At 45.8% G+C, this 115,343-nt stretch carries 93 protein-coding genes (1 of these 93 running past the window's edge); 29 read left to right on the top strand and 64 right to left on the bottom strand.

Annotated features, from left to right (window positions below; genetic code table 11):
• A protein-coding gene (locus AC5WJX_RS07680; protein ID WP_494484053.1) for a metallophosphoesterase crosses the window boundary here: on the top strand, positions 1–221 show its end. 1,024 nt of this gene lie to the left of the window's left edge; the window shows 221 of its 1,245 coding nt (coding positions 1,025–1,245); its start codon lies off the left edge, out of view; the stop codon is at positions 219–221.
• 16 nt (positions 222–237) lie between these two features.
• Here the strand turns inward: AC5WJX_RS07680 and AC5WJX_RS07675 are convergent, their stop codons facing one another.
• From AC5WJX_RS07675 to AC5WJX_RS07665, 3 genes are read right to left on the bottom strand one after another with little or no spacing between them, the layout of a single operon-like run.
• On the bottom strand, positions 238–927 hold the full coding sequence (locus AC5WJX_RS07675) for a response regulator transcription factor (RefSeq protein WP_440428286.1): 690 nt from the start codon (positions 925–927) through the stop codon (positions 238–240).
• A 4-nt stretch (positions 928–931) separates the two neighbouring features.
• The gene (locus AC5WJX_RS07670) at positions 932–2,599 is read right to left on the bottom strand and encodes a sensor histidine kinase (protein WP_494484052.1); all 1,668 of its coding nucleotides are present in this window, start codon (positions 2,597–2,599) and stop codon (positions 932–934) included.
• 12 nt (positions 2,600–2,611) lie between these two features.
• Positions 2,612–4,501 (bottom strand): S9 family peptidase, encoded by a 1,890-nt coding sequence (locus AC5WJX_RS07665; protein WP_494484051.1) that lies wholly within the window; start codon positions 4,499–4,501, stop codon positions 2,612–2,614.
• A gap of 211 nt (positions 4,502–4,712) precedes the next feature.
• Here AC5WJX_RS07665 and AC5WJX_RS07660 point away from each other — a divergent pair, with 211 nt between their 5' ends.
• Positions 4,713–5,015 carry a DUF4286 family protein gene (locus AC5WJX_RS07660; RefSeq protein WP_494484050.1) on the top strand — a complete coding sequence of 101 codons (303 nt, stop codon included), beginning with the start codon at positions 4,713–4,715 and terminating at the stop codon, positions 5,013–5,015.
• A gap of 73 nt (positions 5,016–5,088) precedes the next feature.
• Here the strand turns inward: AC5WJX_RS07660 and AC5WJX_RS07655 are convergent, their stop codons facing one another.
• The 20 genes from AC5WJX_RS07655 to AC5WJX_RS07560 form a co-directional block, all read right to left on the bottom strand.
• Positions 5,089–5,931 carry an OmpA/MotB family protein gene (locus AC5WJX_RS07655; RefSeq protein ID WP_494484049.1) on the bottom strand — a complete coding sequence of 281 codons (843 nt, stop codon included), beginning with the start codon at positions 5,929–5,931 and terminating at the stop codon, positions 5,089–5,091.
• Positions 5,932–6,035: 104 nt separating this feature from the next.
• On the bottom strand, positions 6,036–6,698 hold the full coding sequence (locus AC5WJX_RS07650) for a DUF2461 domain-containing protein (protein WP_494484048.1): 663 nt from the start codon (positions 6,696–6,698) through the stop codon (positions 6,036–6,038).
• Positions 6,695–6,943, bottom strand: a complete 249-nt coding sequence (locus AC5WJX_RS07645; RefSeq protein ID WP_440428292.1) for a hypothetical protein — start codon at positions 6,941–6,943, stop codon at positions 6,695–6,697. Before AC5WJX_RS07645 ends, AC5WJX_RS07650 begins: the two co-directional genes overlap by 4 nt.
• A 99-nt stretch (positions 6,944–7,042) precedes the next feature.
• Entirely contained in the window at positions 7,043–7,615 is a 573-nt protein-coding gene (locus tag AC5WJX_RS07640) for a DUF420 domain-containing protein (RefSeq protein ID WP_494484047.1), read from the bottom strand.
• A 16-nt stretch (positions 7,616–7,631) separates the two neighbouring features.
• Positions 7,632–8,339 carry an SCO family protein gene (locus tag AC5WJX_RS07635; RefSeq protein WP_494484046.1) on the bottom strand — a complete coding sequence of 236 codons (708 nt, stop codon included), beginning with the start codon at positions 8,337–8,339 and terminating at the stop codon, positions 7,632–7,634.
• A complete protein-coding gene (locus AC5WJX_RS07630) occupies positions 8,339–8,692 on the bottom strand; it encodes a cytochrome C oxidase subunit IV family protein (protein ID WP_494484045.1) in 354 nt (117 codons plus the stop codon). The genes AC5WJX_RS07635 and AC5WJX_RS07630 overlap by 1 nt, the downstream gene beginning before the upstream one ends.
• A 13-nt stretch (positions 8,693–8,705) precedes the next feature.
• Positions 8,706–9,413 (bottom strand): cytochrome c oxidase subunit 3, encoded by a 708-nt coding sequence (locus AC5WJX_RS07625; protein ID WP_440428296.1) that lies wholly within the window; start codon positions 9,411–9,413, stop codon positions 8,706–8,708.
• A 30-nt stretch (positions 9,414–9,443) separates the two neighbouring features.
• Positions 9,444–10,022, bottom strand: a complete 579-nt coding sequence (locus AC5WJX_RS07620; protein ID WP_494484044.1) for a cytochrome c oxidase subunit 3 — start codon at positions 10,020–10,022, stop codon at positions 9,444–9,446.
• A gap of 3 nt (positions 10,023–10,025) precedes the next feature.
• Positions 10,026–10,928: a heme o synthase gene (gene cyoE, locus AC5WJX_RS07615; protein WP_440428298.1), complete on the bottom strand. Its 903-nt coding sequence runs from the start codon at positions 10,926–10,928 to the stop codon at positions 10,026–10,028.
• An 11-nt stretch (positions 10,929–10,939) separates the two neighbouring features.
• Positions 10,940–11,998, bottom strand: a complete 1,059-nt coding sequence (locus AC5WJX_RS07610) for a COX15/CtaA family protein (RefSeq protein ID WP_494484043.1) — start codon at positions 11,996–11,998, stop codon at positions 10,940–10,942.
• Positions 11,999–12,088: 90 nt separating this feature from the next.
• Positions 12,089–13,984 (bottom strand): cytochrome c oxidase subunit I, encoded by a 1,896-nt coding sequence (locus AC5WJX_RS07605; protein ID WP_494484042.1) that lies wholly within the window; start codon positions 13,982–13,984, stop codon positions 12,089–12,091.
• 19 nt (positions 13,985–14,003) lie between these two features.
• Positions 14,004–15,272: a cytochrome c oxidase subunit II gene (locus tag AC5WJX_RS07600; protein ID WP_440428301.1), complete on the bottom strand. Its 1,269-nt coding sequence runs from the start codon at positions 15,270–15,272 to the stop codon at positions 14,004–14,006.
• A 63-nt stretch (positions 15,273–15,335) separates the two neighbouring features.
• Entirely contained in the window at positions 15,336–16,550 is a 1,215-nt protein-coding gene (locus AC5WJX_RS07595) for a quinol:cytochrome C oxidoreductase (RefSeq protein WP_494484041.1), read from the bottom strand.
• 22 nt (positions 16,551–16,572) lie between these two features.
• A complete protein-coding gene (locus AC5WJX_RS07590) occupies positions 16,573–17,154 on the bottom strand; it encodes a c-type cytochrome (RefSeq protein ID WP_440428303.1) in 582 nt (193 codons plus the stop codon).
• Complete coding sequence (locus AC5WJX_RS07585; protein WP_440428304.1) at positions 17,147–17,683, bottom strand: DUF3341 domain-containing protein; 537 nt, start codon at positions 17,681–17,683, stop codon at positions 17,147–17,149. Before AC5WJX_RS07585 ends, AC5WJX_RS07590 begins: the two co-directional genes overlap by 8 nt.
• Positions 17,684–17,685: 2 nt before the next feature.
• A complete protein-coding gene (gene nrfD / locus AC5WJX_RS07580; RefSeq protein ID WP_440428305.1) occupies positions 17,686–19,158 on the bottom strand; it encodes an NrfD/PsrC family molybdoenzyme membrane anchor subunit in 1,473 nt (490 codons plus the stop codon).
• Between the two features lie 23 nt (positions 19,159–19,181).
• On the bottom strand, positions 19,182–22,211 hold the full coding sequence (locus AC5WJX_RS07575; protein ID WP_494484040.1) for a TAT-variant-translocated molybdopterin oxidoreductase: 3,030 nt from the start codon (positions 22,209–22,211) through the stop codon (positions 19,182–19,184).
• A gap of 44 nt (positions 22,212–22,255) precedes the next feature.
• The gene (locus AC5WJX_RS07570) at positions 22,256–23,548 is read right to left on the bottom strand and encodes a c-type cytochrome (RefSeq protein WP_494484039.1); all 1,293 of its coding nucleotides are present in this window, start codon (positions 23,546–23,548) and stop codon (positions 22,256–22,258) included.
• Positions 23,549–23,801: 253 nt separating this feature from the next.
• Positions 23,802–24,782 carry a deoxyhypusine synthase family protein gene (locus tag AC5WJX_RS07565; RefSeq protein WP_440428308.1) on the bottom strand — a complete coding sequence of 327 codons (981 nt, stop codon included), beginning with the start codon at positions 24,780–24,782 and terminating at the stop codon, positions 23,802–23,804.
• A gap of 87 nt (positions 24,783–24,869) precedes the next feature.
• Positions 24,870–25,652 (bottom strand): O-methyltransferase, encoded by a 783-nt coding sequence (locus tag AC5WJX_RS07560; RefSeq protein ID WP_494484038.1) that lies wholly within the window; start codon positions 25,650–25,652, stop codon positions 24,870–24,872.
• 38 nt (positions 25,653–25,690) lie between these two features.
• Between AC5WJX_RS07560 and AC5WJX_RS07555 the strand changes: the two genes are divergently transcribed.
• Positions 25,691–26,560 (top strand): transglutaminase-like domain-containing protein, encoded by an 870-nt coding sequence (locus tag AC5WJX_RS07555; protein ID WP_440428310.1) that lies wholly within the window; start codon positions 25,691–25,693, stop codon positions 26,558–26,560.
• Positions 26,561–26,610: 50 nt separating this feature from the next.
• Here the strand turns inward: AC5WJX_RS07555 and AC5WJX_RS07550 are convergent, their stop codons facing one another.
• The 5 genes from AC5WJX_RS07550 to AC5WJX_RS07530 all read right to left on the bottom strand — a co-directional run bounded on the left by AC5WJX_RS07550 (position 26,611) and on the right by AC5WJX_RS07530 (position 31,498).
• Positions 26,611–27,072: a (2Fe-2S)-binding protein gene (locus AC5WJX_RS07550; RefSeq protein WP_440428311.1), complete on the bottom strand. Its 462-nt coding sequence runs from the start codon at positions 27,070–27,072 to the stop codon at positions 26,611–26,613.
• 29 nt (positions 27,073–27,101) lie between these two features.
• Complete coding sequence (locus AC5WJX_RS07545; RefSeq protein ID WP_494484037.1) at positions 27,102–29,351, bottom strand: xanthine dehydrogenase family protein molybdopterin-binding subunit; 2,250 nt, start codon at positions 29,349–29,351, stop codon at positions 27,102–27,104.
• 29 nt (positions 29,352–29,380) lie between these two features.
• Positions 29,381–30,028 carry a hypothetical protein gene (locus AC5WJX_RS07540; RefSeq protein WP_494484036.1) on the bottom strand — a complete coding sequence of 216 codons (648 nt, stop codon included), beginning with the start codon at positions 30,026–30,028 and terminating at the stop codon, positions 29,381–29,383.
• Positions 30,029–30,100: 72 nt separating this feature from the next.
• Entirely contained in the window at positions 30,101–30,571 is a 471-nt protein-coding gene (locus AC5WJX_RS07535; protein ID WP_494484035.1) for a nuclear transport factor 2 family protein, read from the bottom strand.
• Positions 30,572–30,601: 30 nt separating this feature from the next.
• On the bottom strand, positions 30,602–31,498 hold the full coding sequence (locus AC5WJX_RS07530) for a helix-turn-helix domain-containing protein (protein ID WP_494484034.1): 897 nt from the start codon (positions 31,496–31,498) through the stop codon (positions 30,602–30,604).
• Positions 31,499–31,661: 163 nt separating this feature from the next.
• On the opposite strand from AC5WJX_RS07530, the gene AC5WJX_RS07525 reads away from it, so the two are divergent.
• From AC5WJX_RS07525 to AC5WJX_RS07490, 8 genes are all read left to right on the top strand, one after another.
• Entirely contained in the window at positions 31,662–32,513 is an 852-nt protein-coding gene (locus tag AC5WJX_RS07525) for an aldo/keto reductase (protein ID WP_440428317.1), read from the top strand.
• 18 nt (positions 32,514–32,531) lie between these two features.
• Positions 32,532–33,515 (top strand): aldo/keto reductase, encoded by a 984-nt coding sequence (locus tag AC5WJX_RS07520; protein ID WP_494484033.1) that lies wholly within the window; start codon positions 32,532–32,534, stop codon positions 33,513–33,515.
• A gap of 23 nt (positions 33,516–33,538) precedes the next feature.
• On the top strand, positions 33,539–34,627 hold the full coding sequence (locus AC5WJX_RS07515) for an alpha/beta hydrolase (RefSeq protein ID WP_494484032.1): 1,089 nt from the start codon (positions 33,539–33,541) through the stop codon (positions 34,625–34,627).
• 76 nt (positions 34,628–34,703) lie between these two features.
• Positions 34,704–35,297: a flavodoxin gene (locus tag AC5WJX_RS07510; protein WP_494484031.1), complete on the top strand. Its 594-nt coding sequence runs from the start codon at positions 34,704–34,706 to the stop codon at positions 35,295–35,297.
• Between the two features lie 9 nt (positions 35,298–35,306).
• Complete coding sequence (locus tag AC5WJX_RS07505; RefSeq protein WP_494484030.1) at positions 35,307–36,047, top strand: carboxymuconolactone decarboxylase family protein; 741 nt, start codon at positions 35,307–35,309, stop codon at positions 36,045–36,047.
• A 7-nt stretch (positions 36,048–36,054) separates the two neighbouring features.
• Positions 36,055–37,113, top strand: coding sequence for an alpha/beta hydrolase (locus AC5WJX_RS07500; RefSeq protein ID WP_494484029.1), 1,059 nt, complete (start codon positions 36,055–36,057; stop codon positions 37,111–37,113).
• 10 nt (positions 37,114–37,123) lie between these two features.
• Positions 37,124–37,597 carry a cupin domain-containing protein gene (locus AC5WJX_RS07495; protein ID WP_494484028.1) on the top strand — a complete coding sequence of 158 codons (474 nt, stop codon included), beginning with the start codon at positions 37,124–37,126 and terminating at the stop codon, positions 37,595–37,597.
• 24 nt (positions 37,598–37,621) lie between these two features.
• Positions 37,622–38,083 (top strand): nuclear transport factor 2 family protein, encoded by a 462-nt coding sequence (locus AC5WJX_RS07490; RefSeq protein WP_494484027.1) that lies wholly within the window; start codon positions 37,622–37,624, stop codon positions 38,081–38,083.
• 55 nt (positions 38,084–38,138) lie between these two features.
• Here AC5WJX_RS07490 and prfB read toward each other — a convergent pair.
• The 6 genes from prfB to AC5WJX_RS07460 all read right to left on the bottom strand — a co-directional run bounded on the left by prfB (position 38,139) and on the right by AC5WJX_RS07460 (position 42,609).
• A protein-coding gene (gene prfB / locus AC5WJX_RS07485) for a peptide chain release factor 2 (protein WP_440428325.1) occupies positions 38,139–39,216 on the bottom strand; the annotation gives its coding sequence in 2 pieces (ribosomal slippage) (positions 38,139–39,155 and positions 39,157–39,216; 1,077 coding nt in all).
• Positions 39,217–39,285: 69 nt separating this feature from the next.
• Complete coding sequence (gene arsB, locus AC5WJX_RS07480) at positions 39,286–40,362, bottom strand: ACR3 family arsenite efflux transporter (protein WP_494484026.1); 1,077 nt, start codon at positions 40,360–40,362, stop codon at positions 39,286–39,288.
• A gap of 3 nt (positions 40,363–40,365) precedes the next feature.
• On the bottom strand, positions 40,366–40,779 hold the full coding sequence (locus tag AC5WJX_RS07475; RefSeq protein ID WP_494484025.1) for an arsenate reductase ArsC: 414 nt from the start codon (positions 40,777–40,779) through the stop codon (positions 40,366–40,368).
• A 222-nt stretch (positions 40,780–41,001) separates the two neighbouring features.
• Positions 41,002–41,472, bottom strand: coding sequence for a DUF6428 family protein (locus tag AC5WJX_RS07470; protein ID WP_494484024.1), 471 nt, complete (start codon positions 41,470–41,472; stop codon positions 41,002–41,004).
• 111 nt (positions 41,473–41,583) lie between these two features.
• Positions 41,584–41,913 carry an ArsR/SmtB family transcription factor gene (locus AC5WJX_RS07465; RefSeq protein ID WP_440428329.1) on the bottom strand — a complete coding sequence of 110 codons (330 nt, stop codon included), beginning with the start codon at positions 41,911–41,913 and terminating at the stop codon, positions 41,584–41,586.
• A 117-nt stretch (positions 41,914–42,030) separates the two neighbouring features.
• The gene (locus AC5WJX_RS07460; protein WP_494484023.1) at positions 42,031–42,609 is read right to left on the bottom strand and encodes an O-methyltransferase; all 579 of its coding nucleotides are present in this window, start codon (positions 42,607–42,609) and stop codon (positions 42,031–42,033) included.
• A 167-nt stretch (positions 42,610–42,776) separates the two neighbouring features.
• Between AC5WJX_RS07460 and AC5WJX_RS07455 the strand changes: the two genes are divergently transcribed.
• The 5 genes from AC5WJX_RS07455 (at position 42,777) to AC5WJX_RS07435 (ending at position 51,580) form a co-directional block, all read left to right on the top strand.
• Positions 42,777–43,565: a carbon-nitrogen hydrolase family protein gene (locus AC5WJX_RS07455; RefSeq protein ID WP_494484022.1), complete on the top strand. Its 789-nt coding sequence runs from the start codon at positions 42,777–42,779 to the stop codon at positions 43,563–43,565.
• Positions 43,566–44,023: 458 nt separating this feature from the next.
• Positions 44,024–47,098: a SusC/RagA family TonB-linked outer membrane protein gene (locus AC5WJX_RS07450; protein ID WP_494484021.1), complete on the top strand. Its 3,075-nt coding sequence runs from the start codon at positions 44,024–44,026 to the stop codon at positions 47,096–47,098.
• An 18-nt stretch (positions 47,099–47,116) separates the two neighbouring features.
• Positions 47,117–48,457 carry a RagB/SusD family nutrient uptake outer membrane protein gene (locus AC5WJX_RS07445; RefSeq protein WP_494484020.1) on the top strand — a complete coding sequence of 447 codons (1,341 nt, stop codon included), beginning with the start codon at positions 47,117–47,119 and terminating at the stop codon, positions 48,455–48,457.
• Between the two features lie 20 nt (positions 48,458–48,477).
• Positions 48,478–51,108 carry a M14 family metallopeptidase gene (locus AC5WJX_RS07440; RefSeq protein ID WP_494484019.1) on the top strand — a complete coding sequence of 877 codons (2,631 nt, stop codon included), beginning with the start codon at positions 48,478–48,480 and terminating at the stop codon, positions 51,106–51,108.
• Between the two features lie 172 nt (positions 51,109–51,280).
• Positions 51,281–51,580 (top strand): hypothetical protein, encoded by a 300-nt coding sequence (locus tag AC5WJX_RS07435; protein WP_440428335.1) that lies wholly within the window; start codon positions 51,281–51,283, stop codon positions 51,578–51,580.
• On the opposite strand, the gene AC5WJX_RS07430 is transcribed toward AC5WJX_RS07435, so the two are convergent.
• A complete protein-coding gene (locus tag AC5WJX_RS07430) occupies positions 51,561–52,007 on the bottom strand; it encodes a hypothetical protein (protein WP_494484018.1) in 447 nt (148 codons plus the stop codon). The genes AC5WJX_RS07435 and AC5WJX_RS07430 overlap by 20 nt on opposite strands.
• Positions 52,008–52,119: 112 nt before the next feature.
• Between AC5WJX_RS07430 and AC5WJX_RS07425 the strand changes: the two genes are divergently transcribed.
• The 6 genes from AC5WJX_RS07425 to AC5WJX_RS07400 all read left to right on the top strand — a co-directional run bounded on the left by AC5WJX_RS07425 (position 52,120) and on the right by AC5WJX_RS07400 (position 61,504).
• The gene (locus AC5WJX_RS07425; protein WP_494484017.1) at positions 52,120–54,171 is read left to right on the top strand and encodes an ATP-binding protein; all 2,052 of its coding nucleotides are present in this window, start codon (positions 52,120–52,122) and stop codon (positions 54,169–54,171) included.
• 54 nt (positions 54,172–54,225) lie between these two features.
• Positions 54,226–55,413: a serine hydrolase domain-containing protein gene (locus AC5WJX_RS07420; protein WP_494484016.1), complete on the top strand. Its 1,188-nt coding sequence runs from the start codon at positions 54,226–54,228 to the stop codon at positions 55,411–55,413.
• Between the two features lie 220 nt (positions 55,414–55,633).
• Positions 55,634–57,283: a glucose-6-phosphate isomerase gene (gene pgi, locus AC5WJX_RS07415; protein WP_494484015.1), complete on the top strand. Its 1,650-nt coding sequence runs from the start codon at positions 55,634–55,636 to the stop codon at positions 57,281–57,283.
• A 101-nt stretch (positions 57,284–57,384) separates the two neighbouring features.
• Positions 57,385–58,698 (top strand): M16 family metallopeptidase, encoded by a 1,314-nt coding sequence (locus AC5WJX_RS07410; protein WP_494484014.1) that lies wholly within the window; start codon positions 57,385–57,387, stop codon positions 58,696–58,698.
• A gap of 75 nt (positions 58,699–58,773) precedes the next feature.
• Positions 58,774–60,846 (top strand): insulinase family protein, encoded by a 2,073-nt coding sequence (locus tag AC5WJX_RS07405; RefSeq protein WP_494484013.1) that lies wholly within the window; start codon positions 58,774–58,776, stop codon positions 60,844–60,846.
• A 109-nt stretch (positions 60,847–60,955) separates the two neighbouring features.
• Complete coding sequence (locus tag AC5WJX_RS07400; protein ID WP_440428343.1) at positions 60,956–61,504, top strand: DUF4251 domain-containing protein; 549 nt, start codon at positions 60,956–60,958, stop codon at positions 61,502–61,504.
• Positions 61,505–61,610: 106 nt separating this feature from the next.
• Here AC5WJX_RS07400 and AC5WJX_RS07395 read toward each other — a convergent pair whose 3' ends face one another.
• The 8 genes from AC5WJX_RS07395 to secA all read right to left on the bottom strand — a co-directional run bounded on the left by AC5WJX_RS07395 (position 61,611) and on the right by secA (position 72,935).
• Positions 61,611–62,627: a glutaminyl-peptide cyclotransferase gene (locus tag AC5WJX_RS07395; RefSeq protein ID WP_494484012.1), complete on the bottom strand. Its 1,017-nt coding sequence runs from the start codon at positions 62,625–62,627 to the stop codon at positions 61,611–61,613.
• A gap of 61 nt (positions 62,628–62,688) precedes the next feature.
• Positions 62,689–63,051, bottom strand: coding sequence for a YraN family protein (locus tag AC5WJX_RS07390; protein ID WP_494484011.1), 363 nt, complete (start codon positions 63,049–63,051; stop codon positions 62,689–62,691).
• A gap of 202 nt (positions 63,052–63,253) precedes the next feature.
• Positions 63,254–65,239, bottom strand: a complete 1,986-nt coding sequence (gene dnaG / locus AC5WJX_RS07385; protein WP_494484010.1) for a DNA primase — start codon at positions 65,237–65,239, stop codon at positions 63,254–63,256.
• Positions 65,229–66,797, bottom strand: a complete 1,569-nt coding sequence (locus AC5WJX_RS07380; RefSeq protein WP_494484009.1) for a serine hydrolase — start codon at positions 66,795–66,797, stop codon at positions 65,229–65,231. The genes dnaG and AC5WJX_RS07380 overlap by 11 nt, the downstream gene beginning before the upstream one ends.
• Before the next feature lie 210 nt (positions 66,798–67,007).
• Complete coding sequence (locus AC5WJX_RS07375; protein WP_494484008.1) at positions 67,008–67,940, bottom strand: hypothetical protein; 933 nt, start codon at positions 67,938–67,940, stop codon at positions 67,008–67,010.
• A 5-nt stretch (positions 67,941–67,945) separates the two neighbouring features.
• Positions 67,946–69,130, bottom strand: coding sequence for a M20 metallopeptidase family protein (locus AC5WJX_RS07370; RefSeq protein ID WP_494484007.1), 1,185 nt, complete (start codon positions 69,128–69,130; stop codon positions 67,946–67,948).
• The gene (locus AC5WJX_RS07365) at positions 69,123–69,560 is read right to left on the bottom strand and encodes an SPOR domain-containing protein (RefSeq protein WP_440428350.1); all 438 of its coding nucleotides are present in this window, start codon (positions 69,558–69,560) and stop codon (positions 69,123–69,125) included. Before AC5WJX_RS07365 ends, AC5WJX_RS07370 begins: the two co-directional genes overlap by 8 nt.
• A 69-nt stretch (positions 69,561–69,629) precedes the next feature.
• Entirely contained in the window at positions 69,630–72,935 is a 3,306-nt protein-coding gene (gene secA, locus AC5WJX_RS07360; RefSeq protein ID WP_494484006.1) for a preprotein translocase subunit SecA, read from the bottom strand.
• Between the two features lie 192 nt (positions 72,936–73,127).
• Here secA and purD point away from each other — a divergent pair, with 192 nt between their 5' ends.
• Positions 73,128–74,414 (top strand): phosphoribosylamine--glycine ligase, encoded by a 1,287-nt coding sequence (purD, locus tag AC5WJX_RS07355; RefSeq protein ID WP_494484005.1) that lies wholly within the window; start codon positions 73,128–73,130, stop codon positions 74,412–74,414.
• A 68-nt stretch (positions 74,415–74,482) separates the two neighbouring features.
• Here purD and AC5WJX_RS07350 read toward each other — a convergent pair whose 3' ends face one another.
• The 6 genes from AC5WJX_RS07350 to AC5WJX_RS07325 form a co-directional block, all read right to left on the bottom strand.
• Entirely contained in the window at positions 74,483–75,148 is a 666-nt protein-coding gene (locus AC5WJX_RS07350) for an HAD family hydrolase (protein WP_494484004.1), read from the bottom strand.
• 5 nt (positions 75,149–75,153) lie between these two features.
• A complete protein-coding gene (locus AC5WJX_RS07345) occupies positions 75,154–76,230 on the bottom strand; it encodes a glycoside hydrolase family 43 protein (protein ID WP_440428354.1) in 1,077 nt (358 codons plus the stop codon).
• A 230-nt stretch (positions 76,231–76,460) separates the two neighbouring features.
• On the bottom strand, positions 76,461–77,567 hold the full coding sequence (locus AC5WJX_RS07340; RefSeq protein ID WP_494484003.1) for a c-type cytochrome: 1,107 nt from the start codon (positions 77,565–77,567) through the stop codon (positions 76,461–76,463).
• Positions 77,568–77,653: 86 nt separating this feature from the next.
• A complete protein-coding gene (locus AC5WJX_RS07335) occupies positions 77,654–78,133 on the bottom strand; it encodes a DinB family protein (RefSeq protein ID WP_494484002.1) in 480 nt (159 codons plus the stop codon).
• 24 nt (positions 78,134–78,157) lie between these two features.
• The gene (locus tag AC5WJX_RS07330) at positions 78,158–79,699 is read right to left on the bottom strand and encodes a SulP family inorganic anion transporter (protein ID WP_494484001.1); all 1,542 of its coding nucleotides are present in this window, start codon (positions 79,697–79,699) and stop codon (positions 78,158–78,160) included.
• A gap of 53 nt (positions 79,700–79,752) precedes the next feature.
• Complete coding sequence (locus AC5WJX_RS07325) at positions 79,753–80,916, bottom strand: MFS transporter (RefSeq protein WP_494484000.1); 1,164 nt, start codon at positions 80,914–80,916, stop codon at positions 79,753–79,755.
• A gap of 165 nt (positions 80,917–81,081) precedes the next feature.
• On the opposite strand from AC5WJX_RS07325, the gene AC5WJX_RS07320 reads away from it, so the two are divergent.
• Positions 81,082–81,765 (top strand): MCP four helix bundle domain-containing protein, encoded by a 684-nt coding sequence (locus tag AC5WJX_RS07320; RefSeq protein WP_440428359.1) that lies wholly within the window; start codon positions 81,082–81,084, stop codon positions 81,763–81,765.
• A gap of 55 nt (positions 81,766–81,820) precedes the next feature.
• Here the strand turns inward: AC5WJX_RS07320 and AC5WJX_RS07315 are convergent, their stop codons facing one another.
• From AC5WJX_RS07315 to AC5WJX_RS07305, 3 genes are all read right to left on the bottom strand, one after another.
• Complete coding sequence (locus tag AC5WJX_RS07315; RefSeq protein ID WP_440428360.1) at positions 81,821–83,536, bottom strand: GMC oxidoreductase; 1,716 nt, start codon at positions 83,534–83,536, stop codon at positions 81,821–81,823.
• A gap of 15 nt (positions 83,537–83,551) precedes the next feature.
• Positions 83,552–84,082, bottom strand: coding sequence for a gluconate 2-dehydrogenase subunit 3 family protein (locus AC5WJX_RS07310; RefSeq protein ID WP_440428361.1), 531 nt, complete (start codon positions 84,080–84,082; stop codon positions 83,552–83,554).
• Between the two features lie 147 nt (positions 84,083–84,229).
• Positions 84,230–86,119, bottom strand: a complete 1,890-nt coding sequence (locus AC5WJX_RS07305; RefSeq protein WP_494483999.1) for a PAS domain-containing sensor histidine kinase — start codon at positions 86,117–86,119, stop codon at positions 84,230–84,232.
• 143 nt (positions 86,120–86,262) lie between these two features.
• On the opposite strand from AC5WJX_RS07305, the gene AC5WJX_RS07300 reads away from it, so the two are divergent.
• A complete protein-coding gene (locus AC5WJX_RS07300) occupies positions 86,263–87,510 on the top strand; it encodes a cation:proton antiporter (protein WP_494483998.1) in 1,248 nt (415 codons plus the stop codon).
• Here AC5WJX_RS07300 and AC5WJX_RS07295 read toward each other — a convergent pair.
• The 11 genes from AC5WJX_RS07295 to AC5WJX_RS07245 form a co-directional block, all read right to left on the bottom strand.
• Positions 87,487–87,633, bottom strand: coding sequence for an LUD domain-containing protein (locus AC5WJX_RS07295; protein WP_494483997.1), 147 nt, complete (start codon positions 87,631–87,633; stop codon positions 87,487–87,489). The genes AC5WJX_RS07300 and AC5WJX_RS07295 overlap by 24 nt on opposite strands.
• Positions 87,634–87,644: 11 nt before the next feature.
• Positions 87,645–90,320 carry a glycoside hydrolase family 78 protein gene (locus AC5WJX_RS07290; protein WP_494483996.1) on the bottom strand — a complete coding sequence of 892 codons (2,676 nt, stop codon included), beginning with the start codon at positions 90,318–90,320 and terminating at the stop codon, positions 87,645–87,647.
• 105 nt (positions 90,321–90,425) lie between these two features.
• Positions 90,426–92,795, bottom strand: coding sequence for an alpha-L-rhamnosidase-related protein (locus AC5WJX_RS07285; protein WP_494483995.1), 2,370 nt, complete (start codon positions 92,793–92,795; stop codon positions 90,426–90,428).
• Between the two features lie 96 nt (positions 92,796–92,891).
• Complete coding sequence (locus AC5WJX_RS07280) at positions 92,892–94,169, bottom strand: MFS transporter (protein WP_494483994.1); 1,278 nt, start codon at positions 94,167–94,169, stop codon at positions 92,892–92,894.
• An 11-nt stretch (positions 94,170–94,180) separates the two neighbouring features.
• Positions 94,181–96,043: an FAD-dependent oxidoreductase gene (locus AC5WJX_RS07275; protein WP_494483993.1), complete on the bottom strand. Its 1,863-nt coding sequence runs from the start codon at positions 96,041–96,043 to the stop codon at positions 94,181–94,183.
• 72 nt (positions 96,044–96,115) lie between these two features.
• A complete protein-coding gene (locus AC5WJX_RS07270; protein WP_494483992.1) occupies positions 96,116–98,137 on the bottom strand; it encodes an FAD-dependent oxidoreductase in 2,022 nt (673 codons plus the stop codon).
• Between the two features lie 42 nt (positions 98,138–98,179).
• Positions 98,180–99,859 (bottom strand): RagB/SusD family nutrient uptake outer membrane protein, encoded by a 1,680-nt coding sequence (locus tag AC5WJX_RS07265; RefSeq protein WP_494483991.1) that lies wholly within the window; start codon positions 99,857–99,859, stop codon positions 98,180–98,182.
• Positions 99,860–99,869: 10 nt separating this feature from the next.
• Entirely contained in the window at positions 99,870–103,175 is a 3,306-nt protein-coding gene (locus AC5WJX_RS07260; protein WP_494483990.1) for a TonB-dependent receptor, read from the bottom strand.
• A 63-nt stretch (positions 103,176–103,238) separates the two neighbouring features.
• Positions 103,239–104,468, bottom strand: a complete 1,230-nt coding sequence (locus AC5WJX_RS07255) for a FecR family protein (RefSeq protein ID WP_494483989.1) — start codon at positions 104,466–104,468, stop codon at positions 103,239–103,241.
• 48 nt (positions 104,469–104,516) lie between these two features.
• Positions 104,517–105,152, bottom strand: a complete 636-nt coding sequence (locus AC5WJX_RS07250) for an RNA polymerase sigma factor (RefSeq protein ID WP_494483988.1) — start codon at positions 105,150–105,152, stop codon at positions 104,517–104,519.
• A 58-nt stretch (positions 105,153–105,210) separates the two neighbouring features.
• Positions 105,211–106,032: a hypothetical protein gene (locus tag AC5WJX_RS07245; protein ID WP_494483987.1), complete on the bottom strand. Its 822-nt coding sequence runs from the start codon at positions 106,030–106,032 to the stop codon at positions 105,211–105,213.
• A gap of 455 nt (positions 106,033–106,487) precedes the next feature.
• Here AC5WJX_RS07245 and AC5WJX_RS07240 point away from each other — a divergent pair, with 455 nt between their 5' ends.
• From AC5WJX_RS07240 to AC5WJX_RS07225, 4 genes are read left to right on the top strand one after another with little or no spacing between them, the layout of a single operon-like run.
• A complete protein-coding gene (locus tag AC5WJX_RS07240; protein ID WP_494483986.1) occupies positions 106,488–107,075 on the top strand; it encodes a TlpA family protein disulfide reductase in 588 nt (195 codons plus the stop codon).
• A 56-nt stretch (positions 107,076–107,131) separates the two neighbouring features.
• Entirely contained in the window at positions 107,132–109,366 is a 2,235-nt protein-coding gene (locus AC5WJX_RS07235; RefSeq protein WP_494483985.1) for a transferrin receptor-like dimerization domain-containing protein, read from the top strand.
• 17 nt (positions 109,367–109,383) lie between these two features.
• Positions 109,384–112,488, top strand: coding sequence for a SusC/RagA family TonB-linked outer membrane protein (locus AC5WJX_RS07230; RefSeq protein WP_494483984.1), 3,105 nt, complete (start codon positions 109,384–109,386; stop codon positions 112,486–112,488).
• A 12-nt stretch (positions 112,489–112,500) separates the two neighbouring features.
• A complete protein-coding gene (locus tag AC5WJX_RS07225) occupies positions 112,501–113,979 on the top strand; it encodes a RagB/SusD family nutrient uptake outer membrane protein (RefSeq protein WP_494483983.1) in 1,479 nt (492 codons plus the stop codon).
• Positions 113,980–114,046: 67 nt separating this feature from the next.
• On the opposite strand, the gene AC5WJX_RS07220 is transcribed toward AC5WJX_RS07225, so the two are convergent.
• Entirely contained in the window at positions 114,047–115,111 is a 1,065-nt protein-coding gene (locus tag AC5WJX_RS07220; RefSeq protein ID WP_494483982.1) for an IS110 family RNA-guided transposase, read from the bottom strand.
• Between the last annotated feature and the right edge of the window lie 232 nt (positions 115,112–115,343).

The following is a 115,343-nucleotide window of genomic DNA, read 5'->3' as shown; positions in this document are numbered from 1 at the left end:
TTGATGCGATGTTTAGTGGACATACTCACGGTATGCAGTTCGGTGTACGTGCCGAAAACATGCAATGGAGCCCGGTACAGTATATCTATAAAGAATGGGCAGGCTTGTATCAGGAAAAACATCAGCAGCTATACGTGAACGTAGGCTACGGTTTTCTTGGCTATCCCGGCAGGGTGGGTATTCTGCCGGAGATCACCATCTTCACTTTAAAAAGGGCTTAAACATCCTTAAAAAGGCTTAGGCGCCGTTAAAACGGTAGCCTACGCCTCTTACCGTTAACAGCAGCTGCGGATTATCCGGATTCAGCTCTATTTTCTTGCGGAGCCTTACAATATGCATATCCAGGGTGCGGGTGTTTACATCAGAATTATAACCCCATACTTCCAGCATCAACGCATCGCGGTTGATCACCTTGTTCGGGTTCCGTAGAAAATATAAAAGGATCCTGTTTTCCAGGATGGTAAGCTCGATCTTTTTGCCCTGGCGGTATAAGGTATGGATGTTCGGATGGTGCTCCATATCACCGAAGCGGTGAATCTCTGAACGATCGTTATTGATCAGGAACTTCACTTTGCTTTCCAGCATGGCAACGAGTACATCCATATTGAACGGTTTACTTACGTAATCGGAAACACCGAAGTTGTACGCATCAATTTTATCTACGTCCTGCGCTTTGGCGGTCATCATGATGATGAGCCCTTCGTAGCCCTGATGACGTACGCTTTCGCATACTTCAGAACCCTGCTTGCCAGGAAGCATCCAATCTAACAATACAATATCCGGTTTATCTGTAAGGATGGTCCTTTCTGCAGTTTCGCCGTCACCAACCTCCAGCACTTCGTAGCCTTCAGCTTTCAAGCGGTGAACAACTAAGAAACGCAGGTTTTCATCATCTTCAACAATTAGTATTTTAACCCCTTTAGACATCTTATTATTCGTTATATGGTAGTATAATTTTAAACTCTGTACCCTTATTTACCTTACTTTTTACGCTGATCTCGCCCTTCATGAAAACCACGAGTTCCTTGCAGAAAGCAAGTCCTAGTCCCACGCTTCCATTTTGGTTATACTGATTCTGCACGCGGTAAAACTTTTTAAATATATTATTTATTTCCGGAGCGGGAATACCTATTCCCTTATCTGTAAAGCGCAGCACGATCTTACCTTTGATCTGCCTGGCACTTACATGCAGGTATTTCTGGTCCGGAGAAGAGTATTTATAGGCGTTTTCTGCAAGGTTATCGAACAGACTTCCTAATAACACCGGGTCGGTGGTAAAGTTCTTAAAGCCACTCACTTCGTAAGTAAAATGGAAGTCAGGGTGTTTAAGTCGGTGCGATTCAATGGTACTCTCAATGAAATCGACAATATTCACCTTCTCCTGGTGTAGCTGGATGGCCTTGTTTTCGATCTGCGTGAAGGCCAGCAATTTGTTCATCAAGCCATTGAGCTTATCCGCTTCTTCATCCAGAATACGACCATACATTTTCTGCTCTCTTTCGGTTAACGCCGCCGCACTCCGGATGTTGTTTCCGGCAATTTTAATTACGCTTACCGGCGTTTTAAACTCGTGGGTGAGGTTATTCACGAAGTCGTACTGTAGCTTGTACATTTTCTGGTTGATGTTCAGGTTCCGGTAGATCAGGAAACCGACCAGTACCAGCACCCCGTAGAAGATCATCAGTACGATTGCGATGGGCAGAAAGTAGCGGAAAATGGCTTTGTCGACAAAACTCTGGGCCGAAATGAAGTATAGCTTGTAATCGGAAAATGGCCCAGGCAGCGTGATCTCTGTCGTGACGAACTGTGAGGAGGTATCCAGCGGATCGTAGGTTAAAGGCTCAATCCGGATGTTCTGGTAGAGCTTTGGATTGGAGTTGATGATCTGGATCTTGCTGGGATCCAGGTAAAAGGTAAGCATGTCCTGCTGGTAAACCGGCGATGTGGAGAGCTTGCGCTGCATCATCTGCTTATAAACCTTCAGGTCTTCAAACCTCGGGATGTTGAGGTAGGTGATCTTGTTAGAACGTACCACACTGAAGTTACTGAAAAGTTCATCCGCTGTTGGCGCCCTTGCGGTGTCGAGCGTTTCGATGTAGTTGATCAGCTTAATGGCGAGGGTATTAAATTCATCACCGCGCATGGCAGAAGAGGGATCGTTTCTGGAAAATAGCTTTACGGAATCCATCGGAACCAGACTACCAAACTGGTAAATGTACTTTGGCCCCATGGCAAAGTGCCCGGTGTTCAAGCCGTCACGTACCGAGCTGGTGGAAACCTCTGTATCGTAGAAGATCACCTTGGAAACAAAGGGATACTGCAAGAGCAGGGTATCTACAAACCGGGATGTGGTTGCAGAATCCAGGTAGCCATTGTAGTAAGATATTTCTGGCAGTTTATTCTGGAAGAACTCGTTGTAGGGCTTGATACTCGCCTCGAGCACATTGACCTTCTCGGATACAAATTCGTTTTCGATGAACTTCTTGCTGAAGTTGTAGGCGAGAAATAAAGACAGCACGAAAAATACAGAGATCAGAATAAGAAAAGTTATGATCAATGAAAAATTCTTACGGTAGCCGCTATTCTTATCTGCAGTCATTTACCCGCTAAGCTATTTCTTTTTCAGGTTGATATCAAGAAATTGTTCCAGGGCAAGGTACAATTGCTGCCTGCTATGTTCATTTCCGAGTGGAGAGCTTTCGCTGCTTTTTTCAAGATAAGTGATGTCGACTTTGCGCTTCTTCAATTCCTTCACGAATTGCTCCACTTCCCCGGAGTTTATCCTCGGGTCATTTGCACTTTGGGCGATGAACACCGGCACATTGAATTTCTCCGCATGGAACACCGGCGATACCTGGCGCATGTATTCTACATCGGTAACTGGATTGCCGACGATGGTATAATACATCTGTAAGTTGGATTTAAGGTATGGCGGTACCGACTTCAGGTAACTGAAGAGGTTGATGACTCCGGAGTTAGAAGCCGCACAGGCGTACATACCGGGACTGGCGAAGATACTGTTCAGCGCGATATAGCCGCCCAGTCCGGTGCCATATATGGCAATCCGCTTGGCATCAGCAATACCTTGTGAGATGAGCCATTTTACCCCATCGTTGATGTCGTTATTGATCTTTCCGCCCCATTGCTTGTAGCCTGCCGTCATAAAGGCCTTACCATAGCCCGATGAGCCTCGGTAGTTGATCTGGAACACGGCATAGCCACGGTTGGCGAGCAGTTGCACCTCTGGATTGTATCCCCAGGTGTTACGTGAACCAGGCCCATTGTGTGGCAGCACAACCACTGGCAGGTCTTTCGCGGGTTTGTTTAGCGGTAAGGTTAAGTAGCCGTTGATCTTCAGCCCATCTCTGGAAGTATAGGAAATAGGCTTCATTTCTGCCAGGTCCTGTTCTTTGAGGGAAGCGTTAAAGTCGCTCAACTTTTTGATCTGTCCTTTGTTGGCGAAGTATAGGTAGTAAGATCCTGGATTTTTATCGGTGAAGGTCCTTACAATGAACAGGTTTTCGTTCTTATCACGGTCGAAGATCCGGTTTTCTGTGCCCGGCAGCAGCTTGTCCAGCTTACTGTAAAACTGCTTCACGGTATCATCGAGGTAGAATTTTTCCTTTTTCCAGGTTTCACAAATTACAAAGCCCATCCCCTTTTTTCTTCTGGAATACTGGGCATCTACCACATTGAGGGTATCGTTTGCGAAGAGCACCCTGGTTTCTTTGCCGGTTTTACAGTTGAGCTCCACCAGCGCGTTTTTGTCGCGGTTCATGTTGGAGATGGCGTAGATCACGTTTGGCTGCGTCTCGGAAAAAGAGATCGGCTTGATGGTGGTGGTGAAACTGTTGGTCTGGATGGCCGTAAATGGCTGACTTTCTTTTTCCCGGTACAACAGGGTCTCATTTACGCCATCGCTGGATATCGCCAAACGAAGTTGTCCTCTTGCATCCGTAATCCAATCGGTGATGTTACCAGGGTTTTTAACGGCCATCTCCATCTTGCCGTCACGCACGTTCAAGCGATAAACATCAAAAACGGTAGAATCCCTCTTATTGGAAGATACCAACAGGTATTTGTTGTCGATGAGCTGGTCTTTAAGCACCCGCAGGCGGCTTTTCTCATTCTCATTAAGCTGTCGCTCATTGCCCCCTGTTTTGTCGATGATAAACACCGAAGATTGCTTGTTGTTGTCCTGGCTCTCCTTGTAATAGATCAGTTCATTATCACTCACCCAGGAGTAGTAGCCGATGACATGATCATCCAGCCGGGTGATCTGTGTCGTGCTGCCATCTTCCAGACGCTCCACGAAGAGCTCCTGCTTCTTGTTGATCAGCTTCAGGTAGGACAGGTTTTTACCATCCGGCGAGATGGCGAAAGCAACCCGCTCCTGTGACTTGAAGAAATCGTTTACAGGAATTAATTTCCCAGTCTGTTGCTTGCAAGCAAACAGCAGCGGAAATAACAGGCATATATAAAGTATAAATTTAGTCCTCATTAATAGTTCAAAAGTACGGAACACCATTATCCGTTGCTGTTATACACCAACATTGTTACCTGTTGTGTCTGCCCGGTATTTTTCAAAATAAGGATATTTCTTTCAACTTAAATGTCGATTACGGTAACAATTAAAATACCATGACCATCGATATCCATCAGGATATAATTCTGTGAGCCGATATCTGTACTTATAATTTTATCTTTGTTTTATGCTATTATATAACATCACCATCATACTTGAAGAGGCTGCAGCTAATGAATGGCTCGCCTGGACGCAGGAGGCCTATATACCTGCAATTATGGCCACGGGTAAGTTTGCTTCCAACCGCCTGCTTAAGGTGGTGGATTCTCCAAACGAAGGGGTTACTTACTGCCTGCAGTTTGTGCTGGACAGCGAAGCTGACTATGACAGTTACAAACTGGAACATGCTCCTGCGATGCAAGAAGAACTCAATACCAGGTTTAAAAACCGCCATGTTTCTTTCCAGACCTTGATGGAATACGTGGGATAGATCATAAAAAAAGGTGAACCAATTGGTTCACCTTTTTCTTTTTTCTTTTGCCTTTTGGCAAAACTTAGCGTTGCTATTGCTTGATCAAGTCGTATAACTCATCCAATTTTGGTGAAAGTACGATCTCGATACGGCGGTTTTTGCTTCTACCCTCTGCTGAGGCGTTACTCTCTAGCGGTTGGAACTCGCCTTTACCGGTGGCGGTCATTCTAACGTTTTCTACCTTGCCCGTTTCGGTAAGGAAGCGCACTACTGAGGTAGATCTTAATACGCTTAGATCCCAGTTGTCTTTGATCTGGCCCAGGTTATTTACTTTTTGGTTGTCGGTGTGCCCCTCAACAGCGATGTTGATCTCCGGCTGTTCTTTCAATACAGCAGCAAGCTGTGTTAAAGCCTGACGGCCTTTTTCATCGATGATGATACTACCGGAAGGGAATAATAGCTTGTCGGTAAGTGATACATATACTTTTCCGTTTTTAATCTCCACCGTTAAACCGCTTTTGGTGAAGCCAAGTAAAGCTTGTTGTAACTTTTCTTTGAGCTGGTTGGTAGCCTCATCACGTTTACGCAATACCTCTTCCACTTCTTTTAAACGCTGCTCACGTTTTTTAAGGTCTGCAGAAAGCTTGTTGATCTCCGTTGAGCTATTGCTGCGCAGCTTGGTGTAATTGGCATCCATATCGTCGTATTTCGCTCTTAGGTCGGCTAATTTACCATTTAGATCTGCGGTGTCTTTACGCAGCTTGGATATCCGGTTTTCAAGACTTTCATTGCTTTGCTGTGCACCAGAAAGACCTGTATTTAAAGAGTCCTGTCTGGCAAGTAGTCGCCTGTATTCCTTCATGGACATCACTTTACAGGAAACAAATGCGCTACAAAATAATAGAACGGCTAAAAGCGTAGTGATTTTTCTCATTTGATGTGATTAAGCCTTGCGGCGGTTAATAAATTGAGTTCCGTTCAGATCCTGTTCTAATCATGATGTTAAATCAGGACCTGCAAACAATAGCCATGCAGGTACTAGCTTGCAATGGCGGTTCTCAAAAATAACATAAATGGATAGATTTGCTTAAAAGCTTCATGTATTTTTTCAGTAATATCCGCTTTGAAGAAGTCTTTATCGGCGATTGGATAAATTGCGGTAAGGCTTTTTAGCTTAAGTACATCGATGAGGGGATGATCTGTAGGATAACCTTTAGGAGCCTTCTTGAGCGAGTCAGTTTCATCAAGCTTGAAAAGCGATTTAAACCCATCGTTATTGATGATCTCTAAGAACTCATCCTGATTGTAATCAATCTCTTCACGGATTTTCTTCAGATCTTCTGCACCTGGCATCCAGTAGCCTGCTGCGAAGAAGCAGTTTCCAGGTGCTAAGTTGATGTAATAACCGGGTTCATTTCCGTTCTTTCCGATCACGGAAAAATAGATCCCGAAATTATTCTTATAAGGTCTTTTGTCTTTACTGAAGCGAATGTCCCGATAGATACGAAGCAGGTGTTTCTTCGGCAGACTATCTTTTGGAAATGCCGGATCGACCGTGGCCAGCAGCGGAATCAGCAAGCTGATAAAATGCAGGACGTCAGCTTTAGCAGCTTCATATTCATCCTTGTGCGCAGCAAACCAGTTGCGGTCGTTATTTTCGATTAACTCCTTTAAAAAATTAAGCGTCTCCGGCCGGATCATAAGGGATTGCTGGTGCGTGGCTCTTTGTATTTGCGGTACCACAGGATACCTATTCCACCCATCAACAGGAAAGGTGCAGCCAAAAGGCTAAGTACACCGGCGTTAATTCCTTTGGTCTGTGTATTTCCATTCTCGATACCTTGGTCAGCATTGATCGAGCACATGGCACATTGAGCAGTACTCACAGGAATATTTACGGCAGTCAAGCTGAAAACGAGAAGGATGAGCAGCAGCGCTTTTTTCATAACTGTAGGCTTGAGGTGTATTGCATTTGTCTAAGATCAAACGACCAGTAGCAGTGGCCATTTATAATAACAAATATATGTACTAAACGATTGGGGAAATTAAAAATTGTAATATGGTGAAATCATCAGGTAAACCAGCACGCCAGATACGGCAACGTATAGCCATACCGGATAGGACCATCTCACAATCTTTCGGTGCTTTTCCACCTGCATATTCAAGCCCCTGAAGAAGCTCACCAGAATTAATGGCAGAACTACGATGGCGAGCAAAATATGGGTTAGCAGAATAAAGTAGTAAACATACCGTACGGCCCCTACTGCAGCGGCTTCAGTTGCCGACAATAGACCATCATGGTCTACATCGCCAAACTTGGTATCCTTCACGTAAAGGTGAAACAGAATATAAAAGATCAGGAAGATTGCGGAGAGGATGAAAGTTATGATATTGGTGATCTTGTGGGCCGGTATATTCTTACGACGAATGAAGATCAAGGATAACACCAACAGCACCGCGCAGGTAGCGTTTATGCCTCCGATTACGTGCGGTAAGATATATAGAAACGAGGGAACGGTAGTTGGTGGTGGTACAAGCTTCAACGCAATTACAACGATGAGCACAACTGCTGTTACAACCCATACCAGCCTTAAAAATAGTTTATCAGTTAGATTCATTTTCTTGTGTTAGTAATTATCTGCCGTCTTTCATGTTACGGAGCTCTTCGGTAATGAGCACCCGGATCTCGTCGTCGAGTTTAGATAAGGCTAGCTGATTAGTAGCTTCGTAATAACCGCGGATGCGGCGTTGGGTGTCTAGCAGTACGAACATGTTGCTGTAGATGAACTTTGGCTTGCCATTTTCCATTACTTTGTGCGCATCCACGAAGAGTTGTTTGTTCAGCAGGTCAAAAACCTGTGTACTATCACCGGTTAGCAGATCCCATTTGCCAGCTTTGGCACCAATGGTTTGTGCATAATCTTTCAGCAATGCTGGTCGGTCATTTGTTGGATCGATACTGATGCTTACAAACTTCAGGATTTCATTGTCGCCATAGTTTGCTAGATAGGCCTTCACGGCCTTGTTGGTGAAATCCACGCCATAAGTATTCCCAGCGGTATGAAATAAGCTTAAGATAACCACCTTCCCTTTATAGGCATCCAGGCTAATAGAATCTCCAGCCTGATTTTGCAGCTGGTAGTTCTGCACCTGATGATAAATGGTGTCTGGGATTTCTTTACCACGAACACTATGAAAGGTATTTGCAACCACTTTAGGACCGAAGAACGGCAGCGGTTTGTATCGATTTTTACCTTTATCCTGTAGTAAATAATACAAAAATCCTGGTACCGCTAATATGGTTACCAGGATTAAGATCTTCTTTATTGGAAATAATTTCATTATTGGAATGGCATATGCAACTGTAGGTAACCACCTTCAATCAACAAGAGCACAATGAAATAGATAATAAATATAAAGGTTACGGTAAGCGATAGTTGCAGTCCCAGCTTCTCATATTTCAAGTGCATGAAGTAGGCTACAATGTAAAACGCTTTTAAAATGGTCAGGCCAATGTAGATGATGTTACCAACCATGTGGGACATATAACCGTGAGGCAATACCCAAAGGGCGATGAAGAATTCTACAACGGTGATCAATAAAAGGATCCCGAATACCTGCCAGATCTTTTTCTTAGTTAGACCCTCATGCTCGCCGTGAGCATGGCCATCAGTAGTATGTATGTGTTCGGACATAATGTTTTATAAATTAGATTAGATAGAAGAATGTAAATACGAATACCCAAACAAGGTCAACGAAGTGCCAGTATAAACCAACTTTCTCCACCATAAGGTAATGTCCGCGTCTTTCAAATACACCTGCAATAGTCATGCAAAGGATGATCACGTTTAGTACAACACCAGTAAATACGTGGAAACCATGGAAACCGGTGATGGTAAAGAACAGGTTTGAGAATTGCTGTGTAGCTACTGTAGAAACCTCGCCATCAAAGAAGTGCTGTAAGTGTTCAGCAGGAGGAATTTCACCCCAGCCAAAGCCTTCATGGAACAGGTGTGTCCACTCTAATGCCTGACATCCCAGGAACATGAAACCACCGATCACGGTTGCAACCATCCAGCCAATAACTTCTTTCTTGGAATTTCTGTGACCTGCCTCTACTGCAAGTACCATCGTTACAGAGCTCATGATCAGGATGAAGGTCATGATACCTACGAATACCAATGGTGCGCCGCTATCTGTTACACCAGGGATAGACTGGAAAACCAAATCAGGATCAGGCCAGGTAAATTTTGAGAAACGTTGAGCACCATAGTAAACTAATAATGCGGAGAAAGTAAAGGCATCTGATAGTAAGAAAAACCACATCATTATTTTGCCGTACTCTACTGACCACGGTGAACGGCCACCGCTCCACGGAGTAGTTTTTACCTGATCTAATTGTGATAATGAATCCATTTTAAAGTTTGTAATAGTTTGTTAAAAAGTCTAACTGTTCAAAAGTAAAAAAACATACAGATATATCCATAATATATCTATAAAATGCCAGAATATGGAAGAAACCTCCATTCTGAACTGTAAACGCTCTGTAGAAATTTTCCCGTAAGCGCCCAGAAGTGTACTCAAAATCAATAACAAGCCTGCGAAAATATGCAGCAAGTGAATTCCTGATACAATATAAATCAGGGAAATTGCAGCGTTATTATTCACCAGAAATGCACCGCTCTGATATAGACTTACCCAAGCTTCCACCTGCAGATAGCCAAAAACTATCCCAAGTAACAGCGTTGCCCAAAGGAATGTTTTCTGCGAACTCACCTGACCGTTCCTGAATGCGCGTGCCGCTAAGAAAAGACAGATGCTGCTGACTAAAAGTACTGCGGTGCTGTAAAGAAACATGTCTGGCAACACCAAACCATGACCCTTTGACTTAGAAGCCGCAAATACAATGTAATAACTCGTCCAGCCTGCAAACATGATGGTAGACGAAACGACGAATAACCAGATTATAAACTTCTTAGCTTTATAATTGGAATTCGCCTCTTGATGATTAAGTGATTGTACCATGTATTATTTTATTATAAAATCAAACAAAAGTGCCAGCTGTGCCACCGGCAAATAGATAAACGAAGCAAACATGACCTTTCTTGCACTCTCCAGGTCCTGTTTTAAAAACAGCTTTAGCGCAGTGTACATAAACCATACTCCAATGGCAACCGAAATAATCGCCACATAAATGCCGCCAAAACCGTAGAAGGTTGGCATCAGGCTCACTGGAATTAGAATGATCGTACTGAGCAGCGTGATGAAAGCACTGATCTTGTCGCGTTTTGTTGTTGGAAGTAAACGGAAACCTGCTTTCTTGTAGTCGTCGTCCAATACCCATGCAATGGCCCAAAAATGCGGGAACTGCCATACGAACTGTACCAGGAATAAAATAACCGCAACCTGATAGTCTATAGGCAGGAAGTTCGTTGCATGACCCAGTGCGGCAAGGTAGCCGATCAACGGTGGTAATGCGCCGGGAATGGCACCAATAAAAACAGCGATGGGCGACTTCCGCTTCATCGGCGTATAAGCAAATGCATAAAGCAGGATGGAAAATACAGAAAGTAGTCCTGTCTCCAGGTTTAATTTACCTAGAAGCCAAGTGCCGAACATCCCCATGAGTAAGCCAGAAACCAGGCCCTGCCCTGTAGTCATCCGGCCTGCAGGCATCGGACGGTCTTTGGTACGCGTCATCAGCTTATCCAGATCCTTTTCGATGATCTCATTGAAGCAGTTTGCAGCGCCAGTGACGAAAAATCCTCCAACAATCAGGATCAACCAGTTTCCCCAGGCAATACCATCAATCTCGCCCCTTGCAACCTGCATCTTAGAGCCCATCAGAAAAGTGACCGAAGCTGAAAAAACAACAAGGAAAGTCAGTCGAAGCTTAATTAGTTTTGAGAAATCTGCGAAGAATTGTTTCAATGTCTGTAATGTTATTGATTGTAAGTATTAGCCCGGTAAACAAGCAGATACAAGTAGTATTGTAAGGTGAATAATGTAGTTGAAAACAAAATATGCATTGCCTGAGCGAAGGGCGGCAGCGCAAAGTTAGACAATAAAAAGCCAGTTACCATTTGAACAAGCAAAACAATTATAATGGAATTGCTAACTTTTATTGCAGTTTCTTTCCCCCCGAACTTGTCCATCACAAACTTGTAGATCAGTACACAAAGTACAGATACAATAATGCCTAAAGTCCGGTGGTTATCAAAAAGACTTCCAACCTTACTCACCCAAACCGGACGGTTCTGATAACCCAGACTCTTGGAAATAAAATCAATCTGCTCCCTTACCTCCGTACCAAGCACGATCTGGTAAACGTTTACTGCTATGGCTACAAAGATCAAGACTTTCAACCAGCCAACTTTAGAAATAACCACCACAGGCGCTTTAAGTCGCTGATTGGCGTAATCGTAGGTGTACACCAGGATGGCCAGTAGCACAAGTGCCAGCAACATATGGACGGTTACTACCCAGGCAAGAAGGTTTGTGGAAACCACGATAGAGCCCAACCAGGCCTGAAACACAACCACGAACAGGTTGATTATGCTAAGTACGAAAATTCTGGTCGCAGTCTTCCTGTAAATGAAAGAACAAGCAGCAATTGCCAGCAATAATAACCCGGTTATAGCGCCTGTAAGCCTGTTGATGTATTCTGTCCAGGTCTTCGAGGCATTGAATGATTCCGGTTGAACCAGGGTCTTATCCTCGCGAATTTTCTTCGCCAGCTCTACCTTCCCAAGCTTCTCCAGGGAGCGGGCAAAACGTTCGTTCTTCTTTACCCTTTCTTCGATGTAGTGGTGCTCATAGCCCAGCGGCAGCTGGTCAATAGATGTTGGTGGTATATACTGCCCAAAACACTTTGGCCAGTCGGGACAGCCCATTCCGGAGCCGGTACTTCTAACAATTCCTCCTGCGAGAATCAGCAGCAGTGTAAATATAATCGTGAAGCGGTTTAGCCTGACAAATCTTCGTTCAGATTTTGAAATCATGCTTGAAGTGGGGTTAAAAAAATTGAGGTATCTGTATGAGTATAGACTCAAGCAGATACCCCAAAAATATGTTTCAAAGACTATTTGTTGTTAGTCAACTTTTTCGCGCTCGGCTTTCTCTTGCTTAGCCATCCATTCTTCCTGGATACGCTCTGCCTCTGCATTACCGTCGAAATCATGCGGTACGTTAGAGCTCATGGTTTGAGAGAAAGGTACGGTCTGCGGAATGAAATCTTCCTCAGCACCTGGCTTACTATAATCATAAGGCCAACGGTAAACGGTTGGGATCTCTCCTGGCCAGTTACCATGTAAGTGCTCAACTGGGGTGGTCCATTCTAAAGTATTCGCACCCCAAGGGTTTTGTGTAGTACGTTTTCCTTTGAAGATCGAATAGAAGAAGTTGAAAAGGAATGCAACCTGTGCCAATGCAGCAACAATCGCAGCCCAGGTAACCAATACGTTTACGGTAACCCATTTCTGCATAAACTCGAATTCAGTAAATGCATAGTAACGACGTGGAACACCATCAAGTCCTAAGAAGTGTAATGGGAAGAATACCAGGTAAGCACAAGCAAATGTAATCCAGAAGTGAAGGAACGCCAATTTAGGATTCATCAATCTTCCGAACATTTTAGGGAACCAGTGGTAAACACCTGCAAGCATACCAAAGATCGCAGCCGAACCCATTACCAGGTGGAAGTGAGCAACTACGAAGTAAGTATTGTGAAGGTTAATATCCAAAGACGCGTTTCCTAAGAAGATACCAGTTAAACCACCAGAGATAAAGAAAGAAACCATACCGATTGCGAACAACATCGCAGGCGTAAAACGGATGTTACCTCTCCATAGCGTCGCCAGGTAGTTAAAGGTCTTAATCGCAGATGGTACCGCAATAATCAAGGTTGTGATCATAAACACACCACCAAGTAGCGGGTTCATACCGGTTACGAACATGTGGTGACCCCAAACGATGAACGATAACACCATGATACCGATCAAAGAGTAAACCATCGCATGGTAACCAAAAATTGGTTTTCTGGAGTTTACAGCGATAACCTCAGAAGAGATACCCAAAGCAGGCATAATTACGATGTATACCTCCGGGTGACCAAGGAACCAGAATAAGTGCTGCCAAAGGATCGGAGAACCACCTTCGTTAGGTAGTACCTGAGAACCAATAACAATATCAGAAAGGTAGAAACTTGTACCGAAGCTTCTGTCGAAAATCAATAATACAACACCAGCTACCAATACCGGGAAAGACAAGATACCCAAAACCGCGGTTAAGAATAAAGCCCAGATGGTTAATGGCATTTTCCAAAGGTCCATACCTTTAGTACGCATGTTTAAGATCGTACTTACGTAGTTGATACCACCAATAAGCTGGGATGCAACGAACATAACCATACTGATCAACCACATGGTCATACCAGTACCCGATCCAGAGATGGTTTTAGGCAAAGCAGACAGTGGCGGATAGATCGTCCATCCAGCACTCGCAGGACCAGTTTGTACAAAGAATGAACCCATCATGACCAAACAAGCACCTAAGAACAACCAGTAAGATAACATGTTCATCAATGGCGATGCCATATCACGTGCACCAAGTTGTAAGGGGATCAGTAAGTTACTGAAGGTACCAGATAAACCGGCGGTTAATACAAAGAATACCATGATGGTACCGTGTATGGTAACCAGGGCGAGATAAAACTCGGGCTTAATTCGACCACCCTCAGCCCATTTACCTAAGAAAGTCTCCAACAAAGGAAAACTTTGATCAGGCCATGCTAACTGCAGACGGAAAAGAATGGACAGGATCATCGCAATTACAGCCATGATGATACCAGTGATCAAAAACTGCTTGGCGATCATCTTGTGATCCTGACTAAAAACATACTTTGTTAAGAATGTTTCTTTGTGATGTTCATGCCCGTGAGCATCATGACCATCATGTTTATGCGTATCGTGTAAAGTTATCGTTGACATAATATTACTATCCAGTATGTTAATTTAATTTGGCCAAATCAGTTTTTCTAACAGCACCACTGTCAGTTCCAAGAGAATCCGGACCCGGACCAGGAGTCGGTGCCGGAGCTGGTGCAGGAGTCGCAGGCTCAGCAATCACAGGCAAGTTAAATTGCTTTCTTAAGTCATTGTTAATGTAAGTAGGCTGTTGCGTAATCCACTCATCATATTCTTCCTGACTAACAACCCTAACGGTACGTTGCATGTTGTAGTGTCCTGAACCGCAAATTTGCGAACAAAGCAATACATATTTGAATGCAGGATCATTGGTTTTAGCCTGCATGTCTGTAGTCGTAATGGTTGGTGTGAACTCAAAGTAAGTCATCATACCCGGGTTCGCTAGAATCTGAACACGGAAGTGTGGCATATAAAAACCGTGGATAACATCCTTAGAGTTGATTGCGAAACGAACTGGTTTGTTCACCGGAATTACAATCTCTTCAGCATTCTGGTCATCAAGGTTGTTTTTGTCCTTGAAGTCGATACCTAAAGTATTCAGACCAGTAACCATTTTGTAGTTCTTCACACCTACAACACCGTCAGCTCCCGGATATCTTACGTACCAGGCAAACTGTTGTGCAGTAACTTCAATGTTTAATGGCTTGTTGTTTGGATCCACAACCTTGTAGAAGATCGTTCTCCAGGTGATGAAACCCATTACAACCAACACCGATAATACTAAAGCTGGAATAATGGTCCAGATTTTCTCGATGGTATTGTTATGCGGGTAAAAGTATGCCCTTCTGTTTGCGTTGTATTTGTAAAAGAAAGAAAAAAGAAACAGTAGAATGTGGGTACCGATGAACACGATGGTGGTGATGATCAAAGTGATGTTGAACATCTTGTCGATCTCCGCACCATCTACGGAAGCAGCTTCCGGCAGGATCATCTTGCCGTGAACGGTGTATTCCCAGTATACGCCATATAGACCTACAATCAGGAACAAAAGGAATAATACCGCATTGACACTATCCCAGTTAATACCCTCAGGTTTATCTTGTGCAGTACGGGTCAATTCATAAACCCGGAGTGCCTTTCCAACTATAGCTACAAATAAGCATAGCAACAAGAATAGCAGGACATAGAATAACGTAGATTTATAAATAGGCCCCATGTCCACAGTTTTGGCCGTAGTTGCAGCAGCAGCGGCGGCTTCCTGTGCAAATACACTGGTGGTATTTACAAATGCAGTTAACATAACCGCCAGACCCGCAAATGTCTTTTTACTTATTAAATTTTTTAGACTCATTTTCTTAAAAGTAGTATGTTGTACTTCAAGTACTATAATATATTTATTCTTAAAATGAACACCTTACAAATGATGATTCAAACTCTCCTCTAAGAACGGGTGGTTCTTAGCGACTAACGGCTGCTTGCTTAAAGCACTTAATACTGCAAAGGTAAACAATCCAATAAAACCAGCTGCTATACCTACTTCAATAAATCCAAAACCATTGTGGCTTTCCACAGAACCAGGCATAATCATTTGATATAAATCTACCCAGTGTCCACAAATAATAAGGATGGATACGGTTAGAAGTACATTTTCACTACGCTTATTGTCTCTGTCCATTAACAAGAACACCGGTACAAGGAAGTTTAATAGTAAGTTCAGGTAGAACCAAAACTTATAGTATTCAAGACGTTTGTAGAAGTAAACGGTCTCTTCCGGCATGTTCGCATAGTAGATCAGTAAGAACTGACAGAACCAGGTGTAAGTCCAGAAGATCGAGAAGCCAAAGATAAACTGTCCCAGGTTATGCAGGTGACTGTTGTTCACCCATGGCATGTAGCCTGATTTCTTCAGCAGAATTAAAACTACGGCGATGATTGCTAAGCAGGAAACCCACATCGAAGCGAAGTTATACCAACCGAACATGGTAGAGAACCAGTGTGCCTCAATAGACATGATGGTGTCAAAAGCAAAGATTGGTGTCGTGAAACCATAAAGTGCAAGGAAAACTACTGCGGACTTAAAGTTCTTGTTGTAGTAGTTCAAGCCACCCTCTAAATCCTCATTCACAGAGTTCTTAGCAAACATTACGGCAAAGAAGCTGTAAATGGCTAGGAAAACAATTTCACGGGCCATGAAGAACGGTATGTTCAAGAAGTCTGATTTACCAGCAATAAGTTTATCATAATGCTCAGAGCTTGGATCGGTAAGTCCTGGTGCATTCCAGTGGTGGTACAAGTTATGGGTGTATAGACCAGCACCAATGATCAGTACCAATACCACAGCAGCCAAAGGCAATGTTCTTGCCATTGCTTGCGGTACACGAAGAATCGAAGCCGACCATCCAGCCTGTGCAACGTATTGCAAGGCCAGGAAAAAAGCCCCCGACATGCAAACGAATGCAAAGTAGTAGCCCATTAATAACAGGTTTGCAAATGTCCTTTCATGAAGTTCATGATCGGAAAGACCATATCCAATTGCAGCCAATCCGATAACGATACCAATAATGCTTAACATTTTTGGTTTGCCCGTAAATTCGAACTGCTCAGTAAAATTATAATTATGAGTTCCCATTTATCTCTTGCTTTTCTATTATTTATTTTTGTTGTAATCTCTGAACCCACATCACCACTCTCCAACGCTCTTCAGGAGTTAATTGCGAGGCATGTGAACCCATGTTATTTAAACCATACATAATGGTATGGTAGATTTTACCTGCACTAAGGTCTTTCATCAGTCCACCTCTTGAAGATGCAGCATCACCGTGGTATGAAGGTACACCACTGTACTTTTCGATCTTCACCAGGTGACCTTTTCCATCACCTTCCTCACCATGGCAAGGGCCACAAAATACAGTGTAGTATTTTTTACCGGACAACAGGTTTTGGTCATTCGCTTCCAATGGATTAACAAGCTCGCGACCGGCAGCTTCATAACCTTCTTTGGTATTTGCGTATTCGTAACGTACAAAACCAATTGGCTCGGTGTTAGGTGGCGGCGTTTGTGCTGTCATGCCGTTTGCAAAGTTCTTGTTCGGCTTATCATAGTCAGGTGCCAGCGGATCATACATGTTTCTCGCAAACTCCAGGCCGGTGCTCCGCTTGTTATCACATGAAGAAAGTGATGCAACAAAAGCTAAGGCAAAAAACGCGGCGTAAACTATCTTATTTTTATTCATAGCTAACATACTTTCTTTCGTTATATTTTATCTCTAAAGCGCCTGCTTCTTTTAATAAATTATCTATTTTACTGTGTTCCGGATTCTGTGCAGCATCAATCGCAATGATAAATCTATCGTCCGTTGCTCTTAGGTCCATCACTCTAGGTGCTCTTCCCGGGAACATGTGTGAGGATGCATAGTAGGATCCAACCAAACCAAACGCACAAAACAGAATGGTTAACTCGAAAGTAATTGGAATAAAATCCGGCAATGCAAAGTGTGGCTTACCACCGATATTAATAGGCCAGTCAACTGCTGCAGCGTAATACACGAAAGACAGCATGGTGATGGTTCCGGTAATTCCGAAGAAGAATGCGGCGATATCCAGTCTTGATCTTTTCACACCAAGTTTGGCTTCAATACCGTGGATCGGCATAGGCGTATACACATCATGTATCTTTATGTTGTTCTCCTGCAACTTATCAATGCCATGCATCATTTCGTCAGGATCACCAAAACTGCCTAATATATATTTGATATTACCCATTGTTATAATTTTGCGTATTGTTCTTGATTAACACTATCAAACTTCTCTAAAGAGTCTACGTATTCTGCTACGTATTCCTTGCTAACATGACCTTCTTTGATCTGTTCCATTTTAGACTGCTCACTTGCTGTTTTCAGCAGTAATTTCACCTCTGCCATCGCAATTGAAGGCATAACCCTTAAGAACAACAGGAATAAGGTAAAGAATAAACCAATCGATCCAACGAATACCGCCACGTCAACCCATGTTGGGTAGAACATCGCCCAGCTAGACGGAAGGTAGTCACGGTGTAATGAAATCACGATGATCACAAAACGCTCGAACCACATACCGATGTTAACGATGATTGATAGTACCCATGACAATGGAATGTTTGTTCTAACCTTTTTGAACCACATTAACTGGGTCATCAGGATGTTACAGCCATACATCATACAAGCAGCCCACCAGTAAGGACCGGTAAACCTGGTCATAAAAGTATATTGTTCGTATTCTACTTGTGAGTAGTAAGCGATAAAGAACTCTGTTAAGTAAGCCACACCTACGATTGATCCGGTAACAAGGATAATCTTGTTCATCGACTCAATGTGGAACATGGTAATGTAGTTTTCTAAGCCCAATACTTTACGGGTGATCAACAATAGCGTTTGTACCATCGCAAATCCCGAGAAGATCGCACCCGCAACGAAGTATGGCGGGAAGATCGTGGTGTGCCATCCTGGAATCACGGATGTTGCAAAGTCCATGGATACAATCGTGTGTACAGAAAGTACAAGTGGCGTTGCAATACCTGCAAGGATCAGAGACACCGCCTCAAAACGCTGCCAAGTTTTTACGTTACCAGTCCATCCAAAAGAAAGGATAGAGTAGATTCTGCGTCTTACACCTACCGCACGGTCACGGATGGTTGCAATATCCGGAAGTAAACCAGTGTACCAGAATAATAATGATACAGAGAAGTAAGTCGAGATCGCGAACATATCCCATACCAGTGGTGAGTTAAAGTTAACCCATAGTGAACCGAACTGGTTTGGCAATGGAAGTACCCAGTATGCTAACCATGGTCTACCCATGTGTGACACAACGTAGGTTGCCGCACAGATAACCGCGAAGATCGTCATCGCCTCTGCCGAACGGTTAATGGAGTTCCTCCAGTTCTGGCGGAAAAGTAATAGTACCGCTGAGATCAGTGTACCGGCGTGACCAATACCAACCCACCAAACGAATCCGGTGATGTCCCATGCCCATCCTACTGTTTTGTTCAGACCCCAGGATCCGATACCATTCCAGAAGGTGTAACTTACAGCAAACACCCATAATAACGCGCCTAATGCTGAAATGATAAATCCTATCCACCATGCCTTGTTCGGCTTGTTCTCTACCGGTGTTAAAATATCGTCTGTGATCTTAGCAAACGTGATATCATTACCGGTGATTAATGGCTCTCTTAATATTGATTCCTTATGTCCTGACATAATTTATTTTCTTTAATATCAGCTTACGCTTGTATTGTTGTACCTGTATTTCTAATTTTTGTCATGTATCCTACTCCAGGCTGCGTGTTAATCTCTTCAAGCACATAGTAAACACGCTCACTGCGTAATGCTTTTGAAACTTCAGATTCTGGATCGTTGCCATCACCGAAAATGATCGCGTTTGCCGGACAAGCTTGCTGACATGCCATTTTGATGTCGCCATCTCTTAAAGCACGTTTCTCCAACTTCGCTTCTAATCTTCCGGTTTGGATTCTTTGAATACACATCGAACATTTCTCCATAACCCCTCTTGAACGAGCAGTTACATCTGGATTCAGAACCAACTGTGTAAACTCATTGTTCAGATAATTATCGAAACGTGAATCATTCCAGTAGTTAAACCAGTTGAAACGACGTACTTTATACGGACAGTTGTTCGCACAGTAACGGGTACCAACGCAACGGTTGTAAGCCATGTGGTTTAAACCATCTGAAGAGTGTACGGTAGCAAGTACCGGACAAACTGTCTCACATGGTGCGTGCTCACAGTGCTGACATAACATCACCTGGTGAACTACAGAAACATTGTCCAGGTTGTCAAGTTCCTCTACTTCATGTTCCTCAGTTACTTTTCTGTCACCATCATTTACCGTATAGTAACGGTCAATCCGGATCCAGTGCATCTCTCTGCGTTTTCTAACCTCATCACGACCAACAACAGGAATGTTGTTTTCTACGTTACAAGCAACGATACATGAACCGCAACCGGTACAAGCATTTAAGTCGATCGCCATAACCCAGTTGTGTCCAGGTCTTTCAAACGTATCCCACATATCGTAGGTCTTATGCTTCTCACCGTGGTTACCAGATCCTGCAGCAGGATTCTTAACGAATTCCTGGAAGGTTGCTTCACGGATGATGTTACGTCCCTCGAAAGAGTGGTGGGTTTGCGTTTGAGCAAGCTCATGTCTGCTACCAGTCTTCTCGGTGGTCACGTTTGCCGCATACTGACGGGTACCATTGTTGAACGAAAGGAAAGGATAAGCATTCTGACCCACCGCATTACCAGCAGCACCTGCTTTAGACCTACCGTAACCTAATGCGATAGAAGCAGTACCGATAGCCTGACCAGGCTGGATCAAAACAGGAAGCTCTACAGTATAACCGTTTGCAGCTTTAACAGAAACAACGTCAAATTCGTTGTAACCTAATTTCTCTGCAAACTTAGGTGCCATTGCAATGTAGTTATCCCAGGTTACTTTGGTAACTGAATCTGGTAACTCCTGCAGGTAGGCGTTATTAGCAAAACGACCATCACCAATTGCATTGTTCTCATAGATATGCAACTCGATGTCTTTTGCAAGTGCTTTGCTTGTATTTAAAACAGATGGTACTACAGAAGCAAGCGACATGTTGAAGGTGTATGTACCAGCTGGCTTTGGAACCGCTGCATACACTACGCCAGACTGTAACACATCGTTCCAGCTCTTACCAAATAAAGGCAGTACATTTTTCTCCCAGTTGTTACGAACATACTGGTAGTATTCTACAACAGGATTGTTAGACCAGATCAATAAGCTCTGCTCTGCCTGTCTTGAATTGAAGATCGGGTTAATGGTAGGCTGAACGATGGTATAGTATCCGTCGTAAACGCTTGCATCACCCCATGACTCCAGGTAGTTTTGATTGATTGCAATAACATCACAGAAAGCAGCAGTCTCATCAGCTCTGTCAGCGAAAGAAACTTTCAATGGAACTTTCTTCATGCCGTCAGCAAATGCCTTAGCATTGAAAGAATCGTAAGCAGGATTTGCGTTCAATACGAACACCGCACCAACTTCTCCTCTGTTTACTTCGTTAACGAATTCTGCATAAGCAGCATCGTTACCTGCATAGCGTCTGCAAGGTGTATCTAAATCGATGGTTGTACCATAACTTCCAATAGCGGAGTTGATAGCATTAACCAGAATTTGTGTTGAAACATCATTAGAACCACAAACAACCAGACCGCGGCCTTTCATTTGTGCAAGCTCCTTACCAGCTAACTTAATTGCTTTCTCCGCAGCAGTATTGTTTGGCAATACACCACCAGCAAGGTTATTTCCGGTAATCGCATTATATAAGGTAATCAAAGCAGGACCTTCTTCCGACAATTTAATTGGAAGACGTGTATCCGCGTTGGTACCAGTTAGGCTCATGCCAGCCTCAAACTGAATGTGGCGCGACATTTTACCTTTTGATAAGCTGGTGTTGTTCCTGTTGGATACATACTGTGAAGTAAATTCTTCACCGCTGATCCAGGTACCAAGGAAATCGGCACCGAAACTTACGATCAGATCCGCTTTATCAAAGTTATATTTTGGAAGAACAGCTTTACCAAAGCTATTCTCATTTGCCTTAATGATACCAGTATAAGAAACCGGATCATATTGGATGTGTGCAGTGTTCGGGTAGGTTTTGATGAAATCCGCGATCACCGCAAGTGTTGACGGGCTGTTTACGCTCGAAGAAACAATACGGATCTTTTTACCAGATGCCTGAACTTTTGAAAGTTCCGCCTTAACATAAGCATCAACTTTAGACCAGGTAGTTTCCTGGTTCTTCAGTACTGGTGCTTTTAATTTAGAGATGTCGTACAGATCCAACACAGATGCCTGCGCTTGTGGGTTGGTACCCTGGCTGTAAACACCAGCATTTGGATTTGGTTCAATCTTAATCGGACGACCTTCTCTGGTTTTCACCAATACACTCTGTCCGTTAAAACTAGATACATAATAGTTAGGTATTCCAGGAATTACATCTTCCGGCTTTACTAGGTACGGAATAGACTTGTGAATAGGCGCAGGCTGACAAGCAGCAAGCGTTACTGCACCAAGACCGAAACCAAGCGCCTTTAAAAAGTCGCGGCGCGGAGTTACCGTACTTAATCCTGCTTCATTTAAAACATCTTCTATTGGAAGGGGCTCAGCAAATTCGTTTTTGTTGCTTTCAACAAATTCGGGAGTGCTTTTAAACTCCTCTAAGCCTTTCCAGTATTTTTTATTGCTTTCCATTTAAGCTATATTACTGTTAATCGAACGTTCTTAACTAAACTCTATTAATAATGACATTTACCACACTCCAGACCACCAAGTGATGCTGGGGTAATTTTCTCGCCTTTTTTGATTTTCTCATGTGCTTCTATAATCTTAGTATAGTAGCCATTGTCCTTAACGTCCAGCTCGGCTTCCCTGTGGCAGTTAATACACCATTTCATCGTCAAAGGTGAATATTGATAAATTTCTTCCATGGTATCAACCGGACCGTGGCATGCAAAACATACTGGCTCATTTGGTTGTAAACCTTTTTCTTTACGGATCGCCTGCTCACCTACTACAACGTGTTGTGAGTGGTTGAAGTAAGCGAAATCTGGAAGATTGTGAACACGAACCCACTCAACCGGCTTCTCTTTAGATTTATCGTACGACATTTTATCTGCATCGTAACCTAGAGCATTATAGATCTTCTGAATTTCCGGAGAAATGTTTCCATCGTTGTTGTCTCTGCCCTGAACCGCTTTGTGACAGTTCATACATACGTTCAATGATGGAATGGTTGCATTCTTAGACTTGAATGCACCAGAGTGACAGTATTGACAGTCAATCTGGTTAACACCTGCGTGTAACTCGTGAGAGAACTTGATCGGCTGAACCGGTTGGTAACCCGTGTGAACACCTGTATTCCACATACCCATCCATCCGAATGTACTTAGCGTAGCTACTATACACAGGATAAAGAAGAAGATAAACTTCTTGTTTTTAAACAACTGACCGATACCTTGTAATAAAGGCACCTTTTCAGCTTCTACAATGACAACACCTTGTTTCTGTAGAATCAGGCGCTCAAGCATCTTGATTGCGCGGGCTAATACCACCAACACAACAATAGAGATCAAGATCACTGCGATCACCCCTGCAATAGAGAAGCTAGACACTTCCTGTTGTGCAGCAGCACCAGCAGCCTCACCCTCTTTCTTAGGCTCACCTGCTTTTACATAAGCAAGAATACTTTTAATCTGAACTTCAGTTAAAGTCGGGAATGCAGTCATCTCCGCATTTGGATTCCATTTCGAAGCTTCAACAGCTTCTTTATCTCCAGATGCAATTAATGCAGGCGCGTTGTTGATCCATTTGATTAAAAATGCTTCATCTTTTGAACCTACGATCGGCTGTAATGCAGGACCAACTAAATCACGATCTAAAGCGTGACATGAAGTACAACGCTCCTTAAAGATTGTCCTTCCCTCTGTAACATCTTGTGCTTTTGAACCAGAAACTATTAAAACAGATAGAGCCGTAAACATGAATGCGGACTTCCAAACTCTTCTAATGATCAATGAGATATTCCTCATAATGAGTATTTTAATGCTTTTAATTAAAACTGTATGATTGATCTTGATATTTAAACGAATGCCTAACTATCAAAACGTGAACAAAAGTAAAGTTTATTAGTATACCAATGACAAATTAATGACAGCATTTTCAATTTATAATCATTCTAAACTAGGCCATAAAATGCCTTTAAAGCACGAAAATCAGCAATTTTTTGTACTTGCTGATTTTCGCAACGCCTGAAAACCAGACGCTAGATTTTGATATTTTAAATTACTTTTTTAGTATCCATGCGAATATTAAAGGCACTACAATTGTCGCATCAGACTCCACAATAAACTTAGGTGTATTGATATCTAATTTACCCCAAGTGATCTTTTCATTCGGTACAGCACCGGAGTAAGAACCGTAAGATGTAGTCGAATCTGAGATCTGGCAGAAGTAACTCCAGAATGGAATATTCGGCATCTCCATATCCTGATATAACATTGGAACAACGCAGATCGGGAAATCGCCAGCGATACCGCCACCAACCTGGAAGAAGCCAATGCCCTTACCAGCACTGTTGTTGATATACCAGTCTGCAAGCCATCCCATATACTCGATACCGCTTTTCATGGTGCTGGCTTTTAACTCCCCTTTCATCACGTACGACGCGAAGATATTACCCATAGTAGAGTCTTCCCAGCCCGGTACTACGATCGGAAGGTTTTTCTCGGCAGCTGCAAGCATCCATGAATTTTTTGGATCAATTTCATAGTATTGTTCCAAATCACCACTCAACAGCATCTTGTACATAAATTCATGTGGAAAATAGCGCTCACCTGCATTGTCAGCATCTTTCCATATCTTATGTATGTGTTTCTGTAACCTACGGAAAGCTTCTTCTTCCGGAATACAGGTATCGGTAACACGGTTGTAATGGTTCTCTAAAAGATCCCATTCGTCCTGTGGACTAAGGTCTCTATAGTTTGGAACTCTTTTATAGTGTGAATGTGCAACAAGGTTCATGATGTCCTCTTCCAGGTTTGCACCTGTACAGGAAATAATGGCTACTTTATCCTGACGGATCATTTCAGCTAGTGAAATACCCAACTCAGCAGTACTCATTGCACCCGCTAGGGTGATCATCATTTTTCCACCTTCCTCTAAGTGCTGCTCATATCCTTTAGCAGCGTCCATCAAAGCGGCAGCATTAAAATGAAGATAATTGGTTTCTAAAAATTGTGATATAGGTCCTCTAGTTGTACTCATTCTTGGTCTTTTTATTAAAGTGCAAAAATAGACAAATATTTTTTAATAGTTAAGCCGGGCATATACCTGCTTTTCAATAATTTATACTTAGACTTTTAATTTGAAATCCTGACGAGCCTGCCCTTTCTTGAAAAACACCAGTCCAATCCAGAATAAGTCGACTGTAACTGTCACCTGCGGATGTGCCTTAATCTCTGCCCAGGCTTCTTTCATACCTGCACTCCAGTAAATGTCGTCGAAGATCAACATGGAGTTTTCGTGAACCTTGGGTAAACACCATTTGAAGTAATTCAAAGTTGCATCCTTGCGGTGGTTCCCATCAATATAAACAAAATCCAGCTCTTGCTGGGCATCCAGAATACCTGGAAGGATATGATCGAAGTTGCCAACCTCCAGTCTGATGTTTTTCAGCTGCAGTTCCTCGAAGTTCTTTCCAGCTACCGCAGCGGTTTGTGGGCAGCCTTCAATCGTAATCACTTTTGCCTTGGGAGCAGCTTTAGATAAATAGGAAGTCGTAATGCCAAGACAGGTGCCTAACTCAATGATCAGCTTGGGCTTGTTGAATTTTGCAAGTCTGAAAATGAGCTGTGCCAGCGCCGGACTCTTGAGGGCATTCTTCGCGATTTGTTTAACTTTTTTGGTCCGATCCTTGTTCAAATGAGATCCGGCACCAAGGTCTGTTACCTGAACCATGGAATCATCTTTCAATAGTCGTTTACGCTGTGCCTCGATGATATGATAATCTTCATACCGACGTTTATCATAAATAACTTCATCAGCAAGTTTATAAACAAATGGAGAATGTGTACCATGCCTGCTTTTGGCGCTGAGGCGGTGTAACAGATAGTCCTTAAAAAAAGTAAAAGCCATGGCCGCAAAAGTAGGGCAAACAATTCAAATAGCATACTATGAATAACAGTACAGAAATTTACGCCTTAGTGAAACTGCTTGACGATCCCGATCCTGAAATATTTGAACATGTAGAAAAACGCTTGGTAGAACATGGAAATGAAGTGATCGAGTACCTGGAGAATGTCTGGGAAACCGCACCGGATGCCACCCTGCAGCAGCGCATTGAAAATGTGGTGCATCAAATCCAGTTCAATACCGTTAGAGAAGATCTAAATCTCTGGTACCAGAGCGGCGCCTTCGACCTGCTTAAAGGTGCGCTCATTGTAAACCGCTACCAGTTTCCGGATCTGGATGAACAGAAAATAATCAATCAGATCGAGGAAATTAAAAGGGAGATCTGGCTGAACCTCCAATATGAAATGAGTTCTATTGAAAAGGTTAAACTCATCAACCACATATTCTATAATGTATATGGTTTCCGCGGAAACACCACGAATCATACTGATCCACAAAATTCCTACCTGAACCAGGTGCTGGAGAGTAAGAAAGGTAACCAGATCTCACTGGCACTGATTTACTCCACACTTGCCCAGAAACTGGACATACCTATATATGGTGTAAATCTGCCGCAGCATTTTATTCTAGGGTATCTGGATGAAAGCAAACGTGAGGAGCATGATTTTGGCGTATTGTTCTACATCAATGCTTTCAATAAAGGTGCAATATTTGGAAAACATGATGTTGACCAATTCCTTCGCCAGCTTCAGCTCGAGCCCCTGCCGGGTTTTTATGCACCTTGCAGCAACGTGGAAATTATCAGAAGAATCATCAGGAACCTGATCTCCTCTTATGAGAATCTGGGCGCTACAGAGAAAGTTGCCGAGTTGAAGGAACTACAGAACATCTTAAACAATACAGACCTGTAATTTTCATCATCTAATGCCCTGGTCAGATAGTAACATCAAATAAGCTGGTATTATTTGGAGCTGCTCGCTTTAGCAGCTAACTGAATAGCTTCTCTAATGCGCAGATAAGTTCCGCAACGACAAATGTTCCCGGCCATAGCATCGTTGATGTCTTGTTCTGAGGGGTTCTTGTTTTCCCTAAGCAGCACCGCGGCCGACATGATCTGTCCAGCCTGACAGTACCCGCATTGTGAGACATCCAATTCCAGCCAGGCCTTCTGCAGTGGGTGGTCGTTGGCTTCTGATAAACCTTCTATCGTTACGACTTTCTTGCCCTCAGCGCGGCTGGCTTTTGTAACGCATGAGCGAACAGCCTCACCATCCAGATGCACCACGCAGGCGCCACATTGGGCAACCCCACATCCGTATTTTGTGCCAACAAGACCAAGGTGATCCCGCAATACCCATAACAAAGGGGTATTTGGATCCAGGGCTAACTTGTAAGTTTTTTTATTGATATTTAAAGTGATCATGGTTGAAATGACAGTTGAAAATTGCTGAACTAAACGTTGATTTTAGATAAACCAAAGGGCTGCTGATAGTGGCGTTTGCCGGACGCCTTATAAAGTGCATTCGCTACGGCTCCAAACACCGGAGGAAAAGGTGGTTCACCAAGCCCAGTAGGATCTATATCATTTTGCACAAAGGAAACATCAATTGATTTCGGCACCTCATGCATTCTGATCAGGCGGTAACTGTGAAAGTTTTGTTCCTGAACCACACCTTCCTTATGTGTCAATCCACCATAAAGGCTGTTACCAATGCCATCTACCACTGCACCTTGAACCATGTTTATCGCCGCATCCGGATTAATTACAATGCCACAGTCCACCGCGCTGAAAACCCGCTCCACATAGGGATGGCCATCCTTTAACACCAGATCCACGACGTGTGCCGCATAGGAATTATGACAAAAGTAAGCGGCAACCCCACGACTATATGGTTTATCAGCTCGATTATCCCATCCGGATTTCTCCCGTACCAACTTCAGCACCCCGGCATACCGGTCTGCATCATATTCATTGTTCTTGCCTACCGGATTTTCTTTTGCTCTTTTTAACAGCTCCAACCTTAAATCGATCGGATCCTTACCCATTGCCTCTGCAAGCTCATCCAGAAAGCATTGTTCAGCCGCCGCGTTGAAATTAGATCTTGGCGCCCGGAATGCACCTATGGTAATGTTGGACGGTATTTCCCAGCTTTCTGCAAGGTAATTGTCGACCGCACCAGCAGGGAAGCGGTTAGCGTGAATGGCATGTTCAGGAATCCCACCACCTTTGACATGGAAAGCGATTAGATTCTTATTGGCGTCTAAGGCGGCCCGGTAAGTAGCAGTATACATCGGCCGGTAAATACCATATGTAGTATCATCCTCACGGCTGTAAATTAACTTTACCGGCGCTTTTGCTTTTCTGGAGATCAGCGCAGCTTCCACTAGGTAGTGTCCATAGGCCCTGCGGCCAAACCCTCCCCCCATTCTGGTCATCTGGATCTCGATTTTCTCGGGAGGAAGATTTAAAACTTTGGCCAGTGTAGGTTCGGTCCATCCCGGCGCTTGTAAAGGACCTACGAGCAGTGCCTTGTCCTCCGTCACATGGGCGAAGAAATTCATGGGCTCCATACAATTGTGCGCCAGGAACGGTGCATCATAAGTCCGCTCGATGATCTCTGCTGCATTCTTAAATGCTGTTTCCGGATCACCGTCTCTTCTCAACTGCCTAGCGGGCCGCTTTGCATATTCCCGCATTTTCTGCAGCTGCGTCGTTGTATGCTCAAGTTCTCCTGGAACAATAACCTCTCTTTTCCCGTCCCGGCCTGCCATGGTATTTTTAACATCTCCGACAGGCATCCATTCAACGACCAGTTTTTTACGGGCGTTCATAACCTCCCAGGTGGTTTTACCCACAACTACGATCAGGTCATTAAAGGTTCGCACATCGAAGCCACCCTGTTCAAAACCCTCTTCGTATACCTTTATGGTAAATACATCTTTTATGCCCGGCATTTTAAGTGCAGCTGTCGCATCATAGGATTTATGCGTCAGGCCAAATGCTGGCGGATGATGTATCATGGCAATCAGCATACCTTCATGCTGATAATCTAAGCCAAAAAGCGGCTTACCGCTGATGAGTTTTGTTCCTTCTACATTTTTCTGAGACTTCCTGACAACATTAAAATCTTTTACCTCTTTTAGCTTAACACCCTTAGGAGCCGGAATTTCAGAAGCTTTGGCTGCGAAATCTCCGTAGGTAGCTTGCTTACCGCTCTTATCATGATAAAGCATTCCGCTCTTTGTCGTAACTTCTTCTACTGGTACTTTCCAGGCTTCTGCCGCAGCAAGCATGAGCATTTGACGTGCTGCTGCCCCCGCTTCCCTAAGCGGCTTCCAGTACATCCGCATGGAATTACTGCCGCCAGTAAACTGCGGACCCAATTTGACATTGTCATGCGGGCCCATCTCCACAACTACTTTCTTCCAGTCCAGGTCCAGCTCTTCAGCTACAATCATGGGGAGTGAAGTCATCACATTTTGTCCGAACTCTGGATTTGGACAGAGGATCGTGACTACGTTCTTAGGACTGATCTTAACGTAACCGTTGATTTCAGTCCATTGTTCCGCAACTTGCCCGGCTTCATGATGTGGAAGTGCGAATTTGGCAAGGCCGCTGAAATGGATCAATAGCCCGCCGCCTGCTAAGAGTGACGTTTTCAAAAATGTACGCCTGCTATTATTTGTTTTAAGGTTTTCCATTTAGAATGTCTTAACGATGCTTTAAATGATTATTTCTCCTGCGGCGCAAATGCACCAGTGCTTAGCCAGGTGGTCCAGGCCTTCTTAAATTCAGCGTGGCTCAAGGGCGGAAGAGTACGGCCCTCGCCCATGTTCCAGCCCGCCAGTACCAGGTCGTCATCAGCATGCTCAATGAGTTTTTTAATGTCCTTATGCCCATTCTGCTCGGGATCGACCAACTGTTTAGCAAGCTCATAAGGTGATCTGCCTTCAAAAACCATTTTCATATCTGCCGGTGGTAAATGCCAATCCGGATTTCCAGGAGGCGTATGCAGGCCAGGCGTGTTGGTTGGCTGATGACAGTTCATGCACTTCATCGCATACACACCTTTCCCATCAGCCCCCCTTTTCGGCAGCATCGCATGAAGGTGACTGTCATCACCCTGCAACGGTACGTCACCCGCAGGATGGCAATTCATGCAACGTGGACTCATCAGTACAGCATAGACCTTTTCAAAGGCCTTAACTGAAGCAACACTGTCTTTTACCACCACAGGCTTGCCTTGCAGAACCTGTTTTTTGTTCCCAATTGCTGATCCAAAGGCCATAAAGCCCACGATTAGCAATAGCACGGCCATGACCAGAATTGACCTTAATGTGCCTTTATGCTTGCGTTTGTTAAGTTGTTTTGCAATCATACTTTTATTATTGTTGTTCAATATACATAATATCCCATGTTTGCACTTGCAGCCTACTTACCCGCTTGCAGCTTAACCGGTCTGGCGAGCCTCGAAAACGTGAGCGAACCCATTTTCCATTTTCCATTTTCCATTTTCCTGAATGTACACCTCTGTAACCATGAAAGGATTGATGACCTCATTGCCACCCACGACGGCGATCAGATCTATGTCGTTCAAAAGGATCGCGGTATTACCAATCATCTTAACCGAAGCAGTATAGAGCTCAGCTTTTTTGTAATGAATATTTCCTGACTTAATGACATCCAGCTCTCTTTCGGTTCCCCAGCTGCCACCCATATGTACAAACATGGCCTTGGAATGGAACAATAAACCTAGCGAATCCACATTCTTGTCAGCCATCCATTGCCATTTCTTTTTTGAAAGATCCAGCAGTACTTGTTCCGTCCTGGTTGGAGCGGCTTGATTGCCCGCAGGCGCCTGTGCGCTAGAGGTATAAACACCGCCAATGAGAATCAACAGTGTAAAAAAAACATTTTTCATAAGATTATATTGGTTAATGAAGGTTGCTTGTTAATTGAGAATCCGGTATTCATTCGGTGTGTGCCCTACTCGTTTTTTAAAAAGCCGGATGAAATGCTGCGGATATCTAAACCCAAGTTCATAAGCAATCTCACTTACCGAGCGGTCACGTTCAAAAATCTTATCCTTGGCAACATCAATAATTTTTTCCTGTATAAATTCCTGCGCGGTTTTTCCCGTTTCCTTTTTAATAAGGTCTCCAAAATAGTTGGCTGAAAAATGAAGCTGCTCTGCACAATACGCTACAGACGGCAGTCCAATGGAATAAGGTTTTTCTGATTTAAAGTATCCGTTTAACAATTCCTCAAAATTTTCAAGAACACCTTTGTTGGCTGTTTCTCTTGTAATAAACTGACGATCATAAAATCGATCGCAGTAGTTAAGCAACAACTCAACTGTAGAAGCAACTAGCTTTTTACTGTGTTTATCTATCGACTGCTCAAGTTCGCTTTTAACTTTCTGGAATAAATCTAGTATCAACTGCCGCTCCTTAGAGGAAAGGTGCAAAGCCTCATTGGTGTGGTAACTGAAGAAATGGTAATCGCCAAGCGCTTTCGTCAGTGAAGTTCCCCGGATCAGATCTGGATGGAATACCAGACCATGGCCCATAGGCTGGTATACGTCTACTTTATTCTCAACATCTATCGTTTGTCCAGGTGAAACAAAAACCAATGTGCCTTCCTGATAGTCGTAATTGTGACGACCATACTTTAAGTCACCACATTTTACATCCTTTAAGAAGATACAATAGAGATCGAAGTTCATCTTAGAACCAGTTCTTTTATTAGCCTTTGAAAAGTCAATAACACTCACCAGTGGGTGCAGTGTTTCATGGTTGTTAAAGCTATTATATTCACTGATTGTCTTAAAGTTATATTCTTTTTCCATGACTGATTTGTCTGTCTATACAAACATAGAAAATTCAACGAGGTTGTTACTAGAGCAGAATTGCGATCAGTAAAAATGGTAGTAAAAGCAGGAATTTATATACCATTCCCGCTCATTACCAAGGGGATATTTGTAGAAGGTAATTAATTAAACCGGATGAGGAATGGAATCAGTTAAATTAAACAACGGCATTGAGATGCCCATTTTGGGTTTTGGAGTCTTCCAGGTCACAGATCTCGCGGAGTGTGAGCGCAGTGTATTGCAGGCTATTGGAAGCGGATACCGCCTTATTGATACGGCTGCTTCCTATACAAATGAAGTGGCGGTGGGAAGGGCAATAAAGCAAAGTGGGGTGCCAAGATCGGAACTCTTTATCACCACTAAACTTTGGATACAAGCTGACGGATATAATGGGACCATGAAAGCCTTTGAAAACGCTCTGAAGAAGCTGCAGCTTGACTATATGGATCTTTACCTGATCCATCAGCCTTTTGGTGATGTTTATGGAGAATGGCGGGCAATGGAAGATTTATATAAAGCAGGAAAGATCAGAGCTATAGGCGTAAGTAATTTCCATCCGGATCGGCTGATCGACCTGATGCTGCACAACGAGGTCGTACCTGCAGTTAACCAGATTGAAACCCATCCCTTTCATCAACAGATTTCTGCCCAGCAGTTCTTGCAAGAACATAATGTTCAAATAGAATCCTGGGGACCGTTCGCGGAAGGTAAGAATAACATCTTCCATAATGAAGTACTTGGAGCTATCGCAGCCAAGCATCATAAAACGATTGCTCAGGTGGTGCTCCGCTGGCTCACCCAGCGCGGCGTGGTTGCCATTCCCAAATCTGTTCGAAAAGAAAGAATGGAAGAGAACTTTAACATCTTTGATTTCCAGCTCAGTAACGAGGAAATGGAAACCATTAAAGCCTTAGATACCAATACCAGCAGCTTTTTTGACCACCGCGATCCTGCAATGGTAAAGTGGTTGGGCGAAAGAAAACTGGATCAATAAACATTTAGAAACAAAAAAATGGAAAAAAGAATATTAGGTAAAACTGGGCTGGAAGTATCCGCACTTGGACTGGGCTGCATGGGCATGAGTTTCGGGTACGGACCGGCAGCAGATAAAAAAACAGCTATCGATTTAATTAGAACAGCCTTTGAGCGCGGCGTCACTTTCTTCGATACAGCCGAGGTTTATGGCCCTTATACTAATGAGGAGTTGCTGGGCGAGGCACTTTACCCATTTCGCAATGAGGTCATAATAGCGACCAAGTTTGGCTTCAAAAACGCAAAGACCAGTGAAGGACTTGACAGCCGCCCGCAAACCATCAGGGCAGTTGCTGAAGCTTCACTTAAAAGGTTGCGAACTGATCGCATTGACCTGTTCTACCAACACCGGGTGGATCCCAATGTGCCAATAGAAGATGTCGCTGGGACGGTTAAAGATCTAATCCAGGAAGGCAAGGTACAGCATTTTGGACTTTCCGAGGCAGGCGTTCAGTCCATCCGAAAAGCACATGCTGTACAACCGGTTACGGCTTTGCAAAGTGAATACTCGCTTTGGTGGCGTGAACCTGAAAGGGAAATATTACCTCTTCTAGAAGAACTTGAAATCGGCTTTGTGCCATTCAGCCCGCTTGGTAAGGGCTTTCTCACCGGCAAAATCGATGAAAACACCAAATTCCACGAGCATGATTTTCGAAATACGGTACCACGATTTGCGGAAGAGAACCGGAAAGCTAACCAGGTGCTGGTGGACCTGCTAAATACAATCGCTGAAAAGCACGAGGCGACGAATGCCCAGATAGCGCTTGCCTGGCTGTTGGCGCGAAAACCATATATTGTTCCCATACCAGGAACCACTAAATTACATCGCCTGGAAGAAAATATCGCTGCTGCCCATGTTCAACTATCGACACAGGATCTAAATGAAATTGAAGCCGCCGTATCTCAGATTGAAATACAAGGCCATCGATATTCGCAGCAAAATCAAAAGATGATTGGCAAATAACGCTATGACTGATGAAGAAAATTATGGAAAGAAGAAAAGCTATTTTAGCGCTAAGCATCGTTTTATCACTTTCTTCAGCATGCAAGGTTTTCAAACCCCATGCTGAAGAAAGTGCCTTGATAATCAAGACGCAGGGCAGCTTTGCTATTGGTGGAACTCAGAAAAAAGAACCTGGAAAGTTCAACCTGAATGATGCCCTTAAACCTGCTGGACAAACCTATCATGGTGATCATGCTTATGTCTTTTACCAAATACCGGTTCGTCCAAAAAAGTATCCAATGATCTTTTTACATGGCGCCGGACAGTCCAGGAAAACCTGGGAAACTACACCGGATGGTCGCGATGGTTTCCAGAATATTTTTCTAAGAAAAGGTTTTGGCGTTTACCTGCTTGATCAACCACGACGTGGTGCTGCAGGACGGAGTATGATTGCAGCAAACCTGGCGCCGGTTGCAGATGAACAATTTTGGTTTACCCAATTTAGAATAGGTAACTACCCGGAATATTTCCCCGGCGTGCAATTTCCTGAAGACACTGCGGCATTAGAACAGTTCTACAGGCAAATGACCCCAAATACCGGTCCGTTCGATGCCAATGTGATTTCGGATGCGATCTCGAACCTGCTTGAAAAAATTGGAGGGGGTATTTTAGTAACACATTCCCAGGGAGGCGGTCCGGGCTGGAGCACAGCAATTAAAAACGACAAGGTAAAAGCTATTGTCGCCTATGAGCCCTACAGTGGCTTTGTCTTCCCTAAAGGTGAACTCCCCAAACCCATAAAATCAAGTGGATTGTTTGGAGCCCTGAATGGCACTGAAATCCCCTTGTCTGATTTTATGAAGTTGACGAAATTGCCCATTGTCATTTACTACGGCGATAACATTGCAAAAGAACCAACCACAGTATGGAACAAAGATCACTGGCGGTCAGGACTTGAAATGGCAAAAATCTGGGCGGCAACCATCATTCAACATGGAGGTGATGCAAAAGTAGAGCACTTGCCTGAGGCTGGAATCAATGGTAACACCCACTTTCCATTTTCAGATCTGAATAATGTCCAGATCGCTGATTTGCTGTCGGGCTGGTTAGAAGAAAAAGGCCTTGATCAGTAACATTGGTTACCATCTCCGTAATCTATCTACAGTAAACGCCTCAATTCACATGATATTTGTGATTAACGAGGAGATTATGAAAACATTAGTCAAATTCAGCACACTGTTGATAACCATCATGTGTATAGGCTGTGGTTGTTTAAAGGCACAGCCTTCAGTGCTGATTGTTTATCTATCAAGGACAAACAACACCAAGGCAATTGCAGAGATGATTCAAAAGCAGATTGGCGGAAAGTTGGTGTCTTTAGAATTAGAAAAGCCATATCCGAAGAACTACAGGGCAATTGTGGACCAAGTAGCAAAAGAAAACAGTACGGGCTACTTACCGGCACTCAAGACTAAAATCGACGATATTACACAGTACGACATCATCTTTGTAGGCTTTCCGACTTGGGGCATGCAATTACCGCCCCCGATAAAAACTTTTCTGAGCAGCTACAATCTAAAAGGAAAAACGATTATCCCATTCAACACCAATGGAGGCTATGGCATCGGGAGCACTTTTCAAACCGTAGAAGCGCTGGCACCAGACAGCAAAATCCTGGAGGGTTTCTCCATCAAGGGGGGAATAGAGCGTGACGGGATTCTTTTTGTGATGAAAGGCGAGAAGGAAAAACAGGCAAACTTACAGGTGCGAAACTGGCTGAAAAAAATTGGAATTAAAAAATAGTTCAAGCATATGAAAAGGTTTAACATGCAGGCAATCTGCATAATTCTGGTACTTACCATTTCGCTCTTTTCGAAAGTCAAGGCCCAGGCTCCGCAAAAAGAAAATTCGCTGACTGCAAAACAGCAAAGCCTGATCGCCATTTCTGCGCAAACTGCTAAAGGCGACCTAACGGCCTTGAAAGAAAATTTAAATACCGGGTTGGACGGCGGACTGACGGTAAACGAAATCAAAGAAGCCATATTGCATAGTTATGCTTATTGTGGGTTTCCACGAAGCATTCGTGGCTTGCAAACCTTAATGACAGTTTTAGACGAACGTAAATCCAAGGGCATCAATGATGTCCCGGGTGCTGAAGCATCAGCAATTACGCCCGAAGGAAACAAGTTTGATCGCGGTAAAGCGATATTAGAAAAGCTAACCGGTGTAAAAGAAAGCGGACCTAAAAAGGGCTATGCAGCTTTTGCACCAACCATGGAGGTCTTCCTTAAAGAACATCTGTTTGCAGACATTTTTGAACGGGATGTGCTCAGCTATAAAGACCGTGAACTGGTGACGATATCTGTGATCAGCAGTATCGGGGCTGCTGAACCGATGCTACGCTCCCACTTAAATATATGCCTTAATCTTGGTCTAACAGCTAGCCAATTACAACAATTTATAGAGGTCGTCAAGCCCATTATTGGTAAAGAAAAGACGCTGGCTGCGAAAAACGAGTTAAACGAAGTCCTGAAAAACAAAAACAAAAACTGATATCTGAATGAAAAGAATAGGCACGATCCTAGCAATGGCATTATTCATTGTAAACTGGACATCAATTCCTGTCAAGTCTCAACAACGACATAAACAGAATCCTTATACATTGGTATATGAAGGAGCAATTACTAAAAACGAAAATGGAAAGGTGAATATTCACCCGGTTAAGTACAAGCTTAACGGAATCGAAATCGTTGCCAACGTCTACACTCCTGCAAACTATACGGCTGAAGGTAAACATTCAGCCATTATCATCGCACACCCGAATGGCGGGATTAAAGAGCAGACTGCAGGCCTGTACGCTCAACGTTTAGCTGAAGCTGGCTATGTAACTATAGCTGCCGATGCGGCTTACCAGGGTGGGAGTGGCGGAGAACCACGTCATACGGACAAACCGGCAAATCGGGTCGAAGATATACATGGTATGGCTGACTACATCAGTCGGTTTCCGGGTGTTGAACCCAGCAAATTAGGCGTTCTAGGAATTTGTGGTGGTGGTGGGTACACTTTGAAAGCCGCACAGGGTGACAAACGATTAAAAGCGGTCGCTACTTTAAGCATGTTTAATTCTGGCGAGGTAAGGCGAAATGGATTTCAGCATACTCAGGTAGCTACTATTCAGGAACGTCTACAAAAAGCAACCGATGCTCGCAATCAGGAAGCTGCAGGTGGCAAAATTCAATATGCTGGCGTTGCAAGTATCACAGATGAAGAAATCGCAAAAACCTCAACTGATCTTTATCGTGAGGGATATGAATACTACTATCGCAGCCATGCGCACCCGAATTCAACCTTTTTATACACCATGAGTAGTATGCTTGATCTGATGACCTGGGATGCCACCAGCAACATGGAATTGATCAATCAACCGTTGCTCATGATTGCAGGCAGCAATGCGGATACAAAGTATATGACAGATACAGCTTTTAACAAAGCAATCAATGCCAAAAACAAGGAATTTTTTGTTATTAATGGAGCAACTCACATTCAAACCTACTGGAAACCCGAATATGTAACTCAGGCAGTAAGCAAACTCACTAATTTCTATAAAATCAACCTTTAATGTCAAACTAATGAGATATAAGATCAAATACTTTCTACCAATTGTAGCCGCCACCATCATGGCTTGTACCCAAGATCAAAAATTGGCAGACACAGCAGCACCTATTTTCCCTAAAGGTGATAAAAATACGAATGATAATTTTGTAGGTGAGGTCTGGGTGAAATCGCTTGTGGATGCAGACAGCTTAAATGAAACGGCAGTAGGAAATGTCACATTCGCTCCCGGTGCAAGAAGCAAATGGCATACGCACCCGGCTGGTCAGATTATATTGGCTACCGCTGGGATTGGCTATTACCAGGAAAAGGGAAAGTCAAAAATGATCTTACGCAAGGGCGATGTGGTTAAATGCCCGCCTAACTTGGCCCATTGGCACGGTGCAAGTGCAGATAGCGCATTTGTTCAGCTTGCCGTTACAGGTCGAGAAAAAGGTCCTACAGTTTGGCTGGAAGCCGTACCTGACAGTGTATATCTTGCTAACTTCTAAACCCATATTCAAATCAATATTCGTATGAAAACATCAATTCTAGTCCTCTTTCTATTCTTCATGAATGTACACGGTTCTTTCGCGCAAAGCTCTACCAACAATACGGAGCAGCAGATTAAGGAACTATCAAAAAGCAAGTGGCAGTGGATGGCCGACAAAAACGTCGAGAAACTTGCTGCATTGTTTCACGATAAATCCAAGTTTGTACATATGAGTGGAACCTGGAAAAAAGACGAGGAACTCAATATTATTAAATCAGGGAGCATCTGGTACAAGAAGGCTGATGTTCATGATGTTGCTGTGGAGGTAATAGACAGTAACACTGCGATTGTCTGGAACAGGATTACCTTAACGGCTAATGTTCGTGGCAACGACGCTTTAAATGAATTCACCGTTACTGAGGTCTACAAAAAGGAAAATAGTGATTGGAAGCTTTTAGCATTGACCTTTAGCAGTGTACGAGACACCCATGTAATCAAGCATTAATATTGTAAAATAGTTTTGTGCTTCTGCATGAGGCTATCTTACAATATATTTCAGTTTAAAATTCCATCAGATATGCCTTTAGAAATTCATTAAGATCCCCATCCAATACACCTTGTGCATTTGAAGTCTCGTAATTGGTACGAAGGTCCTTCACCAGTTTATAAGGGTGCAGCACATAGTTGCGGATCTGCGATCCCCATTCAATTTTCTTCTTGGATCCCTCGATCAACGCAGTCGCTTCCATACGTTTCCGCATTTCCGCTTCATAAAGCTGGGATTTCAGTAAGCGCATTGCATTTTCCTTATTCTGCAGCTGTGAACGGGATTCCTGGTTTTTGATCACGATACCCGAAGGTTTGTGGTACAAACGAACCGCCGTTTCCACCTTGTTCACGTTCTGTCCACCAGCACCACCGGAGCGAAAAGTTTCAAACTCTACATCCGAATCTTTAACATCAATCTCAATGGAATCATCCACGAGCGGATACACGTACACCGAGGCAAAAGAAGTATGCCTACGGGCATTGGAATCAAATGGAGAGATCCGCACTAAGCGGTGCACACCGTTTTCACCCTTGAGATAACCATAGGAGAATTCGCCGGCAAACTGAAGGGTTACAGACTTGATGCCTGCCACCTCCCCTTCCTGGGAATCCTGCTCGGTGACCTTATAACCATTCTTCTCCCCCCACATGATGTACATACGCATCAGCATGGCGGCCCAGTCGCAACTTTCGGTACCTCCTGCGCCTGCCGTAATCTGCATTACCGCATGCAGCTGATCTTCCTTACTGCTGAGCATATTTTTCAGCTCCAGGTCCTCGATCGCTGCAAGGCATTTCTCGTACTGTTCCTGCATTTCTTCTGCACTGGCATCACCAGCAAGCATAAACTCGAAAAGCACTTCGGTATCTTCAAGCATGGCATTCACCTGCTGCCAGGCGTCCGTCCACACTTTCATACTATTCAATGAAGCAAGATGCTTCTCAGCCTTCTTAGGATCATCCCAAAAATCTGGCGCCAGCGTGAGCTGCTGCGCGATATAAATATCTTCTAGTCGGTTTTCGACGTCAAAGATGCCTCCTCAGCGACGCTACTCTGTCCCTTAAATCCTGTATTTGTTCTTTTGTCATAATCTCAAAGTTAAAATAATTCTAAGAATACCTGCATTCGGGCTTGTTTGAAGGTTTATTACTGCTTTATTAGTTTTTAAGCTCAGCCCGGTAATAGCGCTTTCTAAAATAAAATGCCAGGTTCACCAGCGCAATCAAGGCGGGCACTTCAACAAGTGGCCCGATCACGCCGGCAAAGGCCTGCCCCGAGTTGATCCCGAATACCCCGATGGCCACTGCAATTGCCAGCTCAAAGTTATTTCCAGTAGCTGTAAACGCGATAGATGTGCTCCTGGAGTAATCTGCACCAAAATAGCGCCCTGCGAAAAAGCTTAAAACAAACATGAGCGAGAAATAAATAACCAGTGGAATGGCAATTCGCAGCACATCCAGTGGGATCTGAACAATCAGCTCACCCTTTAGGCTAAACATGATCAGAATGGTAAATAACAAGGCAATCAGGGTAATGGGCGATATCAAAGGCACGAACCTGTTCTGAAACCATGCCTCCCCCTTCCACGCGATCAAGCCGTAACGACTGATGATACCCAAGGCAAAAGGTATTCCCAGGTAAATTCCCACGCTTTTTGCGATTTCAGCAATGGTAACATTCACTTCGAGACCTTCGACTCCAAAATACGGCGGCAAAACGGTAATGAACAGGTAAGCAAAAACACTGTACAAGAACACCTGGAAGATGCTGTTTAAGGCGATCAAACCTGCAGCGTATTCCCGGTTACCTTCTGCAAGTTCATTCCACACCACCACCATCGCGATACAACGCGCTAATCCAATCAAAATCAACCCGACCATATATTCAGGGTATTCCTTTAAAAAAACGACCGCCAGGAAGAACATGAGGATTGGACCAACAACCCAGTTCAGCAGCAGCGAAACGCTAAGTACTTTGGTATCTTTGAATACCTCGCCCATCTTCTCGTACTTCACTTTTGCCAACGGTGGATACATCATCAAAATTAAACCGATCGCAAGCGGAATATTCGTGGTGCCACTGGAGAAAGCATTGATGAAGCTGGAGGAGGATGGCAGGAAGTAGCCAATACTTATACCGATTGCCATGGCAAGGAAGATCCATAAGGTAAGGTAACGATCTAAAAAGCCCAACCTTTTTCTTTCCGCAGCTGGTGCACAATTATTTGCAGACATAATTTAGATATGCTTTTCGATAAACGCTTTTGAATATTGTTTGATCATATCGCGGACGGTCTGGAATTGTTCCATGATCTCCTCGGCAGTGCCAGTCGCTTTTGCAGGATCGGGAAAGTTATAATGAAACTTTTCTGCACCAGAAGGAAAGAAGGGACATACCTCCCGGGCATGGTCACAGACTGTGATCACGTAGTCAAAGTTCATATCCTGGTATTCGTTAATATGATTTGAAGTATGTTTTGAGATATCTATGCCATCAGCTTTCATTGTTTCCACGGCTTTGGGATTAACACCATGTGTTTCAACGCCGGCACTGTAAACTTCAGCTTTTCCACCTGCAAAATGCCGGAGATATCCTTCGGCTAGCTGACTTCTGCAGCTGTTGCCAGTACATAACACTAATATTTTCTTCATTATTTTTAATCTTTTATGTTGTGCCTACAAGTTTACTTCGCCGTTCCATCAAAATCGTGTCGCGCCAGACACCATCCAGTTTACCAATTTTCTCCCGATAACCAACTTTCTGAAACCAAGCTTTTCGTGCAGGGCAATGTCCTCGATCCCATTCTTCCCAGGTCGGCGCCTGGGTTTGGAATGTTGCAGACCTTGTGGCAATGCACTGGAAATAAGCAACTTTTAGCAACAGCCGCCACCTGGGGTACATACGGAACCAGAAGCTGCAAGATTCTGCATCTGCAGTTTAGGTTTCACTTCCGGAACGCCACACTGCTCTTTTGCGAGACAAGCAGTTTTCTTCGCAACAAGCAGGAAGTCTTTTCCGTCAAAACCGAGGTCATATTTTCCAATGGTTTGCGACTGGTACTCCACCTCAATCTCCAGATCTTCCATACCAAGTACCTTTTCCGATAATGCGATGATCCCAAGAAGTTTGCCCGCTTTTAGCCGGTGTTCATAGTCGTCTGCATCCCAAAGCTGAAAGTTGGCCACCTTCTCGTGTCTTACAACACCACCGCAGTCGATGAAATCTTTAGTAATTATACCCACTTCCGTAACGTGGAAATGCTCTGGTACCATAGTACCGTCTTCCAGTCTGAAATTCACACTTTCTGCGTTTGCCAAATGCTGTTTGATTTCTGATAGTTTCATAGTAAATCTATTTTAAGGTTATACTTAATAAATGTCGATAAGATCATTCTTGATGCTTCAATCAGAAATGATTATCCATTGTAATTTTACGATAGATGCTGACAAAAAATTTTAACAGCAGCTTACCGGTCCTTTATACGACTTCAAAAAGCCTCCAATTTGTGTTTCCATCAATTTCCAGGTTTCCGGATTGATGCAATAACACACACTCACCCCTTCAATTGTGCCCTGGATGATTCCTGCGTTCTTCAATTCTTTTAAATGCTGAGAAATTGTAGCCTGCGCCAATCCGAGTTCATCCACCAGATCACCGCAAATACAGGTATTCGATGCCATAATTCGCTGCAAAATTGCAATCCGCGCGGGGTGTGCCATTGCTTTTAACAGCTGTGCCAGCTGATTCTGTTCGGCAGTGAATATCTCCGTTTTTGTAAGTCCCATGCGTATTTTTGTATTACATTGTAATATTACGATTAAAGCTCATCAATCGCAAATGCAAATATGATTTCCTGCAACGGAAATACCTGATCTTCTAGCTGCAGCTTGGGAGGTATGTTTTTATACTTTCTTACTGGAGATAATGATACCGGTTGCCCAAGCCAGCTTAACCATGTTCAAGTCGGCTCTGGACTCCAGTACTTCGACAAGCTCCAGTGCCTTTTCATGGTGTCCGTCCGGCCAATTTGCCTGTGGCAGCATATCGTCTATAATATACAGTCCGCCAGGCTTAAGCATGTCAAGTACTTCTGCCAGCATCAAATATTTCCCGTGCCAGGTATCAGCAAATATAAAATCGAACTTCAATTTTCTGTTTTCCGCTATCCACTCACCTGCATCTTGCTGAACCAAGCTTAATCTTGAATCAACCAGATATTGCCTGGCAATATTCAGGAAGGTAGGATCATTATCAATTGATGTTAGTGTGGATTTATCATCCATACCATTTAGAATCCAGGCGGCGGAAAGTCCGGTACCGGTGCCAAGCTCCAGCATTGCTCCTGAAGGTTTAGTGCCTGCGAGCATGCTCAAGAGCGCCCCCGTCTTAGCCTCAGAAGGCATGGTAAAACCTGCATCATTCGTGGCTTGGTCGATAGCCGCAAATTGGCCTGGGAAATTCTTAATTATTTCGTCAGTCATGATCGTACTTTCTTGACGATCAAGATAAAACAAAACATCATAAGTTCTCAATTTCGTTGTCTTGCTAAACCACTAATTTAAACAGCGCGGCAACGACGTTCCTATAGATAGATCTTCCTTGAAAATCTGTTAACTTTATTCGAACATTAACAGAAAAAGCCAGGTTTATGAAAATCGCAGTCGCTTCTCCCCCAATCATTAAAGGTTTACAGGATGGTTTATACTGGCTGCAACAGCTGGTTGAAGATGCTGCAGCGCAGCAGGCTGAGATCATCTGTTTTCCAGAATCGTATCTTCCAGGTTACCCTGGCATGCCATACACGCAGGAAGATCGAACTGCAGAAAGTCTCCAATCGGCGTTACGGGAAGTATGCAGGATTGCGGCAGCCAATCATATTGCGATTGTCGTTCCCATGGACTGGCATCTTCCAGCTGGCTTATATAACCTTGCCCATGTGGTTTCCGCAACTGGGGAGGTCCTCGGCTATCAAACTAAAAACCAGCTGGACCCCTCAGAAGACAACATCTGGATTCCCGGAACCGAACGAAACCTCTTCGAAGTAAACGGACTAAAGTTCGGCATAACGATCTGCCATGAAGGCTTCCGGTACCCGGAGTCGGTACGCTGGGCGGCGCAGCAAGGTGCCCAGATGGTCTTTCATCCGCATTTCGCGGGGAGCGATACGCAAGGGCCAAGCTTGACAGAATGGGGGCACAAAGACAATCCTTACTACGAGAAGGCAATGATGATGCGCGCCTTGGAGAATACCATCTACTTCGCCAGCTCGAACTATGCTTCTAAATACCCCGAATCCGGCAGCGCTATCATAGCGCCTGAGGGAACCTGCATTGCACATGAAGTTTATGGTCGTACAGGTGTGATCGTAGCAGACATTGATCTCCAGGCAGCGACGGGATTGCTGGCAAAACGGTTTAAAAACAATTTATATGCTTGATTAAGCAAAAGCGATCGTCAAAAACAGAGATTCGTCTTACCAAAACGCTAACCTGTGATTCGATTTCTTAGCTATCCAGGTCTTTCGAATGGCCGAAAAGCCCTTTGTTGCCAAATATTATTTTTACAAACTAACACATCAGGGCTTTTAAAAAATAATATTTGGAATCGTGAATTTTAAAACTATATTTGCCTAGTGATTTAGTAGACTTTATTATGTATTCAACACATGCCACAGAAAAGGATATGATCCTTGCGAAAAAAGTCCAGTTGTTAGCCATTTCTTTCGAACCACAAGTTTGTGCTACCAATGCCTTTTTCCGAATGTGTATGTGCATGTGTTAATCTTCCGATAAGCGGCCAAGCCTGGCCTCCAACAACAACATTTCTTCCTGCCGATTAACTGCGCTGCAAAGCACAGCAGGAATTCTATTGCCTTAAAAATCAACCTAAACAACCATGAAATCTTTGTTTCCAAAAGGTTTCTGCGTAACCCTACTTGCCCTTTGGGTACAGTTGGGTACTGCGCAGGTAAACCCAGCCACCATCAAATCCAGGCTCCAGGGGATCGTCCTTGATGCCAAAACCAAACAACCTCTTGCAGGTGCCGTGCTCAAGATCAAGGGTACTACCCATGCCGTATCTGCGGATCAGGATGGCAAGTTCACTTTTTCCACCGGCCAGGCTTTCCCTTACACCCTGCAAGTCAGCTATACCGGATACCTCCAGAAAGAAACTGTTGTAGACGGTACGCCGGTAACCATCCTCCTGGAAGAAAACCAGGTTCAGCTGAACGATATCGTCGTTACTGGTTACAGCACGCAACAGCGAAAGTACATCGCTGGTTCCATCTCCAGCGTCAGCGGTAAAGTGGTACAGGATCAACCCGCTGGGGGCTTCAACCAACTGCTCCAGGGAAAAACAACTGGCGTTCAGGTAAGCTCCAATTCGGGCGTACCCGGCGGCGGCATCACCTTCCGCGTTCGTGGGAACAACTCCATCAATGCTTCCGTAGACCCTTTGTACATCATCGATGGCGTGTTTGTCAGCAATGCAGATCCGATTTCCGCCGGATTAGGTAATCAGCAGGCATCAAACCCCATTGCAGATCTCAATCCCTCGGATATCGAGGACATCCAGATTCTGAAGGATGCGAATGCTACGGCGATTTACGGCTCCCTGGGTGCCAATGGCGTAATCATCGTAACGACAAAAAGAGGTAAACGCAATACCAACGCCCGGATCAACTTCAACACCATACAGGGCTGGTCTACCGCAGTAGACAAATTTGAAGTTGCAAATGGCCCCGATGTTGCACGCTTAACCAACGAGTCGAGGATTAACACGGCCACCGACAATGGCATCGATCCCGGCACCATCACACTACCTTTCCCCGACCCTGCATCACTACCAACCTATGACCGCATCGAAGGTCTGTTTCGTACGGCGAAAACCAGGAATTACGAACTTTCCACCCAAGGGGGAACAGACAAAAGCACGTACTACATCAGCCTGGGCTACCTGAACCAGGAGTCCATTGTAAAGCCTTCGGATTACACCCGGTATGCCGGTAGACTGAACTATGATAATTTTCTGAGCGATAAACTTAAAGTAGGGACCAGCTTAAACTTCACCCGCTCGGAAAGGAACCTTAGCGGCAGTGATAACAATCCGACCGGGGTGATCAACTCGGCACTGTTTCCACGTTCCTATCTGCCGATTTACAATGAAGATGGCACCTTTGCCCGCTACGGTAGTTTCGACAACCACATTGCACTGATCGAAAATCTCGACAACAAAGCCGTAGGCTGGAGAACCATCGGCAACATTTATGGCGAGTACAGCTTTTTGCCAGAACTTAAACTCCGCAGCAGCTGGAGCATTGACAATACGAGTGAATACGATAACAGCTATGCTAATACATTGATCAGTGCGGGTATTGCGACCAAAGGTTCCGCTTCTTCCGCCGAAAACAAGAACCTGGTATTGACCAATGAGCAGGTGCTAACCTACATCAAAACCTTCGGCGAAAACAAGCAGCATAACCTGAATGCACTTATTGGAAACACCATCAACACCGTGCTCAATGAGGGCACCAGTGCCACGGGAACAGGTTTTGCCGCCAACAGCTTACGCTCCGTTGCCGTAGCCGCTACCAGATCCGGTTCTTCCTTCCGTACCTCCTCAAAGCTGCTTTCCTTTTTCAGTAAAGTGAGTTATACCTTCAAGAACAAATACATATTGGATGGAAGTATCCGCGCAGACGGATCCTCCAAGTTCGGCGCAAACAAACGCTGGGGTTATTTCCCTTCGGGAGGGGTGGCATGGCTGATCGGTCAGGAAGACTTTATCAAAAACCTGAACTTCTTCGACGACTTTAAGATTCGTGCAAGTCTAGGCTTGTCCGGTAATCAGAATGGTATTGGTGCTTACGCCGCCCAAGGCTTATGGTCCTCCGGCGCCAACTACCTCGAACAACCCGGCATTGCCCCAACACAACTTGCCAACCCCGATCTCACCTGGGAAACCACCCGCCAGTTTAATCTGGGCGCTGAATTTAGCGTATTCAAAAACCGGCTCGGCATTGTAGCCGACTACTACAATAAATACACCTATGATCTGCTTTTAAATGTACCTGTACCCTACCGTTCTGGGTTCGCCTCTTACCTGCAAAACTATGGCGCGGTACGGAATAAGGGCTATGAGCTTGGCCTCAATTCAACAAACATCCAGACAGAAAACTTTAGCTGGACCACCAATTTCAATGTCTCCTTTAATAAGAATAAAATTGAAAAGCTGGCATCAGACATCAGCCTGGGTGCTTCAGGCAGGAACATTTCCATCCTGAAACAAGGTTATGCCGTAAACTCGTTCCAGCTCTACAAACAACTGTACGTAGATCCACAAACGGGCAATGCCGTATATGAGGACGTAAATAACGATGGCATCATTACCTCGGCCGACCGCCAGATTGTAGGCAATGCTTTACCCGATTATACCGGCGGCTTAACGAACAACATCACCTTCAAAGGCCTTGATTTCAGCTTCTTCTTTTACTTCCAGAAAGGCAACAAGATCATGAACATGAATGATTTCTTCATGGTGCATGGTGGCACGCAGGCCAACATTGGCTTTCTGCCAAGACAGCTAGATCGCTGGCAGCAGCCTGGTGACGTGACCGATATCCCACGCCTAACCACCTATTCAGGAAATCCAACCGAAAACGGTGGTGCAGCAAACAACTATGGCGGTAATGTGGCGAGCCTGAGCTCCCGCTACCTGGAAGATGGTTCCTTTTTGAGGCTGAAGACCCTGACACTGGGTTATACTTTCCCTTCAGCAGTTTCCAGAAAGATCGGAATGAATAAACTACGGATTTATGCGCAGGGCACCAACCTGTTGACTTTCACCAATTATGGCGGACTGGATCCGGAAGTGAGCTCCCAAAGTAATAATCAGAATACGGCCGGTTACGACTGGGCAACGGTTCCACAACCAAGAACATTCCAGCTTGGTGCCAGCGTAACCTTCTAAAACATCAAAAGCAAAGCCATGAAACTACAACATATCAAAACCACCTTACTGCTTAGCATACTGTTGCTCAGCATATCTTCCTGCAAGAAGTTCCTGGAAGAAACACCGAATAATGCGCTTCCGACAGAAAGTTCCATTACAGATGCCAACACAGCAAGAGCAGCCATTATTGGGGCTTATGATCGCCTGCAGGAGTATTATGCCGCGAACTATCCTACACTGGGCACCATTACCACCGACAATGTGGTGTTTAATGGAACATTGAGCCAATACCTGCAGCTGGATCAGAACGCCATTCCTACCGACAATGTGATTACGGTCGCCGCCTACCAGGGCATTTACCGGGCGATCAATTCGGCAAACAGCGTGATCGCCTATGTGCCGGCCGTAAGCGACCCTACCCTAAGCAGTGCCGAGAAAGACCGCATCCTGGGCGAAGCCTACTTCATCCGTGCGCTGGCTTACTTTGACCTTGGCCGCGGCTGGGGCGGCGTGCAGCTGCAGTTGGAACCAACGAAGGACCTTGGTTCCTTAAAAGGAGTTAAACGAAGTACACTGGATCAGACCTATGACCAGGTACTGGCGGACCTGATCAAGGCAGAAGCATTGCTGACTGAAGATGCCACAACCCGAAACAGGGCGCAGAAGAGTACCGTTTTTGCACTCCGGGCCCGTTTGCATCTGTACCGGAAACAGTGGTCCGAGGCGGAAGATTATGCCACCCAGGTGATCAACAATCCGAAGTTCGCCTTGGTGAAGCCTTACAATACCTTCTTTACGGCGCCTTTTCAAAGTACAGAATCCGTACTGGAGATTGCCTTTTCAGCAAACGACCGCAATACCTTTTGGAACTTATGGTATCCAAGTTCTGCTGGCGGACAGTACACGCTAAAACCATCCGAAGCTTTGATCACCAAATTAAACGACCCGGCCGTAGGGGGCAGCAGAAAAAGTCTGATTGCCGGTACTGGCAATGCCGTTTATGGTGTGCTGTATAACACCGCAGGCACCAGCACCGACCCGGCTTACCTCATCCGTATTGCAGAACTATACCTCATCCGTGCTGAAGCCAGAGCGCAATTAAACAAGCTCAGCGAAGCAGCTGCAGACCTGAACATCATTCGCGCAAGGGCAGATGTGCCAGTAACAGCAGCCAATACACAGTCCAGCTTATTGCAAGCCATTGAAGAGGAGAATGCAATTGAGTTTGCCTTTGAAGCACACCGCTGGTTTGATCTGGCCAGAACGGAACGAGCCGCAGCTGTGCTTGGCCTGACAGACCGTAACTTCTGGCTCTTCCCACTGCCCCTATCCGACGTACAATCCGACCCTGATCTAACTCAAAACCCCGGCTACTAATCAAAACCAAACGCATAACCATGAAAAGAATTCTAAAAACCATCCAGCTGACGCTGCTGCTTATTATACTTGTATCCTTCAGCAGTTGGGCGCAGAACAGTTACTTCTTTCCTAAAGCCACCAGCTTGAACCCCAAAATTCCTACGCCGGAGCAGTTTTTAGGCTATCCCATCGGAAGCTATTACACCAGGTACGACCAGGTTATTGCCTACTTTAAGGAGTTGGCAAAAGTATCTGACCGGGTGCATGTGGAAGGTATTGGCAAAACCTATGAGCAGCGCGAGCAGATCATTGTTACCATCACCTCTCCTGCGAACTACAGCAATCTGGAAAACATCAGAAAGGAACACCTCAATCAAATAGACCCCAGCAAAGCGGTACTTGGGACCAGTGCTCCTGTTATCATTCACCTGGGTTATGGTGTACACGGCAACGAAACTTCCAGCACAGAAGCCAGCTTACTTGCTGGTTACTACCTTGCTGCAAGTGACGATGCAGAGACGCAGAACTGGCTCTCCGCTTCGGTCATCTTCATCGACCCGGCGTTAAATCCTGATGGCAGGGACCGTGCGGCAAACTGGCATAATGCATACCATTCCTTCCCTGCCGTAGGTGACCCATTGGACAAAGAGCACCAGGAAGGGTGGCCAAACGGACGTACCAATCACTACTTTACCGACCTGAACCGCGACTGGCTGAACCTGGTGCAGGTTGAAAGCCGTAATCGCATTGCCTTCTTTCACAAGTGGTACCCGAATGTGCAGATCGACTTCCATGAGCAAGGCACCAATGCCACCTACTATTTTGAACCGACACCCAAAAGCCACGAAAGCCCGATCATTCCGCAGTTCCTGTACGAGTTCCAGGTTACCCTGGCCAAGTACCATGCACAGGCGCTTGATGAGATTGGCTCCTTGTACTTTACGAAAGAAAATTATGATAACCTTTCACCGATCTATGGCTCCACCTACCCGAAATTCTTTGGCTCCGTTGCAGCAACCTTTGAACAAGCCAGTTCACGCGGTATCTTGCAGGAATCTGCAAATGGCCCATTGTCGTTTGCCTTTACCATCCGGAATCACCTGAGCACCAGTTTCTCGACCATAAAGGGTGCGGTTGCTGAAAAAGCAGGTCTATTTAAGGTGCAGAAAGACTTTTTTAAATACGCACTTGCCCAGGGACAAAAGAATCCCGCCAAAGCCTTCGTGTTCGGCGATTCCAGAGATAAAACACTAACGAACAAATTCCTGACCTTGCTGTTGCAGCATAAGATTGAAGTTTTCGAACTGCCTGCAAACCTAACGCAGGAAGGTAAAACATTTGAAAAGGGCAGCGCCTATCTGGTACCTTCCGCACAGCCAAACTTCCTGCTGGTACATTCCATTTTTGAGGAAAACACACTAAAAGACAGCATCTTTTATGACAACACCGGATGGAGCATCATCCATGCCTATGGCTTAAAGTATGCGAAGTTGAAAGGTTCCTTTTCGAAAGGAGAGCCCGTAAACGCAGTGCCTGCTACAGGGGGCAAAACTGTCGGAACCAAATCAGGCTACGCCTACCTGATCAATTCCACAGACTACAACTACACCAAGGCATTGTATGAATTGCAACGCAAGGACGTGTTGGTAAAAACTGCTTTTAAAGGCTTCAGTGCAAATACAGCGAAAGGAAAAGCGGATTTTCTGCCCGGGTCACTGGTGATCCCGGTGGTCGGGCAGCGACTCTCAGGCGACTCCCTCTTCGCAGCTGTTAATGAGGTTACCCGTATTGCCAACATCGACGTTATTGCGGTAAGCTCCGGCTTCAGTGCCGCGGGCATTGACCTGGGCAGCAGCAACATCAGGGCAACCCGGAAGCCCGAGGTAGCGGTTGCCTTCGGGCAAGGTATAACCGCTTCTGAAGCCGGTCAGGTCTGGTTCCTGCTAAACCAACAACTTGACCTTCCTGTTTCCAAGCTTGACCTGAGCAACTTCGCCCTTGCGCCATTAGGGCGCTACAATGTACTGGTACTTCCTGCCGGAAACTACAGTGTCTGGGACAAGGCTACGATAGACAAGATTAAAGCCTGGGTAGAAGCTGGCGGAACTTTAATCACTTTCCAAACAGCAACCGCATGGGCAGTGGCAAATGACCTGGTGAAGGAAAAGCTTGCACAAACGGATGTGTTTCGACGTCCTGGAGAAGTAACTACCGCTGTACCGGCAAGCAAGGCAGATGATACGAAATCAGCCCTTGCACCAACAAACGAACGCTTGGATTACGCAAGGCAAGAGGATGTAGAAGGCTCAAAAAGGATCAACGGAGCCATTTTTCAGGCTGACCTGGATATCACACATCCAGTTGCCTTTGGGATCACCGATAGAAAGCTGTTCATCAACAAGAATGGACCAACCCTACTGCTTCCAAGCAGTAATAAGTACGCTACTGTAGCGCAGTACACCGCAGCACCTTTTATCAATGGCTATTCTTCAAAAGCAAACATTGCCAAGGTCGCCAACTCGGCAGCAATCATCGCAACCGCGAGCGGCAATGGTGAAGTCGTTTTGTTCGCTGATGACCCAACATACCGGGGTTATTGGCTTGGCACGAACCGTTTGTTCTTAAATGCCATTTTCTTTGGAAACCTGTTGAATAGTGGTTACAGATAACAACAAAAAATTGCCTAAGAAGCTCGGCATCATTGGGGTGCTGAGCTTCTTTATTAAACAAACAAATTTCTTATTCGTAAGTGAATAACTTCAATTGAGTACTGCTTTTGCAGTGATCTATTCACTATTACAGCTTGAAAAACAGTATCTTCAAAATTCATAACCAAGGACAATGAAAAAGGCCTTCATTTTTGTCGCATCAGCGGCACTGCTGTTCAATTTGGTATCATTAATCCTGTGGCTAAATGCCTTCTGGAGTACCAAAACCCATGAGCAAGCAGTCGCAAGGTTTGAAAATTACCTTCCATGGGTATATTCAACAGGCAGCTTTTACACCTTAAGCATCCTGGCAACGATTTTTTCAATAATCATCTATACCAGATACAAAGCTGCTCAGAATCATACGATCTTTACCTCGCTTACCATCATTCAAGCCTCTTTTCTGCTTTTGTTTACCTGGCAGCTGTTATAGGCCGGAACACAAACTTCACGCTATCAAACCTAAGCTCGCCCGGCTTGAAATATGGAATATTAAAATATTCCCCCTGCTCTCCCTCAGCCATGAATAAGGCATCCTCTTTCCGCAGCAGCGCAAAAGCAACCCGCTTCCATTCCAGACCATAATGCAGATAATGAAAGTCGCCTAGCAGGGTATCTCCACGAATAAGGCCTCTGACCTCCCCAGAGTCGGTAAACTTGTCAGCGAAGCTAATTGCACATTTACCTTTGAAAGTTGTCCCTTTGATGTTGAGATCTAACCACGCAGTGTCAACACCCGCAACTGCGATGTAAGATGCAGCGGTGCTTTCAATTCTTTTCAGTTCATTTGGCCTGCTACAACTGTAAAGTAGGCCAAACAGCAGCAGGAATTTGAACTTTAGGCTTGAATCTTCTAACATGTCTCGCCGAATATAGGCAGAATGAAGCTTTTTGCGCTCTACAAGCATCATTTTCAGAAATTCTAAACATCTCTACGCTCAAAAGCCTTAATCAACACTAAACACTACAGGTTTGAAGGAGCAAGACAAGAAAAGATTAACTGAGCGCACACTACTGGACATCATTGCTTTATCAGCGGATGCAATGGCCATATATACTGGCGAGGAGATCATTATTGAATTTGCTAATGACGCCATGCTGGCACTCTGGGGAAAGGGTAGAGAAGTCATCGGTCTGCCCCTGTATGAAGCCGTACCAGCATTACAAGGCCGGCCTTTTAAACAGATGATGCAGCAGGCATTGAAGACTGGCATCAGCGATGCGGGCATAGCAGTCATAGATACCCCAATAAACGGAATTGTTCAAACGCGCTATTTCGAGTATGAATACCGCGCAATTAAAGATGCCGCCGGAAATACCTATGCAATTCTGCACCGTGCTGCCAACGTTACCGAGCGGGAGCTGCGCAACATCAGGTTACTTGCAAGCGAGGCGGAAATCCAGGCGCTGAACGAAGAACTTACCACGAGCAATGAGGAGCTCAGCACAAGCAACGACGAGCTTGCACAAATCAATAAAGAGCTGCAGACCTCTAACGTTGATATCAGACGGTTAAATAGAGAACTTAAGGAATATACGGCAAACCTGCGCCAGATGTACGACAGCCTGGTTGAAATCGAAGGCCGATTCCGGGACTTGGTTCAGCAGGCCCCTGTAGCCTCATTCATCGTCACCGGTGAACAGATGATAATCGAAACCGCAAACAGTCTGATGATCACCATGATAGGGAAGGACAAATCCATTATCGGCAAACCACTGATAGAAGCCCTGCCAGAACTCAAAGGCCAACCATTTGTAGGACTTTTGAATCAGGTATATAGAACTGGCGAAACCTTCTATGGAAACGAACTTGCGGCGCATCTGGAGCATGATGGACAGCTTGTAAGTGGCTATTATAAATTCATCTATAAGCCATTGAAAAACCCAGACGGTTCAAGCCACAGCATCATCTGTATTGCACTCGACATTACAGAACAGGTTAGCGCACGCAAAGCTGCTGAGCGAGCTGAAGAACGCCTGCAATTGGCGGTAGACGCGACTGAACTCGGTATATGGACGGTCGACTGGAAAACCGGCAAGCTCAGCCTATCCGAACGATCAAGGTTAATTCACGGTCTTCATTCCGGCGAAGCAATCACACTGAGCGAAAGTTTTGAGATGATCGATCCAAAATACCGCGATTATGTACGCGATCACATCAACCTTGCAGTAACAGAGAAAAGGAGCTTTCGGGTTGAACATCTGCTGCATCCCCGGGATGGAAGTTTCTCAAGATGGCTGCGTTCTACCGGGAAGGCGACCTATGATGATGCAGGCGAACCCATCCTGATGACTGGCACCATCCTGGACATCACCGAGGAAAAACACAATGATCAGCGTAAGAATGATTTCATTTCGATGGTGAGCCATGAGCTTAAAACCCCGCTTACTTCCATGCACGGCTACCTGCAGGTGTTACAACGTAATGCCACAAGGAATGCGGACGACTCCAGTAAAAGTTTAGCTGGAAAGGCCATCCGGCAGGTAGACCGCATGATGAAGCTCATTAACAGCTTTTTGAATGTTTCCCGGCTGGAAAACAACCAGATTCACATTGAGCGTAAATGTTTTGACATGGCCGAACTTATCCGGGAATCTGAGGAAGAGAGTATGGTGCATGTGAGCAATCACCAGTTTGTTTTCGCAGCCGCTGAACGGATGATGGTCAAGGCGGATCGCGATAAGATAGGCCAGGTCATCAACAACCTGATAAGCAATGCGGTTAAATATTCGCCACAAGGCAGCACCATTCATATTGCCTGCAAAACCCAGGATGGTCACGCCATGGTGAGTGTAAGGGATGAAGGTAAGGGTCTGGCGGAGGCGGACCTTTCCAAGATTTTTGAACGCTATTACCGGGTAAATAATGCCGAAAGTCAGACGATTGCTGGCTTCGGCATCGGCCTGTACTTGTGTTTTGAGATTATTAAACGCCATGACGGCAGGATCTGGGCAGAAAGTAGCCCAGGTTCAGGCTCAACATTTTACTTCACCCTACCGATTGATCCGGAGGCAACATCATAAGGCCCACAAAATCACAAGGTAGATTCGTAAATTAGAAGGAGGTAATCTGTTCTTATGAAAAAGCTTTTCTTCCTGCTGCTCTGCATGTCAAGCATCTCGCTTAACGCCCAAGCACAATCGATAAAACGTATTGACGGCAGCCAAATCACTGCAGACAGCCTGACAGTTCGCATTCAGACCCTGATGAACACAGCAGGTGTAAGCGGTTTAGGCATCGTTGTTTATAATGATAACAAACCTTTATTCATGAAAGCCTTCGGTCTGGCAAATGTACCCGAACAAAAGCCCTTGAAAACCTCGCAGGTGATGTATGCCGCTTCATTCAGCAAGACCGTATTCGCCTATATTGTTGCACAACTGGTACAGGAAAAGGTAATCGAGTTGGACAAACCACTTGTACAATATCTTCCAAAACCATTAACGGAGTACAACATACCCGGTTGGAAACGCGGTTATCAGGACATCAAAGCGGACAGTCGTTATGAGCAAATTACCGCAGGCATGTGTTTGACACATACCACAGGCTTCCCGAACTGGCGCTGGTTTGAGCCTGACGGAAAAATTAAAATAAAATTCAATCCAGGCAGCAGGTATAGTTATTCTGGTGAAGGCTTGTATTTATTGCAGTTCGTAATTGAACAGATCACCGGGAAAGATTACGAAAGCATTGCACGTGAACGGGTGTTTATCCCACTTAAAATGGAACAAACCAGCTATGTCTGGCATCCTGAATATGCGAAAAATCTGGTACTGGGACATGATACCACTGGTAAACCCTACGAGTTTATGGAATGGAAAGAGGCGGGCTGCGCAGGTACCATGTGCACCACGCTTGAAGATTATAGCCGCTTCTTTACCGCTTTGATGCAGCATAAGGGACTTTCTAAAACGACCTTCAAAAACATGATTGCCCCGCAGGTAAGAATCAGATCCCTCAAACAGTTCGGTCCACTTGCGCTTAAGGACAGTACCTTAAACGATAATATTCAACTGAGCTACGGACTTGGTGTGGGCGTATTTAAAACGCCACATGGGCCTGCATTTTTCAAAGAGGGGCATGATGAAGGCTGGGGACACTACAGCATTGCTTATCCTGATAAAGGGATCGGCGTGGTTATCATGACCAACAATGATGCTGGGGAAAGCATTTTCAAACAACTGCTGGAAGAAAGTATTGGGGATGTATATACCCCTTGGGAATGGGAGCATTACATTCCGTATGATCAGGTTAACGTTAATTAGGGTTGATAAAGGCCTCGATACGCCCTTCAGCCGCCTGCCGGGCGAATCAAGGGCGAGTTGACCCCATCTCAAGGGCGGTTTGAGGCCGGTTCAACCCTAAAGCAGGTACCAGCCCATGATCATTTTTACTCAAATTTGATCCCTTACAAGCAGAAAGTTTTTGTAATTGCTTCGTTACCGAGATAAATATCCGCTATTTTAGCATTAAAAACTATTGCATATGCTTCCAACAATTAACTTCACAGAAACACAAGCTTATAGGTATCTCGCAGATCACTTCATCGACATCAACTCGAAGAACATGAAGCAGCTATTTGCTGAGGATCCGGAACGTTTCCAAAAGTTTACCATCTTGTTTGATGATATCCTTTTGGATTATTCTAAAAACCGTATCAATGATACCACAATAGCTTTGTTGGTGCAGCTGGCCAAAGAATGCAAATTGGATGAGGCCATCAAAGCCATGTACAAGGGCGAAGCCATCAACCAGACAGAAAACAGACCTGTGCTGCATATCGCACTGCGGAACCAAAGCAATACGCCAATCATGGTTGAAGGAAAGGATGTAATGCCAGAGGTGAACCGTGTATTAGACAAGATGAAATCCTTCTCGGAGAAAGTTATATCCGGCGAATGGAAAGGATATACCGGCAAAGCGATCACCGATGTCGTGAATATCGGGATCGGTGGTTCAGACTTAGGACCGGTAATGGTTACTGAAGCACTAAAAGCCTATAAGAACCACCTGAACATGCACTTTGTGTCGAATATTGACGGTACGCACATGGTGGAAACCTTGAAAGGAGTGGATCCGGAAACGACCTTGTTCCTGGTTGCATCCAAGACCTTCACCACGCAGGAAACGATGACCAATGCGCGTACTGCAAGAGCATGGTTCCTGGAAAAAGGTGCTGCGGAAGAAGATATCGCGAAACACTTCGCCGCTTTATCGACCAACAGCAAGGACGTTGCTGCATTTGGTATCAATACCGATAATATGTTCGAATTCTGGGACTGGGTAGGTGGCCGTTATTCGCTTTGGAGCGCAATCGGGTTGCCAATTGCCTTGAGTCTGGGCTTTGATAAGTTTGAAGAATTGTTAAAAGGTGCACATGCAACCGATCAGCACTTCGAAAGCAGCCCATTTGAGAAGAACATTCCCGTGATCCTGGGTCTGCTTGGCGTGTGGTACATCAACTTCTTCGACGCTGAAACTCAAGCCATTTTGCCCTACGACCAGTACATGCATCGCTTTGCAGCATACTTCCAGCAAGGTGATATGGAAAGTAACGGAAAACACGTGGACCGTAACGGCAAGGAGGTGGATTATGAAACGGGTCCGGTGATCTGGGGTGAACCTGGAACCAATGGTCAGCATGCATTCTATCAGCTGATCCACCAGGGTACAAGATTGATCCCTTGCGATTTCATCGCTCCTGCGCAAAGTTTGAACCCAATCGGCGAACATCACCCGATACTGCTTTCGAACTTTTTCGCACAAACCGAAGCCCTGATGAACGGCAAAACCGGGGAGCAGATCCATGCGGAGCTTAGCGGCGAGGGTAAATCTGCTGAGGAAATCGCTAAACTGGCGCCGTTCAAAGTATTTGAAGGTAACAGGCCAACCAACTCCTTCTTGTTGAAAAAGGTTACGCCTTATAGCCTGGGTGCATTGATCGCCATGTATGAGCACAAGATCTTTGTACAGGGCATTATCTGGAACATCTTCAGCTTTGACCAATGGGGTGTTGAATTGGGTAAACAACTTGCAAAAAGCATCCTTCCCGAGCTGAAAGGTGATGAGCAGGTAAATACGCATGATGCCTCAACAAATGGATTAATTAACCAATACAAAGCCTGGAGATCTTAAATCCTTCCCAGCGATATCTAATATTGAAAACCTCAGGATCTTAAGGCACAACAGGTGTTTTAAGATCCTGATTGATCTGAATAAAACGCAAATCCAAATAAATGAAAAAACATTTCCTCGCAACCCTGGTCTTATCGGGCCTTTGCTTGGGCGCTACTGCTCAAAAAGTAAAATTTACCGAGTATGACCTCAATAATGGCCTGCATGTTATCCTGCACCAGGATAAAACAGCACCCGTTGTAGCTGTATCCGTCATGTACCATGTAGGATCTAAAGATGAAGATCCGCAACGTACCGGCTTCGCCCACTTCTTTGAGCACCTGCTTTTTGAAGGAAGTCCTAACCTAAAACGCGGTGAGTTCATGAAAACCGTGAGCAGCAATGGTGGACAAAACAATGCCAACACCAGTCATGACCGCACGTTCTATTACGAAATGTTCCCTTCCAATCAGCTGGAACTCGGCTTATGGCTGGAAAGTGAGCGCATGCTGCACCCTAAAATTGATGAGAATGGCGTTAGAACGCAGAACGAGGTGGTGAAAGAGGAAAAAAGGCTGCGTATCGACAACTCGCCTTATGGTAAGTTTGCAGAGAACATCTTCCGCCATCTATTTAAAGGTACGCCATACGAATGGCAGCCGATCGGTTCCATGGAACATTTGGATGCCGCTAAACTGGATGAATTTTTAGCGTTCTTCAAGAAATATTATGCACCGGGTAATGCCGTGTTAACGATTGCAGGTGATATTGATGTAGAGAAAACCAAAACACTGGTAAAAAAATACTTTGATGAGGTACCTAAAGGTGCGCCAGTGGTAAAAACACCTTACAAGCTGCCAGAGATCAACAAACAGATTATTGATACGGCCTATGATGCGAACATTCAGATCCCGGCAATTTTCACGGCCTACCGTGTTCCGGGCATGCGCTCCCGCGATTCCAAAGTGATGGAGATGATTAGTTCGGTACTATCGGGCGGCGGCAGTTCAAGATTAAACCGCAAAATGGTGGATGAGAAGAAAACTGCCTTGCAGGTGAGTGCCTTCAATTACGGCCTGGAAGATCATGGCGCCTATATCGCTTTAGCATTGCCGAACAACAACACGCCTTTGACCGATCTGTTGAATGACATTGACGCAGAGGTATTAAACCTGCAAACGGACCTGATCACGGAGAAGGAGTTTAAAAAGCTGCAGAATCAATTTGAGAACAGCTATGTGAGTGCAAACAGCAGGATGCTTGGGGTGGCGGAAAACCTGGCTTCAGGATATACTTTCCATAACAAAAACACCAATGACATTAACGAGGAACTGGATATCATCAAGTCCATTACCCGCGAAGAGATCAGAACGGTGGCGAAAAAGTATCTGAACAAGGATCAACGTGTAGTTCTATATTATTTACCGAAGAAATAGCGCATCCGCTAACATTAATTTTCCAGGAACATGAAGCCCTCAGGGCTTCGGCACCACAACAATATTTCAAATCACATGAAAAAAATATTCATACTTGCGCTTACCGGGCTTTTTGCACATTCGGTGATGGCGCAAAAGCTAGATAGAAGCCAGAAACCTAAACCTGGTCCGGCGCCTACCATAACCTTCGCAGATCCTGCGATCTATAAATTACCGAACGGCATTACGGTGCTCGTGGTTGAAAACCACAAACTCCCGAAAGTTACGGCAACCTACAGCATTGATGCAGGACCGATTACTGAAGGTGCTAAAGCAGGCGTAATGAGCCTGATGGGTGGTATGTTAAGTGAGGGTACGACCAAGAAAACAAAAGCACAGTTTGATGAGGCTATTGACCTGATGGGGGCTGACGTTAATGTGAGCTCTTCTGGTGGTTCTGCTTCTTCTTTGACCCGCTATTTTAACGACACCTTTATGCTGATGGCAGAAGCTTTGCGCAACCCCTCATTCCCACAGGAGTCCTTCGACAAGCTAAAATCACAAACTTTAACCGGTATTAAATCGAATGAGCGCAGTGCAAAGGCCATCTCAGGCCGGGTAGTGAATGCACTTAGCTATGGCGTAAATCACCCGATAGGTGAGTTTGTATCTGAGCAGTCGGTGAACTCGATTACCTTGGATGATGTAAAAGCAGCGTACAGCAAATATGTTACGCCTTCAAGAGGCTATCTGACCTTTGTGGGTGATATTACCCCTGCTGCAGCCAGGGCTTTAGCAACAAAAGCCTTTGGCGACTGGAAGGGTGCAAGTTTAACGCTGCCTAAGCTGGCTCCGGTTAGCAACCCTAACCAGACGGAGATTGATCTGATCGATGTGCCTACTGCGGTGCAGGCGGAAATTACGGTAACCAACCTGGTTGACTTGCCTTTGAGCTCTCCGGATTACCATGCGGTACTTCTTGCGGATCAGATCCTGGGTGGTGGTGCAGATGCGAAGTTATTCACCAACCTGCGTGAGAAACATGGTTTCACCTATGGTGCTTACTCCTCGACTGGCTCAGGCCGTTTTCAGGCTAAATTCAGCGCCAGTGCTGCGGTAAGAAACGAAAAAGTAGATAGCGCCGTGGTGGAGTTTCTAAGGGAAATTAACATCATGCGTACGGAGAAGGTTAGCGCTGAGGATCTTCAGAATGCGAAGAACCTGTATAATGGCACCTTTGCCCTTGGCCTGGAGAACCCTGCCCGTATGGCTTCTTTCGCGTTGAACATCATGATCAACGATCTGCCTAAGGATTTTTACCGTACTTATCTGAAAAAAATTAACGCTGTGACGCAGGAAGATGTGCTGCGTGTAAGCCAGAAATACTTTGGTCACGATAACGCCCGTATTGTAGTCGTGGGCAAACAGGAAGACATTTTACCTGGATTGAAGAAACTTGGTTACGCCCTGAAGTTGTATGATAAATACGCGAACCCGGTTAACGAGGCTGTCGTTGCCGCGGTGCCGAAGAAAACACCTGCAGAGGTGATTTCGAGCTACATCAATGCCATTGGTGGTGAAGCAGAACTGAAGAAAGTAAAAACAATTGTTTCTACCGGTGATTTCGAGGTACAAGGGCAACGGTTAAATGCTTCCGCGAAACTGATGGCTCCAAACCTGGAGAGCACCGTGATTTCAATGGGCGGCACCACGGTGATGAAAGATGCTTTTGATGGCACAAACGGTATCAAGGTACAAGGTCCTTCAACCATTAGCTATACGCCGGAAGAACTTAAAGAGAAAAAGACAAGGAAAGGTATGTTTGAGCAACTGTACTATACTGCTGCAGAACTGGAAGATGGCGGTATCAGCAAAGTTGGTGACGTACCAGCCTACAAGATCAACGTTACCCCAGCCGCTGGTTCAAAGAAAACTGAGTATTATGACGCCAAAACCGGCTTACTGATTAAGGAAGAGCGTACTGTAAAAAGTGCCGGTAAGGATCAAGCGGTTACCGTCATTTACAGTGAATATAAAAAGACAGGCAATGTACTGATGCCTTACAGAGTTGTTCAAATCGTCCCCGTGGGCGACACTACTCAGGAAATGACCGTCGTACTTAAAGACGTAAAAATCAATACGCCTCTAAAGGCTGCAGATTTTAAATAATCACAGCAACTATCATTGCAATGCCGGGTCAATTTTATTTGATCCGGCATTTTTTATGGATTAAACCTTTTGATTGCATCCTTGTTTAATAGTTATTAACTACATAATTATGAAACCATTAACGAAATTATTCACCATCATATTTGCGGTTGGCGCGCTACATGCCAGCGCACAAACCGACAAGGAGACTACTGCGAAACTTTTGAAGGAGCAGAACTTCGTGTTTAATGCCGTTACGGCAATTCCAATGGCAGATAATGCATTGAACCAGGTGTTAAATCAGTATCCAAATTCGAGGAACAACCTGCTGAACTTATCGGGCTCACAGTACGATGTACGCGTGACAAAAGACAGCGTAGTGGCTTACCTGCCATTCTACGGCCGTTCTTTTACACCTTCCTATGATCCGAAAGATGCTGGTACGAAGTTTAAGTCTAAGGACTTTAAGTACTCTGCGGAAAAAAAGAAGAAAAACTGGGTGGTAACCATTGAACCGAATGATATTAAAGACCGTCAGAAGTTAACTTTTAACATCACGGAGAAAGGTTATGCGAGTTTGTCGGTGCAGAACATCAACAGGCAGCCGATTTCCTTTAACGGAAACATTGAGGAGCCGAAAGAAAAGGCCGCTGAGTCTAAGGATAAGAAGAAAGATTAGCCTTTTCTCAGGTGGGTGCTACAGGGAGGATAGCCGGAGCACCAATTATAATGCCTCTGCAGGGCAGAAAAAGAAACAGCGGCTTGATATGGCCGCTGTTTCTTTTTTATTGACTTTTCGCTTCGGTTAGCTTGATTTCAAAAAGCTTGTCCCATCTTTTTCCTGTGATGAAAAGCCGCTTTCCTTTTGCATCCCATGCAATTCCATTTAAGACGTCTGTGTTCAAGAAAGTGTCACTCTTAGGCAGAATACCAGTTGCATCGATATAAGCCTCTACAGCGCCTGTTTTAGGGTCTATAATGGCAATTCTATTAGACTGATAGATGTTAGCATATAACTTTCCATCAATATACTCCAGTTCATTCAGCTGGCTTACCTCGCCCTGGTCGTCGAACACTTCGATTACATGCTCTTCCTGGTAGTTTTCTTTGTTCAGGAACCAGATTTTATTGGTACCATCAGATTTCAACAACTGTTTACCATCAAAGGTAAGTCCCCAACCCTCACGGCTGTTCTGGTAGTTGAAGGTACCCAGTTGTTTAAAGCTGTTTGCGTCGTAAACGAAGCCCATGTTGTGCTCCCAGGTTAACAGGATCACTTTACCGTCGATTAAAGTAGAGCCTTCAGCGAAATACTGCTTATCGATATCAATGCGCTGTATCGCTTTACCCGACTTCATATCTACCCAGCGTAATGTCGATTTTCCATACTCTCCTGTACTTTCGAGGAAGCGCCCGTCGTGGTATTCTAAACCTTGGGTGTAAGAAGTGGTATCATGAGGAAAAGTATTGATTACCTGATAGCCATGAACAATTGGCTTAATTGCAGATTTGATCAGGATATTTACCATAAGGGTATCTTTACTGCTGCCATTATCAACGATTGCGGAGATCAGCTTGTAACCTAAAGAAAGTTCCTTAGTGGGGAAACGGAAGGCGGTTGCATCATTTTTTGTGCCCAGTTGGGTACTGTCGAGCATATATGTTACAGACTTGATGGTCTGCCCTTCCGGGATGTCCAGTTGCACATCTATATCCTGCCCGGAAACAAAGGCTGCGCCTTGTTCTGGTGCTTTAAAGCCGTAACCTGGCGTGCTGCCGCCACTATCCTGCTTGCAGCTCATACAGACAGTTGAAATTAAAAGAGTAACTAGAACAAGTAATGGGGTATTCTTTATGGTAATATTAGCTTGGCCAAAACGCATCTTGTATATGATTAATTTGATAAAGGTCTTTGTTTTCAAATATAATAGCAATTATGTCAAATCGTATCTCCCCCTGGTGATTCAGTCGTTCAATGTACGCTGAGGAGGCAAATTCGAGCTGTTTTTCTTTTTTCCAGTTCACGAAATCTTCGGGTTCTCCATGATCGGCGGAACGGCGGGTTTTCACTTCGACGAAGATGATTTTCTTGCCGATGCTGGCAATCAGATCTAACTCCGCACGACCATAACGCCAATTCTGTTCCAATATTCTGTATCCATGCTGGATCAGGAAGTCTTTGGCAAGTTGTTCGCCATGCCGGCCCAGGTCTAGGTGTACTGCCATTGATCAGAGTTCAGGTTAATTAAGCTGCTTGATTTCAGCGTTCAGCAATTTAGGAACTTGCCATTGATTTCGAACCTGCCGGCATATATTTCTTGTGATTTCTAAATGTAAAATGCCAGGAGCCCTGGCATTTATTTGTTTATACTCAAAAGAATTGGGAACCTAAATGGTAAATCCGCTAAATACCCCCGGCGATTTCCGGCTATTTCAAAATCACAGAACCCAAGAACTTGGAGATCTCTTTTTCGACGTTCTTGATGTGCGCGTAGCGCTGCATCAGGATATCCTGGTTTGTAGCATCACGTTCTTCCTTAATCTCTTGTAAAAGGTCGAGAAGAATCTGATCTACCTTCCGCTTTTTCAGGTGAAAAATACCGCCTAGAACGGTTGCCTTTAGGTTCATCGTCTCATCGCGTACATAGATCTGGTGCCGGTTGTACCAGTTTTCACTCAAGGCATACGGAGAAGTAGAAAGGGTAATTGCCAGATCGGCGATCTCACGGTCCTCACTTTTGATGAACTGATTGGCAACTGGCAGTTGCCCATTCTCAATTTCATCACGGTAGGCTGCGATGATCCGCTTGCAGATGGGGTGCTTGAAGCTAACATCCGACAAGTTCTGGATGATAAAAGAGCCGATGAACATGTTGTCGATCTTGTCCCAGTTTACCAGTTCATGGCCGTAGGCCAGCAGCAATCGCACGATTTCCTTTTCTTGCACCTCCTCCTGGTCCGTTTGAACTAGCGCAGGTTGTGCTGAGTCATCGAAGAGGTTTTCTGGCGGCTGGTCCGGGTGGAACTGCGAAGCCTGATGGTTGGATTGCTGGTACTGCCCTTGTTGGTATTGTCCCTGCTGCCCTTGCTGACTGTTTGCTTTTTTGAACTTGGCCGCACGCATGCTGTTGAGCTCGTTCAGCAGGATACGCTCTTCGACCTGCAGCAGGTGACTACATTCTCTTATAAATACTGAGGCTTTGATGTTATCTGGGATCTTGGCAATGCTTTCTACGATATCCCGGATAATGCCGGCCCGTTTTATAGGATCGTTGCCGGCTTCTTTTAGCAGGGTATCTGCTTTGTAGAGGATAAAGTCTTTGCGGTTGTTCTCGATGTAGTGCTTGAAAGCGCCCGAACCCACCAGGTGCATGTAGGAGTCAGGGTCATGTCCATCGGGGAAATTCACCACCTTCACATTCAGGCCTTCCTCCAGGATCATATCCAGCCCTCGGAGAGAAGCCTTTATACCCGCGGCGTCACCATCGTACAGCATGGTAACGTTCTGCGTGAAACGCCCAATAAGTCTGATCTGCTCTGTGGTAAGCGAAGTACCGGAAGAAGCCACCACGTTCTCCACCCCCGCCTGGTGCGCAGAAAGCACGTCGGCATAACCTTCTACGAGGTAACAGTTATCCAGATCTCTGATGGCCTTTTTAGCGTGGTAGAGCCCGTAAAGTACATTCGATTTATGGTAGATGTCACTCTCCGGAGAGTTGACATACTTGGGTACGTTCTTGTCCGTCTTAAGTGTCCTTCCGCCGAAGCCGATAACCCTTCCTGTGAAGTTGTGGATGGGGAACATCACGCGCCCGCGGAAGCGGTCATACACCTTCCCCTGCTCGTTCTTAACCACCAGGCCGGTGCTTTCCAGATAGGCTTCTTTGTGCCCGGCTGCTTTAGAAGCATTGATCAGCGCATCCCAGGAATCTGGCGAATAACCCAGCTCGAACTTCTTGATCACGTCCTCACGGAAGCCACGCTCTTTGAAATAGCTCAGACCTACCGCACGGCCTTCAGACGCGTTCCATAGCTGGTCTGCAAAGAAGCCAGAAGCGAACTGAGATACAATGTACAGTGCTTCACGGGCATTCTGCGCCTCAATGTTCTGCGGGCTTTGTACGGTTTCCTCTACCGGAATGTTGTATTTATTCGCAAGAAACTTAAGCGCCTCCGGGTAGGAATACTTCTCGTGGTCCATGATAAAATGGACGGCATCACCCCCTTTACCACAGCCGAAACACTTGTATATCCCTTTGGTAACCGACACGTTGAAGGAAGGCGTCTTTTCATTGTGAAAAGGGCAATTCCCGATCAGGCTGGTACCACGTTTCTTTAAAGCAACAAAATCACCGACAACCTCCTCAATACGGGCGGCATCCATGATCTTGTTGATGGTTTCACTATTTATCATTCAGTCGTGTAAAATCTAAGTCCTGGAAGTCGAAGCTAAAGTCGGTTAAGGGAGAAATGGCCTCCATCTTAAAGCCGATCGGTTTAGCATCATGATCCAGGGTAAAGGTCACAAAAGCATCTGCATCCAGGCTTCGCTCGTTCCATTTAACGATGAACGTATTTCCTTTATAAAAATACATATTGCCCTGTAACTTCGGTGCGTTTTTAGAAGTAAAGTAATAGCCTGTTTTACGGGCTTCTATGTTCACTTTCCCGAACCAGGGATCTTTGTAACCACCTTCAATCTGCTGCAGGCTGCCTTTTCCTTTAGATGCTTTCTGCTGCGCAGCGATGGCGGTCCATACTTTTGTCGTAATCTCTTTTGCTTCTTTTTCATTGGCGAGGCGTGAATCATTATACTGCTTGATCCTGTCCTTGCCTTTAATGGCGAAATAGCTGTCTTTTATGGTGTTGGTGATGGCAGTAAATGCCGCACCGGATTGTTGATTAGTCAGCACGATAATCCCCAGCTTCAATTCTGGAAGGATGGTCACCTGCGTCACAATCCCTGCCAGTCCACCTGTATGTGCGGCCTGAAAATAGCCGTTCACATCGCTTAAGAACCAGCCTAAGCCATAACTGTTGAAGTGCGTATTATAAGGCGAGCTGCCTTTCACCAATGTTTGTGGCGTCCACATTTCATCATGAACCTTCTTACTGTATAGTTGCTTACTTAGGTCCGCCCCATACTTACCTTCATTGATCTTTGAGATCACCCATTTGCTTATATCCTCCACGTTGGAATACATCCCTCCTGCAGCGTTGGCCAGTTCAGTGAAACTCAAGCCCACTGGCACCAGCTTATCGCCTACTGGCGCATGCCCGTCAATGATGTTGCTTTTATCTTTTAGCCTGTACCAGGAAGCAGCCGTCGCCGTCATGCCTAGTGGTTGAATGATCTTTTGCTCTATGAAATCCTCAAAAGGCATCTTGGAAATCCTTGCCACAACCTCACCTGCCACGATATACAGCAGGTTGTCGTAATCGTACTTGGAACGGAAGGAAGATACCGGTTTCAGGTAGCGCAGGTTATGGATCAGCTGATCTTTGGTTACGGTGCTGGAGTCCGGCCAAATCATCAAATCACCGGCACCAAGGCCCAGTCCACTGCGGTGGGTGAGCAGGTCGCGCACCGTAAATTCCTGCGTTACGTAGCTGTCATACAACTTAAACTCCGGGATTACGTCTGTAACTTTGGTATCCCAGCTCAGCTTACCCTGATCAACCAGAATACCTACCGCTGCAGCAGTGAAAGCTTTGCTATTGGAAGCCACACCAAACAGCGTTTTCTCGTCAACTTTCTCGTTTGTTTTAAGGGATCGTACCCCGTAACCCTTGGCATGGATCAGCTTTCCATCTTTCACAATGCCCAGCGCAATGCCCGGTACATTGAAGGTTGTAAGTGTTTTGTTCACCACGCTATCCAGCTGTGCGGCGGATAACTGCGCCTTAACTTGCGCGCCTGTGGAAAGCAGCATAAAGGCCGCTACAAATAAGGAGTATCTAGTCTGTTTCATTCCTATTTTATGATACCTGATAAAGCTGATCTTTACGCAGGTTATTTCTTTTAATTGTTGTACCTAACCATTTGCTGCGCAAAAGCGATATCAAACTTTATAGCAGAAGCAGCAATAGCGTCAACATCATAATCATCGTATGCTTATTCCTTATCGTGTAAGCTGCAAGTCAGAAGCCTCAGGCGATGTGCCGTGCAAACCCCGCTGTTCTTAGTTCTTATAGTCTTTATGCAGGATCAGGAAGCTTGCGCGTTCTTCTTTCTTCAAAGGGATATTCCAGTTGCCCTGGTAGGTGATTTTGCTTGGTAGTTTGGTTTCGTTAAAGTAGCTCATTTCAATGTTCATTTGTACATCAAAGTCGAATAAAAGATTGTCATATTTCATGTCGACGTACCGCCCGAGAATCTCGAAATTACGCTTATCGAAGATGGTGGTCAGCGTTTTGATCATCAGGCCGTCCTTGGTCCAGCTGCTGAGGTCGGGCTTCACCTTCACTTCAAAGCGATAAACGGGAATAGAATCCAGGTAAGTGGCACTGTGGAAGCTGTAATCATAGTACTGCCGCATGTTGGCGGAGAAGATCTCCGTTTTACCACCAATCAAAGGCAATCCTTTAACGGGTCTACCCGGCGAGAAGATCAGCGTTTTAAGTTTATCCTTGTAGCTGCCATTCTTCCCGTCCGCTGTTTTAGCGTTGAAACTGCCGTCAGAGAATTCCGACTGGTAGGCGTTCATGAAGATGTAGTCGAACATTTCCAAAGTATACAGCTGGTACTTACCGTTCTTCTTGAAAACCTTACCACTGTCCTGTTTCAGCAGGTATTGCACCTTGTTACCTTTGGTATTCAGGTGATTGATTTTACGGTATATCTTACCGTTAACCTTATTCTTTTTGTCGTAAGTATAGAATCTGTTCTCGGCCAGGAACCGGTATTTCTTCATCTCCCGGAAAGCCTGATAGAAGCTGGTATCATTGATGATGGCCTGCACGAAAGACTCCACATTCAGGCGGCTCGCTTTGATGTTCACCACAGAATCCAGCTGAATGGTCTGGATGGTATCCGGATTAAAGCGTTCAATCTCCTGCGCAGACGCTGCCGTCCATGCCAGGGCAAAAAAGAAAAGAAAAAGTGTTTTAAGCATTACAACTAATTACCCAACTGCTTCAAAGCGATGTAGGCCATTAAACCCGTAGAGGTTTTCAGCGCATCTTCATCAATGTCGAAGTTTGGGGTGTGTACAGAGTTTGTGGTGTTTTTCGCTGGATTGCCGGTACCCAGGCGATAGAAGCAAGCGTTCGTTACCTGCGAGTAGTATGCGAAATCTTCTGCCGCCATCCAGATGTCGAGATCTTCAACGTTTTCCTTACCCAGGTAATCTTCTGCATAGGCCCTGGCGTTGGCTGTAAGTTGCTCCTCATTGATCAGGAATGGATAACCATGCATGATGTTGAAATCACAGCTACCGCCCATGCTTTCCGCAATACCTTCTGCCATCTTCTTCATTCTGGCAAGTGCTTCCTTACGCCAGTCTTCGTTAAGCGTTCTGAAAGTACCTTCAAGTTTTACCTCATTCGGAATGATGTTCGTAGCGCCGTTCGCGTTCAGCTTTCCAAAGGAAAGAACCGTCGGTAAACGTGGATCTGCATTGCGGCTCACCACTTGCTGCAGTGCAACCAGGATATGTGCAGTGATCAACACCGGATCGATGTTCTGGTGCGGCTGTGCGCCATGACCGCCCTTACCATGAACCGTCACATACAGCTCATCGGTACTGGCCATGTATATACCCGAACGGAAGCCTACCTTACCACTTTGGATCAATGGCATCACATGCTGACCCACGATATTATGGGGCACCGGATTTTCCAGTACACCCTCTTTGATCATGATACTCGCGCCACCCGGCAACACCTCTTCAGCAGGCTGAAAGATCAGCTTGATGGTACCGCCAAAAGAATCCTTCAGGCTATTTAATATAAATGCAGTGCCCAGCAAAGAGGAGCTGTGCACATCATGACCGCAGGCATGCATCACACCCGGGTTCTTCGAAGCATATGGTTTATCGTTGGTTTCAAAGATCGGCAGTGCGTCCATGTCTGCGCGCAGTGCGATCACCTGATCAGAAGGTAATGCACCTTCAATGATCCCGACCACCCCGGTATCAGCCATGCTAGAAAAAGGAATACCCCAGCTTTGAAGCTTATCCTTGATGAACTTTGAGGTTTCATACTCTTTGAACGACAACTCCGGGTTTGCATGCAGATGCTGGCGGAAAGCGACAACATCATCAAAAACCTGGGCTGCTAAAGTTTGGATCTTTTCTTTAATCATTGCTGTATTCTAAGGTTGGTGCGTTTATCTTCTCGCGGAAAATAAACAGCGTCGGATAGGTAGATTTCAGTTCAGCCATCAGCTTTTGAGCTTCCATCCTGGTGCGGAAATCACCAACACGCAGGTAATAGTTTGGCTCCTTGTAGGTCACATAGGTCATCAGGTTAGGATATAGTGTCCTAAACCGGGCCTGCTCCTTGAAGATGGCCCTGCGGTCAGATCCATAATAGATCTGCACCCGGTAGCCCATCTGCGTCACAATAGGGCCAACCGCTCTGACCGTGCCTGTAGCTTCCTTCTTATTCAGTTGGAGCCTCTTGGCGATGATGGTATCTATTTTTGGATCTTTAACAACTGTCACCGTCCCCTTGCTTTGGGCCAGGGTCGTTAAACCAATTACAGTCAACAAACAGGTAAATAATAGCTTCATGAAAAGGTCCTAAAAAAAGAATGCCGAAATTCTTTTACAAAAATCGGCATTCTACATGGGTATTACAAATTACATTCCTGCGCCGTGGCAGTTTTTGAACTTCTTGCCACTACCACAAGGGCAAGGCTCATTTCTTCCGGTAACCGCTTCCTTACGGATAGGCTGCTGCGGAACTGCCTCACGAGTGTCGTCCATAACAATGGCGTCACTGGTGGCCGACTGGAACTCCGCTTTAGAAGTTTTCACATTTGCCGGAACAGCTTTAGCTGGCTCTGGAGCCTCCTGAATCTGCTCTGGTTCCTGATGAACCGGAATTCCACCTTTGTATAAGAAACTTACCACCTCTTTATTCACTGCATTAAGCATGTTTTTAAACAGGTTGAAAGCCTCCATTTTATAAATGATCAATGGATCTTTTTGCTCGTAAACCGCATTCTGTACAGATTGCTTCAACTCATCCATCTCACGCAAGTGCTCTTTCCATGACTCATCGATTAAGCCCAAAACAATGGTTTTCTCGAATGACTTGGTGATCTCTCTACCGTTATTATCAATCGCAACCTTCAAGTTCACTGGCACCTGAATGCTTCTGATACCATCGGTGAAAGGAATAACGATCTGCTCGATGTAAGTACCGCGCTCGTCATAAACCTGCTTCAATACCGGCAATGCCTGTTGGATAATGGCATCAGATTTTCTGCTGTAGTAAGAAGAAGCCTCGGTAAACAAACGATCCGTCAAGCTGTTGATGTTCTGGCTGGAGAACTCTGCAGCAGTAATCTCGGTGTCCATAGAAAAGTTACGGATCACCTCAAGCTTAAAGCCATCATAGTTTGCAGCTTCTTTGTATTCCGTAACGATATCTTCTGCAACGTCAAACACCATGTTGCTCATGTCAACGTCTAAACGCTCACCGAACAAGGCATTTCTACGTTTCGCATAAATCACGGTACGTTGTGAATTCATCACATCATCATACTCCAATAAGCGCTTACGGATACCAAAGTTATTCTCTTCAACTTTCTTCTGCGCACGCTCAATGGATTTGGTGATCATGGAATGCTGAATCACTTCACCTTCCTCGATACCCATCTTAACCATGATGTTCGAGATACGCTCCGAACCGAATAAACGCATCAGGTTATCCTCAAGCGACACAAAGAACTGTGAAGATCCTGGGTCACCCTGACGACCAGCACGACCACGTAACTGTCTGTCCACACGACGGGACTCATGTCTTTCGGTACCAACAATTGCTAAACCTCCGGCTTCTTTCACGCCTGGACCTAACTTAATATCCGTACCACGACCAGCCATGTTGGTTGCAATCGTAACCGTACCTGCCTGGCCAGCTTCAGCAACGATATCTGCCTCACGCTGGTGCATTTTCGCATTCAGTACGTTATGTTTAATACCGCGCAGCTTAAGCATACGGCTCAATAATTCTGAAATCTCTACCGATGTTGTACCCACAAGTACAGGACGGCCTTTTTGAGTCAACTGCTGAATCTCTTCTGCTACCGCATTGTATTTCTCCCTTACGGTACGGTAAACGTAATCCTGGTGGTCAATTCTGGAGATCACACGGTTGGTTGGAATCTCAACAACATCCAATTTATAGATCGACCAGAACTCACCTGCTTCCGTAGTCGCAGTACCAGTCATACCACAAAGTTTGTGATACATCCTGAAGAAGTTCTGCAAAGTAACGGTTGCATAGGTTTGAGAAGCATCTTCAACTTTTACGTTTTCTTTTGCCTCAATCGCCTGGTGTAAACCGTCAGAGTAACGACGGCCGTCCATAATACGACCAGTTTGCTCATCTACGATCTTAATCTTACCTTCATCGATGATGTATTCCACATCAGCCTCAAACAAGGTATAAGCTTTCAGCAATTGGTTCACCGAGTGAATTCTTTCTGCTTTGATCGAATAATCACGCATCAATTCATCTTTCGCCTGAACCTTTTCTTCACTGCTTCTGGTAGATTTCTCAATTTCTGCAATCTCGGTACCCACATCAGGCAACACGAAGAAGCTTGGGTCTTCACCAGATTTGGTGATCAACTCAATACCTTTTTCGGTCAATTCTACCTGATTGTTCTTCTCGTCGATATAGAAGAAAAGTTCCTCATCTACCTTCGGCATGTTCTTAGACTGATCTGCCAGGTAATGATTCTCGGTCTTAAGTAAGGTTTGTTTAACACTACCTTCACTTAAAAACTTGATCAAGGCTTTATTCTTAGGTAAACCGCGGTGTGCCCTAAGTAGCGCTAAACCACCTTCATCTGCACCGGTCTTACCTTCATTAATTAATTTCTTCGCTTCGTTTAATGCTCTGGTCACATAATCCTTCTGTGCAGTAACCAAACGCTCAATACGTGGTTTCAACTCATAGAACTCATGCTGATCACCGAAAGGTACCGGACCGGAGATGATCAATGGTGTACGAGCATCATCAATCAAAACCGAATCGACCTCATCGACCATGGCAAAGTGCAGCTTGCGCTGTACCAGCTGACCTGGGGTCTGAGACATATTGTCGCGCAGGTAATCGAAACCAAACTCATTGTTTGTTCCGTAAGTAATATCCGCCGCATATGCTCTTCTACGTGCTTCCGAGTTCGGCTCGTGTTTATCAATACAATCTACACGTAAACCATGGAACTCGAATAAAGGACCATTCCACTCCGAGTCACGTCGTGCAAGGTAATCGTTCACCGTCACAATGTGTACACCCTGACCAGCCAATGCATTCAGGTATGCCGGCAGCGTACTCACAAGGGTTTTACCCTCACCCGTAGCCATCTCCGCAATTTTACCGCTGTGCAACACAATACCACCAATCAGCTGCACATCATAGTGCACCATGTTCCACACCACGTCATTACCCGCAGCATCCCAGTGGTTTGCCCAAAGTGCTTTATCGCCCTGAATGGTAACATTCGGCTTTCTCGCCGCATAATCGCGGTCGTACTCCGATGCCGTAACTTCCAGGAACTTGTTCTCTGTGAAACGTCTTGAGGTTTCTTTTACCACCGCAAATGCCTGTGGAAGCAAGTCCATCAGCACGGTTTCAAGTTCTTTATCCCGGTCTTTTGCTAATGCATCAACCTGATCATAGATGGCAGTTTTGCCTGCAAGATCAAGCTCAGGACCTTCGGCACTTGCTTTCAGGTCATTGATTTTGCCATCGATATCGGATAGCGCTTTCGAGATAACATCCTTAAAGTAAACGGTTTTTGAACGAAGTTCGTCGTTGGAAATCGACGAGAGTTTAGCGTATTCTTCGTTTATTTTGATTACAAGGGGTTGGATAGCCTTAATGTCTCTTTCCGACTTGCTTCCAAATACCTTGGTTAAAAATCCTAACATGTCTTATGCCTAATATTTTATAAAATTGAGAAAATTACAACAACCAGGCCACTGCGCCTATACAGGTCATTATGGCAGTTGTCGCCGCTAAAAATACGAAATATCCTGTACTTTGTTGAGGCGCCAATTGTATTATTTGTATTAATTAAACATAAACTGGATAAAGTTCCTCAAACCGGTATCTTTGTCCATATGAATATCTTAATATTAGGTTCTGGCGGCCGAGAAAGTGCTTTCGCCTGGAAGATTAGCCAATCTGAAGCTTGTACATCGCTATTTATTGCACCCGGAAATGCCGGAACTGCTGCATACGGCAAAAACGTGCCACTTAATCCCAATGATTTCGCTGCCGTAAAGGCATTGGTGCTCAAAGAAAACATAGAAATGGTGGTTGTCGGCCCTGAAGAACCTTTAGTTAATGGTATTCACGATTACTTTCTGGAAGACCTTAGCATCGCACATATCCCGGTGATCGGTCCGAAAAAGGAAGGTGCCATCCTGGAAGGCAGCAAGGATTTCTCCAAGCAGTTCATGGTACGTCACGGCATTCCTACCGCAGGCTCCAGAACTTTCACCGCAGCTACGCTGGAAGAAGGTTTAACTTACCTGGAACACCATGCAACGCCGATCGTGCTTAAGGCAGACGGACTTGCAGCAGGTAAAGGGGTACTGATCCTGGACAACAATGCAGAAGCACAGGAAGAACTAAAACTCATGCTGAGCGGTAAATTTGGCGATGCCGGATCAACCGTTGTGGTAGAAGAGTTTCTCTCAGGCATCGAGCTCTCCGTGTTCGTATTAACCGATGGCGACAACTACGTGATCCTGCCGGAAGCGAAGGACTACAAGCGCATCGGCACCGGCGATTCTGGCTTGAATACCGGCGGAATGGGCTCCGTATCACCAGTTCCTTTTGCAACACCGGAGTTCATGAAAGAAGTGGAAGACACGATCATCAAACCAACCATTGAAGGTTTGAAAAAAGATGATATCGACTATACTGGCTTTATCTTTTTCGGACTGATAAAAGTTAACGAGAAGCCATTTGTTATTGAATACAACTGCCGCATGGGCGATCCGGAAACCGAGAGTGTGATCCCACGCATTGAATCTGACCTGGTAGAATTGTTCAAAGCCACTGCAGCGAAACGCCTGAACGAAGTCGAGCTGAAGATCAGCGACAAAAGTGCAGCAACCATCATGATCGTCGCTGGGGGTTATCCTGGCACCTACGAAAAAGGCAAAGCCATCACGGGCATTGAAAACATCCGCAAATCCATCGCTTTCCATGCCGGAACCATCACCGATGGTGCACAGGTAAAAAGTAACGGTGGCCGTGTAATTGCGATCACCAGCCTGCAGGATACCTTCTTTGATGCCTTGCAATCTGCGACCGCCGATGCCGCAAGGATTTACTTCGACGGTAAATACTTCAGAGAAGATATCGGCTTCGATCTTTCTTATGACCCAAAAGCTTAAACAATACTTTCCAGTATAAACAAGAAAGGCCCGGAAAACCCGGGCCTTTCTCTATATCAGTAGCTTAACTATACAAGTTTTTCTGCCTCCAAGGCTGTAATAGCTTGGTCGAGGCTCAAAAATATCTTATCTGCGATGCTTAACAGCGAATGCTGGGTTTCATCATGCTGTATGGCATAACAGGTTACACCGGCACCTTTCGCCGCCCGCAAGCCATTCAGCGTATCTTCAAAAGCCAGACATGCGGCTTTCTCTACACCGAGGGCCTCTACAGCCTTCAGATAACTCTCCGGGTCTGGTTTACTCAGCTCCACGTCGCTGCGTGTAACCATGGTATCGAAGTAATGCCCCAGGCCATTGCGCCCAAAGATGATCTTCACATTGTCTCTCGGGCTCGCCGTTACCAACGCGATCTTCAAGCCTTTTTCTTTAAAGTAGGCTAAAGCTTCTGCTGCATAAGGCATGAGCCTGATGTCCTTTGTTGCAAAACCTTCCCGGCTCAGACGCTCCCGCCAGTCCATCAGCTCCTGCAGATCAATATCAAGCTTAAAGGTTTCTTTAATCACGCGGCAATTGTCAGGCAATGGGTGACCCGCATAGGTCTTCGCCCATTCCTCGTAAGATACCGAGATTTCAAAGGTGCCCAGGATATCCATCCAGCAGCTATAATGAAAATATTCAGAGTCTATCAAGGTCCCATCCAGGTCAAACAATACCGCTTGTAAATTTTGCATCAGGTTTATTTTAACTTTCTTTTTTCAACACCTTCTGTGGTGATTTTCACCGGAAGGATCATGCCGTTTTCATCGAAATACATGCGATCTACACAGGTTTCACGATGATAACCGACTTTCGTGGTCAGCGGTCTGCGGTGATAAAAGATGTACCAGTCGTCCGTGCCCGGTGTGTTGATCACCGAGTGGTGGCCAGCACCTCTTGCAATTTCCGGATCCTGTTGCAGGATCTTGCCCACACGTTTAAACGGCCCCATTGGGGAGTCGGCCACCGCATAAGCTACACTGTAATCAGGCCCCATCCAGCCACCTTCTGACCACATCAGGTAATACTTACCTTTACGATGGATCATGAATACGCCTTCCACAAAGTTTTCAGGTGTAATCGACTTGAAAACCGTTCCATCATCAAAGGGAATAAAACCGGTGAAGTCATCATTTAGTTTTGCAATATTGCAGTGTTTCCAGCCACCATAAAGCAAATAATATTGTCCGTCTACGTCTTTAAACACGAACTGGTCGATCGGCTGCGCACCATTATGGAACTTATCGATCAGCGGCTTGCCAATATGATCCACAAAGGGTCCCTCAGGTTTGTCGGAAACGGCAACGCCAATTCCACCCAGCTGCTCATCATTCTGGATATCATTCGCCCCAAAAAACAGGTAGTACTTACCGTTCTTTTCTGTAATTGAGGGTGCCCAGATGGAATAAGCAGCCCATTTCACGTCTTTAATATCCAGCACATTCGGGTGTTTTTTCCAGGTTACCAGATCTTTGGAAGAGAAAGCATCCAAAAACGTTTGTCTCAGGTACTGCGGATTGATGGTGTTTTTCTGCAATGCCAGCTGCTCCGGTGTAAGCTGCCGCGGCTTCTGGTTCTTTTTAGGTTCACCATATTCTTCAGAGAAGGTTGGATACACCCAATAGGTATTGTTAAAGATTCGGGCTTCAGGATCTGCGTACCAGCCTGGAAAAATTGGATTTCCAGACTTCGTGGCCGGTTTTTTCTTCTGCGAAAATGCAGTGGTACTCAGCAGGGCCAGGATCGTTAAAGCAATTAGCGGTTTAAAGGTCTTCATTTACAATTTAAGGTTTAATGTTAGTTTTCTCCAGGAGCGTCTCAAACACAAATGTGTCAATTATTTGCTTTGAATATATGGCTTTAAGTGTATACCGAGGTAACTTCTTTATCGCAAAGCCAGTAATAACCATGTGCTAAGCATCAAACATGGGGCACACAGGGTCTTGCCAAAGGGTTCACAGGGGGTTCAGCCGGCTCTAGCCTTGCCAAGGCCAGGTCAACGCCTTGTCAAGGCCTTGTCAACCCCTTGTTAACCTCAACTTTGGGCTGCAGCTGTTTCGCATAGGTTACGATCGGTTGGAAAGGTCCATACTTATGCTGTTCTGCAGAAAATGGATCGGGATAAGGGCCGTAGGGCGCATCGATTGGTTTCTTCGACAGGTCCGGATAATCCTTGCGCTGTTCCCGGTGGGGCCGCGGCCGGCTGTTCACATAGGCCGCAACATCCCAGGCTTCCTCATTTTTCAGCAAGGGACTGTTATGGTCGATCCCATAGGGCATGTTATTTTTCACAAATCCTGCAAAATTGCTTAGTCGGTACATGCCCGCACCATCATTATAGCTGTTTTCACCCCATAAAGGCGGATAGATATAGCTCAACTGATCTTCAGACTTCTGCCCGGCCCCATTTTCGCCATGACAACTTTGGCAATGCTTCCGGTACACCAGCAATCCCTTCTTCGGATCTGCAGGGCGATCCAGGTATGGGATCTTTTCGGTGGCCGTACCCTCAGGCTTCTCACCTTTTTTCTGCCCCTGTCCTACCCACTTGAAATAAGCGATCATCGCCTGCACTTCCTTGCTAGACTTGTCGGGCATCTTGCCATTGAGGCTGCGCTGAAAGCAGTCAGAGATGCGGTCTGTTACCTGATCGGTTTTCCCCGATCGCGCGCCTTTCTTAGGATAGTTGGCGAAAAAGGCGGAGTAGTTGTTTGCGAACAGCTTTGTGCCCGCATTCAGGTGACAGTTCTGGCAATTCATGCCATTGGAGATTGCCGCAATTTTACCGTTTGGCCCGAAGTACTTTCCGGTATTGGCAATCAGCTCCCGACCGTAGCGAATGGCCTCTCCTGTTGCACCCGCGGGAATTTCTTCCTCCTGGGGAGCCTTCCATAAACCGGAATTGGCAGCTAGTTGTATGGTACCTTGATTACCGGCTGGCGCCGTTTTTGGTGTTGGAGATCGTACTGCTTTGGGGTTTGAACCAGCCTCTGGGCCCAGAAGACAGGAACTGATAAAAATGAGTCCGCAGCATACAAACAGCAGCGAGAGCATCACCACTGTCTTTGCGGTATAAATAATGGCAAGTTGTTTTTCCTGCTGAAATTGCTGCATGTAAAGGGATAGCTGCTTTAATCGGCCGCAAAGCCTCAAAAGTTATACCTCCCATTTGCTCCCTGGATGAATTGGGTATTAAGTCGTTACATTTTCTCGTTTAATGCCCTAATCAGTTGTTTCAAGATCACGATCTGGCCGAGGTGATAATGGACGTGTTCTACCGCACCTTGTAGACTTTTATAAGCGCTGGGGTAACCCGGGAGGATGGCTTGCTGCAATTGCTCATTACTAAGCCTGCTGATCGCCTCAGCGAGGACTTTACCAGACTTGAAGCAGTCCTGTTTCAGGCTCTGCCAATGATCTTCATTGGCCAGTGGTGAATTATCAAAGCCATTAGATTCGGGGATTTCGACCTTTTCACCGCGGCTTCGTTGTGCCATTACGCGGTTCCAGAAAGCCAGGTGATGTACCAGGCCAGCGATCGTGTTGGCAGATGCGGGGGTGGTTTGAGATGCCTCCTCAAAGGTAATGCCTTCAAGTGTAGACTTCAGGTTCACTTCGGTCCAGTTCTGTCCGGCATATACATCCAGCAAATGCCTGGAGATTAGTTCTGCGATATTCATACTTGAATATACGCAAGTTTAAACTTATTTCAGGCGGTCTACCGCTACATGATAAGTAGGGTCTTCATCAACATTCACATCGATCACTGCAGCGGCGTTTTTAAGCAGCACCTTACAGTCTTCGCTGAGGTACCGCAGATGCAAGGTTTTGCCTGCCTGCGCATAACGCTGGGTTAATTTATGCAGGGCATCTATGGCAGACATGTCCGTGATCTTACTCTCCCGGAAATTGATGATCACCACTTCAGGATCTCCTGCCACATCAAATTTCTCGTTAAAAGCAGCAACAGAACCAAAGAAAAGCGGACCTAATATCTCGTAATGTCTTGCCCCCTGCTCGTCGATGTACTTCCGGGCACGGATGCGTTTGGCACTTTCCCAGGCGAAAACCAGGGCCGAAATAATCACGCCGATCAGGACGGCCAGGGCCAGGTTATGCAGCCATATGGTGATCAGCGCTACAAGTACGCCGACAAAGATATCCTGCTTAGGCATCTTGTTGATGATCTTGAAGCTCATCCATTCGAAGGTACCAATGGCCACCATGATCATCACACCGGTTAATGCTGCCATGGGCAGGCGACCAATGATGGGCGCACCAAAAAGGATGATCAGCAGGATCGTTAGTGAAGCTACGATTCCCGAGAGTCTGGCGCGGGCGCCAGCGGAAAGGTTCACCAGGGTTTGTGCAATCATCGGGCAGCCACCCATGCCGAAGAAAAAGCCGTTCAGCATGTTTGCACTGCCTTGAGCAATACATTCCCGGTTCCCGTTACCCCGGGTTGAGGTAATCTCATCTACCAGGTTCAGGGTAAGCAAACCTTCAGTAAGCCCCACCGCTGCCATGATCAGCGCATACGGGAAGATGATCTGTAAGGTCTCCAGCGTCAAGGGGATGTTTGGGATATGAAAAGGCGGGAAACCACCGCTCACAGAGGCGATGTCGCTGACGGTTTTGGTCTGTATACCAAAGCCGAGTACCACCGCAAATACGACGATTATGGCCACCAGGGAAGGTGGAACAGCTTTCGAAATTCTTGGAAAAATAAACACCACCGCGATGGTCAAAGCAACCAGGCCAGCCATGATCATCAGCGGCTGCCCCGTAAGCCAGACGGTTTCTCCGTTGACCACGGTTTTAAACTGCTCCAGCTGTGCCATGAAAATGATTACCGCTAAACCGTTCACGAAGCCATACATGACTGGTTGCGGCACCAACCGGATGAACTTACCGAACCTAAACACACCAATTAAGATTTGGATGACCCCTGCAAGCGCGACTGCAGCAAAAACATACTCAATGCCATTGGACTTCATTAACGCGATCAATACCACGACGGTGGCACCTGCACCACCCGAGATCAGACCTGGCCGCCCGCCGAAAATGGAGGTCACAAGGCCCATGATGAAAGCGGCATATAAACCGGCAAGAGGTGGAAATCCCGCCAGAATGGCAAAGGAAAGTGACTCGGGCATCATCGTCATTGCGACAGTGAGGCCGGCTAATATTTCAGTTCTGTAGTTTACTTTTTGGGAGAAATCGAAAAAACGGATGCTTGTAGCCATATCAGGTAGAAAATGCAAAAGTAAGCATTAAAATGATGTACAAGCCCGAATCCTTATCCCTTAACCAAGACGGTGTTCCGTTGCTTAGCCATCAACAGCATACAAAAGCCAATACCCACTGCAGCAAGCGCTGCACCAACATACTGCGGCGCCGTATAACCGTAACCGGCAGCAATCGGGAGGCCTCCAAGGAAAGCACCTATGGCGTTTCCAAAGTTTGCTGTTGCCTGCAATACCGCTGAAGCGATCATCTCAGAGCCCTTAGCCGCACTGATCATCAGCATTTGCATCGGTGCGATCACGGCGAAGGCAATAGCACCTGTTACAAAAGTCATGACAATGGCCGCTGGCTGATATTGTGAAACCCCTGCAATCACGAACAAGGACAGTACCATGGCTGAAAGCAGTATTGTGGTTGTGATCAACGGTGAGAATTTATCTGCAAGACGGCCGCCGATGAAGTTACCCACAGCCATACCCACACCTGCAATGATCATGATCACCGTGATGTTGTTGTTGCTGAAACCTGCCACTTCAGTCATCAAGGGCGCAATGTAGCTGATCCAGGCAAACATCCCGCCGGTACCGATTGCCGAAATACCAATGATCAACCAGGGATCTACGTTTTTGAAAACTGCCAGACTGTCCTTGAAAGTACCTTCATTTTTGTTCTTTATTGCCGGTAACCACAGTTTGGTTGTGGCTGCAGTAATTAAACCAAAGGCAGCAACGATGAAGAAGGATAAACGCCAGCTAAAATTATGACCAATATAGGTTCCGATTGGAACGCCAATGATGTTGGCAATGGTTAAACCGGCAAACATCATGGATACTGCACGGGCTTCCTTTCCAGGCTCGGCCAGCTGACTGGCAACCACTGCTCCTATACCGAAGAAAGCACCGTGTGGCAAACCTGCCATGACACGGGTGATCATCAGAAATTCATAGGATGGCGATAAGGCGAAAAGTGCATTGACGATACCGAACATCAGCATCAGTCCGATGAGTACCTTCTTCGGCGGCAGTTTAGAAAACAAACCTACCATCAATGGTGCACCAATAACAACGCCGAGTGCATAGGCGGATATCAAATGGCCTGCAGTAGGGATGGAAATATCAAGAGATTTAGAGACATCAGGCAGTACGCCCATCATCATAAACTCGGTCATTCCCAGGCTAAAGCCTCCAATTGTAAGGGGTAATAATCGCTTGTTCATAGGATTTGAGAGATTTACACAAAGGTACGTGTTAGTGTACAAATTACACTAACAAATATGAGTCCAGATCCGCAGCTGAAGGCTTCGCGATTTAATATTGCAAACAGATGAAAAAAGACATCTCCACAATAATGCTTATCTTGGTTAATTCTTAACCAAATAGCCATGAGATTCGCCTATTCTGTGAAACAAAAGGTCAAGATAGCAGTGCTGCTGTTCTTCATCATGACCTGTTCTGTTCTGATCCGCATCTTGGAAGACAAGAGTGTTAAAAACATGAATGAATCTTTCATTACGCTATACAACGACCGGCTGATCCCGGCGATGGACCTTTACCACATTGTAGAGAACTTATATGCACGCCGGAACATCATTGAAAGTGTTCTGTATTCCAATGCGGTAGCGGACGAGCTTGGACTGAAGCATAATTTAAGCAGATACAATCACAACATCGATTCCCTGTTGCAGAAATACGAGAAGACCTATCTGGTACAGCAGGAAAAAGTACAGTTGCAGGATTTAAAGCAGAACCTGAGTTCCATCCTCCGCATGGAACAAGATCTGGTTAGCAACATTTACAACAACCAGGCAGCAGCAGCCTTAAGGCTATATGAAGATCGGGGGAAAAGGATGTTCAGCAGTGCAACCATGCACCTGACCAAACTTATTGACACGCAAAAACAAGTTGGCAATGAGATCATCGAACAGACGGAGAAGATCGTATCCGGCACGAAGATTTACTCGAACCTGCAACTTGCACTTGCGATCTTAATCGGAATTCTAATTGTTGGTATCCTGTTCACGTCCAATGTGGTGAATATCCGGAACGACAAGTACAATCTAAACTAAAAATGGCCCCTAAGACAGGTTTAATTGTCTCAGAGGCCATAGCTTTTTCTATATTTTATATTTCGAATTTATTGATCGATTTCACCGCGTAATCTACCGCTCTGGCAGTGAGTGCCATGTAGGTTAAGGAAGGGTTCTGTGTAGAGGTTGAAGTCATGCAGGCACCATCAGTCACAAAAACGTTCTTACAGGCATGCACCTGATTCCATTTATTCAGGATGGAAGTTTTTGGATCATGCCCCATCCTGGCTCCACCCATTTCGTGGATATCCAGTCCTGGTGCTTGTGAGGAGTCATTAACCTTGATGTTCTTGAAGCCTGCCTCGGTAAACATTTCAGACAGCTGCTCGATATAATCCTTCTTCATTAAACGGTCGTTTTCATCGTAGTCTACCGAGATATTCAACAATGGCACGCCCCAGGCATCTTTTTTATCCTTGCTCAGGTTTACGAAATTGGACTCTTTAGGAATGGTTTCACCCATCATGTGCGAACCAACCTGCCAAGGGCCAAGTGGTGCTTTGGCCAGGTTATCTTTTAAGCTTGCACCAACACCGCTGGAGTCGCGGTTAACGGAACGTCTGGCACTAAAGCCGGCAGCATAACCACGCTTGAAGTCCGTTTCTTGCTTCAGCAGGTTACGGAACCTTGGCAGATAACCGCCACCAGCCGGGTTACGGCCGTCGGTAGACCACTCCAGCATGCCATCATATTCCGCGCTGATCCTTGCGCTGTAGTTATGGAAAGCCACAAACTTGCCCAGTTGGCCATTATCATTCCCAAGCCCATTCGGGAAACGGTTGGATTTGGAATTCAACAGGATCAGGTTGGTGTTTAAAGCCGCAGCATTAACGAAGATGATCTTCGCATAGAACTCCATTTCCTGCTTTGTATTGGCATCAATTACACGTACACCCGTTGCTTTTTCTTTTTTGTCGTCATAGATGATGGATTCTACCACAGAATCTGGCCTCAAGGTAAGATTTCCGGTTTTTGCGGCCCATGGTAGCGTAGAAGCATTGCTGCTGAAATAGCCTCCAAAGGGACAGCCACGCTGACAAAGCGTTCTGTTCTGACATTTTGCCCTACCCTGATCCAAGTGAATCTGATTCGGCTTGGAAAGGTGTGCACATCGTGCACTGATGACATGCCGGTTCGGATATTTTTTACTTACCACGCCTTTGAAGTAGTCTTCCACAGCATTTAGCGGGAATCCTGGCAGGAACTCGCCATCGGGAAGCTCCTGCAGCCCGTCTTTGTTACCAGCGATACCGGCAAAACGTTCTGCATAGCTGTACCATGGTGCTAGGTCGGCATAACGGATCGGCCAGTCTACAGCGAAGCCGTCGCGTGCCGGACCTTCAAAATCCAGGTCACTCCAGCGTTGGGTTTGTCGCGCCCAAAGCAGCGATTTACCGCCTACCTGGTAGCCACGGATCCAGTCAAAGGGCTTTTCCTGCTGGTATGGATGTTCATTGTCCTTCACCACAAAGTGCATGGCATCCTCGCGGAAAACATAACACCTGCTGGCAATAGGGTTCTCTTTTTGAATGGCCAAAGGAATTTGTCCGCGGTGGTCAAATTCGTAGGGGTACATGTTTGTCGTTGGATAGTCTTTGATGTGCTGAACATCGCGTCCTCGTTCCAGAACCAGCGTTTTTAAACCCTTTTCTGTGAACTCTTTAGCAGCCCAGCCGCCACTTATTCCGGAGCCAATAACGATTACATCGTAAGTATTCGTTTTTTGGCTATCTATATTAATATTAGACATTGTAGTTTTTAAGTATTAAGCAGATTTAACAGGGTAATATGGGTTCCATCTTCCTGGTACCAGTTCCCAAACAATAAGATTGGTCATCACATATTTTGAGCTCATATAGCCCTCGATGGTTTTAGACTTGGTGATGTCATAAAACTTCTTGATTGCAGCAGGTGCTTGCTCGTCTTTCTCAATGCCTACCAGCAGTTGCTCACGCTCCGGGACGGTCAGCTTTTGGAAGCTTCTGGAGAACTGTGCCTCCGAGCGGTCCTGCAGCGCATCCATCCCTTCAAAGAATAACTTTTGATCTTCCTTTTCGTAGCAGTCATCCAGCATCTTTAGCGTAAACAGATGCAGATTCAGGCTTTTAGCACCTGGTGTTTTCGTTTCAGGTATGATGGTTTCCGAAATATCGGCAAGCAGCTGTTCCTGATCGAGGCTTACGTCTATGTTGGTGAGTGCAATTGAGGATTTACCGGAGTCCCTTAAACAGGATGGGAGTAGTGCCATACCACCCGCCATGAATAATATTTGTTTGATCGCTAAGCGTCTCTCCATTTTTATATTTGATTTTATCTTGATTTGAGCAGCCTTCAATAGCGTGATTGCCAGGCTACAAGCTCGAATAACAAATAAAGTTATACATTTTCAAATATATACCATGGACACCGTGCAATTTCGTACAAAAGCTTGTAGTATTTTAGCTTAAAACGATGCCTCGAGGGGTAGTTTGATGCTCACCTTAGTGCCTGCACTGGCTTCAATATGGATTGTTCCATTGAGCAGCCGCACCTTATTCATGAGGGTAGCCAGGCCGAGGCCCTGCTTTCCGGCTTGCTCAGGATTGAATCCAACACCATTATCCTGAACAAGGACCTCCAGCGTAGCGCCATCTTTTTTGATATCGATGATCGCTTCACTAGCCTTGGCATGGTTGATCACATTCATGAGCAGTTCCTGCACCATGCGATAAACGGACACTTCCACATAACCGTCGAGCCTGCTGGTTATACCAGTCACCCTGCAATTGATATCTATAAGAGGCTGAAACTGTTTACAGAGCTCTATGATCGTTTCTTCGAGGCCGAAATCTTCCAGGATCGCCGGTGTCATCTGGTGAGACAGGCGGCGTATTTCCTTGATGGCCTCAGCCAGTATGCGGTCGGTATATTGTTTGGAGCGCTGAAAGGCTTCCGGGTCACTAATTGCTTTACCGGACTCTACATGTTTGAGGTTTATTTTTACGGCGTATAAGAGTTGACCGATGCCATTTCGAAGATCTTCGGCAATACGCTTCCGTTCCTCCTCCTGCGTGCGGATGCTGGCTTTGAAGATCTCTGCTTTCTGGTTATCTTCCATCGTGCGCAGCTTTGCTTCCGCTTCGCGGATGGGGCTGATGTCGAGGTTCGTGGCCACCAGGCTACCATCAAGCTTCACAAAGGTGCAGGAGAACCATTTGTTAAAGCCCTCGAAAGGATAATAATACTCCAGCTGCTCAGGTTTACCACTTTCCATAACTTTCAGCATCAGGTCGAACAAGCCGGCGGCTCTTATCCCAGGATATTCTTCCGTGTAGCGCTTGCCAACAAGGTCGCGTCGCTGCGTTTCTTTTTCCAGCCCTCTACTAACCAGTATAATTTCAAAATCCAGGATTTCGCCCGCTCCATTACGGATCGGTTTTAGCAAGGACATCCCAATCATGGTTGCATCAAACACCGACTGCAACATGGCATTACTTTTCTGCAAATCCTCATGTGCTTTTTGCAGGGCCTCCCCAGAACGCTTCTGCTCCGTAATATCGTGTGACACACCAAGCACATACAAGCTTTCGCCGGCGAGGTCAGTGATCACTTTGCCCTTGCTAAGGATGTAACGCATTTCACCATCCGGAAGAAAAATTCGCCTGGTATATTCATATGCGCCTTTTCGGGCTGTTGCATCTGCAATGGTCTCAGCTACCTTTTGGTCATCACCTCCGTAAGAAATAGAGCTTAGGAATTCCAGGGAGGGCACGAAAGCACCTGGTTCATAACCTAAGAGCCGGTACATTCCGTCAGAAAAACTGATGCGCCCGGTTTTCAGATCCAGCTGGTAACTGCCGGTACTGCCTGCTTCCTCAACCCTGGAGAGTAGATCTATGGTATCTGTCAGTCGTTTGATGTCCTGTTCGATGCGCCGTTCAAACTCAATCTCCTTTTTGATAAGCCTGGTAATGTCGAGCAGTTTATGGATGATATAGGATATTTCCTGCCGATCGTCTAAAACCGGTATCTGGATGATCTCATAGTATCTATGACGGATCTGCTGGGCGTCGATGATGCGGCTTTCCCGGGTTTCGATGACCTCATCCAATGATCTTAGAATGCGACTTGCGAGATATTCGTTGCTGGTGTTGTACAGGTTGAACAAGGTGGAGACCTCAGCGATCTGAACACTTGTTCTGGATAGCCCCATAGCATTAAGCCAGGCATCAGATGCCGTAAGCACCTTCTTACCGGGAGAAAGGATCAGGTACAGTTCCGGTAGTTTTTCGAACATTTGCAACGAGCTTTCCCAATTCATGATCCCTGAATTACTAAAATTATTTCGTTCCATTTTTATCAATGCTATTGTAAAATGCTAAACACCGGTCTTCAGCAACCTATACAAAAGTAAGGATAAGGTACATTACCTTCCCTTAAAAACTACCACGTTTATATACCTGTTTATTCAATAATTTACTCAATTTTGCCGCCAATATGGATTTTTTCGCAGTCATAACTACGCTACTTACGATCAGTTCAATATTCAGCTACATCAATGCTCGCTGGATAAAATTACCCGGCGTAATTGGCGTGATGCTGCTCGCGATAGGTTCTGCGCTGATTACGATCTTCGCAGGTAAAATGCTGCCTGATTTTACGCGGCTGATTCAGGAGCTTAGTGACTCAATCGACTTCTCGAGCACCTTACTCGACATTTTGCTAGGCTTCCTGCTTTTTGCAAGTGCATTGCATTTCGATATCAAAAAACTGAAATCAAACCTGCAGGGTGTACTCATCATCAGCACCGTCGGTGTACTATTGTCGACACTAATATTTGCCGCACTGCTGCATTATGCGCTATCATATGCGGGTCATGAAGTACCTATGATTTACTGCCTGGTGTTCGGCGCCCTGGTATCCCCTACAGATGCGGTGGCGGTTGCAGCCCTGTTAAAAAACACCAGAATGCCCAGCCGCCTGGAAACCATCATCAATGGAGAATCCCTGTTTAACGATGGGATTGGCATTGTGCTTTTCATTACCTTTCTGGGACTTGCCGCGGTTCCGGGTAGCCAATTCTCATTGACCCATACAGCCTTGTTATTTGGGCAGGAGGTTTTCGGCGGATTACTGCTGGGACTGCTGCTTGGCGCAATAGCGTACCGGATGATGCGGGTTATCCGCGATTTTCAGACCATCGTAATGATCTCGCTATCCCTGGTGATGATGATTTCCCTGCTTGGCAGCATGCTGCATGTTTCCATTCCACTTGCTGTAGTTGCGGCAGGTCTGCTGATTGGCAGTAAACCCTTCAGTGACGATGAAGAATCCAGGCTTAATGAGTACCTGCAGCGTATCTGGGCCCTGCTCGACGAACTGCTGAACACCGTGCTCTTTGTATTAATTGGCTTGCAGCTGGTGATGGTATCTTTCAGTACAGACTACTTTGTTGCAGGTGCATTTGCCATTGTAATTTTACTCGTAGCAAGGATGTTGAGCATTGTATTGCCGATCGCGTTCCTGAAGCGCTCCTTAAGGATACAGTACAACAGTGTGGGCATATTAACCTGGGGCGGGCTACGCGGCGGGATATCTGTTGCTCTGGCACTTTCGCTACCGCCTTCGCCTTACCGGGAGTTGATCCTGACGGCAAGTTTTTGTGTGGTGGTATTCTCGATCCTGGTGCAGGGACTAACGCTGAACAAGGTCGTGCATAGACTACTCCAAGAGAAAAACCAGTAGGGACCGTGCGCCATGCGCACCGATGACCAGGCTTCGTTCAAAATCCGCGGTTTTAGAGGGGCCGGCGATGAACACGCCATGGTCATTCTTTTGAACGATATTCTTATGGGCACCCTGTCCCATCCTGTAAATACCTATTTAACTTCAAACTGGTACGTTCCAGCCTCCAGCTTTAACACGGAATCAACTGCAGATTTACCTTGGTAAGCTTGTTGCCCCTTTTGCAGTGGAAAATACACGGTTGCGGTTGAGTTTGCCGGAACCGTTACCGTATAGCTAACTTTCTTACCTTGTCTTTTCCAGAACGACCGGATCTTTCCATGAGGACCTTCATGCTCCGCTTCAAAATGATCCAGGCCTTGCACGAAGTTGGGCTTAAGCAGCACATGTTTGAAACCTGGCTGCTGTTCGTCAATCATGATACCGCCGAGCCCTTTAAAGAACCAGCCACCTATCTCACCGAACATCATGTGATTCAAAGAGATATCCCTTTCCGCCTGAATGTTCCAGTTTTCATACAGGGTAGTTGCGCCATTTACGATCCACCAACCCCATGAAGGATAGGTATCCTGCACCGCCAGTTGGTAAGCCGCCTGTGCCTGTCCATTTTCACTTAAAGCGTTCAGGATTGCTTTCGCACCCAATACACCAACATCAAGATGGTTCCCATCCGCTTTTACCCTTTTAGCAAGGTTCTCTGCAACTTTTGCCTCCATGCCTTCCGGAACAATTTTCCATTGTAAGGCCACACTCAGTTCCGTTTGCAGTCCGCTGCCGTATATGGCGGTTTGTGCATTGAAGTATTTCTTGTTGATTGCCGCTTTGATCTTTTCGGCAAGCGCGCTGTAATAACGTTGATCTTCAGGTTTATTGAATAAGGCCGCAGCTTTGCTCAAAATCACGGCGTCAACATAATAATAAACCGACGAAGTATATTCTAATGGCGACTCTGACTTCACCGGAACCCAATCTCCACGACCGAAGGTTGTCAGACCTTCCGGGCTGATCCTTTCTACATAGTTTACATATTTTTTGATGGGCTCATAACTGTCCTCAAGCAGCTTGGAATCACCATAGAACAGGTAAACATTCCATGGGATAATGGCGATGGTACTGGTCCAATCTGTCCCATTCGCGGTTCCGTAGCCCCAGCCACCAGTTGGAATAATATCCGGCAACACACCATTTGGCTGTTGTTCATCACGGTGGTCGGCCAGCCATTTTTCATATACCGTAATCCCGTCAAAGTTGTACAAGCCACTTTCAATGGCGAAATGACCATCACCTGTCCAGCCGTTCTTCTCCCGCTGCGGACAATCTGTAGGGTAGCCATATAAATTGGATAGATAGGAGTTGTTGGTTGCTGCCCATAGTTTGTTAACCAAACTGCTTGAGGAGTTTACTTTACCAGCCACCGGTACATCGCTGTGCATGAAATATCCGGTGATCCCAGATTTATCGATCTTAATCGGCTTGCTGCTGGTTACCTCCACATATTGGAAACCTTTATAGTTGAATTTCGGCTTAAAGGTTTCTTTTCCATCACCCTTAAGGGTAAACAGGTCTGTTTGGAATGGATCAGAATTATCTTTCGGACGGTAATAAACATCAATATTCGACAGGTCAACCCTTCCATCCGGCAACAGTCGTTCCCCATGTTTGATGCGAACCAAGGTACCCGCCGGCCCTTCAACGGAAATCTGCGTTACACCTGCAATATTCCTACCCAGATCAAACACATAGGTCGTATCATTAAAAACCTTCAGGCTTTGTGCAGGAATCGTTTCCACATCACGAATGGGATGCATCAGCTGAGAAACCACCTGTGTTGAAGGCGCAGCACGAAGGCTTACCCCACGCCATTTCTGATCATCAAAGTTTGCTGTATTCCAGCCTTTCTGCTCCAAGCGGGCGTCATAATGCTCTGCGGTGTAGATGCTGTTAAAAACAACTGGTCCGGAGCTTGTCTTCCAGTCGCCATCGGTCTTCACCACTGAAGTTGTACCATCCTGATAGGTAATACGAAGGTCCATACAAAAGGTCGGTCTGGCCCGCCATGGTGCCGTATCGAAGTTCCAAACCGCGATAGATTGCATGTTGTACCAACCATTGCCCAGCAACACTCCGATTGCATTTTTGCCGTCCTTCACCTGGGCCGTTACATCATAAGTCAGGTACAAGTTCCGGCGGTCAAACCGGGTATACATAGGGTCCAGCCGGTGATTTCCGACCTTTTCACCATTTATATAAAGCTCATATAATCCTGCTGCAGCAATGTACGCTCTGGCAGATTTAATCTTCTTGCTTTCCGGATTGAAGACTTTTCTGAAATAAGGCGCCGGGCGCATATCGATGTTGTTGCCATCACTGATCCAGGTGCCCTGCCAGTTGGCCATGTTCATCATGCCAGTTTCAAAGCTGCTTACCGTGCTGCTTGCAGGTTTTCCATCTTTATCCCAGATCTGGATCAGCCAGTAGTACTTCGTAAAGGGTTGCAATGCTGTTCCCTGATATCGCAACAGGCTTTGATCTGCATTTACTTTTTGCGTGTCCCAGGCATCTGCTTTACCTTGACCCACTGCTGCAGAATCCCGGCCTACATATAGCCTGTAGGCCGTTTGTTTCGCACCCTTTCTGCTGTCATTCAGCTTCCAGGACAACCTGGGACTTGCCGCATCCACACCGACCGGACGGTCTAAATGCTCACACATTAATGCATATGGAGCAGCAACTTTGTCCTCAGCAGTAGCGCCAAAGGGCAGGAGCAAAACACACAGGGAGAACAGTTTAAAAACATTAGACTTCATCATATTAAATTAAGGAGACAATCTACTACGTTTGGTTCTAAGTAGCAACCTGTGCCGTCCTGAAAGGGACTAGGATGGGCTGATCCTGTGTAACAATTTTAATCTCTGTTACAGATCGATCTCCTGCGCACCTCCTGTCAACGGAATGGACTTTCCATTCCAAACCAGATTACCCTTGAGATTCGCAGGAAGATTAACCTTCGCCTTTAAGCCTGTTTTGCCCTTCCTTTTTAAATCCACTTGTATCATCCCCAATGGATGTGGCATGGACCCATTCGCATAGCTCAGCTCCCCTAAGGCAGGTTTAATCAGGACAGAGGAAAAGCCAATATCCTGAGGCATGATGCCACAGATGGTCGCCAGGAAGTCGTAGTTCGGACTTGCACTCCAGGCATGGCAATCCGACCGTGCGGGTTCAGGCTTTTCTGCGAAGGTGGTGAGCCCCATTTTCAGCATATCGCGCCAAGGTGTAAGCTGCCCATAATACAGATCTGCGAGATCCGCAGCCTTAAGCGCCTGATTCAGGTAAAAACGATAGTAGAAAGTTGCGGGCCCCAGTGTGGTATCCGCAATAACCTTTTTCATCAGTGCTTGCTGCGCTGCTTTCGGAATAGCATCCGTTAACACCGCCATAATGTTGGCGTGCTGACTGTAGGCTTTAAATTCCGGGGTGTTAGCCATCAGCCCTTTAGATTTATCATAACAAAGCTCATAAGTACGCTTTGCAACCTTGGCTGCCAGAGCCCGGTATTGCTCTGCCTGCTGGCTTTTACCATGATAATCAAAGATCTTCGCAGCCTGTTGCAGCGTATATACATATTGTAACGTGATCACAGAAGAATTTCCATCATCAGCGCCATCCGGAACGCCGTTTGGAAAAACATGCGTATAATCCACGAAGTTCCACCAGGGCATAGGTCCAAGAATGCCCTTCTCCGGATCCAGATGTTTCTCATACCAGGTGAGTACACTGGAGATGCCGGTCAGGAATTCTGCTGTAAATGCTTTGTCGTCCCGGTGCATGGAGTAGTCGTAGATCATTGATACCCACCATAGGGAGAAAGGAGGAATGACCTGCAGGCGATTACTTGGATAGCGCCCCTGGGTTAGTCCTTCGGGTACCATGGAGTGATAGAAATCCAGAATGGCTTTTCTGGCTAAACGGTCATCGCCAGAAACATATAAGGAGATCAAAGCCTGAATACGGGTATCCGCTTCATACTGCAGCTGTTCGTAATAAGGACAATCATAGTACGTCTCCCCGGCACACAAACGGGCGGTTCTCCAGCCTACATCCCAAAGGTTTTTCAAGGAAGCATCACTGCTGCTGAACTTTGCGGTTTCTTCGAAAGGATAGCCGGTGTACATACCGTAGATATCATCGATCTGCAGTGCTTCATCCTTGGTTTCAATATCCAGCTGCACATAGCGGTACGTGCGCATCCAAAGCGGACGGAACAGGCGCTTGTCACCACCATCAGCAACAAAGATGTCATAGTTGCCATTGATGTGCATACCATCTACCTGATCCCGGTTCTTCTTATTGCCTTGTTCATCCACCAATGCTTCTGCGAAGGTCATTTTTACGGATGCACCTTTTCCCTTGCTAAGCAGTAGTTCTGGATAGGCAATGGTATTAAAGGTTTGGTCTAGCAGGATGCTCACCTTCTTATTTGCCGGGATCGACAGCGCTTTTTTTCCAGTTAGAAAACCTTCATCTTTAGCAATGCCTTCCACACGGCGCACTTTTAAGATGCGTTGCTGTGTCTCCTCCATTTGAGGGATGTTCCTGGGCACCAGTGTCCATAAATTATCCGAGCCTTTACCGAAAGGTGCCGGCGAAGCAATGGCAGCTGCATTTACCCAGCCGCTATCGTTAAAATCAACAGACTCCCAGCCCCATGGGTACTGGGCGCCTTCAACTTTATCGCCTGGACCAATAACCATATAGGCGCGTAACCTTTGTCCGTTATCAGTTGAAACTGGCGAATAAGCAGGATCACGTAATACTTTCCAGGTATTGTTGGTATTAACAATGGATGCTTCTTTATTATCTCCCTGAACCACCAGTGCGGTCTGATTGGAAACCTGTGCCACCGGTGCATGCACCCCCATGTTCCACACTTTCGCGGCAATAATGTTATCGCCAGCTTCTAAAAACGGTGCAAGATCTATGGTTTCATAATACCAGTTGTATAGATCTCCCCTTGCAGGACCCATGGACACCGCTTTCCCATTTACAAACAGCCGGTAACGGTTATCGGCGGAAACATGTACCACGAAGTTTTTCGGGACGCTTGTGAGCTGAAAGACTTTCCTGAAGTGGAAGACACCATAATCCCGTTGCGGGCCTTCAGGATGACTGATCCATCGAGATGGCCACTGCCTGTTTAGTAGTTCAGGATTGATTTGCTTCTCCTGTGCAGTCGCGGTGAACGCAATAAGCCAACAGCATAAAATAATTAAACCTCTTTTCATTTTAATATATTTAGAACCAAGTGTTTGAATATAAACAATGAAAAGCAGGCAACCGTCCTGAACTGTCATGGCAGCACAGGCAGGTTGCCTGATATGCTATTCCTCAATATAATCCAGGTCCTTCGAAAAGGTATCCTGCATATAGTGCAAAGCCCATAATGCAAGGCCCAGCGACAATAGCCCCACAACTATCCCCGAGCCCACCAGCGAGCCATTAAAAACACCTATAAGGTATTGAAATAGCAGTGACATCGGTACGACCGAGCCCCGCACAAAGTTCGGTACGGTAGTAGTCACCGTAGCCCGCAGGTTGGTACCGAACTGTTCCGTAGCGATGGTCATGAATATCACCCAATAGCCAACCGAGATCCCCAGTACAAAGCAGATCAGGTAGAAGTTAAACAGGCTCGAACTAACGGACAAAAAGTAGATCGCAATGGATACCATGGACAGAAAAAGATAGATGTATACAACTTTAACCCTGCTCTTCAGGTACTGACTGAGCAGTCCGCTGAGAATGTCGCCGATGACCAAACCGCCGTAACAACAAGCTACTGCAGCACCGGCATTCACATCGCCTTGCACGTTTAACGCTTTTCCAAACTCCGGAGAAAACGTGATGAGTATGCCAACAACAAACCATAAGGGCAAACCAATAACGATACAGCGCATGTACTTTAGAAAGCGGCTTCGTTCAAATAGTGCGAAGAAATTTCCCCGGCTTACCGTATCCTCCTTCGTCTTGTCGAACATACCCGATTCTGCAACCCCGATCCGCAACAGCAGCAAAGAAAGCCCAAGTCCGCCGCCAATGAAAAAGCAGGTGCGCCAATCAAAGTATTGTGCAATGAAATAGCCTGCCACTGCGCCACTTACGCCTACCGAGGCAATGATGGTCGTAGCATAACCACGCTTTTCTTTAGGCATCAGTTCCGCCACCAGCGTGATACCGGCACCGAGTTCACCCGCGAGGCCGAAACCTGCAATAAACCGCCAAAAAGCATAACTCTCTATGGAATAAACGAACCCGTTGGCAATATTAGCTATAGAATACATGAATATTGATCCAAAAAGCACATACAAGCGTCCCTTCTTGTCTGCGAGTACACCCCAGACAATGCCGCCCACCAACAATCCGATCATTTGAACATTAAGCAGAAAGATGCCTGAACTGGTCAGCTCCTGGCCACTGAAACCCAGAGATTGTAAACTTGCTACACGTACAATACTAAACAAGAGCAGATCATAGATGTCCACAAAATAGCCGAGAGAGGCCACCAGGATTGCAGCATTGATAAGACGTTTATTGTTGAGCGGTTCAATGGCTGCCGCCTGCAGGGTTTCTGCCTGGAGCGTTTTTTTAAGCGGTTTCATATCCATTAATTTCACGATTTAGTTTTGGATTGCAGCGACAAATAAATTTCTTTTAATAAGGTTCCCCGTGTGCTTTTCTTTCCAACTTTCAAGGCATTATTGTTGGAAAGTTTAGCCCATAACTCAAGATCTGCCGCAGAGGCCGCAGTAGTTAAAGAAGCCTCCCAGCCTGGTAAATACCCTCTAAGTCCCATATACTGCACCATTTTAAAATCCGGATCAGATGGGTTTACGTCCTTGTAATAGATCAAGGTCGCATTTTGCCCAACCAAAACATCCTGTAGCTTACTGTGGTCAACTTCCTGGACTTTCACATTTCCAGCTTCTAAGGCCAAAGCAGCTGTCACGCCTGCCGCCTGTCCCATGGCCATCCAGCAGGGCTCCATACGCAAAGTAGAAAAGCCAATGTGACTTCCTGAAACGGGCACCGGCAGCAGCAGATTATCAACTTCCTTGGGCATAATGACACCTAACGGCACCGTATAAACAGCGGAAGGATAACTCAGAAAGCCATCAAGATGTATTTTTCCTTGCTCACGTTTTCTTACCGCATGGGAGTCCAGGGCATAGTGGCTTGCCGTAATGCTGGATGGATGTATTGGAGGCCTTGCACCTTCCTGCATGGGTAGTGCGTCCTTTGCCGTAAAGAAATACACTCCCTGAAACCTGCGACCTTCCCGGACATAAACCTGTCGCGGGAAGTTCGCGTTATCCTGGTATTCATCTTTCGCCAGTCCCCATTCCAATGCTGCATTGCGGAAATGTTCCGGCAGCGCAGGGTCATTCTGTGCGAAGTAGATCAATCCCAGGGTATATTCCTTCAGGCGCTGTGCGAACTTATCCCGCCAATCCCAGCCAGAGGTTGGCCAGGGCCAGTTCTCTTCGGGCAGGTCAGTGGAGATAAAAGCCATATGCTGATTATTGGCATCCGTCTTTTTGTTCGGCAGTGAAACCATATTGGTGATCTTGGCGATACCCCAGACATCCCCAGGAATCTGCGTTTTGCCGCCTTTCAACACATGTGCCCGGTTTTGCTCCAACATGGCATCCGTCACTTCCATCATACTGGCACCGGTATGTCGGCCAGTAAGCACGTCCTCCACCAGCGAGACATACTCCTCTCGATTGTACTTCTCCGGTTTTTCTACGCGCAGGCTGTTCGCTTTATCATTGGTCAGGCATAGCCGGTAATTATACGACTGCACCGCATTGTCGCGCTGAAAGCTACTTTCTGCACTCTCCGGTCCGCGCCAGTATTTGTACACCTGGCCGGCACCGGGTTCATGGTATTCATCTTTTCCTTCACGCCCTACTACGAATGGAATCCCTGCTGCGGCACCCAGATCCCCCTCATAGGTGGCATCCAGGAATACCTTGCCGCTAAAGCTTTCCAGTACTTTTGTTTCCCGGTTAAGTACCTTGATCATGGAAATGCGACGCCCGGAAAGACTGATATTGGTTGGCGCAGCATCAAACTGCATCAGCTTTCGTACTTCGATATGCTGCCGATGTGCAGCAAGCATATCCTCGAAAACCTGCTCCGCTACGGAAGCTTCAAAGTGATAGCCCTCCTGACTAGCTTTCACCTGTTCTGACTTGGCACCATATTTCTTGACATAGTGTGCCTTCACACGGGCAACGAAATCGGTGAAAAGCCCGGTTGTAGCACCTCTTGTTGCCAGGTCGGTAGCACCCAGCCCATTAGCAGGCAGCCCCCCAATATGGGCGGTTCTTTCCAGGATCAAAGCGGTCTTGCCAAGCTTAGCTGCTGAAATTGCAGCCATGATGCCGCCTGGTGTTCCGCCAACGATGATCAGGTCATACTGCTTAGCCTGATTTTTATCCTGCCCATGTACGACAGGGGAAAAGGTCATTGTACAACAAACTACTATAGTTAAAAGTACCTTCTTACCTCGATTGTATCTCATATATAATTTGATCCTATTTTATGATTTCGATGGAACCAGCAGCACAGCATCTGCACTGGTCTCCCCATCTGCATTCTTGTTGGAGATCTGAACATACCCTTTCTTGCCTTTACTGAAAGTATGTGAACCCAGCGAAACCCATTCTCCCGAGGTTTGTCCTTCGACTTTAATCTCTGCATGGTCCACAACCTTTTCCAGCTTTTTGCCATTTGCCAACACCTCAATGGAAGTGCGTGCACTGGAATTAGCCAGCTTTGGAAAATAGACATACACCTCATACTTCCCGGTTTTTACCACTGTCGGAATGTACTTTACCGTCTTTAAATGCTTCGAATCACCGTCAGCCTTTAAATAGCTCGGACCGTATCCTCCCTTTTTTTCGGTTTTCCATTCACCGGTGACCTGTACGGAGGCGGTATGATCATTATCCACAAGGATCTCCGGCGTACTTCCGTCAACCAACGGATTACTTTCCAGCAGCTGTTTGATCTTGTTTACGTTAACCTGCTGCACAGCGATCTTTTCATCTATCGCCAAGGCCGCCGCCACTGCTGAAGACTGGCTTAACACCATAAACACGGGCTCCATCCGGATCGAGCCATAGGCGATATGGGTTGCAGAAAGACACACCGGCACGATCAGATTGCTGGCTTCGCTTTGTTTTGGAACAATGGAGCGGTAAGAGATTGGATATGGCCCGAAGCCACCCACCTCAACGTTACCTTCATTTTTCACCATGCCATTCACCACTAGACGATCACAGTTATGCGAATCCATCGTATATGCCGCCATACCCACACCATCCTTCACCACTTCCTTCCCTTCACAGTGATGCTGCGTCATCACCAACTCACCGACCATCCGGCGTGCCTCCCGGATATACAACTGGGGTGTCCAGTTTCCATTATCTGTATACTCATCCTTTGGATAACCCCAGGATTTCATCTCCGCCCTGATCTTAGCAGGTATTCTCGGATCATTACCCAGAAAATACAGGAAGCCTTTGGTATAGTCCTCATGTCGCTTCCAAATCTGTTGCCGGGTGGCATAGTCTGCTTCCGGATAATCCCAGTTTTCGCCGATCATGTCCGTTGAAAACCCATTCCGGTTGTTGATATCGGTCTTTCCATTAGGCATGTGGCTCAAAATGATGACGTCGTTGAGCGAATTCCAGGGCCGCTTTTCCTTAAGCCGGATGAGCAGCTCATACTTTTTGGGATCGTAGTTTTCTGGTTTTTCAATCTCAATACGATTCTCCGGCACCTTGCTGAGTGCAATACGGAAATTATAGGCTTGCACCTTTTTATCTCCGCTTCCTATCGGTGCCAGTTCCGCATCCCGGATGCCCCACAACAAGCCGCTGTTTTTATCGCCCGGTACAACATAGGGATCAATGCCATCGGGAAACTGATGACCATTAAGAAGCTGTACTCCATTGATGGTTTCGTTATATTCCTGATTAGCCTCTCTACCCACTACGTACGAAACTTTGGACCGTGCCATCAAATCGCCTTCATAGGAACAATCCAGATATACCTTCGCCCGAATGATCTGGTCGGTCTGTGCGGAGGGCTTGGAAGCATCTTCTATCCGGATCTCCTGAATTACATTCCCTTCTTTTTTAACGTCCGCAAGGCGGTGTTTGAACAATATCTCTAAGCCAGCAGCTTTTGCGTAATCATTAAAGATCCCTTCGGCAACTTTGGGCTCAAAGATCCACTGCTCAAACTTCCCATAGTGCTGCCCGATACGGCGGTAGAAATCCCTGGCCAGGCCCGTTACGACATACTTATTACCAATATCGGTATAACCCAGGCCGCCAGAAGACATCCCGCCAAGGTGCCTGCCCGGTTCAATGAGCAGGACCTTTTTACCCATCTTTTTTGCCGTATAGGCGGCGATGACACCGGCAGAGGTGCCGCCATAGATACAGATGTCTGTTTCGATGACTTTATTGTAAACTGGATCTGCCTTTACGGTCCCGCCAAAGGCAACGAGACACAGCAGGATTAAGCGGAAGAATATTTTACTTGTACGCATAGCTTTCATATAATTTTAACAATGGACTTTGCCGGATACCATTTAGTATCCGGGATTTTGTACGATGTTCGGATCAGTTACGATTTCGATGTTTGGAATTGGCCACAGATAATCTCTGCTTGGGTTGAACTGCCTGGTTTCCACCACGCGGAGTTCAGCCCTGTTCGGAACATTGTCGTAATGCGCGATACCATTGGCATCAATTACCGGAGCCGAAGCCAGCAGTCCTCGTGGAACACGACCATAGAATGGTCCATTCATAACCTGTTCTGCAATTTTCCAGCGACGGATATCAAACAACCGGTTACCTTCCATGGCGAGCTCATACATTCTTTCTTTGCGAACTATTGAACGGAGCTCTGCCTGCGACAATCCGGTTGGTATTGGTGGCATATTCACCCCTGGACGCTGGCGGATGCTGTTGATCGCATCGTAAACAGACTGGTCCAGCTCACCTTTCTCAATCTTGGCTTCCGCATAGATCAGTTGAACTTCGGCGTAACGGATCAGGATGATGTTGAGCTCAGATCGTGCGACGTCAGCCCGGTCAACCAGGTCCACATATTTCCGCCAGCAGTAACCGGTAAAGGTTGCAAAAGCGTTGGTGGCGTCCTGATTATCGATCCTTGAGGGCGGTGTGCTGTTGTAGTTAAAGCATTTCAGACTGTCCTTATGGGTTTCAAACTGAAAATTGAAGAAGTTTGAACCCGGCAGGGCTACTGTATAGCTTAATCTTGGATCCCGGTTTTCATAAGGCCTTGCCGGATTGTATAGCGGAGATTCATTGATGGGTCTACCATCGATACATTCGTAAGCATCAACGAGCGACTGTGAAGGCACTTTGTTCGATGTTCCCTGACCATTTCGCGAAAGCAGGTTGCGGGTAACTGCATGCGTTTTATTCGCGGTTCGAAGGTATTGCAGTGAAAGAATGATCTCTTTGGAATTCCGGCCATTGTACGAAAATAGTTCTGCGAAATTGTTGTGCAAACTGTAGACATTGCTGTTAATGACCTCCTGTGCTGCTGCTGCTGCGACATCCCAGTTGCCAGCATATAATGCAGCGCGCGCTTTAATGGCCAATGCTGCACCTCTAGTGGCGCGGCCAAAATCACTCGCACCATAACTCGCTGGCAGGTCGGCTGCAGCAGCATCCAACTCCGACAAGATGAAAGCTAAAACCTCTTCTTTGGAGTTTCTGGGCAGTTGACCGTCGTTTAAACCCAGGGTTTTGGTTACTAAAGGAACGCCACCAAAAAGCTCGATGAGGTTGTGGTAAGCAAAAGCACGGGCAAAACGCGCTTCTGCAATAGAGCGGGCATAGATCTCTGGACTGGTCGTACTTCTGGCCTTTTCCGCATTATCTAATATAAAATTACACCGGCCAATAAGCTTATAGAAATTGGTCCAATAGGCACGGGCATAGTCGTTATTACTGTCCTGATTTCCTTTCCCCAGGGATTGCAGTCCGCTGGTATTCCGGTCCCAGCCTATATCTGTTGCAGCATCTATGGTCATCAGAAAGGGCATATCATCCGTCGGGTGAAATGCAAGAGCACTATAAATCCCATTTACTGCCAATAACAGTTCATCCTGGTTTGCAAAAAAGGTCTGATCCGAAGGACCGGAAAGTGGAACTTTATCCAGATAGTCTTTTTTACAAGCCGACAGGCCTATTGCCATAAAAGCAACTATAAAACAGCCTTTTATATATTTTTTCATGATCTTCAAATTAAAAGTTTGCACTTAGACCGAAGGTAAATACCTTCACCTGTGGGTAGACATTCACAAATCCTACTGGCGACTCCACATCAAACCCTTCCCAGAAGTTGTCAAAGGTGAACAGGTTCGAACCGTTCGCGAATACCCTCAGATTTTTCACAGCGATCTTATTCATCAGGATACCTGGGAAGGTATAGCCAAGTTGAATATTCTTAACCCTCAGGTAGGAGGCATCTTTCATCCAGAAGCTGGATGCCTGCTCGTTGTTCGATTCTCCAAAAGCCAGCCTTGGGAACTTCGCGTTTGGATTGTCCGGTGTCCAGCGGTCTTTATTAGGTTCCAGGATGGTACCGCCAAGGTTGCCTACACTGAAAGGCATAATACCTGGACCGCGGAGATAACCATTGCTTTTCCCAACGCCCTGAATCTGAATGCTAAGATCAAAGCCTTTGTAGGAACCGTTCAGGTTTGCTCCAAAAGTGTAGCGTGGGATGGTGGTATCCAGTACAATCTTGTCACTTTCATTGATGATGCCATCGTTGTTCTGATCTTTATATTTCAGATCTCCGGGTGCAACTGCACCGAATTGGGAGGCATGTGATGCCACATCAGCAGCATCTTTAAAAAACCCTTCAACCTCATAGCCGAAAATGGAGTTTATTGGATAACCCTCACGACTTACGGTTAAATCTGTTCGATTTACGCCGCGTAAGTCGATAACCTCATTTTTCACGTCCGAGAGGTTGAAGTTTAAATTATATTTAAACTCATTGAGACTGCCGCGGTAACCAATACCCAACTCCCAACCTTTATTGTGGACAATACCTGCATTTTGTACTGGCGCCGCAAGACCGATGATCAATGGAATATCCAGGTTCAGCAGGATGTCTTTTGTTTTTCTTACATAGTAATCAGCCGTTAGCGTCAGGTTGTTGAAAAGCACCATATCCACACCGATGTTCGACATTTCTGTACTTTCCCAGGAAATATCACTATTCGCTAATGCATTAAGTGCTGCGATGTTGACCACCTGGCCACCCAATGCCGAAGAACCTAAGGAAATCAAAGATGAAGCAGGGTATGTTCCGATGTTCTGGTTTCCTAATCGTCCCCAGGAAGCTCTTAACTTTAGTTCATTGATGACTTTCTTAGCTGGCTGCATAAAACCCTCCTCAGAGATACGCCATCCTGCCGAGGCCGAAGGAAAAAACGCATATTGGCGCCCCTTTCTAAACCTTGAAGAGCCATCGTAACGTCCATTGACTTCCAGCAGGTATTTCGACTTGTAATCGTAATTAAGCCTTCCAAAATAGGACCGTAATGCCCATTCTTCGGACGTACCGGAAGTACGCTGATTGAGTGCCGATCCTGCGTCAATCACCTGATAGTCTGGTAAAATATAGGTATCCCGGTATGCACTGACAAAATCGTCATGATAGTCTTCTTCCGATGCACCCAATAACAATTTGAAATTATGCACATCGAAAGTCTTGTCCATAGTAACAGAAGCCCGCAGGTTGTTGTACATGGTTCTGTTACTCGCCTCCGTTAAGGAAGTCAAAGCAGGAATCCGGTAACTTGGAGTGCCATCCGGCAGGTAAGTTTGGATAGATTTGTTAAAGTTCGTGCGAATGCTCTCGGCGTATCTGGGCGCGACAGTAACTTCTGCGCTTAGCCAGTCCAAAGGTTTGTAAATCAAGGTCGCGTTGATCGTTCCAAATGGTCCGGTGGTCCGGTTGGTTCCGCCTTCACGACTTGCCGCAATTGGATTTAACCCGTTCCAGCCTACACCCCAGGTGCCATCAGAATTCCGGCCGAGCTGGTTTGCAGGAATACCATTCATGTAATTGAAGGTATTGCCTGTTCCGATTGCCGGCTCCGTGGTAACAGCTTTAACATACTGCAGGTCCAGTCTTGCCCTAAGTTTATCCGAAAAGAAAATATCCGTATTGTTTCTGATGGTAAAGCGTTTGAAGCCAGAATTTTCAATGATACCTTTTTGATCAAAGTACCCAGCAGAGGCCAACACCCTTACTTTTTCAGAACCACCATTTACCGTTACAAAATGACTCTGCTGGAAACCTGAACCTGTAAGTACCTCTTTTTGCCAGTCGGTATTCGGAAACTCATCAGAGCTTCTGCCCCCTTGTGCCTGGTATTGAGAAATAAGCTCATCGGAGTAAAGCTGGGTGCGCCCAACATTCGTGTAGGCCTCATTCATCAGCAGCATGTGGTCCAGGGCATTTACCACCTTGGGCATATTGGTAGGCTCCTGCCAGCCCAGGTAGTTGTTGTAGCTGATGCCGACTTTAGCACTGCCCCTTTTAGTCGTTACCAGAATCACACCGTTTGCAGCTCTTGAACCATATATGGAGGAAGAGGCCGCATCCTTAAGCACCGATACCGACTCGATCAGGTTTGGATCGATGTTGTTCATAGAACCTTCAATACCGTCGATGAGTACCAGGGGGTTTGCATCATTCAACGTTCCAACACCACGGATCCTGATGGTGGCGGCATCGCCTCCAGGACGTCCTGAACCTTGGGTTACCGTTACACCGGGTGCAATACCCTGCAGGGCCGCGGAAGTCTGCCCCACTGGCCGCATATTGATCTCCTCACTGGAGATCGTAGAGATTGAACCCGTTAGATTTACTTTCTTCTGCGTACCATAACCCACCACCACAACCTCACTCAGATCTGTAGTTTCCGCCCCCAATTGAACATCAACCGTTGTGCGCCCACCAACCTCCACGACTTTCGTTGAAAATCCAATATATCGGAATTCCAGCGTACCATTGCCGTCAGGAATATTGATCTGATAGTTTCCGTCAGCATCCGTTGTGGTCACCACGGTGGTACCTTGCAGACTAACACTCACCCCCGGGATGGGCTTACTACCCTGATCAGTGACCTTTCCGCGGATCGTGACCGGCGGTTTGCGCTCGGGAGCTGCCGGGCTGGCTTTTCTCCTGATTACGATGGTCTTGGCCTTGATCGAATACGTTAAGGGCTGATGCTGGAAAACCTTTTTCAGCGCATCATTAAGCGGCTGGTTCTTAAGATTTACATCTACAGCGTTAGCCTCTTTCATCATATCCCTGGTATACAGAAATTCGTACCCCGTCTGTCGATTGATCTCGGCAAGTACATATTCGAAAGAAGCGTTTTGCTTTTGAATGGTGATTTTCTGTGTATCTGCTGCAAAACTGAACTGCAGAAAGGTGATCATCAGAAAGATGAGGACGTAATTCATCCGGAGCAGCATGGCGCAGCCGCGATATACGCGGGCGGCAACTCCCTGTTGAGTAAACATTTTCATACATTAAATATTTGGTTAGTGTTGGTTATACTTGGTATGGGATGAGGTTGGGCAGGTTTACGGCATAACGATAATCCTCCTTTCTTTACCTTGGCTAGATAAGCTATCCACTTTAAAATGCAGGGCGCCCGTTAATTCAAGCATCCGCAGTATCTCTGATAATTCCTCTTTCTGGGAAATGGTGCCGACAAAATCTTCCTGGGTAGGCTGGCCGACATATTGAACATCTACATTATACCATCTGGACAGTTTCCGCATGATGGATTGTATCTTTTCGCCAGAAAAGCTGAAATAGCCATTTTTCCAGGCTACCGCCGCATTCGTGTCAGCAGGACGTACCTGAACACCCCTGCTGATGGCGGCCAGTTGGCCAGGCTTCAATAACACCGCTTTTCTGGAACCCCTTGGCAGCACCCGGACACTGCCTTCCAGCAAGGTAGTGCTGGTCATGTGCTCATCTGCATAGGCGCTGACATTGAAATGTGTACCCAGCACTTCAACCCGCTGCTTCGTGGTTTCAACAATAAAAGGTTTGGTCCTATCCTTAGCGATCTCGAAATATCCTTCCCCGCTAAGCGCAACATTTCTTTCAGCAGCAGTAAAGCTTGAAGGAAATTTAAATGCAGAGGCAGAATTCAGCCAGACTTTACTACCGTCAGGTAAGGTAATCTTGTACTGCCTGCCTTTAGGGGTTATCAGTACATGATCTTGTAAGTCCGCATCCTGCCTGGTAGCCGTAATTAAGGACCTAAAAACAACTTCATCTTTCGCCATTTTAATGATCTGTAAGTTCGACCTGACCACCATTTTATGGATCGGAAGCTCATCCAGATCAATCTCGTCACCATCGGATAGCCGGATGAGGGTATGGCCGCTTACCGTTGCCTTTTCTTTATGTACATTCAAAGCAACCCTTTCCAGGGCTTCCATGCTGGTCTGATTTGGGCTGGATAGAAAATAGATCGCAATTGAGGCCAGAAGCAGTATTGTGGCTGCAACGCTCCAGATCTGAAGACTGCTGATTTTAAAAGGAGCAGATACACTTTGGCTGCCTTGAGCTTCCAGTTGGTCTAAGCTGCGCTCTATGCGATCCTGCAGGGTTGGATGTTTGGTTACTTCAGCGGTTTTCTGCTTTTTAAAAACCTTATAGTACTGCCGGGAAACCCTGGCCTGATCGGCGGCTGAAAGTGTAGCCAGCCAATCCAGAAAGGCTTCATGCTCCTGCTCCGTACCATGCCCGGTAGCATATCGCTCAAAAAAATCCTCAAGTCGTTTTTTGTCCTCCATTAACTAGAAGACGTACAACAACTCCGGGAGAACCCCTCAAAAGAAAGATTAACTGAAAAAACTTTTATAGTGGTCGGCAGAGAGTATGCCTTCAATCAGCGAAAGATTGATCGCAGCCAAAATCGTAGGCGTAAGTTCGCCGAACTTCTCCAGGTAAGCCCTGATAAAACGTAAACCAGCATACAGTTGCTTCTTCACCACGAATTTTGAAATAGACAGTTTCTCGGCAATCTCATCTAAGCTCAGGTCATCCTGTGTCCGGAGTTTTACAATTTCTTTCCGCTTTTCAGGGAGCAGCTGTATCGCCGAGTCAATGATGTGGCTGTATTGATTGCAAATGAGATTACTGTCTGAACGCTCATAACTTTCTTCACTATGGGGCTGTAAAATGGCAACCATCTTAGCCTTTGCCCTTTCACTTCTAGCCCGGTCGATCAGCCGGTTTTTAGCACATCTAAAAATATAGGCCCGGAAAGATTTTACTTTGATCAACGTGTCACGGTGTTCCCAAATATTTACAAAAAGTTTTTGTACCAGTTCCCCGCTTTCTTCTTCAGACTTCGTGAATAAGTATACATACCGGAAGAGGTTGTCCAGATGAAGCGTATAGAGCACGGTAAATGCCTTACGGTCACCTGCGGCAACACGCTCCATCAATATCCGGTCATGAGATTCCTCATCCATCGCTGAGACATTTATATTTGGTTTGCCTATACAATATAGGGAATTGTCTGCGAGAACGCTATTTCGAGATCACAAAGTTCCCGAAGTAAACTTTCGATTGGTTATCATAATCAAAGGGTGCACTTAGATAGAAGTATTTAGGCAGATCCGTACGCAACATTTTCGTATCCAACACTTTTGACTTGTTTACATACACCCGCATGTTTTCCCCTTCTACCGCCATAGCAACGTGCAGCAAGCCATTGGCATAGTTTGCAAACGGGTAACTCAAGGTATTATGAACCTTGGTATCACTGCTGGCATTGTTGATGTCGCCGTTATGAAAATGCAGCTCTGTATCGGTTATGGCGTTGTCGTTATAAGCGTCAATAAGATAGTTTTTGATGGAATTATCCCTTGCAAAACCAAAAGACATCCTCCCGATATCTCTCGCCTGATCGCTTCTCGTTACCAGATCGAATTCAATGGTGAAATTGCCCGGCAGTTTAAGCAGGCTATCGATCTTGTAGGTGGTCCTGGGACTTAGCGCCAGCCAGTTGCCCGGCATATCCGGGATAGAAACAATGGCTCCCGCACTGCTGCTCTTCCACTTCTTTGGCATTAAACCTTTCGCATCACGCTTGAAATCAGATTCAAAGATGATGGTTGAACCTGGCGTAAAAGCATAGACTTCTTCTACAGCTGGCGGTACATCCTTTTCAACCTTCGCTTCTGCTACAGGACTTGCAGCACTTTTTTTGCCATTCAGCACATCATCAACCTTCTGGCTGGCTTTGTTTTCAAGTGATTTCTGGAATTTCTTCAATAATTGAGCCTGGGCGGGGCTCACATGTACCAGCAGCCCTAAAATGGCGATCGCGGAAAGGTTTTTTATCTTCATGGTTGGTTGATTGTACTTCAAAAATAATCTTTTTTATCACATCACAATATTAAATTTCTAACCGTGTAAATAGCTTTAACTACTGTTGGACCAGATATTTGATGTTTGATTACAATCAATTCTCAGCATCCGGGCAGATTAGGTTCTTGGCCGCCTCTTAACCGCGTTCTCTTCGCCTATTCTTCGCATATTGTTCGCCTCCAGCCGAAGAAAAGGCGTTTAAAGCGCCTTAAAAAGCTGAATAAGGTCAAACTCAGGTCTCGAAGCATTGTAACTGGCTTGCAGGTTTAGTCTGGAGACCTTTACTAACGGGCTATAAAGCGGTTTTTAGGAGTTTTAATCAGGATAATTTCACACTTTTGAACAAAGTCTACTATTTCTATAGTATTTATCTTTTTAGCGCTTATATTTGCCGCGTCGGTAAGATAAAAATGTAGCATTTAAACCTAAACCCCATGAAACTAGTATTGAACTCACTTGTGGCCATCAATCTCAGCTTGTTTGCAGTATTGGCTACCCCATCAATGTCTAAAGCACAAGGCCCGGCTGCAGCAGTCAGCAACGCTAAGCCTGCCGCCGCTGATGAAGATCGTGGATACCTGGTGAAAGTTGGAGATCAGGCACCTGATGATTTCGAACTGGTTTTGCAGGATGGGAAGAAAACGTCTTTAAAGGCCTTGCGCGGTAAAACCGTTGTGCTGCAATTTACCGCCAGCTGGTGCAGTGTATGCCGCAAGGAAATGCCTCATTTGGAAGAGATGTGGCAGACCTATAAGGATAAAAATGTTGTCCTGATCGGTGTAGACCGTGATGAGCCACTGGAAAAGGTTAAGCAATTTCATAAGGATATGAAAATCACCTATCCGCTTGCTTTGGATCCTGGCGCAGATATTTTCGGTCGCTTTGCCCACAAAAAAAGTGGTGTTACCCGAAATGTTGTCATTGATCCAACCGGAAAAATCGTATACCTCACCCGCTTATATGATGAAAAAGAATTTGCCGACATGGTGAAGGTCATCGATGGCCTCGCCAAGAAATCGTAGCCGAGACAACTTGCATTAACGCAACAACCTTTCTAAACTTTATATACACAGTCTTTATGAACAGAAAAATGAAGACAGGGCTACTGCTATGCCTTGTCAGCGGGCATTTTACCTTTGCCCAGAACGCGCCGCTTAAGGGTTTTGATTCGCAATCGATCAGTAAACAACAGCAATTGGAACAGCAGTTTGACAAGCATCTGGATGCTGCAAACATTGGCCAGACCATGAAGGCACTTTCAGCAAAACCGCATCATTTAGGTTCAGCAGAAGGCAAACGTGTAGCAGAGCAGGTATTGCAGAAGTTTAAAAGTTATGGCTGGGATGCCAAACTGGAGACCTATCATGTACTCTTCCCCACTCCTAAAACAAGACAGCTGGAATTAATAGCACCTACCAGGTTTACTGCACAGCTGAAAGAACCTGCCTTTCCTGAGGATGCGACCTCGGGGCAGGAAGGGCAACTTCCGACCTATAACGCCTGGGGCGCCGATGGCGATGTTACCGGCGAGCTGGTATTCGTGAATTATGGTCTTCCAGACGATTATGAGCAGTTGGCCAAACTTGGCATTGATGTAAAAGGCAAGATCGTGATCGCCAAGTATGGCCGGTCATGGCGGGGAATCAAACCCAAAGTAGCCTATGAACATGGTGCCATTGGTTGTATCATATACTCCGATCCAAAGGATGACGGCTATTACCAGGGCGATGTCTATCCTAAAGGTCCTTTTAAAAACGACCAGACCGTTCAACGTGGTTCTGTAATGGACATGGTGATCTACCCGGGTGATCCACTTACACCGGGTACAGCCTCGACGGCGAAAGCAAAAAGGCTGGAGCGCAGCGAAGCGACAACCATCCTGAAAATTCCAGTGCTGCCAATCAGCTACGGCGATGCATTGCCATTACTGTCGGCACTTGAAGGTCCTGTAGCACCTGCCGAATGGCGGGGAGCATTGCCCATCACTTACCGCATTGGTACAGGCAGCACCAAAGTACATTTAAAAGTTGAGTCCAACTGGGATATCGTTCCGGCATATAACGTAATCGCAACAATGAAAGGCAGTGAATATCCCGACCAATGGGTGATCAGAGGTAACCACCATGATGCCTGGGTGAATGGTGCGGATGATCCAATCAGTGGACTTGCAGCGCAGCTGGAAGAGGCCAAAGCTATTGGGCAGCTGGCAAAAGCTGGCTTCAGACCTAAGCGTACGCTGGTTTATTGCGCCTGGGATGGTGAAGAACCTTCGTTACTCGGTTCTACCGAATGGGTAGAAGATCATGCCGAAGAGTTGAAGAAAAAAGCGGTGGCTTACATCAACTCTGATGGCAATAGTCGCGGGTTCCTGCAAGCAGGCGGTTCTCACGCACTGGAGCTCTTCATGAGCGAAATCGCTAAAGATGTTAAAGACCCACAAACGGGAACCTCCGTGTTTGAACGTAAACGTGCAAAGGATGCTGTGTCAGCATCATCAGCGAAAGCACAATCCGCAATATTGAAGAAAGATACGCTGACTTTAGGTGCCTTGGGTACCGGATCGGACTACTCCGCATTCCTGCAGCATCTGGCAATTCCGACGTTGAACCTTGGCTTTGGCGGCGAAGATGAAGGTGGCGATTATCACTCCATCTATGACTCGTACGATGACTATGTACGGTTCAAGGATGGCACATTCGTCTACGGTGTTGCCCTGGCGCAAACGGCAGGTCGTGCGGTGCTCCGTTTGGCAAATGCCCCGGTACTACCTTTCGATTTCTCCAACTTAAGTCAGACCGTAGGAAAATATGTGGAAGAAGTGAAAGCCCTAACCGGGCAGCTTAAAGAAAAATATGCGGCAGAAAATGCCCTGCTTAACTCGAAAAGCTATCAATTGGCCGCGAACCCTAAAGAAAAATGGATTGCGCCGGCTGCTAAACCTGAAGTGCCGAACATTGATTTCAGCCAATTGGAAGAGGCCGTAAAAGCCCTTCAAAAATCCGCTGAAAGCCTGAACAGCCAATTGAACAGCAAGCCTGCAACGGACAAGAAAACTGCTACACGTATCAATCAGGCCTTGTATCAGGCAGAAAGAAGCTTGCTGATCGCGGAAGGTTTACCAAAAAGAGCATGGTACAAACACAGCATTTATGCACCAGGATTTTATACCGGTTACGGCGTAAAAACATTACCGGGTGTGCGTGAGGCGATCGAGCAAAATAACTGGTCGGAAGCCACAGAACAAGTGCAAACCGCCGCCAGCCGCATCAACGCACTTGCACAGACGCTGGATCAGATTAGCCAAGGAAAATAATTACACCATATATACTCATGAAATCGAAAATTCTCTACTTATTTATACTCTTCAGCAGCCTTTCCCTGCTCGTACAGGCGCAGACACGGAAGGTGAGCGGCCAGGTTACGGAAGCTGGCAGCAGTCAGCCGCTGCCGGGGGTAAGCATCAACATCAAAGGACTGAAAACCAGCACACAAACCGGTCCTGATGGCAAATTCAACATCAGCATACCCGAAGGTTCCAGTACCCTCGTATTTACCTATGTTGGTTATGAAACGCGTGAACTTACACCAGGTACCGGCACTTTAAATGTCCAACTGAAGACCGCAGAAAACAACCTGAACGAGATTGTAGTGGTCGCTTATGGTACCGCCAACAAATCTACGTACACGGGTTCCGCTTCCGTGGTAAATGCAGCTGAACTGGAAAAACGTCCGGTAGCAAACGTAAGCCGTACACTCCAGGGTATTGTACCCGGTGTACAATCGGTTGCTTCTGCCGGACAACCTGGAAGTGATGCTTCCATCCGCATCCGCGGTATTGGATCCATCAATGCTTCCAGCGATCCGCTTTATGTTGTAGATGGTGTGCCTTTTTCGGGGAACATCAACTCCATCAACAGCACCGATATTGCATCGATCTCCGTACTTAAAGACGCTGCTGCAAGTGCCTTATACGGCTCCCGCGGTGCCAATGGGGTAATCATCATCACCACCAAAGCTGGACGTTACAACAGTAAGCCAGAGGTAACGCTGAGCACTAACACCGGTTTTTCTACCCGCGCCGTAAAAGATTACGAATTCCTGAATACCAACCAGTACTTCGAACTACAATGGGAAGCACTGCGCAACAATCAGCTGGATCAGGGTAAAACGGCCGCTGAGGCGGCGCAATATGCGAGTACAGAGCTGGTGAGCAATTTGAAGATCAACCCTTACGGCACAAACTACCCTAGTCCGGTAGGCCTGGACGGGCGACTGGTTCCTGGTGCAGTACCATTGTGGCAGGATGACTGGTCGGAATCCTTAAGCCGCACCGGCATTCGTCAGGAGGTTAACCTTGGCGTAAGTGGTGGTAGTACCGACTCGCGTTATTTTGTGTCGGGTGGTTACCTGTCCGACAAAGGTTTCATAGTAGGTTCTGGTTTTAGACGGTTCAATACCCGTGTGAACTACAATACTAAGGTGAACAAGTGGTTTGAAGCAGGCATCAATGTGGCCGCTACATCAACCAACCAGGACTCGCCACCACAAAGCGACAGTGATCAGGGTAACTTTGCCAATTTCGGCAGGTTAGTATCGAACATTTACCCGGTTTATGAGCGCAATCCCGACGGCAGTTACAAGCTGGATGCCTCAGGAAACCAGATCTATGATTTCGGTAACTACCGCCCGAGTGCTGCCGCAACCGGAAACAACCTGCTGGGCATCGTGGACCTGAACAAATACAACAACAAACAGGACGCACTTCTGCTTCGCGGAAACCTGCAGTTCAACATCATCAATGGTCTGAAGCTAAAGAGCAGTGTAAATACCGACTACAACAACCGAAGCAATCTCTCTTATACCAATCCACTTTTTGGTTCAGGTATTGCTAACGGTGGGTCAGTAACCAAAGGAAGTGTTCGTACCGTAGGTTACACCATCAACAATTTACTGGATTATACCTTCGACTTAGGTGCTGCACACCACTTCAATGTACTTGGAGGACAGGAGATTTATGTTTTAAACATCTCTAACCTGTCGGGTAGCCGCAGTAATTTCGGCTTTGACGGCAAAACAGAGCCTAACGCAGCATCGCTGATCAACAGCTTCAACGGCAGTTCTGATGAATATAAACTTTCCAGTTTCCTGGGTAAGTTAGACTATAACTACAACCAACGCTATTTCTTTTCTGCAAGCTTTAGAAGAGACGGCTCTTCACGCTTCAGTCCGGAATCGCGCTGGGGTAACTTCTGGTCTCTTGGTGCTTCCTGGAATGCAAAGGCAGAATCTTTTCTTGCTAACACGGACTGGTTGAACAGCTTAACCGTACGAACCAGTTATGGTGCGCAGGGTAATGACAACCTGGGCAGCTATTATGCTTATCAGGATCTATATTCTATTTACAACAGCCTTGGCCAGGCGGGTTTGGTTACTTCCCGCCTGCCGACACCGGGATTGAAGTGGGAAACGAACTTAAACTTCAATGCAGGTATTGATTTTGCCATCCTGAACAACAGGATCAGCGGTTCCTTTGAAGTCTTCCAGCGTCAGTCTAAAGACCTCCTGTTTAGCCGCCCACTGGCGCCATCATTGGGTTTCACGGCAATTGACGACAACATTGGTTCCTTAAGAAACAATGGCTACGAAGGACAGTTCAGCTTTGTCCCGGTGACCAATCAGAATGTACACTGGACCGTTGGATTTAACTTCGGCCACTACAATAACCGGATCACCAAGCTGCCACAAAAAGAAATTATCAGCGGAAATGTGGGCCAGCTGGGATCAACCAAGAAACTTACCGTAGGTAGCTCCGTATATGACTTCTATATCCGTGAATGGGCAGGTGTGGATCCGGCAAACGGCAAGCCGCTATGGTATAAAGATGATGCAAATGGCCGCACCACGACGAGCGTTTATGCTGATGCTACACAGTACTACTCGGGCAGTGCCTTACCGGATTTCTATGGTGGTGTAAACTCTTCCATCCGCTATAAGCAATTTGAGTTATATGCTTTGGTAGCCTACAACATTGGCGGTAAAGTGCTTGACTTGGACGAGGTGATGATCATGCATACTGGTGAGAATACCGGAAGAACATGGAGCAGCCAGATCCTGGACCGCTGGACACCAGAAAACACCAACACCAATGTGCCACGCCTGACCACGACTTCAACAAACTGGAACAGCATTTCCACCAGGTTCCTTTATGATGCTAGTTATGTACGTCTGAAAAACCTGAGCTTAAGTTACAGCTTGCCGGAGAAGTGGGCCAATCAGCTTGGCATGGGTAGGTTGAGGTTGTACGCACGTGGCGAGAACCTGCTTACCTACTACAAACACAAAGGTATGGACCCGGAACAAGCCGTTGATGGGGTAACCTTCTACCGCTACCCATCGCAGAAAACCTACACCTTCGGTTTAGACCTCTCATTTTAATCGCAACAACTCATGAAAACAAAATACTTTACATTGAAACTTATCCTGTTGGCGGCGATATTCTTATTGCCGGCCTGTAAGGATGAATTTTTTGAGACCTCGCCGGCAGGTGACCTTACCGGAACGGAGACCTATGCATCTACCAAGAACATCGATGCGCTGATGAATGGTACGCTGCGCTACTTGATGGAAAGCAGCACTTCACAGGATAACCCTGGATTATCTGCCATTACCCTAACACAGGAAGTGATGGGCGATGATGCGATTGCCCGTGATGGCGTTTATGGTTTCCGGGATTCTTACCCCTACCGTGATCCTTATGATAACACCACGCGAAGAGCGCTGTTCTTCTGGAGCTTCCAGTACAAGGTGATCGATAATTGCAATAACATTCTGGCGAACATTGATGCGGCAAGCGGAACAGATGACGAACGTAGGTTCCTGAAAGGTCAGGCATTGGCGTTAAGAGCCTTCGTGTACCTGAACCTGGTAAGACAATACCAATTCACTTATGCGAAAGATAAAGCAGCCAAGGCTGTCCCGGTCTATACCGAGCCAACCAGTCCGACTACTGTGCCAAAATCACGTGCAAGCGTTGAAGAAGTGTACACGCAGGTACTGGGAGATCTTAGTCAGGCGGAGACCCTGCTTGCAGGATTCAGCAGGAGAGTTAAAAATCGTCTGGACCTGAATGTGGTTCGTGGACTGCTTGCCCGCACTTACCTGACACAGGAGAACTGGGCCCAGGCAGCCATAAAAGCGAATGAAGCACGTACCGGTTACGCGATCATGGAAGCAACACAGTACACACAGGGCTTCAATGATGTGAGTAACCCGGAATGGATCTGGGGACATCCGCAGCAGGCCGATCAGAACCTGGGCGGTGCATCGTACTTTGCATACATCGACGTTACCCCATCAACAGGTTACCGCAGCATTATGCCTGATCCGTATTTTAAAGCCTTGTTCGCGGAGGGAGATATCCGAAAAACCTTGTTCGAAACCGTGACGAACGCTACTGACCCACGCTATCGTTGGATCATGTACAAGAAGTTTGTCAATAAAGCAGATCGTGCAGGGCATATCGTGCTGATGCGATCATCGGAAATGGCTTTGATTGAAGCAGAGAGCAAAGCAAGATTGAACGACCTGCCAGGGGCTGTAGCCGCATTGAATGAAGTTCGGGTAAAGCGGAACTTGCCGCAGCTTGCAGCTGGAGACTTCACGCAAGCGCAGCTTGTTGAGGAGATCATCACCGAGCGCAGACGTGAGCTTTGGGGCGAAGGCTTTAGATTGCTGGATCTGCTTCGCTTGCAGCAGGCACCGTTAAGAAGAGAGTCTACAGAAACGTTCCGCGTTGGCACTACAGATGTCGGCATCAAAGGGCATTACGTGTTGAGGTTCCCGGATAACAGCAACCTGGTTCCGAATAGCCCATATTACCTGTTCTCGATACCGGTAAATGAGCTCAATACCAATCCGAATTTATAATAGCCATAAAACAAAAAGGTACTGTTATAAATTGCAAACATTTTAGACAAAAAAGTATTTTTGTATTTCAAAGAAGTTCGACTATGGAACTATCTAGCGTAGTCTCAACTTTCGGGTTGGGACTACTTAGTTTATAGCCCTCAATGAACTCCGTATCATTCTTCCATAAAGTATAGATCAATATTAATAGCTTTCTTTGAATGGCAACTTGTCCAATCATCTTTGAGGGTTTGTTTTGATTGATTCTTGTATACATTTCTTTTAGACCAGGATTGAATCTGCAAGCGACCATTGCCGGGAAGTACAATGCATTTCTGATGTACCGATTGCCTTTTTTAGAGATTCTGGTCTTGCCTTTTATGGAGGTTCCTGATTCTCTTTGCACGACATCATAGCCTGAATAACTTACCAGTTGTTTAGCATTCCTGAAATGCTCAAATCCCATAGTTTCGGCCAGGATAGTAGCTATGGTAATCAAACCTACTCCCTTTATGGTGAGCAGCTTTGTTATTCTTTCTTTCAGGTTGCTGTCTGTTTCTATAAGCCTTTTTATCTCTTTTAACGTTTTTGCAATTTCTTTGTCGATATCTTCAATCAACTTTTTATTACTCTTGAGAATGAAGCTTTGAACATCGTGCGAAGCGTCCTTACTGTGCTTGATGTTGCCAAGGCTAGTTTTTTGTTCTTGTAGCTGAACATAATATCTGGTTAGATTCCTCAGCTGTAATAAGGCGGCAGGAGGTGGAGTCCAAAGCTTATGAGTCCGCTCTACTCCAAGCTGACTTAAGATCCTTGCATCAACAGCATCTGTCTTGGTCTTGATGTTTAAGCTCGAAAAGTAGTGTTTAGAGGTGTTAGGAAGCACCACATGAACCCTTTTCTTTACTTTATGTAAATGGTGTGCCAAATTTTCGTAATAAACACCCGTGGCTTCCATTAGAAACACAAGCTCTGGTCCGATGGCGATAGCGCCCTTGGCCCAGCGAAGCATTTGGTTAAAACCTTTAGTATCATTGCCAAAGGTTACTACTTTTGAGAACGCTAATTCGCCATTCTCTGCACGCTGACACAGACATACTGTAAATGTAGCTTGTGAGATATCTATCCCAACTGATTGTTTTGTAATAGCCATAATCAAGAATTTAGATCGTATCGACTTAATTCCCCTTCGTCTATCCTTTTGTTTTATCCAGGCTCCTAGTTATGGCCTTAAGTACTGTTCAGACTCCTGAGAATAAAATCGTGTCGTTCAACCTTTTTTACGGTATAACATATAGCCTACCTAGCCCGATCTGAACTGACACGAACAGCCAACACATTTTGCATAACAACAATATATTGACCTTTTTAAAATTCTCAGTAAA

The sequence above is a fragment of the Pedobacter sp. NEAU-ZC8 genome (assembly GCF_059278965.1).
This window is presented reverse-complemented; position numbering and strand designations above follow the sequence as displayed.

Bases quoted from the DNA above. Each gene is read 5' to 3' on its own strand.
- AC5WJX_RS07675 (WP_440428286.1), bottom strand. From the start codon at position 927: ATGTCTAAAGGGGTTAAAATACTAATTGTTGAAGATGATGAAAACCTG.
- AC5WJX_RS07670 (WP_494484052.1), bottom strand. From the start codon at position 2,599: ATGACTGCAGATAAGAATAGCGGCTACCGTAAGAATTTTTCATTGATC.
- AC5WJX_RS07665 (WP_494484051.1), bottom strand. From the start codon at position 4,501: ATGAGGACTAAATTTATACTTTATATATGCCTGTTATTTCCGCTGCTG.
- AC5WJX_RS07660 (WP_494484050.1), top strand. From the start codon at position 4,713: ATGCTATTATATAACATCACCATCATACTTGAAGAGGCTGCAGCTAAT.
- AC5WJX_RS07655 (WP_494484049.1), bottom strand. From the start codon at position 5,931: ATGAGAAAAATCACTACGCTTTTAGCCGTTCTATTATTTTGTAGCGCA.
- AC5WJX_RS07650 (WP_494484048.1), bottom strand. From the start codon at position 6,698: ATGATCCGGCCGGAGACGCTTAATTTTTTAAAGGAGTTAATCGAAAAT.
- AC5WJX_RS07645 (WP_440428292.1), bottom strand. From the start codon at position 6,943: ATGAAAAAAGCGCTGCTGCTCATCCTTCTCGTTTTCAGCTTGACTGCC.
- AC5WJX_RS07640 (WP_494484047.1), bottom strand. From the start codon at position 7,615: ATGAATCTAACTGATAAACTATTTTTAAGGCTGGTATGGGTTGTAACA.
- AC5WJX_RS07635 (WP_494484046.1), bottom strand. From the start codon at position 8,339: ATGAAATTATTTCCAATAAAGAAGATCTTAATCCTGGTAACCATATTA.
- AC5WJX_RS07630 (WP_494484045.1), bottom strand. From the start codon at position 8,692: ATGTCCGAACACATACATACTACTGATGGCCATGCTCACGGCGAGCAT.
- AC5WJX_RS07625 (WP_440428296.1), bottom strand. From the start codon at position 9,413: ATGGATTCATTATCACAATTAGATCAGGTAAAAACTACTCCGTGGAGC.
- AC5WJX_RS07620 (WP_494484044.1), bottom strand. From the start codon at position 10,022: ATGGTACAATCACTTAATCATCAAGAGGCGAATTCCAATTATAAAGCT.
- AC5WJX_RS07610 (WP_494484043.1), bottom strand. From the start codon at position 11,998: ATGATTTCAAAATCTGAACGAAGATTTGTCAGGCTAAACCGCTTCACG.
- AC5WJX_RS07605 (WP_494484042.1), bottom strand. From the start codon at position 13,984: ATGTCAACGATAACTTTACACGATACGCATAAACATGATGGTCATGAT.
- AC5WJX_RS07600 (WP_440428301.1), bottom strand. From the start codon at position 15,272: ATGAGTCTAAAAAATTTAATAAGTAAAAAGACATTTGCGGGTCTGGCG.
- AC5WJX_RS07595 (WP_494484041.1), bottom strand. From the start codon at position 16,550: ATGGGAACTCATAATTATAATTTTACTGAGCAGTTCGAATTTACGGGC.
- AC5WJX_RS07590 (WP_440428303.1), bottom strand. From the start codon at position 17,154: ATGAATAAAAATAAGATAGTTTACGCCGCGTTTTTTGCCTTAGCTTTT.
- AC5WJX_RS07585 (WP_440428304.1), bottom strand. From the start codon at position 17,683: ATGGGTAATATCAAATATATATTAGGCAGTTTTGGTGATCCTGACGAA.
- nrfD (WP_440428305.1), bottom strand. From the start codon at position 19,158: ATGTCAGGACATAAGGAATCAATATTAAGAGAGCCATTAATCACCGGT.
- AC5WJX_RS07575 (WP_494484040.1), bottom strand. From the start codon at position 22,211: ATGGAAAGCAATAAAAAATACTGGAAAGGCTTAGAGGAGTTTAAAAGC.
- AC5WJX_RS07570 (WP_494484039.1), bottom strand. From the start codon at position 23,548: ATGAGGAATATCTCATTGATCATTAGAAGAGTTTGGAAGTCCGCATTC.
- AC5WJX_RS07565 (WP_440428308.1), bottom strand. From the start codon at position 24,782: ATGAGTACAACTAGAGGACCTATATCACAATTTTTAGAAACCAATTAT.
- AC5WJX_RS07560 (WP_494484038.1), bottom strand. From the start codon at position 25,652: ATGGCTTTTACTTTTTTTAAGGACTATCTGTTACACCGCCTCAGCGCC.
- AC5WJX_RS07555 (WP_440428310.1), top strand. From the start codon at position 25,691: ATGAATAACAGTACAGAAATTTACGCCTTAGTGAAACTGCTTGACGAT.
- AC5WJX_RS07550 (WP_440428311.1), bottom strand. From the start codon at position 27,072: ATGATCACTTTAAATATCAATAAAAAAACTTACAAGTTAGCCCTGGAT.
- AC5WJX_RS07545 (WP_494484037.1), bottom strand. From the start codon at position 29,351: ATGGAAAACCTTAAAACAAATAATAGCAGGCGTACATTTTTGAAAACG.
- AC5WJX_RS07540 (WP_494484036.1), bottom strand. From the start codon at position 30,028: ATGATTGCAAAACAACTTAACAAACGCAAGCATAAAGGCACATTAAGG.
- AC5WJX_RS07535 (WP_494484035.1), bottom strand. From the start codon at position 30,571: ATGAAAAATGTTTTTTTTACACTGTTGATTCTCATTGGCGGTGTTTAT.
- AC5WJX_RS07530 (WP_494484034.1), bottom strand. From the start codon at position 31,498: ATGGAAAAAGAATATAACTTTAAGACAATCAGTGAATATAATAGCTTT.
- AC5WJX_RS07525 (WP_440428317.1), top strand. From the start codon at position 31,662: ATGGAATCAGTTAAATTAAACAACGGCATTGAGATGCCCATTTTGGGT.
- AC5WJX_RS07520 (WP_494484033.1), top strand. From the start codon at position 32,532: ATGGAAAAAAGAATATTAGGTAAAACTGGGCTGGAAGTATCCGCACTT.
- AC5WJX_RS07515 (WP_494484032.1), top strand. From the start codon at position 33,539: ATGGAAAGAAGAAAAGCTATTTTAGCGCTAAGCATCGTTTTATCACTT.
- AC5WJX_RS07510 (WP_494484031.1), top strand. From the start codon at position 34,704: ATGAAAACATTAGTCAAATTCAGCACACTGTTGATAACCATCATGTGT.
- AC5WJX_RS07505 (WP_494484030.1), top strand. From the start codon at position 35,307: ATGAAAAGGTTTAACATGCAGGCAATCTGCATAATTCTGGTACTTACC.
- AC5WJX_RS07500 (WP_494484029.1), top strand. From the start codon at position 36,055: ATGAAAAGAATAGGCACGATCCTAGCAATGGCATTATTCATTGTAAAC.
- AC5WJX_RS07495 (WP_494484028.1), top strand. From the start codon at position 37,124: ATGAGATATAAGATCAAATACTTTCTACCAATTGTAGCCGCCACCATC.
- AC5WJX_RS07490 (WP_494484027.1), top strand. From the start codon at position 37,622: ATGAAAACATCAATTCTAGTCCTCTTTCTATTCTTCATGAATGTACAC.
- arsB (WP_494484026.1), bottom strand. From the start codon at position 40,362: ATGTCTGCAAATAATTGTGCACCAGCTGCGGAAAGAAAAAGGTTGGGC.
- AC5WJX_RS07475 (WP_494484025.1), bottom strand. From the start codon at position 40,779: ATGAAGAAAATATTAGTGTTATGTACTGGCAACAGCTGCAGAAGTCAG.
- AC5WJX_RS07470 (WP_494484024.1), bottom strand. From the start codon at position 41,472: ATGAAACTATCAGAAATCAAACAGCATTTGGCAAACGCAGAAAGTGTG.
- AC5WJX_RS07465 (WP_440428329.1), bottom strand. From the start codon at position 41,913: ATGGGACTTACAAAAACGGAGATATTCACTGCCGAACAGAATCAGCTG.
- AC5WJX_RS07460 (WP_494484023.1), bottom strand. From the start codon at position 42,609: ATGACTGACGAAATAATTAAGAATTTCCCAGGCCAATTTGCGGCTATC.
- AC5WJX_RS07455 (WP_494484022.1), top strand. From the start codon at position 42,777: ATGAAAATCGCAGTCGCTTCTCCCCCAATCATTAAAGGTTTACAGGAT.
- AC5WJX_RS07450 (WP_494484021.1), top strand. From the start codon at position 44,024: ATGAAATCTTTGTTTCCAAAAGGTTTCTGCGTAACCCTACTTGCCCTT.
- AC5WJX_RS07445 (WP_494484020.1), top strand. From the start codon at position 47,117: ATGAAACTACAACATATCAAAACCACCTTACTGCTTAGCATACTGTTG.
- AC5WJX_RS07440 (WP_494484019.1), top strand. From the start codon at position 48,478: ATGAAAAGAATTCTAAAAACCATCCAGCTGACGCTGCTGCTTATTATA.
- AC5WJX_RS07435 (WP_440428335.1), top strand. From the start codon at position 51,281: ATGAAAAAGGCCTTCATTTTTGTCGCATCAGCGGCACTGCTGTTCAAT.
- AC5WJX_RS07430 (WP_494484018.1), bottom strand. From the start codon at position 52,007: ATGTTAGAAGATTCAAGCCTAAAGTTCAAATTCCTGCTGCTGTTTGGC.
- AC5WJX_RS07420 (WP_494484016.1), top strand. From the start codon at position 54,226: ATGAAAAAGCTTTTCTTCCTGCTGCTCTGCATGTCAAGCATCTCGCTT.
- pgi (WP_494484015.1), top strand. From the start codon at position 55,634: ATGCTTCCAACAATTAACTTCACAGAAACACAAGCTTATAGGTATCTC.
- AC5WJX_RS07410 (WP_494484014.1), top strand. From the start codon at position 57,385: ATGAAAAAACATTTCCTCGCAACCCTGGTCTTATCGGGCCTTTGCTTG.
- AC5WJX_RS07405 (WP_494484013.1), top strand. From the start codon at position 58,774: ATGAAAAAAATATTCATACTTGCGCTTACCGGGCTTTTTGCACATTCG.
- AC5WJX_RS07400 (WP_440428343.1), top strand. From the start codon at position 60,956: ATGAAACCATTAACGAAATTATTCACCATCATATTTGCGGTTGGCGCG.
- AC5WJX_RS07395 (WP_494484012.1), bottom strand. From the start codon at position 62,627: ATGAGCTGCAAGCAGGATAGTGGCGGCAGCACGCCAGGTTACGGCTTT.
- AC5WJX_RS07390 (WP_494484011.1), bottom strand. From the start codon at position 63,051: ATGGCAGTACACCTAGACCTGGGCCGGCATGGCGAACAACTTGCCAAA.
- dnaG (WP_494484010.1), bottom strand. From the start codon at position 65,239: ATGATAAATAGTGAAACCATCAACAAGATCATGGATGCCGCCCGTATT.
- AC5WJX_RS07380 (WP_494484009.1), bottom strand. From the start codon at position 66,797: ATGAAACAGACTAGATACTCCTTATTTGTAGCGGCCTTTATGCTGCTT.
- AC5WJX_RS07375 (WP_494484008.1), bottom strand. From the start codon at position 67,940: ATGCTTAAAACACTTTTTCTTTTCTTTTTTGCCCTGGCATGGACGGCA.
- AC5WJX_RS07370 (WP_494484007.1), bottom strand. From the start codon at position 69,130: ATGATTAAAGAAAAGATCCAAACTTTAGCAGCCCAGGTTTTTGATGAT.
- AC5WJX_RS07365 (WP_440428350.1), bottom strand. From the start codon at position 69,560: ATGAAGCTATTATTTACCTGTTTGTTGACTGTAATTGGTTTAACGACC.
- secA (WP_494484006.1), bottom strand. From the start codon at position 72,935: ATGTTAGGATTTTTAACCAAGGTATTTGGAAGCAAGTCGGAAAGAGAC.
- purD (WP_494484005.1), top strand. From the start codon at position 73,128: ATGAATATCTTAATATTAGGTTCTGGCGGCCGAGAAAGTGCTTTCGCC.
- AC5WJX_RS07350 (WP_494484004.1), bottom strand. From the start codon at position 75,148: ATGCAAAATTTACAAGCGGTATTGTTTGACCTGGATGGGACCTTGATA.
- AC5WJX_RS07345 (WP_440428354.1), bottom strand. From the start codon at position 76,230: ATGAAGACCTTTAAACCGCTAATTGCTTTAACGATCCTGGCCCTGCTG.
- AC5WJX_RS07340 (WP_494484003.1), bottom strand. From the start codon at position 77,567: ATGCAGCAATTTCAGCAGGAAAAACAACTTGCCATTATTTATACCGCA.
- AC5WJX_RS07335 (WP_494484002.1), bottom strand. From the start codon at position 78,133: ATGAATATCGCAGAACTAATCTCCAGGCATTTGCTGGATGTATATGCC.
- AC5WJX_RS07330 (WP_494484001.1), bottom strand. From the start codon at position 79,699: ATGGCTACAAGCATCCGTTTTTTCGATTTCTCCCAAAAAGTAAACTAC.
- AC5WJX_RS07325 (WP_494484000.1), bottom strand. From the start codon at position 80,916: ATGAACAAGCGATTATTACCCCTTACAATTGGAGGCTTTAGCCTGGGA.
- AC5WJX_RS07320 (WP_440428359.1), top strand. From the start codon at position 81,082: ATGAGATTCGCCTATTCTGTGAAACAAAAGGTCAAGATAGCAGTGCTG.
- AC5WJX_RS07315 (WP_440428360.1), bottom strand. From the start codon at position 83,536: ATGTCTAATATTAATATAGATAGCCAAAAAACGAATACTTACGATGTA.
- AC5WJX_RS07310 (WP_440428361.1), bottom strand. From the start codon at position 84,082: ATGGAGAGACGCTTAGCGATCAAACAAATATTATTCATGGCGGGTGGT.
- AC5WJX_RS07305 (WP_494483999.1), bottom strand. From the start codon at position 86,119: ATGGAACGAAATAATTTTAGTAATTCAGGGATCATGAATTGGGAAAGC.
- AC5WJX_RS07300 (WP_494483998.1), top strand. From the start codon at position 86,263: ATGGATTTTTTCGCAGTCATAACTACGCTACTTACGATCAGTTCAATA.
- AC5WJX_RS07295 (WP_494483997.1), bottom strand. From the start codon at position 87,633: ATGGGACAGGGTGCCCATAAGAATATCGTTCAAAAGAATGACCATGGC.
- AC5WJX_RS07290 (WP_494483996.1), bottom strand. From the start codon at position 90,320: ATGATGAAGTCTAATGTTTTTAAACTGTTCTCCCTGTGTGTTTTGCTC.
- AC5WJX_RS07285 (WP_494483995.1), bottom strand. From the start codon at position 92,795: ATGAAAAGAGGTTTAATTATTTTATGCTGTTGGCTTATTGCGTTCACC.
- AC5WJX_RS07280 (WP_494483994.1), bottom strand. From the start codon at position 94,169: ATGAAACCGCTTAAAAAAACGCTCCAGGCAGAAACCCTGCAGGCGGCA.
- AC5WJX_RS07275 (WP_494483993.1), bottom strand. From the start codon at position 96,043: ATGACCTTTTCCCCTGTCGTACATGGGCAGGATAAAAATCAGGCTAAG.
- AC5WJX_RS07270 (WP_494483992.1), bottom strand. From the start codon at position 98,137: ATGCGTACAAGTAAAATATTCTTCCGCTTAATCCTGCTGTGTCTCGTT.
- AC5WJX_RS07265 (WP_494483991.1), bottom strand. From the start codon at position 99,859: ATGAAAAAATATATAAAAGGCTGTTTTATAGTTGCTTTTATGGCAATA.
- AC5WJX_RS07260 (WP_494483990.1), bottom strand. From the start codon at position 103,175: ATGTTTACTCAACAGGGAGTTGCCGCCCGCGTATATCGCGGCTGCGCC.
- AC5WJX_RS07255 (WP_494483989.1), bottom strand. From the start codon at position 104,468: ATGGAGGACAAAAAACGACTTGAGGATTTTTTTGAGCGATATGCTACC.
- AC5WJX_RS07250 (WP_494483988.1), bottom strand. From the start codon at position 105,152: ATGGATGAGGAATCTCATGACCGGATATTGATGGAGCGTGTTGCCGCA.
- AC5WJX_RS07245 (WP_494483987.1), bottom strand. From the start codon at position 106,032: ATGAAGATAAAAAACCTTTCCGCGATCGCCATTTTAGGGCTGCTGGTA.
- AC5WJX_RS07240 (WP_494483986.1), top strand. From the start codon at position 106,488: ATGAAACTAGTATTGAACTCACTTGTGGCCATCAATCTCAGCTTGTTT.
- AC5WJX_RS07235 (WP_494483985.1), top strand. From the start codon at position 107,132: ATGAACAGAAAAATGAAGACAGGGCTACTGCTATGCCTTGTCAGCGGG.
- AC5WJX_RS07230 (WP_494483984.1), top strand. From the start codon at position 109,384: ATGAAATCGAAAATTCTCTACTTATTTATACTCTTCAGCAGCCTTTCC.
- AC5WJX_RS07225 (WP_494483983.1), top strand. From the start codon at position 112,501: ATGAAAACAAAATACTTTACATTGAAACTTATCCTGTTGGCGGCGATA.
- AC5WJX_RS07220 (WP_494483982.1), bottom strand. From the start codon at position 115,111: ATGGCTATTACAAAACAATCAGTTGGGATAGATATCTCACAAGCTACA.